The sequence below is a fragment of the Streptomyces sp. NPDC020731 genome (assembly GCF_044334705.1).
Taxonomy (GTDB): Bacteria; Actinomycetota; Actinomycetes; order Streptomycetales; family Streptomycetaceae; genus Streptomyces.
This window is the reverse complement of record NZ_JBIRTN010000005.1, coordinates 274,433-389,037: the sequence shown is the minus strand read 5'-3', so window position 1 is coordinate 389,037 and position 114,605 is coordinate 274,433. Positions and strand designations below refer to the sequence as shown.

The following is a 114,605-nucleotide window of genomic DNA, read 5'->3' as shown; positions in this document are numbered from 1 at the left end:
CCCGTCCCGACGGCGAGCCGGTGGAGTTTCTCCGTGCTCTCGCGGCGGTGGGCGAAGTAGCGCTTGGCGCCGTGCGTGGCGACCAGGGCGCGTACGGCCTCCAGGTAGGCGTCGGCGTCCACCACGCCGGTCTCCACCAGGGACGTGCCGACCATGTCGGCGCTCCGGGTGACGCGGGGCGGGCCGAAGCGGCCCCGGGTCCAGGTGAAGGTGTGGGAGCTGACGGTGACCCCGGGCGGGGTGTCCTCCATGGGCATGGAGGTGAAGACCTCCACCGTGCGCTTCTCACCGGGGGTGAGCCGGCGCCGGGCGGCGGCGGACACGGGGGCGAGGACGAGTTCACGGGGGCCAGGGCGACCGCCCTTGCGGTGCCAGCGCACCAGGCGTTCGCCCCGGGCCAGCTGGCCGACGAACTCCATCGTCGCGGTGCCGTCGTCGACGACGACGACCTCACGGGCGCGGGTGATCGTCAGCAGCAGCTGGACGTAGCGGGAGAAGGGGTCGCCGAGGACGACGCGGGTGGCCCGGCGGAGCGGCACGGCGAGGCCGCCGACCGTCTGCAGCGGGGCGCTCGCTCCCCCGCGTGCCTCCTCCCAGCGGACCTCGTGGCCCTCCTCGCGGGCCAGCTCCGCCATGCGGCGCAGCTGGCCCCGGGTCATGGGGTCGACCGGGGACAGCACCACGAGGGTGAGCCCCACGCCGGGCGCATGCGCGTGCGCCCACTCCAGCACGTTGAGCAGTTGTACCGGGCTCTCGACGAAGGCGAGAGTGTGAGGGCCGGGCAGGCCGGCGCGGGGGCTCATCGACGTACGACCGTTCCCGTCGTCGTAAGGATGGGAGGGGTGCGGGGTTCAGACGGCCACGGGCTCGCCGGCGGCCGTGGCGATCTCCGCCTCGGCGACCACGCCGGTGACGCGGCGCAGCTTCTTCATCGGGCCCAGCTCGGAGTCGTAGACCTTCTTGACGCCGTCGCCGAGGGAGGCCTCGATGGTGCGGATGTCGCGGACCAGGCGGGTCAGGCCCTGCGGCTCGACGGAGGCGGCCTGGTCGGAGCCCCACATGGCGCGGTCGAGGGTGATGTGGCGCTCGACGAAGGTGGCGCCGAGGGCGACGGCGGCGAGCGTGGTCTGCAGGCCGGTCTCGTGGCCGGAGTAGCCGATCGGGACGTTCGGGTACTCCTGCTGGAGGGTGTTGATGACCCGCAGGTTGAGCTCCTCGGCCTTCGCCGGGTAGGTGGAGGTGGCGTGGCAGAGCAGGATGTTGTCGCTGCCCAGGACCTCGACCGCGTGGCGGATCTGCTTCGGCGTCGACATGCCGGTGGAGAGGATGACCGTCTTGCCGGTGGCGCGCAGGGCACGCAGCAGCTCGTCGTCGGTGAGGGAGGCGGAGGCCACCTTGTGGGCGGGGACGTCGAACTTCTCCAGGAAGGCGACGGCCTCGGTGTCCCACGGGGAGGCGAACCAGTCGATGTTCTTGCTCCTGCAGTACGCGTCGATCTGGCGGTACTCGTCCTCGCCGAACTCCACGCGGTGGCGGTAGTCGATGTACGTCATCCGGCCCCAGGGGGTGTCGCGCTCGATGTCCCACTGGTCGCGCGGGGTGCAGATCTCGGGGGTGCGCTTCTGGAACTTGACGGCGTCGCAGCCGGCCTCGGCGGCGGCGTCGATCAGCTTGAACGCGTTCTCGATGTCGCCGTTGTGGTTGATGCCGATCTCGCCGGTGACGTAGACGGGGCGGCCGGGGCCGGCCTCGCGGGTACCGAAGGTGCGGATGCGGGAGTTGACGCTCATGACCTGGTGTTTCCTTACGTGGGGAGGGAATCGAGAGAGGGACCGAGGATCCAGCCGGCGATCTCTCGGATCGCGCCGTCACCGCCGCGGAGGGTGGTGACCGCGCGTGCGGCGCCGCGTACGACGTCGTGGGCGCTCGCGACCGCCACGGGCCAGCCGACGAGGGCGAAGCACGGGAGGTCGTTGACGTCGTTGCCGACGTAGAGCACGCGCTCCGGCGCGATGCCCTGTTCCTCGCACCACTGCTTCAGTGCGAGGTCCTTGCGGTCGATGCCGTGCAGCACGGGGAGCTCGAGCTTGCGTGCGCGGGCGGCGACGACCGGGTTCTGCTCCGTGGACAGGATGAGCAGCCTGAGGCCGCTGCGGCGCAGGGCCGCGATACCGAGTCCGTCCCCGCGGTGCACGGAGACGAACTCCCGTCCGTCGGAGTCGATCAGCACCCTGTCGTCGGTCTGGGTGCCGTCGAAGTCGAGGACGACCGCGTCGATGTCGTCGGCGGTCGGGAGGGAGCCGGGCCGGTCCGCGTCGAAGAGCGGGGCGAGGGCCCGGGAGCGCGCCAGGTCGTGCGGGTCGTCGATCTCCAGCACGCGGGCCGGGTCGGTGCGCACGAGTTCGGTGCGGCCGAAGAAGCGGTGCCTGTGCTCGCGAAACCCTGCCGCGTCCATGGCGTAGGCGGCGCCGGTCTCCAGGAGGTCCTGGGGGCGGTCCTGGCGACGGGGGCGGAAGGACTTGTCGTGGTTGACGCCGTGGCCTCCGGCGGCGGAGGCGGGGCCGGCGCCCGCGCCGGCGGTGTGGGCGGGTGCCGTGGCGGGGCCGGTGGCGGTCGGGGCGGCGCTCCGGTCGCCGGCGGCGGGGGCGGTGGTGGGGCCGGCGCCGGTGGCGGTCGGGGCGGCGCTCCGGTCGCCGGCTGTGGGGGCGACGCCCGCGCCGACGGCGGGGGCGGGTGCCGTGGCGGGGCCGGTGGCCTCGTCCGCCGCGTCGCGCCAGACGAAGCCGTGGAACGGGGCCACGGTCACCGCCGTGTCCGCGCCCTGGTCGGTGATCGCGGCGGCCACTCCGTCGATGTCCTCGCGGAGCAGGAAGGGGCTGGTGCACTGCACGAGCAGGACGACGTCCACGGGGGCGCCGTGCAGGGCCTCGTGGGTGTCCATGGCGTGCAGGACGGCGGCCTCGGAGGTGGCGGTGTCGCCGGCGATGGCGGCGGGCCGCAGCACGACCTCGGCGCCGGCCTGCCGGGCGGCGGCCGCGATGGCCTGGTCGTCGGTGGAGACGACGACGTCCGTGACGTACCGGGCGGCGCGGCACTCGCGCACGGCGCGCGCCACCAGGGGAACGCCGCCGACGGGAGCGAGGTTCTTCGCGGGTACGCCCTTGGAGCCGCCGCGCGCGGGGATCACGGCGAGCACACGGCGCACCGTCGGCGGGTTGGACATGGGATCAGCTCCTTGAACGGGGATCGGGCCGGTCACAGCTCGCCCATCCGGCGGATCACCGGGGCCACGCGCTGCACGCCGTGCCGGTAGGCGCCGCGCGCCGCCCGGCGCACGATCTGCCGGACCGGTCCGGGCTCCTTGTCGGCGGCGGGCGCGCCGGGCAGCGGGGTGCCGTCCGGGCCGAGGTGGTGGCGGGCGAGGATGCCGGGCAGATAGCCGGGCGCGGTGACGGGCGTGTAGTACGGGGTCAGCGGCGGGAGTCCGCCGGGTCGGCCGAGCAGCCCGGCGATGCGTTCGCGGGCCGCGTCGAAGGCCGTCCCGTAGGAGCCTTCCGCGGCCACGCCCTGCCGGGCCACCCACTCCGCGTCGGGCTCCGGGCGGTGTCCGTCGTCGAGCTGGTCCCAGGAGGCGAGGCAGCCGGAGCCGACGAAGTGGTGGTTGCCCAGCGCCTCCCGGATGCCGAGGTCGGTGAGGACCGCGGTGGGGATGCGGCGGTGCAGCGACTCCAGGGCGGCCGTGGAGCTGACGGTGACGAGGAGGTCGGTCCGGTCGAGGACCTCGCCCATGTGCCCGTAGACGAGGCGGAAGTTGGAGGGGAGGTCCTGTCGCTGGGCGAGCTTCTGGTAGGGCAGTTCCTCGATGTGCGTGGTGTGCTCGCCCGGCTTGGAGCGCAGTTTCAGCAGCACTTCGCGCTCGGGGTGCCGGCGGGCGTGCCGCACCAGCCGGTTCAGCAGGTACGTACGGTCCCTGCGGTTGTCCGGGACGGAGGGCTGAGCGGCGAACACCACGGTGTAGGGCCTGCGCCCTTGCTTCGCAGACGGGTCGTGTTCGCCGGCGTAGGCGGCCCCGCCGAGGAACGGCAGCGCGACCTCGGTCACCGACGAGGCGTCGGCGCCCACTCCTTCGTACACGGTGCGGAAACGGTCCGCGTCCTGGCGGGAGTTGGCGAGCACCAGGTCGGCGCCGTGGCGCAGCAGGAGGCCGTCGGCGAGCTTCTCGTAGACGACACCGACGTATCCGGTGACGACGACGGGCCGCCGCGGCCGGTCCTCCCAGACCCGCTTGAGTCCGTGCAGCATCGCCTGCGCACCGCCGCCGACCAGGGCGAGCACGAGGAGGTCGTACGACTCCTCGCGCATCGCGCGCAGGAACTCGACCGCGGTGACCTCGCGCAGCGAGTCCGCGCGGACGCCGACCTCACCGAGCTGGCGGGTGGTGGGGGTGGCGCGGCCCCGCAGCAGGAATCCGTCCAGGCGGATGTCGCGCGGCGCGACGCGGTCGGCGGTGAGGGCGCCCCATTTCCACCGGGTGTCGGAATCCGCGAGGACCGCGACCCTGAGGGGCTTCGTTGCACTTGCTGGCACGCCGAAGACGTTAGGAAGCCATTTCTAGGAACCGCCCAACCCGAATGCAACAAACGGTTAACAGCACACCGCCGAATGGCGAATCAGGTCGCCCGGAAGCCGGAAACGCATGCGCTTCACCGCTTCGCCGCGCGCCGTTCACCCGGGGTCAAGGTGCGGGTAAGTCCGCAGGCCGGGCCGTCGCCTAACGTCCGTCGCGTGCCCAAGCTCTCCGTCATCGTGCCGTTCTACAACGTCCGGCAATACGTCCCCGATGCCCTGCGGAGTCTGCGTGCGAACGCGCGCGGCGACTTCGAATTCATTCTCGTCGACGACTGCTCCACCGACGGGACCGCGGATCTCCTCGCGCGCGCCGAGCCCGAGCTGCCGGGGGCGGTGCTGGTGAGACACGAACGGAACGGCGGGCTGGCGACCGCCCGCAACACCGGCATCGACGCCGCCCGCGGGGAGTACCTGACGTTCCTGGACGGCGACGACTGGCTGGCGCCCGGCTACTACGACCGGCTGGTCGGCGTGATCGAGCGGCTGGGCTGCGACTTCGTGCGCACGGATCATGTGCAGTGCACGGCGCGGGACCGTTCCGTGCACCGGGTGCCCCACGGCCGCCGCAACGTGGTGCTGTCCCCGCGCGAGGCCATCCTGCCCGCCCACCGGACCACCTCCGTCGACTACGCGTACGCCTGGGCCGGCGTCTACCACCGCCGGCTGGCCGACCGCGGCCTGCTGCACTTCACGGACGGGCTGCGCACCGCCGAGGACCGTCCGTGGATCTGGAAGCTGCACCGGGAGGCGGAGTCCTTCGCGGTGACCGGCCTGCTCGGCGTCTTCTACCGGCGCGGGGTCGCCTCGTCGCTGACGCAGATCGGGGACGCCCGGCAGCTCGACTTCATCCGCGCCTTCGACCAGGTGGTGGAGGAGACCGCCGCCGACCCCGAGGCGGCGCGTCTGCTGCCGAAGGCGGTGCGCACCTACTGCGCGATCATCTCCCACCATCTCGGTTCCGTCGAAAGGTTCGAGGCGTCCGTGGCCCGGGAACTGAAGGTGATGAGCACGACCGCGCTGCGGCGGATGCCGCAGGACGTGCTCGACGACGCGCTGGCGTCGATGGACACCGCGCGGGCCACCCGGCTGCGCCGGCTGCGCCGCCGTCCCGTGCGGGCCGCGGAGGTGGCCGCGTGACCACGCAGATCTTCATGGTGTCGACGTTGTACGGCACCGCCACGCTGGCCGCCGCCCTGGACGCGGGGTGCTTCGCTCCGGCCGAGCGGCGCGTCCTGCTGGTGTCCAACAACGCGGCGACGCCGGAGACGACGCCCGCGGTGGACGGGATGCCGGGGTTCGAGCGGCTGCGCGCCCGGTTCGACGACGTGGTGTCGTGGAACGAGGCGATCTTCCCGTATCACCCGGGGGGCTGGGCGCCACGCGCGGACGACGTCCCGGTGTGGGAACGGTATCTGCGGCTGGCCTGGGGTCTGGGCGACGACGACGTGACGCTCGCCGTGGAGTCGATCCAGGTCAACCCGGCGCTCGGGGTGGCGCAGATCTTCACCGACGCGCCCGTCACCGTCTACGCGGACGGCTTGATGAGCTACGGCCCCACCCGCAACAAGATCGATCCGCTGGTGGGCACGCGCGTGGAGCGGCTGCTCCACCTCGATCTGGTGCCGGGGCTGAGGCCGCTGCTCCTGACGGAGTTCGGGGTGGAGCCGGAGCTGGTGCCGGTGGAGGCGTTCACGCGGGTGCTGGCCGAACTCGTCGGGACCGGCGCCGGGCTGCCCGACGTGGAGGGTCCCGCGCTGCTGCTGGGCCAGTACCTGTCGGCGCTGGGCATCCTCTCCGCGGAAGAGGAGGAGGACCTGCATGTGCGGATGCTGAGGGGCGTCGTCGGCCTCGGCCACGACCGGGTGGTCTTCAAGCCCCATCCCACGGCCCCGGCCCGGTTCGCCCGCACCCTGGAGCAGGAGGCGGAGAGGCTGGGTGTCGACCTCACCGTCCTCGACACGCCGGTCCTGGCGGAGGTGCTGTACCAGCGGATGCGCCCGGCGCTGGTCGTCGGCTGCTTCTCCACGGCCCTGCTCACCGCGTCCCGGCTGTACGGTCTGCCGGTGGCCAGGGTGGGCACGGAGACGCTGCTGGACCGGCTGGCGCCGTACGAGAACAGCAATCGCGTCCCCGTCACCATCGTCGACGCGCTCCTGCCGGAGCCGGCCGACGCCGCCGCCGTCGCCGAGGGGCGGCCGGGCATGGACACCGAGTCGCTCACCGCGCTGGTGCGGACGGTCGGCTTCGTGATGCAGCCCAGGATCCTGCCGGAGCTGCGACCGGCGGCCGAGGAGTATCTGCGCGGCCGGCTGAACGCCCGTACCCGGCGGTACTTCAAGAAGCGGCGGCTGACGTCGCTGGGGCTGCCCGGTGGCATTCCGGAGCGGCTGGCTTTCCTGCCGCAGAATTCCACGGCCCGCACAGTGGTGCGGCGGGCCCGGGCGATCCGGCGCTCGATCAAACGGTGAGCCAATTCCCGGTGCGGGGCGTATGAACGGGCGGTTGACCGCCTGCGGAACCGCCTTTCGTTCATTCTCCCTTCACCCCTTGGCCACCGCATCTCGTGCCATGATCTCTCCAGTAATTCCGTCAGAAAATCACACATCTCTGTGCGCTTTCCGCGCACCACAGACCCTGCGGACTGGGCTGGTTGTCTATGCGTATCGCCGTCTTCATCGAGAACCGCAACGGAGTCGGTCTGACCTCACGGCTGCTGAGCGCCCCGGGCGCGGAGGAGCACTCCTTCCTGCCGGTCACCGCCGACCTCGACGGGGACGTGGGGCGGTGGATCGACGAGGAGGCCTCGGCCCGGCTCGACGGCACACGGGTCCGCAATCTGTTCCGGGAGGAGGAGAGCCTCGGGCACGCGCAGTTCCTGGAGGAGATGGGCCCCCGGGTCGCCGAGTTCGTGCGGACCGAGTCCGTCGACCGGCTGATCCTCTTCAACGACCGGTCGCAGCGCGGCAGCAGGGTCGCCGACGCCCTCAACGGGACCCTGCCGGTGGTCCTGGTCCAGGACGGCCACCTCGACTTCCACTACAAGAAGCTCGGCCCCGGCCTCCGCGACCAGAACTGGTACTACGGCTCCACCGGCCCGGCCGCCGTGTGCGTGTGGGGCCCGGCGACCGCCCACCACCTGCTGTACCGCACGGCGGACGCGGACCCGGTCGTCCACATCACCGGCGCGCTGGGCCACAGCGACGATCCCGGCCTGGTGCGGGCCGCGCACAATCCCGCCCCCCGCCCGGCACGCCCGGCCCGGGAGCCGCTGCGCATCATCGTCCTCGACCAGCCGCTGGGCGACCAGCGCAAACTGCCGGCCGGCCGGCACCGCGAGTACCTGCAGTCGGCCTGCGAGGCGCTCACCGAGTTCGGCGAGGTCGCGATCAAGCCGCACCCCTCGACGCTCTCCGGGCACCTGGAGTGGCTGGGCACGCTCCCCGGGGTCACCGTCCTGGACGAGTCGGCACTCGTGGACGCGGCCGGCCTGGAGTCCTTCGACCTGGCCGTCACCTTCTTCTCCACGACCTATCTGCAGACCCTGCGGGCCGGTGTCCCGCTGGTGCTGTTCAGCCCGCCGCCGCTGAACATCGTCTTCCCGGCCGTCAACCACGCGCTGCTGCGCAACGTCGGCAGCGTCGGCGAACTGGTGGACGTGGCAGGACAGTTGCACAGCACCGGCAAGTTCGCCGGCAACAACACCGGCGAGCCGCTGACCCACTACCTCACCTTCCGCGAGGACGTCGCCGAGCGGATCCTCACGGTGGTCGAGGAGGCCGAGGTGCGCGGGCCCCGCTCCGGCCCCGCTCCGGCCGCGGCACCCCTCACGCCGGCCGGCACCCGCGCCGAGCGGGCGCTGCGCTCCGTACGGGACCGGCAGACACCGCCGCGTTCGCTGGCCGTGCTCGGCCTCGGCTTCGGCTATGTCACCGGGGTGGCGATCCCCGTACTGACGTACACCCAGGCGCTGCTCGCCCACTCCCCCGTGGACATCCGCTACATCGACCTCAGCGCCTACTGCCGTACCGAGGACGTCCTCGAAGCGCTGCGGGACGTCGATGTCGTCCTCATCAACAGCCTGGCCCCGCTGTGGCGTTCCGCCATCGGCAACGAACTGGTCGACGAACTGGTGTCCGGCGGGCGGAAAGTCTTCCTCTACGCCCACGAGACCGAGCACGTCATGGCCTACGAGGCGGAGCACCACACCCTGCGCCACAAGGAGATGCTCCGGCTCCTGCCGCGGGTCCAGGTGCTGTGCGTCTCCACCGCCCAGGCCGACATGTTCCGCGGGCTCGGGGTGATCGACCCCGTCGTCGTCTACAACACCGTTCCGCAGGACGCCCACCGGACGCGGGCCCGGACCGCACCGGACGGACAGCCCCGGATCGTGATGGTCGGCTCCATGCAGGACCGCAAGGGCCTGGACCTCTTCTCCCGGGTCGCGGAACTCGCCCACGCCGAGGGGTTGCCGTGGCGGTTCACGTGGATCGGCCACCGCACCCCGCGGATCGCCTCCTCGACCCTGATCTCCGACCGGGTGACCTGGGCGGGCGCGCTGTCACGGGCCCGGGTCCGGGAGGAACTCGCCGCCTCCGACGTCTTCCTCCTCTCCTCCGTCGACGACCCGATGCCACTGTCGGTGGTCGAGGCCGTCCAGCAGCGGCTGCGGGTGGTCACGTACCGGCGGGTGGGCTCGCACGAGGTGCTCGACTCGGTGCCGGGCTACCGGTCCTTCGCCGACTACACCCCGCAGGCGGCGTTCGAGGCCCTGCGGGCGGTGCTCGGCGAGCAGGTCTCGGAGGACGACTACCGGGAGGTCGAGGAGCTGTTCGACATCCCCGCGTTCACCGCGCGGATGACGGCCGCGCTGGGACTTCCCGGACCGGGACACCTGCCGCGCCCGCGGGCCGTGGAAGCCGTGGAGAGCACCGGCACGGCGGACGACGACGAGTACGGCGATCCGCGGGCGGTGGTCCCCCAGCAGCTCCGGCACATCATCGACGACTTCAAGCGCCATGTCACCGCCGGGAACGTCGAGGACGCGCTGCGCGTGGGCACCGAGATCCTGCGCCGCCGACAGCCGGTGGACGTGCTGATCGGCATGGCCGAACTGCGTGCCGCCCGGAACGAGACCAAGGAGGCGTGCCGGCTGCTGGCCGCGGCGGCGATCGCCGGCGGCGACCGCGGCCGGGTGTGGTCGGAGATCGCCCGGGTGTCGGCCCTGCTCGGCGCGCGCGGACGTGCCATCCGCCAGCTCGCCCGCAAGGAGTCGGTCCGGGCACAGGTGTCCCACCACTCGACGCGGCTGCGCAGGACGGACTGAACGGCGGGGCCCGCACAGGTGCCGCCGGCCGGACACCGCGCGTTCCGCGGAAGTTCTTCTGACGGCCCACCCGGCCACGCGTCCGCCGGCCGGGTCAGTGCCCAGCCTGTGCACCGGCGTTCGCCCGTCCTCCCCCGCGCACGTCACACACCTCCGACTCCGCGACGAATTGAGGTCGTTGGTCCATGAACAGCCGCTCCATGCTCCGTAGTTCGGTCTCCAGGCGTCTGCTGCGCCCGGTCGCCGACCTCATCGACCAGCGCATCGAGCGGCAGGTCCGCTCGGCGGCCCGCCGCCCGGCCGGCCAGGGGGCGCCGGCCACCGCCCCGGACATCGAGCGGCTGGTGCGGGACGTCGAGCAGCTCAGGCGCCGCCAGCTCACCTTCGAGCTGCTCCTCGGCCCTCGCGGACGCGGCATCTCCCGCATGGTGGCCGACGCCCCACTGGAACGTCTGCACGCCCAGGTCGCGGCCCTGGCCGGGGACCATGACGCGGCCGTGCGCAACGTCGCCACCGCCTTCCGGCTGCTCGTCGCGCTGGAGTCGCTGGGCGTGGGCCGCGTCGCGGGCGGCACCATGAACATCTGCGGCAAGCTCGGCACGATCCCGCTGCTCGACCCGCCGAACGACGAGATCCTGGAGATCGGCACGCTGTACGGCATGTTCTCCGCCGGGCTGGTCCGCATGATGGAACGCGACGGCCGCAGCCCGAGCCTGACCATCGTCGACCCCTTCGCCGGCGTGCAGCTCCAGCCCGGCACCGACCAGCGCCCCGACCCCACCGGTGCCCCGGTCGACGAGCAGGCCGTACGCACCAACCTCGGCCTCGCCGGTCCGGCGGGCGCGACGGCACGCATCCAGCAGGGGTTCTCCGAGGACCCCGAAACCCGGGCGGCCGTGTCGGACCGCCGCTACGGCGTGATCGTCGTGGACGGCGACCACTCGGCCCGGGGCGTCGCGCAGGACCTCCAGTGGGCCGAGGAGATCGCCGCGCCCGGCGGGGTCGTCGTCCTGGACGACTACGGCGACCCCCACTGGCCGGGCATCAAGGAGGCCCTGGACGACCACCTGAAGGGCGGGACCCGCTTCACCTACCTGGGCAGGGCCGCCCACTCGGCGTATCTGCGGGCGTCCTGAGCACCGACACCGGCCGCCCCGCGGTCCGAGGAGTGGTACGAACGTGACCGAGACGGTCGTGAGCACGTCGACAGCGCGGCCGGGCACGGCCGCCCCCGCGCCGGCCCCCACGGCACGGAGGGCCGCCCCGGGGCGGCTGCGCGCCCTGGACGGACTGCGGCTGGTGGCCGCCCTGATGGTGGCGGCGTACCACTACGGCGGACGCGGCGGCCATGTCACCGACGCCTGGGGCAGCTCCCCCCAGCACCAGTTCCCCACCCTGCACACGCTGTTCTCCTACGGCTGCCTCGGGGTCCAGGTCTTCTTCGTGATCAGCGGGTTCGTGATCTGCATGAGCGGCTGGGGGCGGACCCTGACGTCGTTCCTCGCCTCCCGCGTGTCACGGCTGATGCCCGCCTACTGGGGGGCGGTCGTCCTGGTCACGGCCGTGTTCGCGCTGCCGGTGGTCGCCTACGACGCCGTGTCGCCGAGCGACGCCCTCGTCAACCTGACGATGCTCCAGCAGCCGCTGGGCGCGGACCGGGTGCTGGGCGTGTGCTGGACGCTGTGGGTGGAGCTCCGCTTCTACGCGCTCTTCGCGCTGTTCGTCGTACTGCCCGGCGCGAACCGCCGGCGGGTCCTGCTGTTCTGCGGCGGCTGGCTGCTGGCGTCGGTGCTCACCCGGGCCGCGCACGAGCCGCTCCTCGACCTGGTGCTGATGCCGGAGTACGCCCCGTTCTTCATCGGCGGGATCGGCCTGTACCTCGTCCACCGCGACCGGCGGGACGCCCATGGCTGGGGCATCACGGCCGTGAGCTTCCTGATCGGGCAGCACTACGCGGTGGGCGAACTGTGGAACGCCTCCGACCCGGACGCCTTCGCCCACCGCACCACGTTCGGCATCGTCCTGGTCGTCGCCCTCGGCTTCGCGGCGGTGGCGGCGATCGCACTGGGGTGGCTGAGCCGGGCGGACTGGCACTGGCTCACGGTGGCCGGGGCGCTGACGTATCCCTTCTACCTGGTCCACGAGCACCTGGGCTGGGTGGTGATCCACGCCCTGCACCGCTCGCTGCACGTGCCGTCGGCACCCACCTTCGCGCTGACCCTGGCCGCGATGCTGCTGCTGGCGTGGCTGCTGCACCGGTTCGTCGAGAAGCCGCTGACGCCCCGGCTGCGGTCGGCGCTCTCCCGGACGCGTTGAGCCCCGGGTCCGCGGCCCCGCCGCCGCGGGCCCGCGGCCTGCCCGCGTGGTGACCGGTGGCGTGCGGTGCCGTCAGCGGTCCCGGAGGGTGAGGGCGATGCCCTCGACGACCGCGCCGAGTCCTGCCTCGAAGCCGGCCCGGTGGTCCTGGAACATCTCGTACCCGGCCTGCGCGGCGAGCGGCTGGGCGGCCAGGCGCTCGCCGCGGGCGTCCAGGTCGTAGCCCTCGGCCCCGGTGGCGGGGTCGGGCCCCATCGCCTGCTCCTCGATGACGTATCCGATGGTGTAGCTGTACGCCGTGAACCAGGCGCGGGCGGCGGCGGCCGGGGTGAATCCCGCGTCGGTGAGCACCCGCAGGCTCGCCTCCATCGGCTCGGCGTACGACATGTCGGTGAAGCGGGTTCCCGCGTAGACCTTGGCACCGTCGCGGTAGCGGAGCAGGTGTTCGCGCAGGCCGCCCATCATCAGGCGGAGCGTCTCCTTCCAGTCGCCGGCCGGGCGGGCGGTCAGATCGGCGGTCATCCGTCGCACCATCTCCGTCGCCATCTCGTCGAGCAGCGCCTGCTTGTCCTTGAAGTGCCAGTAGAGGGCGGGCGCCTTGACGTCCAGTTCCCTGGCGATCGCGCGCAGCGTCAGGCCGTCCAGGCCGACCTCGTTCAGCAGTTCCAGCGCCGTGTCGGCGACCCGTCGGCGGTCCAGGGGGGTGCGTCGTTCCGAACTCACACTTGACAACTTAACACCGTTAGGGACACGCTCGCAGGGCAGGCCACTTAACAACGTTAAGGAGACTTGATCATGAGCGACACCCCTGTACTGGTCGTGGGCGCCGGACCGACCGGCCTCGCCCTCGGCATCGACCTGGCCCGGCGCGGGATCCCCGCGCTGGTGGTGGAACGGGCGGACGAACTGTTCCCCGGCTCGCGCGGCAAGGGATTCCAGCCGCGCACCATGGAGGTCTTCGACGACCTGGGCGTGCTGGACGCGATCCACGCGGTCGGCGGCGGCTACCCGGTCGGGATGATCTGGCGCGACGGCGAGCGGATCGGCGAGCACCACATGTCCGACCCGGCCGAGCCGACCGAGGACTCGCCGTACAACGAACCCTGGATGGTCCCGCAGTGGCGCACCCAGCGGATCCTGCTGGAGCGCCTCGAGGAGCTCGGCGGCAAGGTCGCCTTCGGCCGTGAGGTCACCGGCGTGACCCAGGACGAAGACGGGGTGAGCGCGTACTTCGCCTCCGGTGAACCGGTGCGCGCCCGGTATCTCGTCGCGGCGGACGGCGGCCGTTCCGTGGTGCGCCGGGCGGTGGGCGTCGGTATGACCGGGGAGGAGGTGGACCCGTTCCCCACGCTGGTGGCGGACGTGCGGATCACCGGCCTGGACCGGGACAACTGGCACTTCTTCCCCCAGGGCGAGGGAGCCGAGGACCTCCTGGCCATCTGCCCGCTGGCCGGCACGGAGGACTTCCAGCTGATGGCCCGGTTCGCGGAGGGCACCGAGGTGGACCTCTCCCTGGAGGGCGTGCGGAAGGTCGTCGCCGCCCGCTCGCACCTCGCCGCCGAGGACGTCACGGAGGTCCGCTGGGCCTCGGACTTCCGCCCGCGGGCCGCGCTCGCCGACCGCTTCCGCGTGGGCCGGGTCTTCCTCGCCGGCGACGCGGCGCACGTGCACTCCCCGGCCGGCGGCCAGGGCCTCAACACCAGCGTCCAGGACGCCTACAACCTGGGCTGGAAGCTGGGCGCGGTACTGGGCGACGGGGCGGAGGCCTCCCTGCTGGACACGTACGAGGGAGAACGGCGCCCGATCGCCGAGCAGATGCTGGGCCTGTCCACCAGCGTCCACCGGGGTGAGACCCGGCGGGGCGGGGCCACCCGGCAACTGGGTCTGGGCTACCCCGGGTCCCCGCTCACCACGGAGACCCGCACGGCGCCCGGCCCGGTGCGCGCGGGCGACCGGGCCCCGAACGCCACGGTGAGCGGCGTACGCCTCTTCGACGCGTTCCGGGGACCGCACTGGACCCTGCTGGCGCTGGGCACACCCGCCCCCACGCCGCCCGCCGCCGTACGACTGGTGCACGGCCCGGCGCACAAGACCTACGGGACGGGACTGTTCCTCGTCCGCCCGGACGGTTACGTGGGCTGGGCCGGGGACACACCGGCCGGACTCCCGGAGTACCTGGCCCGGTTCGGCGGGCGCTGACCCCTACGACCCCTACACGCTCGCCAGCGACAGCTTCGCCGCGAAGCCCAGGAACAGGGCGCCGGCCGCCGAGGTCGCCCCCGCCGACAGGCGCCTGCGGCGGCGGAAGGCGGCGGCGAGCCGGGTGCCGCCGAATATCAGCGCGCTGAGGTAGAGCACGCTGGCGATCTGGGCGAAGGCACCGAGGACGACGAAGGAGAGCGCCGGGTAGGCGTAGGCCGGGTCGACGAACTGCACGAAGAACGTGTCAGAGTCAAACTGGCTGTACGCTCACGCCCATGACCGCTCCCGAGTGGACCGCCGAGGAACTGGCAGAGCTGGCCGAACTTCAGGCCAGGAACGATGCACTGCCGGAGGACGCGCCCCGCGGCCTCCTGTCGGTACGCCTGTCGATTCTCACGGAGGACACCACCTCCCCGGCACGGCAGGAACTAGACCTCCGCCGTCATGCCATCCGAGAGGGCGTGAGGGTTGTTGGTGTGGCCAGGGACCTTGGAGTGTCCGCTACCAAGAAAGCCCCTTGGGAGCGGAAAGAACTTGGGGACTGGCTCAACAACCGCATACCCGAGTTTGACTTGATTCTGTTCTGGAAGTTGGACCGGTTCATCAGGCGGATTTCTGACCTGCATGAGGTCATCAAGTGGTGCGAGAAATTCGGGAAGAACCTGATTTCTCTCAATGACACCCTGGACCTGTCATCCCCCATGGCACAAGCAATGGTGACTTTCATTGCGGCCGTGGCCGAGATTGAAGCGGCCAACACTAAGACTCGCGTTTCGTCGCACTGGGAATACACCAAGCAGCAAGACCAATGGCGGATTGGCAAGCCGTCGTTTGGCTACAAGACTGCCAGGGTCGGCGGAAAACTCCGCCTAGTACAGGAGCCTAAGCAGGCGCGAGCAGTGCGATACATGTTCCAGGCTGCAATGCGGGGGGTTCCGGCAAATCGCATTGCGAAGGTTCTAGACCGGGCCAAGGTCCCGACCTATAGCGACCGCAAATGGAACAATCAGCAGGTTCTCAGGATCCTTAGGAACCCTGCGGTTAGGGGGATTCGCACCGAGGGAGGAACGAAGGCAGCCACCTATAGATCTACGCCGGTACTAGATAAGCAGGGTCAGGAAATCAGGGTCACGGATGAGCCGATTCTGACTGACAAGGAATTCGAAAGCGTACAAGCGGCTCTTGCCACCCGCTCGAAGAACAAGCGTCATCATGAGAAGAACCGTCGCCCCACCAGGTTCCTCGGTGTCATGAAACACGAGTGCGGAAGGAACGTTAACGAAACTAACAACTATAAAACGCTCTCTACTGGCGAAGTGAAGGAGTACCGATACTTGCGGTGCCCCGAATGCCGGAAGCCCGGATTCGTGACACCGGATCCCGAGCATGTTTACTCGTCTCTGGCGCAGGCCGTCTTTGAGGCCCTGGGCGATTTCGAGGTGATCCGGCGCGAGTACGCCCGAGGCGACGAGAACAGGCGCGAGCGGAAGCGACTGGAAGATTCCATCGCCTACTACATGTCTGGGCTGGAGCCCGGCGGAAGGTTCGATAAGGCTGGATTCATTCGCGAGAAGGCAGAGGCCACGCTAGACGCTCTCATGAACGACTTGACGAAGATCGACCCGGAGTCCACGAAGGATAGGTGGATCTACGAAAGCACCGGCATGACATACCGGCAGCATTGGGAGGCTGGTGGCGTAGAGGCTATGGAAAAGGACCTACTGAGTGCCGGAATAAATTTCGAACTCGGAAAGCAGGACAACGGGGAACTGCTGGGCAAGTTGATCATTCCGCATGATGTTAAGAAGCGATTGATCAAGATAGACGATAACTGGAACTAGCTATAGACACACTCCGCGAAACCAAAATGCCCCCTCCGGAATGAGGGGGCATTTTTTATGTCAACTCTCGGAGGGATAGACGACATCAGCAACGACTCTCCGATTACCGTCCTGGTCCTGGATCACAGTTACAACACGCATACGTCCCCTGTCAGCGCCAAGACCCTGCGCCGGGCGCTAGTAACGAAGGAACCTTGCATCGCTACCCCCTGGCGAAGTCAAAGAGGGCCGCTTAAACGTCCTTCCTTGAATCCGCCAGATGTCCCGAAGTACACATGGCAGAGCGCATCACTCCACCCTTCAAGCCCCGGCCGCAGTCGGGGCTTCTCTGTTGCCTGAACCGAACGGGACTGATCAATGACTTTCCTCGACCAGTACGCGGACGCTATCGACGTACGCAAAGCGAAGCTTCGGAAGCGGGGGTTCGTCCTGGCGGCCGAGGCGACCCCTCCGACCGGACAGGCCGGCCGATGGTATGCCGACGCGATCCAGTGCGTACCGCGGAGCGGCCAGGCCGTAGCGAGACAGGTAGCCCGACTGTGCGGCGACGATTCCGAGGTGACCGTTCCGTGGCGTTCACTCGTCGATGCTGTCGGCGTATGCGACAGGGCCGGGAACCTTCGCCGCTACACGGAACGTGGCGTGAGAACCCTGGTCGACGCTGGTTGGCTCGAAGTCGAAACGGTGGGAAGCAAGCGCGGAGCGAAGACGACGTTCCGCCTACTCCCTGGCGACCGCTCCGCGGAATGCCTCGGCTGGATCGATGCTGAGGACTGGTTCACCGAAGCGGCCTGAAGACCGAGGAGAAGTTATGGCCTTAGATAAGGGCCCCTCGGGGCCCCCTAACGAGCTCGTGCACGGTAAGCGGTGAGACGTCGAGGGTTGTGGCAGGGCTCGGTGTTCACATCTGCCGTGCCGATGTCAGGTCCGCGGTCTGTTGGTGGGACAGCAGTCCGGCGACGGCCTGGACGGTGTCGCTCATGTGCTCGCGGCGGCCGAGGTGGCGGGCCAGGACCCGCCAGTTCTTCAGGTGGGCAATGCCGTGTTCGACGCGGATGCGTCGCGAGGAGTGGGCTTTGCGCTGTCGTTCGTGCATCTCCTCGTACCAGTCGGGGGCGTTCTTCTTGAACTTGCGGTGTGGTGGGGTGATCATCCGGCCGCCGGTCTGGGCGCCCAGGCCCTGGTAGCCGACGTCGGCGAGGATCTCCACCGCGGGTCCGTCGGCCAGGAGCTTGACCAGCCCCACCTGGCGGGCGTGGGCGATGTCCGCGCAGCTGCCGGGCCTGGTCGGGCTGCAGAAGAGCACGCGGCCGTCCCCGTCCGTGACGACCATGGTCTTGACCGCGTTCTGCTTGCTCTTGCCGGAGGTGAACCTGTCCCGATCCTTGCGCCCGGCGGCCGGCCGGCGGACCCGGATCTCGGTGCCGTCGATGATCCCTGTCTTCCCATCGGCACCGAGGTGGTCGATGACTTCGGCCAGGGTCCGCAACCGCACCCCCGAGCTGACGGTGCACCCTCGCTCGGCGAGCAAGGGCCGTACCTCTGTGATGGCCCGAGTGATGGTGGAGCGGTCGACACCGAACCAGCAGGCGAGCACCTCGTGCGTGGTGGCATGCCGGAGGTGCACGAGCGTGGCCAGAAGCCGGTCGACGAACACCAACCGGTGCTTCGCACCCGCGCCGACGGCCCGCTTCCGCGGCCTGGACGCAAGCTTGGCCTGGTGCCGTTCGTGCCACAACGGGCCCAGCTCTGTGACGAGTTCGGCGATCACGTTGGCCGACAGGCCCGTGATCCTCCGGTCGCTGATGATCGCTGTACGAGACGCGTTCCCCACCACACGACCATGATCGATGATCAGAAGCTCGACGTCTCACCGCTTACCGTGCACGAGCTCGTTAGTCGCCAGGCTTCCGATTGGATGCCACGGAACATGGCCCGCCACTCGTCACCATCCAAGAGCACGGACAGCCTCCCGAAGAACACTCTCGGGGATCTCGACCAGTCCTTCCCCTGCGGGGGCGTGAAGGCGTCGGACACGTCGCCCTGGACGACGAACGTTCCTCGCTCAGTGCGGTACAGGTTCGGGCAGTCGTCTTCACCGCATTCGCCGTTGCCGTTGCCGTTGAGCCGGGTCAGTTCCTCACGTGCCATAGCGAACCCCCTGAATTGTGGCCCCGGTTGGGCCGTCACCGACGACGGTACGAGGGTGATCGGACGGCGTCTATGCGCACTCGCGACTATGCGCGTTGTCGCATAAACCGGGGCCGAGACCTAGAGGGTTGGCAAAGTCCCTGAGTCTCTCAGGATGTCTCAGGGCTACCCACGGCCTTCACAGTGAGTGGCCGCCGCTTCCGCCTGTTGGGCGTGCTGACCAAAGCAGAGAACGGGGTGACCTTGGGGGGCTCCTGGGGCTCCTTTGGGGGCCTCTCAGGCAGGCCGAGGGCTCCTAGTGCCTCACGCTGCTCCTGGAGGCTCATGCGGGCGAACAGGGCCGCAGCATCGTCAAGGTGAGACATGCCAGCCCCCTACGCGCTTGCCAGAGACAGCTTGACGGCGAACCCCAGGAAGAGCGCCCCGGCCGCCGAGGTCGCCCCTGCGCTGAGCGCCCTCCGACGACGGAACGCAGCAGCTAGACGAGACCCGCCGAAGATGAGCGCAGACAGGTACAACACGCTTGTCACCTGGGCGAGTACGCCTAGAGTCACGAACCCCAAGACTGGGTTGGACTCTGACACGAACTGCACGAAGAAGGCGATGAAGAACAGGATCGCCTTGGGGTTGAGCAGACTGACCACCAGGGCCCGGCGGAACGGACGCTCACCGGGCGCGACCGCGGCGGGGGCCTCGGCCGCGTCCTTGTCCCGCCGCGTCCGCCACATCCCCCACGCGGCGCGCAGCATCCCGACGGCCAGCCAGGTCAGGTATCCGGCGCCCGCGTACTTCACGATCCCGAACAGCACGGCGTTGGCCTGGAGCAGTGAGGCGACCCCGGCGGCCGACAGCGTCATCAGCACGGCGTCCCCGCACCAGACCCCGGCGGCGGCCGTGTACCCGGCGCGCACACCGCGACGGGCGGCGACGGAGAGGACGTACAGGGAGTTGGGGCCGGGCAGCAGGACGATGAGGACCAGGCCTGCCAGGTAGGTGGGGAGGTCGATGACGCCGAACATGGAGGGAGTGTCGCACGGGGGTGTGACACTCCCTCCACGGGGTTTCGGTCAGTCGTCACCGTCGAGCAGGGTGTCGACGGAGAGGTCGAGGGTGACACCGGCGGACTCCAGGACGCGGACGGACTGGCCTCGCTTGAAGCGCTGGGGGTCGAGATACTTGCCGTCGACCGGGTCGGTGTAGAGGAGGACCTCGTCGTGTTTGCGGTCGACGATGAGGTATGCGGGCACATTGGCCCGGGCGTAGACATCGACCTTCGTGGCTGTGTCGTTCGTCCAGTTGGAGGAGGTCACCTCCAGCACCAGACGGAAGACATGGGGCGCGTAGCAGTTCTTCTCGACCAAGGCGTCCTTGTAGTCGTCGTCGACAACGGAGAAGTCCGGAACTGCGTAGTCCTCCGGCCCGGTGGGCAGCCACAGGCCGATGCCTTGCAGGTACCTGAGGCCCGCTTGCCGGGCCCGGGCCCTCAGAAACTTCTCGGTGAGCCAGGTCAGCGACTCTTGGTGCGGCCCATCCGGCGGCGGTGTCACAACAATGCTCCCGTTGAGGATCTCCACCCGGTGTCCGGGCAGCTCCTCCCAGAGCCGGTCGGCAGCATCAGAAAGCGACGACTCGTGCAGCATCACAGTCACGGCACCCTCCTTTCGGGAACACCCTCCACGAGCGTAGCCGGGACCGGACGCATTCCACCCATGATCACCCGTACGGACCAATACCCCACGTCAGAAGGCGTCCGAGGGCACGTAGGTCCCCCAGACCTCCCGCAGCGCGTTGCACACCTCGCCCACCGTCGCGCGGGCCTTCAGGGCGTCCTTCATCGGGTACAGGACGTTGTCCTCGCCCTCCGCCGCCTTCTTCAGGGCCGCCAGCGCCGAGTCGACCGCCCGCTGGTCGCGCTCCGCGCGGAGTTTCGCCAGGCGTTCGGCCTGCTGGGCCTCGATGGCCGGGTCGACGCGGAGCGGCTCGTAGGGCTCCTCGGCGTCGAGCTGGAAGCGGTTGACGCCGACGACGACGCGCTCGCCGGAGTCGGTCTCCTGGGCGATGCGGTAGGCGCTGTGCTCGATCTCGTTCTTCTGGAAGCCGTGCTCGATGGCGTTGACCGCGCCGCCGAGGTCCTCGACCTTGCGCATCAGTTCCAGCGCCGCCGCCTCGACGTCGTCGGTCATCCTCTCGATGACGTAGGAGCCGGCGAAGGGGTCGACCGTCGCCGTCACGTCCGTCTCGTAGGCGAGGACCTGCTGGGTGCGCAGGGCGAGCCGGGCCGACTTGTCGGTCGGAAGGGCGATCGCCTCGTCGAAGGAGTTGGTGTGCAGCGACTGGGTGCCGCCGAGCACCGCGCCCAGGCCCTGGACGGCGACGCGGACCAGGTTCACCTCGGGCTGCTGGGCCGTCAGCTGCACCCCGGCCGTCTGCGTGTGGAAGCGCAGCATCAGCGACTTGGGGTTCTTCGCACCGAACTCCTCCTTCATCACCCGCGCCCAGATCCTGCGGGCCGCGCGGAACTTGGCGACCTCCTCCAGGATCGTCGTACGGGCCACGAAGAAGAACGACAGGCGCGGGGCGAAGTCGTCGACGTCCATGCCGGCCGCGACCGCCGTACGGACGTACTCGATGCCGTCCGCGAGGGTGAACGCGATCTCCTGTGCGGGAGAGGCGCCCGCCTCGGCCATGTGGTAGCCGGAGATCGAGATCGTGTTCCACTTCGGGATCTCGGCCCTGCAGTACTTGAAGATGTCGGCGATCAGCCGCAGCGAGGGCTTGGGCGGGAAGATGTACGTGCCCCGCGCGATGTACTCCTTCAGCACGTCGTTCTGGATCGTGCCGGTGAGCTTGTCGGCCGGTACGCCCTGCTCCTCGGCGACCAGTTGGTAGAGGAGCAGGAGAAGGGCGGCGGGGGCGTTGATCGTCATCGACGTGGAGACCTTGTCCAGCGGGATGCCGCCGAACAGCACCCGCATGTCGTCCACCGAGTCGATGGCGACGCCCACCTTGCCGACCTCGCCGTGCGCGATCGGGGCGTCGGAGTCGTGGCCCATCTGGGTGGGCAGGTCGAAGGCGACCGACAGGCCCATCGTGCCGTTGGCGATCAGCTGCTTGTAACGGGCGTTGGACTCCGTCGCCGTACCGAAACCGGCGTACTGGCGCATCGTCCAGGGCCGGCCGGTGTACATCGACGGGTACACGCCCCGGGTGAAGGGGTACGTCCCCGGCTCGCCCAGCTTCCCGGCCGGGTCCCAGCCCTCGAGGGCCTCCGGCCCGTAGACCGGTTCGATGGGCAGTCCACTCTCGGTGGATCGGGCACTGCCCGACTCGCGCGCCATGGTGTGATGCCTCCCGCTGAGCGGCGTTGCTCGACTTGCCCGCCCGGTACGCGTCAGTTACTCGTCAGTACAGGCCGACCCTTCGACGGACTGTAGCGGTGCGCGTGCGGCCCGGTGGAGGGGCACACGCTGGGACCTTCCTCACAGCCTCGGTGGGACCCCGCTCACAGCACCACCTCGGCGGTCGTCTTCCGGTCACCCACCACCATGCCCCCTTGTTCGCCGGCGGTCACGTCCGGGGAACATCTCAGGTGACGGCCGGGCGCGGCCGGTGAGACGACGGGAGCCGGTGTGCGGAGTACGGGCATGGGGAGGACAGGGATCGCGGGTCTCGCGGCACTGGCCGTCCTGACGGCGGGTGCGGCCGGCTGTACGGTGCAGCCCGCCGGGACGGACGGGGAGGGCGGACCACCGGTGCGTATCGAGGTGCCGAGCCGGACGCCCTCCGCGTCGGCGTCGGCATCGGAGTCACGGGCTCCGGACGACGGCGAGAAGTCCGCCCGTCCCGGCGCCCCGGCACCGCGCGTGCTGTGGTCCCCCGGTGACTCCGGGCGTGACATACGCGAACTCCAGGCCCGGCTGCGGCAGGTCGCCTGGGTCTTCCACGGGCCCACGGGGACGTACGACGACCTGACCGCGAAGGCGGTCCGGGGCTTCCAGGGCAAGCGCGGACTGCCGAGGACCGGGGTGACCGACTCCGTCACCTGGCAGCGGCTGCTCGACATGACACACGAACCGGGCAGGTGGGAGCTGTACCTGATGGGTGGTCAGCCTGCCGACGCGCCCGACCCGCGCTGCCGGACCGGCCGCGTGCTGTGCATCAGCAAGTCGAGCCGCACCCTGCGCTGGATGATCGACGGGCGGACGGTGTCGACGACGCCTGTGCGCTTCGGTTCCGAGTACACGCCGACCCGCGAGGGTGTCTTCCACGTCTACTGGAAGTCCCGGCACCATGTGTCCACGCTCTATGACTCGCCCATGCCGTACGCCATGTTCTTCAGCGGCGGCCAGGCCGTGCACTTCTCGGCCGACTTCGCCGCGCGGGGGTACGCCGGTGCCTCGCACGGCTGCGTCAACGTACGGGACGAGGAGGCCGTCGCCCGGCTGTACGGGCAGGTGCGGAACGGCGACAAAGTCGTCGTGCACCGGTGAGAAGGGGCGCGGGCGGGACCGGGGGAACGTGTCCCGCCCGCGCCGAGATGCACGAGCCGTGGGTACGGGGGGAACCCCGGCTCCGTGCGCCAGCCGATGACCAGTCGGCTCACTCATTACTGCGCCACGAGGGCCGAAAGTGTCACACCTGCCGGGGAGGGAATTTCACCGGTCAACAAAAGGGCAGGTCAGGGGTGGTTTCACTGGTTCTTCTTGCCGCCGTTGCCGTTGCCGCCGTTGCCGTTGTTGCCGCCGTTGCCGTTGTTGCTTTTGTCGGCGCCGTTGCCCTGCCCCTGCCCCTGGCTCTTCCCCTCGCTCTTGCCGTTGGCCTTCCCCTTGGCCTTCCCGTTGCCGTTGCCCGTGTGGGCACCCTCCTCGGTGCCGGACGTACCGGACGTACCGGACGCATCGGACGCGTCCGACGTGGTCAGCACGTCCTCGCAGTACGGGCCGACGCGGGAGGAGCCGCCCGCCGCGTCCTCGAGGAGGTCCTTGCGTCCGCCGTTCAGTTCCTTGCCGTCGCGCCACGTGCGGCAGGCCGCGGCGATCTGTTTCCCGCCGCGTCCGGAACCGGCCGTCCCGTCACCGGGGTCCGCGTCGGGCTCCCCCGGCGCACGGGACCCGCGGGTGTCCCCGGCGGCACCCTCGGAATGCCGGCCCCCGGGCGTGACTCCGCCCGGTGCGCCGTCCTGCGGCGGAGGTGACACCAGGGGGCGTCCGGGGTGCGTGCCGGTGGCCGTGACGGAGGCGGCCGGGTCGGACCGGGAGCCGTCGGGCGGGGACAGGACCCCGGTTCCGGCCAGGACCGCGGCGCCCCCGACCATGCCGACGACCAGCGCGGCGGCCAGCCCGAGGTGCAGGGAACGTCCCCGCCGGGGTCCGTCCGCGATTCCGGAACGATCATCGTGCGGGGTGCCGATACGGATCGGTCCGATGTCGGAGGGTCGCGTTCCAGCCGGCCGGCCCTCACCGTGGGCCGCCCCGGCCCGCCCCTCCCGTTTCTCGCGCGACATGCGGAAGGCGGCCAGGGCGGCCGCCTCTCCGGGGAGTTCCTCGCCGTCCGGAGGAGGTGGCGCGGAGAGCGCGCGCAGTGTTCCGGCGAGCCGTTCGGCCTGTTCACGGGCGACGGGACCGGCAGTTTCCGGGGGCTCTCCGCTCAGTAAACGCTCCGCAGTCCCGCGGTCCAGCCACCTGTGCTGCTCGTCGGCCATCACATGTCCTTCTGCGTCCGCGTTCGCATCTGCGTCACACTCGCGGACGTCACCGTACGACGGCGTGGTGCTCTCTGGGGAGGAAGGGCGTCGAGTACGCCGGGGGGTTCCGGTTGGGCTTCCGGATCGCCGCCGAGCAGCTCGGCCAGGCGCTTCAGGCCCCGGTGCGCGGCCGTCCGTACGGCACCCGGTCGTTTGCCCAGCGTCTCGGCGGCGGACTTGGCGTCGAGGCCCACGACCACGCGCAGGACGACGGCCTCGGCCTGGTCCTGCGGCAACCGGGAGATGAGGGAGAACGCGCCGCCGGTGGCCAGCGCCTCGATGGCCTCGCCGGCGGTGTCGGACTCGGCGGCCCGCCCGGTGAGCTCGGTCTCGTCGCCGCCGATCGCGGGACGGCGTCCGCGCATGCGTATGTGGTCCAGCGCGCGGTTGCGGGCGATACGGGCGGCCCAGCCGCGGAACCGGTCCGCGTCGCCGGTGAAACGCTCCAGGTCGCGGGCGATCTGCAGCCACGCCTCGGACGCCACGTCCTCGGCGTCGGGCTCGCCGACCAGTGTCCGTACGTATCCCAGCAGCCGCGGGTGCACAGCGCGGTACACAGTCCGGAACGCGGTCTCGTCCCCGTCCTGTGCCGCATGCACCGCGGCGGTCAGCTCCGCGTCGTCCCCCAGCACACGCGCGCGCCCTTCTGCGCCTAAGCCGGCGCCGCTCTCGCGGACCGGGTTCTCGCCGTCGTGGTCACTCAATCAATGGTTGCGGCCTCAAAGCCGCGGGCGGTTCGTGGTCATGTGTCCGCTGCGGCCTGGCGCGAAAGGCACGTTACGGCCTGAATCCCACTCCCGTCCATGTTCGCCCAAGATGCAACTGACCCGTGACACGGGAGGGTGTGACAGAAAACGCACTCATGGCGCTGTAGGAAGTACGGGTCGCCGCGCGGCCCGTGCCGCGCGACGGCCGGGGCCTCTCCTGTGGGGGGTGGCGGCTCCGGCCGTCGCTCTGGCTTCTCTCCCTCCGATGAGGAGAAGGGCCCGGCCCGGGCCGGAGGCGTTCGCCGCGGCGTCGGCGGTGCCGCCCGAGCCGCCCGTGTTGCCCATCAGCTGGTTGAGGCGGAACGGGTCGGCGTTCAGGACCCCGCGCCGGCCACGGGACGGGCCGCCCGGCCGTGGTCGGCGGAGCTCTGGTCGTCCGTCCGAGTGGGGCGGAGTGCCTCCAAGTGGCTCGGGACGGCGCGTCGTCAGCTCCGCTGGAAGAACTCCACCTCCGCCAGGGCCAGATGACGCCCCGAGGTCAGGCCGACGGGTGAACGCAGTGTCAGGCGTACCGTCTTCGCGTCGCTGATGCCGGTGGGGACCGTCTGCGGGCCCGGCTTGTCGCTGAGGGTGATCTCCTTGTCGTGTTTCGTGCCGTCCTCCGCCGTCACCTCCAGGTCCACCTGGAGCGCGCGTGCCTGGCGGGCGTACCCCTCGGGAGACGTGGACGCCCCGTTGGTGATGATCAGGTCGACCAGACGGAACGGCTTGCGGAAGGTGTAGGTCACCGAGGCACCCGGTCCGGGCGCACCCCAGTAGTGGTTGTTCAGCCCGTCCGTGGTGTCCGTGGCCGGATGTCCGGGAACCGCGCCGCTCGCCTCGATGTCCGCCGGGGTCACGGGCGCGGCCTTGCCCAGTTTGTCCCGGGTGTCCTCGATCAGGGCCCGTCCGGCGGGCAACAGCAGGAAACCGGCCGCGCACAGCGCCAGCACCACGGCCAGGATCACGAAGAACCGGAACGCCGAGCCCGAGCCGGCCCGCGTCCGGCGCCGGAACGGCCACACCGTCCGCCACCACGGCAGCGGGGCGGGCTTCTCGGCGGGCCTCAGCTCGGCCGCACAGCGCCGGCAGAACCGGCGCTCGGGCCGGTTGGGCGTACCGCAGGCGGGACACGGCCGTCCCACCACGTCGTCCTCCACCGCCGCCGCGGGACGTACGACGGGACGGGGGGCCACCGGTTTCGCGGGGAGGACGGGGCGCACGGGGTCGGGGTCGGGAGGTGACGCGGCCGGGGTGGAGGCGGTCGGGGGGCGGGGGGCGGTCGGGGAGGGCGGGGTGGCGGGGGGCCGGGGCGCGACCGGGGAGACGGCGGGAGCGGCTGCCGCGGGAGGTGGCGGGGAGGCCGCGGGCGCCTCCGGCGAGGGGGCCGCGGCCCCCTCGCCGGGAACGGGAGTCGGGGAGCCGGTGCGGGAAGCGCCGGGCGCGGAGGGGGGCGGAGGGCTTGTGGTCACCGGGTGGGCGGGGGCGGTGCCGTGGGCGGGGGCGGTGCCGTGGCCCTCGACGGTGCCGGACCCGTCGTCGGCGCCGGACCCGTCGTCGGCGCCGGACCCGTCGTCGGCGCCGGGCCTGTCGACGGCGCCGGGCCTGTCGACGGCGCCGGCGCGGGAGTCCGCGGCATCCGTGGCCGGGGGCTCCGGGACAGCCGCGGCCAAGAGGTCCGCAGGCGCGGCCGGGATGTCCGGGACGTTCGCCTCGTCCTGCACACGGCCCGTGAGGCGGGAGCGCAGCGACGCTCCGAGGGCACGCGCGGCCGACAGGGGCCCGTCCTCCGGGAGGGCTGCCGCGGACACCTCCGGCGGGGTGACGTCCGGGAGGGCCGGGGCCGCCGGGACGGCCGGAGGGTCCATGGGTGCGGGAAGCGCCGGGACGGCCGCTGAAAGGCCGGTGGGAGCCGGCTCCGCCTCGGGCTCCGCGGCAGTCGGACGAGCAGCCGGACGACCCGGACCCGCCGGGGCGGCCGGCCGCCCCGGGACGGCCGAGGGCTCCGGGCCCGCCGGAGGGTCCGTCGGCTCCGTAACCGCCGGAATCGGCGTCGGCGTCGTGGCGCGGCTCGTCGCGGGTGGTGTGTCCGACCAGCCCAAGTACGCGCCGCAGTTGCCGCAGAAGTCGTCCGCGGGGTCGTTGGACGCCCCGCACGCGGGACATGCGCGCATGCGTCAGCTCCCTTCCTCGGCGGGCGGGCCGGACAGGACCTCCACCCGGAACGCCGTGTGCACCGGGCACATGGCCCGGACGATCTCGTGGGCCCTGCCCACGTCCACCGGTGCCCCGCCGGCCGGCCAGACCCGGACCAGCGCCTCGGCGGGCGGCTCCGGCGGCAGGTCGGAGCCGGCGGCGGACGACCACACCGCACCGCCGTCGCCGGTCACGTCGGCGTGCGCGCCGAGCGCGAGCCGCAGGGCCTCGACCAGCCCGCGCCGGGTGCCGCGCCACCGGTGCAGTTCCACCGCGCGGACGACGGCCTCGCGGCGCAGTTCCACCGGCCACCGCGGGTCGTCCGCGGCACCCACCCAGGACGCCAGCCAGACCAGGAAGTCGACCGGCGTCACCCGGGGATCGAGATAGGCGGGCAGGTTGTCGAGGGTCGAGAACACCGGGGCGAGGACGGTGTCGAGCCCGGCGGTGAACCGCTGTGCGAAGTCGTCGTCGGCGTACAGCGCGGGCAGTTGACCGCCGATCGGGTACCTGCTCGGCAGACCGGGTATCGCGGCACGGCTCATCCCCGGTCCTCCGCCCCGGCCGCCGTCACGACCACCTGGTGCTGGTACGAGAAGACCAGCGCGCCCGCGGACAGGTCGATGCGGTCCGTCGGTGCGCCGCGGCGGCCGGTGACGGGGTCGGCGGGGAACAACCGGATCTCCTCGACCAGGGCGTTGCCGGTGGCGCGTTGCAGGACGCCGAAGATCTCGCCGTACTGGACGGGCCGCCCGAAGGGCCAGCCGGTGCCGTCCGGGCCGCCGCCGAGTGGGTTGAGGTGGCCGAAGAGCGCGTCGAGCGCGGCGGCGCGGACCCGGTCGGTGTCGCCGGGGGCCGCCGAGAGCCGGGCCACCACGGTGACGCCCTGGTAGACCGGCGGCTCCACCACGAGCCGGGTGCCGATCAGACGCCGTTCGTCGAGGCTCGCGGTGATCGCCGCGAGCACCTGGTCCGAGGGGATCAGCTGCTCGAAGCGCAGCCGGTCGTCGCCCTCGTCGGCCACCGCGTCCGGCACCACCAGGACCCGTACCGCACCGGGCGTCTCCGCGGCCGGCAGACAGCGCACCCGGCGCACCGAGGGCGCGGCCTGGCGGCTGATGATCTCGTAGTCCTCGGCGGTCACCGCGCGGTCCTGCATGCGGAGTGCCTCCGGCGCGCGCCGCCTGGCGTTCTCGACGGTCTCGCCGGCCACGCCTCCGCGCGCCGCCTCCCGGTTGGTGACCTGGGCGATGTACGGCACGGAGCTGAGCAGCACGGAGATCGCGCCGCGGGCCACGTTGCCCGCGGGGCCGCCGCCGGTGCGGTAGCGGGCCACCCGTATCCGCGCGCCCTTGGGCGGCACCGCGCCGCACTGCCGCAGCGTGCCGTCGGGTTCGCGCAGTGCCGGCGGGAAGAGGAACTCGCCGGTGGTGGCGTCCACCCGGACGTGCCGGTCGGCGGGTCCGGAGCGGCCGAAGTGCTCCACCACCTCCCAGCGCTGCCACCCCTCGTCGGTGGACACCTCCACCACGGGCGGCCCGGCGTCCAGGAGGACCGGCGGGCGGCCGAGCCGGAAGGTCTGTCCGGCGACCCCCTCCGAGGTGCCGAGCGGCACGTCGGTCACGGTCTCGGCGTGCTCGACGGACATGGTGCCGCCGACGGTGAACACCGCCGCCTCGCGCACCGTCGGGGACTCCGAGTAGAACGGCTGGCCCGGCTCCGCCTCGGTGACCCGGCAGCGCAGCCAGCCGGCCCGGGTGCCGCCGATCACCGACGCCGTGTGCCCGGCCGGTACGTACACGATGACCTCGCCGGGCCGGTTCAGGCCGCCGGTGGTGTCGGGGCCGGTCTCGCACGGCCGCCAGCCGCCGCCGTCCCAGGCCTCCCACACCAGCGGGGGCTGGCGCGGGTCCACGCCGATGCCCTCGACGCGGCTGTCCAGGCGCACCGCGACGATGCAGCGCGGCACCGCCGTCGGCAGGCCGAACAGCAGCGCGTCGCCGGGCTCCGGTGTCGTCCGGAAGCAGGGGATGTCGAGGCCGTCGGCGAGCATGCCGGTCCGGTCGCTCTGCTCGCCGGTCCTCGGCGCGGTGACCAGGCGGGTCAGTTCGCTGGGCAGGATGCGCAGTTCGCCGGTGGTGGTGAAGACCACGGGCTCGTCGGACTCGCCGCGCGCGGTGGTCACCTCGGTGCCCGGGGGCAGCGCGACCGTGTCGGGCTGCGGCGCCGAGAGCCAGAAGTCGACGTCGGCGCCGGCCGCGGTCGGCGGGAACAGCCGGATGCCCAACAGGTCCAGGAACGCCGTGTAGTTCTTGTCCGGGACCCGGTTCAGCCGGTACAGCAACTGGTCCACGAGGTAGGCGAACGTCTCGATCAGGGTGACGCCCGGGTCGGAGACGTTGTGGTCGGTCCACTCCGGGGCACGCTGCCGCACGTACCGCTTCGCCTCGTCGACGAGTTGCTGGAACCGCCGGTCGTCCAGGTTCGGGGAGGGCAGGGCCATCAGTCCGCGCCCGCTTCCTCGGCCCCCTCCTCGGAGGGGATCGTGTAGAAGGGAAAGACCAGGTTGCGCCGGTCGTTGGTGGATCGCAGGGTGTAGTGCACGTCGATGTAGAGGGTGCCGTCCTCGACCGCGTCGAAGGCGACCACCACGTCGTCCACCGCGATCCGCGGCTCCCACCGCTCCAGGGCCTCGCGCACCTGCTGCGCGATGCGTCCGGCGGTGGCGCCGTCGCCCGGGGCGAAGACGTAGTCGTGGATGCCGCAGCCGAACTCCGGGCGCATGGGGCGCTCGCCGGGCGCGGTGCCGAGCACCAGGCGGATCGCCTCCTCGATCTCCCGTTCCCGTTCGACCAGGGCGATCCCGCCGGTGGGCCCGACCCGCAGCGGGAACCCCCAGCCGCGGCCGATGAACCGTTCGCTCACACCGCACCGCCGATCACGACGTTCAGGGCGCCGGGCAGGACCGTCGCGCCGCACGCGGTCCGGTCGCGCGCCCGCGCGGCCGGCAGCCCGCCGATGAGGACCTGTCCCGAGGCCAGCCCGGCCGGGTTGGGCAGGATCACGTTGGCGGGCCCCATGACCGCGTGCTGGGGCATCACGCAGACGTGCAGGCTGCCCACGACGGCGGCGGGGCGGCCGCCGATCAGGACGGTCGCCACCGCCCGCGCGGCGGCGGGCGGCGGGGTGGTGATCCGGCCGCCGTGGTCGGTGGGGTCACCGGTACGGGCTGCGGCTGGCATGCGGCGCTCCTCGGAGGATGTCGGGGGACGGCGGACGGGGGTCAGTTGATCCGGATGAGCTTGGCCTTGAGGACGCCGAGCAGACCGCCGTCGACGGTGACGCCCGAACTGCCGGTGACGTTCACGTTGCGGCCGCCGACCTTCACGTCGACCCGGCCCTGGATGTCCACGTTGCGGCCCGACACGCTCACGTCGCCCCGTCCCGCGTCCAGGGTGATGCCCTTCTTGTCGAGCACGACGGAGCTGAGGGGCTGCCGTGCCTTGCCCCTGCCGGAGTACACCGTCAGCTCGATCCGGTCCCGGCGGTCGTCGAGGAACACCTCCATGTGCTCGTCGGCGGTCATCAGCCGCACCCCCGAGCGATCGGGTGCCCGCGCGTCCAGCAGCTCCACCCGGTGCCCCGAACGCGACACGAAGGAACGGCGGTTGACCTTCCCGGTGGTCCTGTCGATCAGCGGCACGTCGTGCGGCGAGGGCTTGTCCACGCCGTTGTAGAGCCCACCGATGACGTACGGGCTGTCCAGCAGGCCCTGTTCGAAGCCGACCAGGACCTCGTCGTTGACCTCGGGGCTCACCACGCCTCCGCCGCCCTTGCCGCCCCACTGCACGGTGCGCACCCAGTCGGTGACGTACGTGTCGTCCAGCCAGGGGAACTTGAGCTTCACGGCGCCGCTCTCGGAACCGCCGGGCTCGCGCACGTCGGTCACCACGCCGATCGCCAGACCGGGGATGCGCGGGCCGCGGGAGGGCGCGTTGGCGCCGGTGACCAGGCCGGTCAGGGAGCGGTCCGGGCTGGCGCTCACCCACACCGTCGTACGGTATCCGCCGTGCGGTTCCAGGACGTGCTGCACCGCCGTCGCCGTGTACTTGCCGGAGAAGGCCTGCCCGACGTTGCCGAGCGCCACGGGCTTGCCCGCCCGCAGCTTCGGGTTGCCCTCGGCCAGCACCTCCAGCTCGCCGAACCCCGCGCTCACCTGGTCGGCCACCGCGTCCGCGACCGCCTTCGTCTCGGCCTGGGTGCGGTACGGGGTGTCGGTGACCGTCAGCTTCGACCTGCCGAACCGGGCGGCGAACGCCGGGCTCAGCCCCGGTACCACCGCGTCGCTGTCCACCGAGGGCCGGGCGGCCACCAGCGGCCGCTTCGTGGTGACGTCCCAGCCGCGCACCTCCACCTGCTGCGCCCCGTCCGCGGCCGACAGGGAGGCCCGCAGCGCCAGCAGGTTCCGCCCGTACTCCAGCACCATCGGGTTCCGGGTGGCCGACGTGGACGGCGCGGGCGCGCCGGACGCCTTCTCCGGCTTGGTGAACTGGAGCAGGCCCTTGTCGTCGACGCGCACCTGCGCGCCGCTCTCGGCGGCCAGGAACTGGAGGAAGTCCCAGTCGGACACGTTCGCCTGCGACAGCTGCCGGTAGGTGACCGGCGCCGCCTGTACGGTGCCGCAGACCAGGCCCGCCCCGGCGGCCACCTTGCGGACGATGGCCGCCGCCGTCATGTTCCGGTACGCCACCACCTTCCGGCCGCGCTGGAGGCGGTGCGCCTTGGAGTAGGCGCGCACCACCGTGAACGAGCCGGTGCGGTCCCGGTCCAGCTCCAGGGCCGTCACCTCGCCGGTGAACAGCCGCTCGCGCGCCTGCCCGGACACGGTCACCACCGACACCTTCAGCGGGGTGCCGATGGTGATGCCGGTCTTCTGGAGGAACTCGTGGTCGGGGTCGCGGAAGGTGAGCACCGCCGCGTCCGGCAGGCCCACGTTCTCGTCCACCACGCAGCTCACCAGCTGGGCGGCCCAGACCGGCGGGAGTTCGGCGGGCGTCTCCACGATCGGGTCCGCTGCGAAGGACCGGCCGCCCCGTTCCACGGCAGTGCTCACTGCTCCTCCTCACCGTCCGCGTCCCGCAGCCCCGGCACCACCAGTTCGGTGCCGGGCACCAGGGCCATCGGGTCGTCGATCTCGTTCGCCTCGGCGATGACCCGCCAGGCCGTCGCGTCGCCGTACTCCCGCCAGGCCAGCAGGGCCAGGCTGTCGCCCGCCACGACGGTGTGCGTGCTGCGGGCGGTGCGGGCGCCGGAGGTCGGGTTCTGGCCCGCCGGGTCGACGCTCGCCTCCTCGATCGACAACTGGCAGGTGGCCCGCAGCGGCTTCCCGTCCACGTCGAACAGCGTGTACGACACCGACAGGCTGGAGAGCACCCCGTCGAACGACGTCGTGCGCGCGGTGCCCCACTCGAACCGCACCCACGGACTGGCCGGCTTCTTGCGGCCGAGGCTCGCCGGGGTCGGCACGCACGCCTTCATCAGCTTCTCCACCGCCTGCTCCACGGAGTTGTCGTGCTTGGCGGTGGCGTCCAGGAACACCTCGAGGCTCAGCGTGCGCGGGCCGCTGCCGACGAACTCGGGCAGCGCCGACTGCCCCGCCATCCGGGACGGGGTGCGCCGCCACTCGGTGGTCTTCTGCAACTGCAGGGCGGAGGGGTTGAACTGGAGGTCCAGCCGCGCGATCGTCCCGCCCGGCTTCGCGCCGACGGAGGCCGGGGGCTCCTTCAGCGTCAGCTGGGCCCTGGCCCGACTGGAGCGGAACACTGTGGACATGCCGGGACTTCCTTTCCGGGGCGGGTGCGGGTGGTTCGGGGCGGGTCAGGAAGGGTGGGTCAGGAGGGGCGCAGCCCCTCGTGGGCGATCTCCAGGGTCTCCACCGCGGCCTGCGAGTTGTTGGGGTCGAAGGACGGGCCCTGCCAGCGCACCGGCACGATCCCGAACACCTGCCAGCTGATGATCCGGCTGAGGTTCGGCTTCAGCGCCACGATCTCGCCGTCCTTGGGCTCCACCCGCTTCAGCGTCTCGTCCAGCCAGCGGCCGATCTTCGCCGTGTCGGCGGTGACCGGCCGGGTGAGCGTGATGTTCGACCAGGTCACGCGGCCGGGCAGCTGCCAGGAGAAGCCGTTGTTGCCGCCCTCCGCGTAGCTCTCGATCTCCACCTCGGCACCCATGCCGGAGCAGGTGTTGAAGGCTCCCAGGTCGTTGCCGCCGATCGTGAGCTGGAAGAACACGCTGCTCGCGAAGATGTTGTCCGTCATCCGTCCGTCATCCGTTCCGTGCCCTCAGCGGCGTCCGTCGTAGGGGCGGCCCGTGCGTTCCCGGCCGCGCCGCAGTTCGGTGCGCAGCAGGCGGGCCAGTGGGTCGAGCAGGCGGCGCGCCAGGTCGTCCAGGTCGGCGCCGGGGTTCTGCGGGGAATCGGCCGACCGGTCCGCGCGCCTGCCGGAGCCCTCGGGCACCGCGAGGTCGCCGGCGGCGGAGACCGACGACGAACGGGCGCGCGTCGGTTCCGTCCTGGCCGGTACCGCCTTGGCCGGTACGCCCTTGGCCACGGCGAGGTCACCGGCGGGGGAGGCATCGCGCTGGACCGGGGTCGTCGCGCGGCCGGTTCCGCCGCCTGCCGCCGGTCCCTGCGTCACGGTCCTCGGGCGGACCACGGGGACGGGTCCCACCGGCGCCGGTGCCGTCGTGGCCGACGGGCCGTGGGCGAGGGGCGCCGCCTGGAGGGCGGTCACGGGGAGGGAGCGCGCCGGTGCGGGGGTGACCGCCGTACCGGGAGCCGTGCGGGGCGGCGCGGGCTTGACGACGGGGACGCGCCGGCCGGCACCGGTGCCTCGCGGGCCGGCCGGGCCTGCGGCCCGTACCGCCGGGCCGGGTCGCCGCGGACCCGGGTCCTGCGGTCGGTGCGTCGTCACGGCCCGCTGGACGTGCGGGGCCGCCGGGGCGCCCGTGGACGGCGCCGGGCGCGTGGGTGCGCCGGCGGGCGGTGCGGGGTCCGCGCCGGCCGGGGCCGCGGTCCAGCGCGCGGCCACGACGGGCCGGCCGCCGCCGGTGCGGGACCCGGCCGGCGGTGCCGCGCCTTCGGGGGTCCGGGTGCTGAGGGTGAGCGGGCGGGCGGGGAGCAGCGCGAGGGTGCGAGGGGCCGTGGGGGTGGAGGGGGTTCCGGAGCGGGGCGCGGTGCGGGGGGCGGTCGTGGCGGAGGGCCGAGTCGCCGCGGTGCTCCTGGCCAGGGGGCGGGTGACCCCCGGGCCACTGGTCGTGGGCCCGGCGCTTCCCGGCCCCTCGGCCGTGGCTCGGGCGCCCGTGGTGGTCGCGCCCACGGCAGGGTTCATGGCACGGGCGACGACGGGTCCCGGTCCACCGGACGCCGAAGGGGGTCGTACAGCGTTCCCGGCCGGGCCTTCCGATGCCGATGCCCGACTCGGAGGCGCGGCGGCCGGAGGCGGTGTCACCAACGGCGTGGCCGGCCCGCTGCCGTGAGGAACCGTGGGACCGGACGGCGGGGTGTCCGGCGTGGCGGAGTGATCCGCGAGGCTGCGCTGGACGCCGACGGTTCCCAACAGCGGGGCGGCGGCCGCCGCGCCCTCTCCCCGTACCGGAGACGTCTCGGCGGGCGTCCGGACGCCGGACGCCGTACGGGGGGTCCGGGCACCGGACGCGGTGGCGCCGGGCAGGTCCGCGCTGGGGGGCAGCGCGGGCAGGGGCGCGCCCAGGCCGCCACGGGCGCGGGCGCCGGTTCGGCGGGGAACGGCACTCGGTTTCGAGACGCGGCTGTCGGGGCCGGTGTCCGGAGCCGTTCCCCGTACACCACTGTCGGACGAGGTGCCGGCCGTGTCCTCGGCCTGGCGCTGGACGACGGGAAGCGCGGGGCCGGAAGCGGGCCCCGTGGCGGGTACGGCGGGAGCGTCCTTCGCCAACGGTGTCGCCGTGGGCGGTAGTTCGGTCAGCGGGGCACCCAACGGCGGTCGTTCGCCCACGCGGTGGACGGGAACGTTCGAGGGTGCCTGCGCCCCGGCAGGTGCGGGGGTGGCGGCCGAACCGGAGGCCGTGGCGTCACCCGGCGCCGGGGAGGTGGCTGTGGCGGTGGCGGGGCGCAGGGCGGGGACGCGGCGTACGGGCCCGGCCACGCGGCGGGCGACGGTCAACCGGGGCCCCACCGGCCGCGTCCGGGCGATCGGGCGGGACGCCTCGGCCCCGGGGGCCCGGAACGCCTCCGGTCGATCGCCGCTCCGTTCGGGCGACGCCCCCGTGGCGGTGCGCCGCACGGACGGTCCGGACGCGGGTCCGGGGTTCCCACCGTGTCCTGCGGACGGTGTCCGCGAGGAGGAGGGGGCGCCGGAAACGGGCCGGGCACCGGCTCCCCCGGCGGACGCACCAGGGACCACGGAGACACGTCGTACGAGCGGAATCGGCGAAGTGGTCGGCGGGCGGCCGGAATCGGAGGGGGCCACGACCGGGGTGCCGCCCGGTGTCACGGCCCGCTGCACGGCGGGGGACGACGGGGAGAGCACGGCGGGGGGCGTCGTGGACGTGAGGCCACGGGTCCGCGGTGTGCCGCCCGAACTTCCCGTGCCCGGACCGCTGTCGGTGCCGTCAGCGGAACGGGACACCACGGTTTCCGACCCGGGACCCGTATCCGCCGCCCGCGCACCGCCCGAGCCGCCACGGGACGTCCCCGAACCGGAGGATGCCGGACCGGTCGGTTCGGGACCGGAAGCCCCGGAGCCGGAGGACCCGGAACCCGGGGGCGTCGAACCCGAGGACGCCGAACCGGACGAGCGCGCCCGGCGCGCAACCGGCGTGGCCGGCGCCGCGCTGCCCGCCCGTGCCGTGTCCGGTCGTGCCGCGTCCGGTGCACCGCCCTGTGGGTCCTCCCCCTCCGTCCGTACCGCACGGAGCAGCAGTGGCCCCCCGCCGGTACCGGTGGCCTGCGGGGCGGCCGGACGCGTGACCCCCCGCACCAGACCGGTCGGGGCGTCGGGCAGCAGGGCGTGACCGAGACCGCTGCCGAAGGACGGGTTCTGCCAGGCGGCGAGGCCCGCGCGGAAGGAGAGACCGTCGCTCACGCCCAGCGGGGCGCGGGAGACGGTGAGCCGTGGCGCGGCGGCGCGACGCCAGCCGCCGTCCCAGTCACCGGGCACGGCGGGACCCGGGCCGTCGGGCACGGCAGCGGCCGGGACGCCGTCCGCGCCCCGGTCCACACCCTCGCCGGACTCGCCGGACCGGCCGCCCGCCGACGGTCCCGCGGCCCGGCGACGCAGCCTGTCCCGCCATGCCATGTGCTCAACCGCCTTCGTTCACGCGGGTGTTGATACGGGCGATCTCGGCCACCCACTGCTGGCGTTCGCCGTGGGTCAGATCGAGGATCTCCTCGCGCTGCCAGTGGAAGTGGTAGGCGACGTACGCGATCTCCTCCCGGAGCCGGGGAAGCGCGTACGTCACGATTCCCCCAGGCGCCCACCCGAGAGGTCGACCTCGAAGCCGCCCTCGCAGTGCGGACAGGTCACGGCCGCGCGGGTGTGGCCCTCGCTGTTGACCCGGCGGTAGAAGTCCTGGAGGAAGGCGACGTCGGTGGCGTACATCCGCTCCACGACCCCGGCGTGCACATCGGTGATCGAGCCGAGCCGGGTGATCACCTGGCTCAGCAGCACCACGCTCAGGTACGCCGGGTTCTCCTTGACCCGCAGATCGATCTGGGGCCGCAGTTCGTCGCGGGCGGTGGCCAGGCGCATCGTGCCGTACCGGTGCACCGTGCCCTCGTCGTCCACGTAGCCGCGCGGCAGCTCGAACTCGAACTCGGTCCGCAGCCCGTGGTCCTCCCGGCGCGGCGCGGCGGCGGCCGGGGTGGCCGCCGCCTGCTCCGACGCCTGGGCGGGCGCCGTCGCCTGGAGGATCTCCTCCAGGTTGCCCGCCGTCACCGTACGACGCCTCATTCGACGACGATCTCCTCGAACACGATCGTGACGGACTCGGTGGCCGGGGAGGACTCGCCCGCCTTCAGGGACGGGCCCTCCCACTTGGAGGCCCAGCCCTGCAGCAGCTGGATCCGGCGGACCGTGTTGCCCTCGGTGTCCTTGATCTCGATCGTGAGGTTCTGGCGCGCGGAGTTCACCGCCCCGTTGTTCAGGGTCTCCTTGATCCAGTTGGTGAACTCGCTGCTCTGGTCGAGTCCCCGGGTGATCGTGATCTCACCGGCCTGCCGGGCACCCGGCTGCTTGCGGATGATCTGCTTGCCCTCCGAGGTCACCTGTTTGACCTCGACGACATCCTCCTCGACGGTGAACCCGCTGATCTCCTGGATCGACTCGACCAGGTATCCGCCGAGCTGCACGCCGAAGACGTGGGTGGAAAGAGCATCGCCCGTTGCCATGACTGTCTGTCAACCTTCCCTTGCGGACCCGCGGGTCACTCGTCGATGAGGCTGGTGGTGTCGGAGAACTGGGCCAGCCGGAACACCACGAACTCCGCGGGCTTGACCGGCGCGACACCGATCTCGCAGACGACCCGGCCCTGGTCGATGGACTCCTGCGGGTTATTGTCGCGGTCGCACTTCACGTAGAACGCCTCGGCGGCGGTCCGGCCGAACAGCGCGCCCCGGCGCCACTCCTCCTGGAGGAACGCGGTGACGTTGCGCCGGATGCTCGACCACAGGCGGTCGTCGTTCGGCTCGAACACCACCCACTGGGTGCCGAGCAGGATGGACTCCTCCAGGTAGTTGAAGAGACGGCGCACGTTCAGGTAGCGCCAGGCCGGGTCGGAGGAGAGGGTGCGGGCGCCCCAGATCCGGATGCCGCGGCCGGGGAAGGCCCGGATGCAGTTCACGCCGATCGGGTTGAGCAGGTCCTGCTCGCCCTTGCTGAGCCGCAGCTCCAGGTCGACCGCGCCGCGGATCACCTCGTTGGCGGGCGCCTTGTGCACACCGCGCTCGGCGTCGCTGCGCGCCCACACACCGGCGACGTGACCGCTCGGCGGGACGGTGGTGTTGCGTCCGAGGGCCGGGTCGAAGACCCGCACCCATGGGTAGTACAGGGTGGCGTAACGGGAGTCGTAGCCCGCCTCGTCGTTGCGCCAGGTGCGCACCTGCTGGGCGGACATCCCGGGCGGGGCGTCGAGCACGGCCACCCGGTCGCCCATCTGCTCACAGTGCGAGATGACGGCGAGCTGCACGGTGCGCACACCCTCGGCGTCGACGTCACCGCGCTGGTAGGCGCCCATCAGGTCCGGCACCGCGACCATGGTGATCTCGTCGATGGTCTCCAGACCGCCGAACCCGGTGCGGGCCGCCGCGTCGCCGACGTACTCGGCGGGGTCGAGGCGGGCCGGCTCGCCGGAGCCGTTCACGGACGGCACGCCCGGGGCGTCGGGGACCGCCACGGTCTGCGCGGCGGGCTTGGTCTGGCCGGCGCCGCGCTGCTCGGTGACCTCGATCAGCTCGGAGGCGCGGGCCTGGGTGACCAGGTACCCCTTGACGTTCTTGCGGGTGGAGGCCTCGTAGGTCTCGACCACCTGGTCGCCGCGGCGGACCAGGACCTTGAAGCGGTCCTCCGGCGGGTTCTCGCCGTCCGCGTCGGCGACCTCCACCGACACCCCGGTCACACCCGGCCTGGCCGCGATCAGGAAGCCGCCGATCTCCACCGGCTGCACGGCCCTGCCGTCCCCGGGCCGCCGGCCGTTGCCGGCCGCCGGAGCGGAGGTGTCCTCGGCGGACCCGCCGATGCGCACCACGTACGCGGCGCCGCCGCCGTTGGAGAAGTACCCGTGGACCGCGTGGGCCAGATAGGTGCCCTCGGTGAAGCCGCCGAACAGCTGTGAGTACTGGTCCCAGCTGGTGACCAGCGTCGGCGCGTGGAACGGGCCCTTCTCGGCGAAGCCGACGAACGCGGCGACGGCCGTGCCGACCCCTTCGATCGGCCGGGCACCGGACTGCACCTCCTCCACGTACACGCCCGGGGTGAGGTACGTCGGCATGCTCGCTCCTTAGCGTCCTTGCGGTCACCTGTGTCCAGGCCGAGTCTGCGCGGCGCACCGGGCGGGGCGGCAGGGACGTGCGGACCTGCCCGGGGGCAAGGCCGCTGCCTTTCCGGACCGCCCGAGCTGACCGTCCGGACGGGACCCGCCTCTGCCCTCGTACTGCCCTCGCGGCCCTGGACGCCCCACCGGCCCGCGCGCTCGACTGGTGGGCCGGGGATTCGTGGAGAGGACAGCGCATGCGTGCCCGTGAAGAACCGCAAGGGGCCGACCGGAGGAGCCGTACGCAGGCCCGGACGGCGTCGCCCGCCGAACGGGCCGCCCTCACGGGCGGTCCGTCCCCCGCGGGGATGCCGGCCCTGCAACGTGCCGTGGGCAATGCGGTGGTGGCGCGCATGGTGGAGGAGGAGCGGCATGAGCACAGCGCCGACTGCGGTCATGGTGCGCCGGTCCAGCGCTCGGCGGTGCACGACGTCCTGAGCACACCCGGCCGGCCGCTCCAGCCCGCGCTCCGGACGGAGATGGAGGCCCGGCTCGGCGAGTCCTTCCACGACGTGCAGGTGCACACGGGCCCCGAGGCCGCGGCCTCGGCGGACTCGGTGGGGGCACGGGCGTACACCTCGGGCAGCCATGTCGTCCTCGGCCGGAGCGGAGCGGACAAGCACACCCTCGCCCATGAGCTCACCCATGTCGTCCAGCAGCGCCGGGGGCCGGTCGCCGGCGCCGACAACGGCACGGGGCTGCGGGTCAGCGATCCCGGCGACCGCTTCGAGCGCGAGGCCGAGGCCAATGCCCGCCGGGTGATGGCCGGGCCGGCTCCGGTGCACGCCACCGGCCCCGAGCACCCCGCCGCCGCCGTCGAGGGGACGGCGGTCCAGCGGGCGGTCCTCGTCGACGGCGCGGAAGTGGCCGATCCGGCCCGCCTCGTCGAAGAGGCCGGGCTGGACTACCTCCTCACGAACACCGGCCGGCTGGTGCTGCGTCACGCGCCGGAGCTGACCGCCGACGCGCCCCTGCGGGCGAAGGACGCCGAGGCCCTCGTCATCGAGGTGGAGCGCGTCGCGGCGATGATCGACCTGGTCCACTCCATCAACAGCAGTGGAATCCTGGGACGGAGGACCCTGTCCCGCCAGGGGAAGGCCTTCACCGGTTCGAACGACGAGGGGGACAGCACCGCGTTGGCGGTGAACGTGCTCGACGCGCGCGGGGGCGGCTCCGCCGCGGGCATCCGGAACGTGGTGAACGAGTCGCTGACGGCACGCGACCGGGGCAGCTTCAGCGTGGCCATGGAGCGTCCCGTGGACGACGACGTGATCCTCGAGGGGATGGCCAAGGACGTCGCCGGTGCCGAGCTGAGCGAGACGGAGCTCGCCGCGATCCGCGAGGCCGCCGAGGGCGACGAGAGCTTGGTCCGCATGCTGGTCTCGGCCAAGCTGAACGACAAGAAGGGCGAGCTGCTCGCGAGGTCCCACGCGGACACGGTGGCCCAGTACCGGTCACTGCTCCAGGACCGGACCCAGAACACGGCGATGGCGATCATCGGCGGACCGGGGGCCGACGTCCTCACCAAGGGCCCGCATCTGGGGTCCTACGAGTCCGACGTACCGTCCGACCGGATCCCGCCCGGTCCGGGCGGGTTCACCTCCCTGGTGCTTCCCCGGTGGTTCGAACCGTACGGGCCCCTCCTGATGACCCGGAACTGGCCGGAGGGCGTCGCGCTGAGGTTCGCGGGGAACCAGCAGATCACCGCGCACTACCGTGCCAAGGGCAACGACTATCCCGTCACCGTCGACGCACCGGACTACGCCACCGAGATCGAGACCCAGCTGCGGAAGTTCCAGGTGATCGCCACCCACATCCTCAAGACCGCCAGCCTCTGACGGCCCCGGCACCTCACGCGCTCACGGCGTCCGCCAGGTACGGCCCGAACTCGCTCTCCAGGACCAGACGTCCGAGTTTGCGGTACTCCTGGGCGATCGCGGTCACCGTCTGCCGCATGGTGAGCGGGCTGCCGGACTCCGCGGCGAGATAGGCCGCGGTGACCGCGCAGGCCCGGATCGAGCCGCCGGCCAGTTCGAAACGGTCCGCGCAGAAGGCGAGGTCGAGGTCGTCGGCCCGGGGCAGCCGGCCGCCCAGGCACCGGTCCCACAGCGCGAGACGCTGGCCGGTGTCCGGCATCGGGAAGTCCGCGACCACGTCCAGGCGGCGGGTGAACGCCTCGTCCAGGTTGGCCCGCAGGTTGGTGGTCAGCACGGCGATCCCGTCGAACGACTCCATGCGCTGGAGCAGATACGCCGACTCGATGTTGGCGTGCCGGTCGTGCGCGTCCTTCACCTCCGAACGCTTGCCGAAGATCGCGTCGGCCTCGTCGAAGAGCAGCACCGCGTTGACCGCCGACGCCTCGGTGAAGATGCGCTCCAGGTTCTTCTCGGTCTCCCCGACGTACTTGTCCACCACGGTGGACAGGTCCACCACGTACAGGTCCATGCCGAGATCCGCGGCGACGACCTCGGCGGACATGGTCTTGCCGGTGCCCGACTCGCCGGCGAACAGCGCGATGACGCCGCGTCCCCGGCCGCCGCCGGGCCGCATCCCCCACTGCCCGAGCACCTGCTCGCGGTGGCGGGCGCGCAACGCGAGTTCCCGCAGCCGCCGGTGGGTGGTGGGCGGAAGCACCAGGTCGTCCCAGCCGACGCCCGGCTCCACCCGCCGGGCGAGCCGGTCCAGCCCCGCGCCGTTCTGGGCCCGTACGGCGACGCGCAGGTCGTCCGGCCCGACGGGGCGGCCCTCGAGAGCGGCCGTACGCACCGCCGCGTCGGCGGCCCGGCGCAACTGCCCGGCGTCCAGCCGGTGCGCGGCGACGGCCTGCGCGAGGGCCTCGACCTCACCGACGGGATCGGCGTCGGCGGGGTCGGGGCCCTCGGCGGCGCCGGTCACGGCAGGGGCGGCCGTCGCCGGGACGAGCGGCCCGAGGTCACCGGCCGGCCGGTGAAGGCCCTCGGCGTCGGCGGGGGCGCCGGCGTCGCGGGAGAGGCGCCCGGTCGTCCCGGTCGCCCCGGCGGCCCGGGCCAGCGCGTGGCGCCACCGGGCGGCCTGGCGTCCGGGTGAGGGGGCCGGCACGGTGAGCACGACGGGGGTGTCGGCCGCCCAGACCGGGTCCCAGCCCGTCGTGCCGTGCGTGAACAGGGGGATGCCGCGCAGTTCGGCGCAGAGCGCCCCGAGCGTACGGGCCCGTTCGGCGGGTTCCCCGGGCAGTGCCGTCAGCGGCCCGAGCACCACACCGGCGCCGGTCAGGCGAGCTTCGAGGGCGATCACCCGGGCCAGCGCCGGCACGTCGGCCGGGCGCCGGGCGAGCGCCACCGTGTCCAGGACGAGCGGGCGCAGGCCGGCCAGGCGCAGGGCCGCGGTGGCCAGTCCCTCGGCGTCGCCGCCGAGGTTGCGCAGATGGACGAGGCCGACACCGGTCCCGGCCGCGGCCGCCGCCCGGCGGACCTCCGCGGCCTCGGCGGTGGGGTCCTCCCGGACCTCGCCGAGCACACCGGTGAGCCGGGCGTCGGGCTGTGTGCCGCCCAGGAGGTGGCCGGTCACCCGGTCGGGGACCACCAGGACGCGGGACAGCGGGGGCCGTTCCGGTTCGGCGACCTCCACCAGGCCGCGCGCGGTCAACGGGGCCCCGGGGGCGAGGCGGAACCGGGCGGGTGACGCGCCGCCGAGCCCGCACAGCTCCAGCGCGAGCCCGACCGTGGGCCGACGGCGTGTCAGGTCGTCGTTGAGGTAGCCGTAGAGCCGCTCGAACCGTGCGTCCAGGTCGGGCGCCAGGGCGACCAGCAGCAGGTCCAGGTCCAGCGACGACAGCCCGAACCGCCGGGCGAGCGTGCCGAGAGCGGAACGGGCCGGCGGCTGCCAGGGCCCCTGCGCGGGCATGTCGAGCCCCCCGGGCTCGTCCAGGATCCGCGCCACCGCCTCCGGCGTGAGGTACTGGCCGCGGTAGGGGTCGTCGGGATCCGGATCGGCGGCCCGCCGCACCGCCACGGCCTCCCGCACCCGCCTCTCGACCGCCCCGAGCCGCACCCAGAGGGCGTCGGGGCCGGGGAAGGGGACACCGGCGTCGCCGACCCCTCCCCCGGCACGGTCGTCGACGAGCGCGGGTTCCACGGTGTGTGTCACGGCTGGCGGTCTCCCTTGCGGCGGCGTCGGGCCGGAGCCGGCGGGCGTTCGCGCGGGCCGGTGAAACCGTCCGGGCCGGGGTCGCCGACCTCCGTGTAGCGCAGCCGGCGTCCCGGGCTCGCCTCCCCGCCCTCGCGGGCGGCGGCGGAGCGCACGACGAGGCCTTCGGTGACCGGCGGCGCGACGACCCTGGTCACCCCGGCGAGCGGCGCCCGCACCCGGACCCCGAGGGACGCCTTCAGCTCCCCGCCGAGCGCCGACCACACATCGGCGGCGGCCGGCGCGTCCATCCCGGTCCCGGCGGTGTCCAGGCCCACGGTCAGGCCGAGTTCGGCGAGCGAGCCGGTGAGCAGCCCCGAGGGCAGCACGTCGTGGGCCACCAGGGTGCCGAGCACCTGGGACAGCAGCCGGTGCTCGTCCTGCGGGCGGCTCGCCCACGCCGTGACGAGGTACGTCAGCTGGAACCAGCGCGGCGGGGAGCGCCGTGCGACGAGGTGCCCGTCCTCGTCGTACACCTCCCCGGCGCCGGTGCCGCGCCGCAGGGCGTCCTCCCGGATGTCGTACAGGAAGACGCAGACGGTCGGGGCGCTGCGCCGGGCCGACCAGTCCCGGGTGGGGGCGTCGAAGACCACGTCGACGCCCGACGCCTCCAGACCGCTCCCGGCGAGCAGCCGGCGCAGCCCCTCGTCGACCTCGTGGATCACCGGCGGGTCACCTCGTCCGGCGGCTGCACGCTGCCGTTGACGACCAGGAAGTCGGTCTTCACCGGGGAGAATCCGGGGCCTCTGGCCGTGATGACGCGCGGTCCGGTCTGGTCCTTGGCGAGGATGAGCAACTGGCCGGTGAACGTGCCGTTCGCCAGCGGGACGGTCGGTGCCGCCGCCGCGGTGATCCCCGGCTTCCACTTGAACCGCACCGGCACTCCCGGCGGGAAGTCCTTGCCGCGCACGGAGGTGACGAAGCCGGGCTTGCCGATCTCCGGCACCGCGACGATGCGCGGCTGGAGGACGCGCAGCCGCTGCCGGGCGGTGTTGTCGCTCTTGTCGGCGTCCGTGCCGGTGGTGGTGAGCACGCCGGTGACCTGGCCGGTCGTCGCCTTGTCCGGGCTGAGCACGACCCGTACGACGGTGCTCGCGCCCGGCGTGAGGTCGGGCAGCGCGCACACCCAGTTCCGGTCGCAGCCGGCCGGCGGCCCGCTGCCGGGAATGCCGGCGGGCAGGCCGACGCGCAGCCGCAGTCCGGTGGCGAGCGCGTTGCGGCCGTTGCGGACGGTGTACGTCACCACGACGCGTCCGCCGACATAGCCGGGGTTCGGCTGGGCGGTGACCCGCACCCCGGGGCCGGCCTCGGGCTCCTCCGGCTCCGAAGGCGCCGTGGGCGTCGGGGCCGGGGGCGGGGGCGGCATGGGGGTCGGGGGCGCGGGCGGCACAGGCGTGGGCGTCGGCGTCGGCGTGGGAGGCGGGGTGGCCTCGGCCACCGGCACCACGGTCCGGCCCGCGTTGTCGCTGGGCAGCGGGTCGATGACCGTACCGGTGACCGACCAGTCGACCGGCGCGTCGCCGGGGACGAGTCCGGTGAGCGTGACCTCCACCGGGACGGTGGTGCCGGGTTCCACCACGCCGAGGTCGCACTGGAGGGAGGCGGCGACGCAGGTGCCGCCGGGCCGGCTGATCCGGGTGACCTGCACGCCGGCCGACGGGGCGATGGTCAGAAGGGTGCCGGGGGAGGCGGCGGGGCCCTTGTCGACCACGTCGACGGTGACCGTGGTGGTGTCGCCGACGGTGACCTGCGGGACGGTGCCGGGCGCCCGGACGGCGAGGTCCACGGACTGCTGGACGGAGGGTTCCTTCTGCCGGCCCGCGAGCTCGCCGGTGAGCGCGGTGATGCCACCGGAGGCGACGTCGAGGATGCTCAGCTTCTCGGGGCTGTTGACCGCGGCCCCGGCGCGGGAGCTGAACACCAGCCCCTTGCCGTCGGCGGTCCAGGCGGCGTCGCGGGGCTGGTGCGGGCCGGTGACCGAGGTGTCCGGCAGCTCCCGGCCGCAGGCGCCGGGCACACCGCGGGCGGCGGCCGGCAGCAGTACCCGGCAGGTGCCGCCGGACGGGGAGGTCAGCAGGATGCCGTTCTCCTCGTCGACCCGGCCGGCGCCGTTCTTGCGGTTGAAGGCGATGCCGCGGCCGTCCGGGGAGAACGCGGGGCTGTCGTCGATGACCTCGCAGTCGCCCGGGCAGTTCTCGGCGCTCAGGTCGGTCTGCTGGGACAGGTCGATCTGCTGGGGCGGGTCGGTCTGCTGGGGCGGGTCGTCCACCAGCACGGTCCACACGTGCTTGTTGCCGCCGGCCCCGTTGATCTCCATGCTGCGGGTGAAGGCCAGGGTGGTGCCGTCGGGGGACCAGGTGGGCTGGGCGTCCCGGCCGGTGAGCTCTCCGTCCGGCGGGACGACCTCGCCGGTGATGGCGCCGGTGGCGACGTCCGCGACGAGGATGCGGCCGGCTCCGCCGACGCCGCCGGGCGAGGTCCGGGTGAAGGCGAGGTACTTGCCGTCCGGGGAGAACGCCGGGTCGGTGTCCCAGTCCGTGTCGGCGCGTCCCGCGAGTTTCATGGGCGCCTCGTTGGAGCCGTCGGCGTCCACCAGCCAGATCCGCTGCTTCCGGCGGCCCTCGGCGTTGGTCTCGAAGCGGGTGACGACGATCCGGCGGCCGTCGGGCGTGTAGCTCTGCCGTTCGGTCCACGGGTCGTAGCCGGGCCTGGGCTCGAACAGCGGGTCCTTGGCGGGATCGGTGTTGGTGTCGGCCTCCGGATCCTCCTCGAGGATCGTCAGCCCCAGGTCCCGGGGGTCGGAGCCGTCCGACCGGACGTCCTGGAGCGTCACCGTGTGCGGGCCGGCCGCGGAGGTGCGCTCGACCACCGCCCCGCCGCCGTCGAGGGAGCCGAGCCAGGTGGGCGAGAGGACGTCCCGGTTCTCGTTGAGCACCAGCGAGGGGACCCGGTCGGAGTGGGCGGTGGACCGGAACACGTGGTCCCAGTCGCCCTCGCACTCGCAGGTGGTCTCGGGACTGAGGAACACCAGACCGTCCCCGTCGGGCAGCCACGCCGCCCCGTGGGCACGCCAGGTGGCCCTCGCACCCCCGAACAGCGGCTCGTCGACCGTCCCGTTCGTGATCCGCAGCCGGCGCACGGACCGCCCGTTCTCGGTCGTGGTGACGGTGTACGCGATCCAGTCGCGGTTGGCGCCGTCGTCGACCGGGTTCCACGCCGGTTCGGAGGCGGTGCCGTTCGCGGGGTCGGTGATCCGGGTGGCGGTGTCGCCGTCCAGGTCCCGTACGTAGATCTGCCGGCCGGCCGACGGGCCGCTGTCGGCGGCGTACGCGATGCGCTGCCCGTCGGGGGAGACCGTCGGGTCCTCCTCGTCGGCCGGGGTGTCGGTCAGCCGGGTCAGACCGGTGCCGTCGGTGCGCACCCGCCACAGGTCGCGCTGCGTTCCGCCGCCCGCGGCGGGCTCGGCCGCGTCGAACACCACGAACCGGCCGTCGTACGTCAGTTGGGGGTGCGCCGCGTCCATGCCGATGGTGAGTCGCTCCACCGAACCGTCGGCGGCCCGCAGGTAGATCTGCGGGTTCTTCTCGTCGCGGCGGCTGGCGAAGACCAGTTGGTCACCGAGGGCGGACGGCTGCATGTCGTAGTGGACCGGACTCGCGTCGAACAGCGCGGTGCTGGAGGTGGTGGTGGCGACCTCACCGAGACTGCGGTGCCCGGTGCCGGCGTACACGATCCGGGTCTGAGCGGTGTCCGCCGCGGCCGTCGTCCGCGGCTCGGCGCTGCCCGGACCGGCCGCGGCCGTCACCCCGAGCAAGGGAGCGAGCAGCAGCAACGACATGCCGAGTCTCCCCAGGCGGTACCGCCCGCCGGAGCCAGCGGTTTCCATCACGGTCCCCTTCGCAGTCTGGTGCGGCATCTGGATGTGCCCCCGCCACCGTGCACCGGCCGCGCGCACGGCGGCAGGGCGGTGGGGCCGCACCCGGGGGAAGCGCGGGGTGTGCTTTCGGGCAGCGCGGGGTTCCCCGGCGTCGTCGGCGGGGTCGCCCGGCCGGGCCTCAGATCAGCCCGTTGCGCAGCGCGTGGCCCACGGCGTGTGCCCGGTTGCGCAGTTGCAGCCGGGTGATGACCTCGTGCAGGACGTTCTTGACGGTGCGTTCGGAGTACGAGGTCTTGCGGGCTATCTCCGCCGTGTCCAGTCCCTCCGACACCAGGCGCAGCATGTCCGCCTCGCGCGTGGTGAGGGTGGACAGGGACAGGGCCCCGGGGTCGAGCGCGGAGCGCTGGAGACTGCCGACGTGGTTGAGCAGGTCGCCGAGCAGGTCGCCGGGCAGCATTCCCTCGCCGTTGGCCGTCGCCAGGACCAGCCGCAGCAGCTGGTCCTGATCGGCCTCGGCGCGGCGCAGCACCGCCGCCACACCGCACTCGATGACGCGTTGCAGCCCGCCGGCCCCGAGGGTGCCTATCACCAGGCCGGCGCGGGTGGCGTTGTTGTGCCGCAGCCGGTTCAGCAAGGCGGCCACGTCGTCGTCGACGTGGTCGACGACCACCAGTGACACCTGGGCCGAGTCCACGTCGTCGGCGTCGACCAGGTCGACCTCGGGGCGGTGCCTCAACTGCTGGACGACGCCCGCGCGCAGCACGGGGTCGGCGGCGTAGACGGCCAGGGTCACCCGGGTCGGGCGCCCGGAGCGAGAGGTGCGGTGGATCGAGCCGGCCGGGACGGGGTCACGGGGCACGGCGTCGGACAGGGCATGTCTGTTCTCTTCTACGCGGAACACGGCTACCTGTTTCATGAGTCGGTGGGGGGTAAGAGATGAAACGCGAGGCGATCACGGGAGGGGGGTGCACGGGAGACGGCTCGCCACATCAAGAACCCACCGTTACAACTGAGTTGACATTGACCTGCCGGGCAGCGCCACTGCCCGCGCGTTGCCCTCGCGTTCCTGGCCGCGCTCCCGGGCACGCTCCTACGGTGAGGGCGTGACGCCTTCCGCAGCCTCTTCCAGTCCCGGTGCGCCCGGCCTCGACATCCCGGCCGTGACGGTGACTCCGGGTGACATCGCCACCACCACCCTGACGGTGCGCAACGACAGCGACATCGTCGAGGCGTACGACCTGAGTGCCGTCGGGGACTGCGCCGCCTGGACCACGGTGGAACCGGCGCGCGTCTCCCTGTATCCCGGCACCTCCGAAACGGTGACGCTCCGTCTGGAGCCGCCGCGCTCCCCGGAGATCCGGGCCGGTGAGAAGCCCCTCGGCGTGCGGGTGCTGCCGAACGAGCACCCCGATTCGGTGCGGGTCCTCGAGACCACCGTGCACATAGGGGAGTTCCACGAGCTCCGGACCGAGCTGTCCCCGCGCCGCCGGCGCGGCTGGCTGCGCGGTCGCTACCGGCTGGCCGTACGCAACCAGGGCAACACCCCGGTGCAGGTGCGCTTCACCCCCGGACAGGCGGGCGAGGAGCTGGGGTTCGCCTTCGACCCGGTGGGGCCGAAACTGGAACCCGGTGAGTCGGCGGAGGTCGGACTGCGGGTCCGTACCGCCAAGCCGGTGTGGTTCGGCGACCCCGCGGTGTGGCCGTTCACCGTGGACACCACGGAGGCCGGCGACCAGGAGGAACCGGCAAAGGCCCGCCGGGACGATCCCGTCGTACGTCCGCCGCTGGACGCGGAGTTCGTCCAGATCCCGATCTTCCCCAAGTGGCTGCTGATACTGCTCGCCGCGCTGCTCGCGCTGCTGCTCGCCTGGTTCACGCTGGTCCGTCCCGCGGTGCGCAGCGCCGCCGAGGAGGCGGCCACCGAGGCGGTCCAGCCGCGGCCGACACCGGCCGGGGAGCAGGAGGCCGCCGGAGAGTCTCCCGGCACCGGCGCGGACAGCCGGCCCGGCGGCGGCCAGGAGTCGGGGGCGGCGACCGGGGCGGGCGGCGACGGAAGCGGCTCCTCGGCCGGGGGCGGCACCACGGTCGGCGGCCAGCAGAGCTCGGCGACCATCGACCTGAAGACGGGCACCGGGACGACGAGGACCGGTACCTACAAGGTGCCCGAGAACAGCGTCTTCGGGGTCACCGACATCGTCGTCGCCAACTTCCAGGGCGACGAGGGCGTGTTGACGATCAACTTCGGCGACCGCAAGATCACCACGATCGCGCTGGAGACGTTCCGCAACCAGGACTACCACTGGGTCACTCCCATCAAGATCCCCGAGAACGACACCGTGACCATCAGCGTGACCTGCGCGAAGCCCGGTACGCCGGCCACGGGCCGTCAGGCGTCGGAGTGCCACGAGGTCCTGAACGTGAGCGGAGTACTCAGTACCACCACGCAGTGAATCGGACGTTCTGCTTCCGAGTTCATCCTCGATCAGTGGTGGCTGCACCCGTAAAGCGCCGAAAGCCTTTCGGCCTGAAATCGATAACCTTGGTCTCAAAACCGGCATCCGGCCACAGGGGTCCCGCAGGGCACGGACCTCTGACGGGGTGCTGACGTGTGGCGGGTCACACGATCCGCCGCCCGCGCGCATCCGGCGTGGCCGTGTGCGCGTACCGGTCACCGGCGGTGTACGGTTCGACGTGGCCGCCGGCTCCGCGCCGAGGGCGACCGGTTCGACGGGGGCCGCGAAGGCGCCGTCGCCGAACGAGTGGGCGGCGAGGGCGAGTGGGTGACCACGGGTCACATGGGTGCGCTACGGGCGATTGGCGCCCGGGTTCTCGGGTTTCCCCGTGCCGTTGCCCTCACCACTGCCCGAGCCGTTGCCCGCGGTGCCCGCGTCATCGCCGGAGCCGTTGCCCGCGCTGCGCGTGGCGTTGCCGCCCGCGTCGCCCGGGGAGCCGTTTGCGGACCGGTCGGCCGAATGGTCGTCCTTCTCCTCCGGTGCCCCGGTGCTGACGGGCGGCCCTCCGGCCCCTGTCACCCGCTCGGCGCAGTAGGCGTCGACGTTCGCCGCGCCGCCCGCCGCCTCCGTCAGCTGCTTCCAGGCCGTCGAGTCCAGCGCCTTGCCACGCCCCCGCACCCGCTCGTAGGCGCGGCAGTGGGCCTCGGTGTCCCGGGCGTCCCCCGGACGGTCCGGGTCCGGCCGGTCGCCACCGGCGCCCGGGTCGGCCGAGCCGCCGGTGAACGGGCCGGTGGTGAACGGGCCCGTGGTACCGGTCGACGGGGCGTGGGTGCCCTTGCCGTCCTCCGCCGGACCGTCCGTGGACGAGCCCGCCGCGCCGATGCCGGCGACCGCGACCCCGCTCAGGGTGAGACCGGCGACCACCACGGAGAGCGTGGCCTTCAGCGAGTGGCGGCCGAGCCGGTTCCGACGGGTCCGCCAGTCGTCCCGGTGCCGGGTGCGCGCGCCGTGCGCCCCCCGACTCCCGGGCGGCCAGGAACGCGGCGACGGCCCGCTGTTCGGCCCCGGCGTCCACGCCGTGGCGGATCAGCGCGGCGGCGAGCAGCGCCTCCAGGTCGGCGTCGTCGACGACCCGGCGCCCGCCCGTGACGGAACCCGGGCCGCCTGGTCCGGGCGGCGCGCCCCTCTCCGGGTGCACACGCCGACGGCCGACCGGCCCGCCGTCGTTCTGCCGTTCACCCATGTCCGTTCCGTTCCTGCTCGTTCCACTCGATACCCGCGGCCCGTCCGGTCCACCGTGTCCGTGCGGGCCGGCCGCGTGGGTGGTGCCGCCCGGACCGACGGATACGTTCCGCATGTCCGGCCTGTTCAGCCGGCGGCCCTCGGGGGCCGCCGTGGGCCGCCGGGTGCGGGCGGCCCGGGTCGGACGTCGCCGCGCCGCCCGTCGTGTCCACCGCCCCGGCCGGCGTTCATGTCGACTCACCCAGCGTCCGCGACACCTCATCCGTCACACTCTCGACGGCGAGCTGCTTCGCCAGACGCCGCAGACCCCGGTACGCGGCCGTCCGTACCGCGCCCGGCCGCTTGCCGAGGACGCGGGCGGCGGCGGGACCGTCGAGGCCGACGACCACCCGCAGCAGCACGGCCTCGGCCTGGTCGCGCGGCAGCCCGCCGACCAGTTCGAGGGCGTACTCGGTGGACATGGCCTCCATGGCCTGGTCGTAGGTGCTCCCCGGACCGGGCAGGTCCAGGACGTCCTGTTCCAGTGTCGACGGCCGGGGCCGTACCCGCTGCCGGCGCAGATGGTCCAGCGCCCGGTGCCGGGCGATGGTCGCCGTCCAGCCCCGGAACCCGGCCCCGTCGCCCTTGAACCTCCCCAGGTCACGGGCTATCTCCAGCCAGGCGTCCGACATCACGTCCTCGGCGTCGTCCCCGACGAGCCCGCGCACATAGGCGAGCAGGCCCGGCTGCACGAGCCGGTAGGCCACGGCGAAGGCGGCCTCGTCCCCTTCCTGGGCCCGCGCGACGGCCGCACCCAGTTCCCCGTCGTACGCCTGTGCGCGGCGGGATTCCCCTCCGTGGCCCAAGAACTGTCCTCGTCCGTACCGAGCGCGTAGCGCACCGCCATCGCTTGGCGTGAGCACGCCCGACGGCGCCCACACCCTCACGGTCATCAGCGTCCGGCGCCACGAAAGTGTCACAGCTCGTCACACGCCTCACGCGGCACACGCGAGCGGAGACCGGTCCGCCCGTGGTGCACCTTGCCGACCGTGATCACCACGGGTCACGGACGTGGCGATCGCCACACGGCCAACTCATCGGACGCATACAACCTTTCGGTCTTTCGTACGTCCGTGAGGGTCCTCGGGGGATGCACGGGTCCGGTGACACCACGTGTGACGTTTGGCCCGCGCTTGGCGCTGGAGGAGTGCCACCTGTGGGACAGGTGGTGTCCATGTGCCTTTTCTAGGGGTGGGGTAGTTGAGTCCTCGCAGGACCCATGCGTACAAGCCGCTCAGCCTGAAACGACGGGCCTGGCTGACCGTCGGAGCCGTCGTACTCGGTGGCGCGGGTGTCGTCACGTACGCGGTGGCCGACCAGCCGTCCGCGCCGGCCGACCCACGGGCGAAGGCCCGCAAGCCGAGCATTCACACGCTGGAGCTGGAGAACCGGGGCGCGGGCCGCCGGGGCCTCGACCGGCAGGCCACGGAGCGCTTCAGCGCGGTGCTGGTGACCTGGGACAACCCGGAGGCGGACGCCAAGGGCACGCCCGAGGTGCGCACCCGGGACCTGGAGACCGGCAAGTGGTCCGGCTGGCAGACGCTGGAGGACGAGCCGAACCAGGCCGACGGCGCGGAGGGCGAGCGGGCGGCGACCCGCGGCGGTACGGCGTCGGTGTGGACCGACGACTCCGACGGCGTCGAGGTGCGCGTGGTGAACACCGACGGCACCCAGGTGGGCGGCCAGCCGGCCGGTATGGACGTCAAGCTCCTCGACCCGGGCACGGACCCCAAGGGCGCGCCGACGGTCGCGGCCATGGAGCCGGCCGCGTTCAGGGCGGAGACCACGGCGCCGGTGACCGCGGAGCCGACAAAGACCCCGGCCACCGAAACGCCGTCGGAGCCGCCCGCCACGGAGACGGCCACGCCCACGGACACGGCGTCCGCGGAGCCGACCGGCACCCCGTCCACCCCGTCGGAGACGGCCACGGACACCGTCTCCCCCGAGCCGACGCCCACCGTCCCCGAGCCCCGCCCGTCGACGGTCGTGAAGCCGCCGGTCATCACGCAGGCCGAGTGGGGCGCGTCCACGGACTACGACGGCACGCCGAGCTACGGCACCGAGATCAAGGCCGCCGTCGTCCACCACACCGGCGTCGACAGCGACAACAGCGTGTCCTGCGCCGACTCGCGGGCCCGGATGCGCTCCATCCAGCAGGAGCACTTCGCGCGCGGCTACTACGACATCGGCTACAACTTCGTCGTCGACCGCTGCGGGCAGATCTTCGAGGGCCGCAGCGGCGGCATGGACCTGCCGGTGGTCGGCGCGCACGACGTCGGCTTCAACACCGACACGCTCGGCATCTCGTACATAGGCAACTTCGAGAGCGCCCACCCGAGCCGGGCCGCGCTGGACTCGATCGCGCGGGTCGTCGCCTGGAAGTTCGGCATGTACGGCATCGACCCGGCCGGCAAGGTCACGCTGACCTCCGGCACGGAGGCCGGCGTCACCGGCAACAGGATCGACAAGGGCGAGTCGGTCACCCTCCCGCGGGTCTTCGGCCACCGGGACACCAACTACACGGCCTGCCCCGGCGCGAACCTGTACCCGAAGCTGTCGCGCATCGCCGCGCTCGCCAAGGCCCCGGGCGTCTCGCACGCCCTGGCCACCTCGGACCACAACCGGGACGGCCTCGCCGACCTGGTCGCCGGCACCCCGAAGGCCTCGGGCGGCGGCAGCGTGACCGTGATCCCCGGCGGGCTGAACGGCCCGGTCACCGGCGCCAGGAAGACGATCACCCAGAGCAGCGCCGGCGTCCCCGGCTCCAACGAGTCCGGTGACGCCTTCGGCACCTCCACCGCCTGGGGCGACGTCAACGGCGACGGGTACGCCGACCTCGCGATCGGCATCCCCGGGGAGAACGACACCAGCGGCCACACCGACCGCGGCGGGGTCGCGGTGATGTACGGCCCGGAGCTGAACACCGGCTTCTCGTACGGCACGACGGGTGTCACGGAGACCGGCGCCAGGTTCGGCACCACGGTCGCCGTCGGCGACTTCAACGGTGACGGCAAGGCGGACGTGTTCGCGGCCGGCACCGGCCGGGGCGGCAACTGGAACGCCCGTCACACCGGCGGCGCCACCAAGTACGGCACGCTCACCGGCGCCACGGGCGCCGTCTCCTACCTGGACGCCGCGAGCGGCGACTTCAACCGGGACGGCTACGCGGACATCGCCCTCAACTACCGCGACACCGGCGGCATCGGCCGGGTCGTCCGTTTCGCGGGCTCCGCGTCCGGCCTCACCAAGGCGGGTGTCCTCTCCGTCAAGGGCGGGCGCTCCATCGCCGCGGGCGACTTCAACGGCAACGGCTACGACGACATCGTCATCGGCCAGCCGGTGGCCGCCGAGTCCGGCGGTTCGACGCCGGGCGGGCGGATCACCATGGTCCCGGGCACCTCGTCCGGGTTCACCACCACCGGCATGAGGACCCTCCACCAGGACACCTCCGGCGTCCCCGGCGGCAACGAGTCCGGTGACGCGCTGGGCACCTCGGTGTCGGCCGGCGACTTCAACAGCGACGGTTACGCGGACGTCCTGGCCGGCGCCCCCGGCGAGGACCTCACCCGCAGCGGCGGCAACCGCAAGGACGCGGGCCAGGCGCTCCTGTTCCGCGGCGGCTCCTCCGGCCTCACCGGCTCCGGCGCGGTGGGCGTCTCCCAGGACACCTCCGGCATCCCCGGCTCCACGGAGTCCGGTGACCGGTTCGGTTCCGCGGTGTCCCTGACGGACCTGTCCGGTTACGGCCGCGCGGACCTGACGGTCGGGGCCGAGGGCGAGGACACGGCGGACGGCGTGCTCCTGTACCTGCCGAGCAACAGCTCGAGCCTCGGCTACGGCGACTCGTACGTCTTCGGGAAGGGCACCCTCGGCCTGGCGGCGGACGTGCGGATCGGGCAGACGCTGACGCCGTAACACCGCATCACTGGTACGACGACGGCCGGGGTCCCGCGCGCCATGCGGGGCCCCGGCCGTTCCGTGTCCGTCGCGGGCCACCGCCCGGCCATGATCAGCCGGGCGTCCGGCCCGGCGGAACCGGCCGCCGGGAGCACGACGAGCAGCCTCGCCGTCCCGTCGTCCTTCCCGACCGCCGGGCGGATCGTCCGCCGGGGCTCCTTCGCCAGGTGGTCCCCGGCCGTCCGTGGTCATCGACGGCGGAGGACCGGTCGGCTCACCGCGCCACGGCGCCCGGAACCGTCACACCGCGGGGTGCCGGGCTACGGGCGCGGTCCCCCGTCGGAGGCGTCCCGGCACAGCAGGCGGAGGGAGCCGTCGCCCGTGTAGCAGCGGCGGGCCTCGTCGATGGGGTCCCAGAGACTGCCGTCGGGGGTGCGGACCCAGTGGTCGCCGCCGGAGGACCACCACTCGCCGCCGGCCTGACGGGCGATCACCTCCCCGGCGTAGGCACCGAATCCGCGCAGCACCAGTTCCACGGCGGCGAACGGGGCCGCCTCCTGGCGTATGTCCTCGATCATCCGGTCGACGCTCCACAGACTGCGCGCCGAGTAGTCGAGGCGCAGCCGTGCTCCTTCGCGCATCGCCGCCACCGCGTCCGCCGCCCAGCGGACCGGCTTGGTGGCGGCCGAGGGCCTGGTCTCCTGCTGTGTGGTCACAGTCGTCGCAGTCGTCACATCCTGGTAAGCGTCCCGGAGAAGCGTTTCATCACCCTGCCGCGCGGGGCGAGGGCCTCAGCCGTCCCTGCGGCTGCGGCGGGACACCACGGCGCGCAGTACCCGGCGTCCCTCCGTCGAGACCTCGAGGGCTCCGCGCAGACCCCCCGGGCCGTGGGCGGCGAGGAGTTCCAGGACCGCGAGCTGGCGGCGCAGCTCGGCGGCGAGCAGCGGTGACAGGCCGTCGGGGCGGCCGTCACGGCAGGCGTCGGCGAGGCCGCGGCCGTCGTCGGCGCCGTCCAGCAGCCGGTGGATCCGCAGCGCGGCGACGGAGCAGTCGTCGGCCCACTCCCGCAGTCCGGCGGCGGACCGCCCGGCGGGGGCGCCTGCGAGCATCCGGCGCACGAGCGTCACGGCCTCGTCCGCGCCGTCGGCCGCCGCGTCCAGCGCGCCGCGGGCCTGCTCCAGCCGCTGTGCCCAGTCACCGGCGGGCGCGGCCTCCGCGAGGCTCGCCCACAGCGGCCGCAGCACCTCGTCGTCGCCGCCCAGCAGCGGCACGCACCGATCCAAACAAGCCAACCCGCTCACGGCCAGTCCGCGCTCGTCGGCCTGTGCGATCAGTTCCACCAGGCTCATGCACGCCTCCTCAAGGAATGTTCACGGACCCCCGGACGGGGACCCTCACGTGCCCCATCCCTCACGGAGCCCGCATTTCCCCTTACTGCGCGCGACGGGCCAGGAGTGTCACAGGGGCACCACGCCGAGCCGGTCGAGCAGGCGGAAGAAGAGGTTTTCGGCCATCGGGCCGGGGTCCGCGGTCAACACCCCGACCAGCTCCTCGGCGGAGGCGGTGCGCCCCGCCTCCTCGGCCCAGAAGACGGCCCGTTCGGCGGCGTCGGAGGGCTCCAGGAAGTAGTCCTCCAGCGTGAGCCCCTCCTGCTGCCCCTCGAGGTGAGCGGCCATGTGGGCCCGCGCCAGACAGGTCGTCCACGCCCCGCTCTCCGGTGACGCGGCCTCCACCACCACGCAGTCGCTGTCCATGACGTAGCCGAACAGCGCGGGCGCGCCGGTCTCCCGGGCCAGGTCGTTCATGTTCCCGATGTCGCCCTGCCCGCCCGGGTACTCCCACACCTGCCAGCCGTCGGGCGCCGAGGCGTGCAGGGTCATGCCCCCGGCCGCACCGGCCAGCGTGTCCAGTTCGGCGAGCGGCCGCTCCCCACGGCCCACCACGAAATACCCCCAGTAGCCCATGTGCTGGTGTTCCCCCCGGTCTCACGGTTCGGCTCCGCCAGAACACCACCACAGCCGTACGGGAGTCCGCAGCCGTATGCGGCAATCCGCGCCGCGCCGAGGCCCGGCCCCAGGGCCCGGTCAGTCCAGCTCGCCCGCCAGGTTCCGGAACTGCGCCCAGGACAGTTCCGGTTCGTCCGGGTCCCAGAGCTTCTGGACGGTCGCCCGCAGCGGCAGCCGGATCCCGTCCGCGACCTGGTCCTGGGTCTGGGCCCGGGGGATGTCGCCCCAGACGGCGAGGGACCCGCCGAGGATCTGGTCGTCGTACCGGTCCGGGACGGCGGTGGTGCCGCGCAGCACCAGCGGCGTCCACTGCTCGTAGATCCGCTCGCCCGTCGGATAGACGAAGGTCAGGGGCTCCCCGAGCACGTAGTAGAGGAACTCGTCGTTGTAGTTGATGACCTCGCGGCCCTCGCTCAGGTACTCCGCCGGCTGCCGGGCGCCGATCTCCTTGCCGGTCCAGTAGGCGACCTGGATGTCCTTGGCGGCCCGCACCGACCCGCCCCGGAAGAAGCCGTCGTTCCAGGCGCGGGGCGTGCGGTCGTGGGCGCGGACCGTGGCGGCCCGGTCGCCCAGCCAGCCCGTGGTCAGGTCCTCCACGGTCGCGCCGGAGCCGTACTTCTCCCGCGCGGCGGCGGCCAGGCCCGGGAACGACGCCTCGGGGTCGGGCACCACCAGCGCCTGGTACTCGTCGGCGCCGAGGTGCCACTGTCCGCCGGGGAAGAGTCCGGCGTACTCGTCCAGCAGGTCGTCGACGATCTCGGCGGACCCGGGCTTCGAGATGTCGATGGCGCCGCGCACCGCGCCGCCGTTCACGTCGCGCAGCTGGAGGTCCGGATGGGCGGCGATGACCGCGCCCAGGTGTCCAGGCGAGTCGATCTCGGGGACGACGGTGATGTGCCGGCTCTCCGCGAGGTCGACGATCTTCTTGACCTGTGCCTTGGTGAGGTGGTCCGCGGACACGATCTCCGGGTGCGATTCCGACTCGACGCGGAAGCCCTGGTCGTCGGAGAAGTGCAGGCCGATCTCGTTGAACTTCAGATCACCGAGTTCGCGGATCCGGTCCTCGATCCAGCCGGCGGTGTAGTGCTTGCGCGCCATGTCCAGCATCAGCCCGCGCCGCTGCTTGGCGGGCTCGTCGCGCACCACGCCCTCGGGGGCGGTGCCGGCCCCCTTGATCTCCTGCTTGAGCGTGCGGGTCCCGTAGAACACGCCCGTCTCGCCGGGGGCGCCGACGGTCACCCGCCCGTCCCGCACGGTCATCGTGTACGACTCGGGGTTCGCGCCCGCGTCCCGGTTCAGCTCCAGCCGCAGGTCCCCGGCCCGCTCGTCGCCCTTCTCCCCCGCGTACGCCAGTCCCAGCTCGCCGGCTATCAGGCGTCCCTCGTCGGCCAGCGCGGGATCGTCCACGACCACCCGGTGGTCCCGCGCGGGGCGCCAGCCGGGGCCGCGCTCCGCGGTGTGGTCGCGTACGGCGGGTATGGTGCGCGGCGCCTCGGACAGCGGGTAGGTACGACCGGGGCTCGGACCCGGGCTCTCCCCCCTCGTCCCGGCCGCCTCGTCCGAACCGCCGGGGCTCTCCGCGGAGGACGCCGCCGTCGAGCCCGCGGACCCTCCGTCGTCGCCCGAGGCCGCCCAGAGGCCGAGGCCCACGCCGGACGCGGCCACCAGCGCGCCCGCGGCGACGGCGCCGGTCAGCGCCCGTCGCCGCCGCACCGTCCCCGCCGCCGCGCGGCGTCCGTGCTGCCTGTGCTGCCTGTGCCGACTCACCCAGCCAACGTACGACCCGAACGGGTGAAGGGTGTCGGTGAGCCGTCCTTAAACTCTGCCGTCCGGGTGAATTCGGGGGACCGATCGGACACGTCTCGGACTCACTCGATAACGTGACGTCACAACTCTCACAGCATCTTCCACCGACACACACGCGACGCCCACGAGGACCCACGCTGCCTGCGCACCGTCTCCCAGACCTCCCCGGTCGAGTCGCCATACCCGGACAGTCCCGCGGCACGTCCGGCGCCCCGTCCGCGCTGGAGCGGTTCAACACCGCTCCCGCCGAGGACGCCGAGCGCGCCCTTCTGGCCTGTCTGCGCAGCCCGCGCTGGGCCCTGCGCCTCTCCGGCCACCGCCCCTACCCCGATCCGCCGTCCCTCCTGGCGGCCTCCGACGAGGCGGCGTACGACCTCTCCCCCGAGGAGCTGACGGAGGCCCTGGCGGCGGAGTCCCTCCCCGCCCTCCCCGACGACACCTACTCCGCCGCCCACACGGCCCTGACCGCGGCCCACACGGCGTACGAGGCCAAGTTCGGCCACGTCTTCGTCATCTGCCTGGACGGCGTCCCCGAGGAGGAGACCCTGGGCCGGGTACTGGAGAGCATCCGGTCACGATTGGCGAACGATCCGGACGAGGAACGGACGGTGGCGGCGGAAGAACTCCGGCGCCTGGCACGGGCCAGACTGGTGAACACGCTCAGGTGAGCACCCTCGGGGTGCGGAGCCGCGCCGGTCTGCGACTCCGCCGCGTGGACGCGACCGACCACGACGGCGCCACGCCCGGCACACAACCGGACACTTCCTCCCGGATGCCGCCCCGATAGCCCGTAAGCGTGCCAGTTCGATCACACCGGCAGGCCCGCTGTAAGCACCGCGGGCAACCGTCGCTAACATGCTGGGGGCCGGTGGACCGTACCCGGCCGGGCCCGACCGACAAGGAAAGCCGGCGCGGCCCCGAACCCCGCTCCCGGAGGAAACTTCCGTGCCGGCTGGAACGCTGTACCGCGGCCGGGAAGGAATGTGGTCCTGGGTGGCTCACCGAGTCACCGGCGTCCTCATCTTCTTCTTCCTGTTCGTCCACGTGCTGGACACCGCTCTCGTGCGGGTGTCCCCCGAGGCCTACGACACCGTCGTGGCCACGTACAAGACGCCGATCGTCGCGCTGCTGGAGTACGGCCTCGTCGCCGCCGTCCTGTTCCACGCGCTCAACGGCCTGCGTGTCATCGCCGTCGACTTCTGGGTCAAGGGCGCCCGCTACCAGAAGCAGATGCTCTGGACCGTCGTCGCCCTGTGGCTCGTGCTGATGCTGGGGGCGATCTACCCCGTGCTCGGCCACGCCGCTCGTGAACTGTTCGGGAGCTGACACCCATGTCCACGACTGACACCACCGCCTCGGGCATCGGCCCCGTCGAGGGCGGATCGCTCTACTCCGTCGACAACCCGGCGCCGGTCATCGAGCCCCCGCGCAAGCGGACCAAGAAGAGCCCGAAGAGCACGCGCGGCAACTTCGAGATGGCCGCCTGGCTGTTCATGCGCCTGTCCGGCGTCGTCCTGGTCGTCCTCGTCATCGGCCACCTGCTGATCCAGCTGGTGCTGGACGGCGGCGTCTCCAAGATCGGCTTCGCCTTCGTGGCCGGCCGCTGGGCCTCACCGTTCTGGCAGGTCTGGGACCTGCTGATGCTGTGGCTGGCGATGCTGCACGGCGCCAACGGCCTGCGTACGGTCATCAACGACTACGCGGAGCGGCCGAACACCCGGCTGTGGCTCAAGGGCCTGCTCTACACCGCCACGGTGTTCACCATCCTGCTGGGCACGCTGGTGATCTTCACCTTCGACCCGAACATCCGCTAGGCACGGGGCTGCGAAACTCATGAAGGTACACAAGTACGACACCGTCATCGTCGGCGCCGGTGGCGCGGGCATGCGCGCGGCCATCGAGTCGACGAAGCGCAGCCGCACGGCCGTCCTGACGAAGCTCTACCCCACCCGCTCCCACACGGGCGCGGCGCAGGGCGGCATGGCCGCCGCGCTGGCCAACGTGGAGGAGGACAACTGGGAGTGGCACACCTTCGACACGGTCAAGGGCGGTGACTACCTGGTCGACCAGGACGCCGCCGAGATCCTGGCGAAGGAGGCCATCGACTCGGTCCTCGACCTGGAGAAGATGGGCCTGCCGTTCAACCGGACCCCGGACGGCACCATCGACCAGCGCCGCTTCGGCGGGCACAGCCGCAACCACGGCGAGGCCCCGGTCCGCCGGTCCTGCTACGCGGCCGACCGCACCGGTCACATGATCCTCCAGACGCTGTACCAGAACTGCGTCAAGGAGGGCGTGGAGTTCTTCAACGAGTTCTACGTCCTGGACCAGCTGATCACCGAGGTCGACGGCGTCAAGAAGTCGGCCGGTGTGGTCGCGTACGAGCTGGCGACCGGCGAGATCCACGTCTTCCAGGCGAAGTCCGTGATCTACGCGTCCGGCGGCACCGGCAAGTTCTTCAAGGTGACGTCGAACGCGCACACGCTGACCGGTGACGGCCAGGCCGCCGTGTACCGGCGCGGGCTGCCGCTGGAGGACATGGAGTTCTTCCAGTTCCACCCGACCGGCATCTGGCGCATGGGCATCCTGCTGACGGAGGGCGCCCGCGGTGAGGGCGGCATCCTCCGCAACAAGGACGGCGAGCGCTTCATGGAGAAGTACGCGCCGGTCATGAAGGACCTCGCCTCGCGTGACGTCGTCTCGCGCTCCATCTACACGGAGATCCGCGAGGGCCGCGGCTGCGGTCCCGAGGGCGACCACGTCTACCTGGACCTCACGCACCTCCCGCCGGAGCAGCTGGACGCCAAGCTGCCCGACATCACGGAGTTCGCGCGGACCTACCTCGGCATCGAGCCGTACACGGACCCGATCCCGATCCAGCCCACGGCGCACTACGCGATGGGCGGCATCCCGACCAACGTCGAGGGTCAGGTCCTCATCGACAACACCACCGTCGTACCGGGCCTGTACGCGGCCGGCGAGGTCGCCTGTGTGTCCGTGCACGGCGCCAACCGTCTGGGCACCAACTCGCTGCTGGATATCAACGTGTTCGGCAAGCGGGCCGGCATCTCGGCCGCGGACTACTCCCAGCGGGCCGACTTCGTCGAGCTGCCGGAGAACCCGGAGTCCCTGGTCGTCGAGCAGATCGAGCGGCTGCGGTCCTCCACCGGCACCGAGCGGGTGGCCACCATCCGCCGTGAGCTGCAGGAGACCATGGACGCCAACGTCATGGTGTTCCGCACCGAGCAGACGATCAAGACGGCGGTCGAGAAGATCGCCGAGCTGCGCGAGCGCTACAAGAACGTCGCCATCCAGGACAAGGGCAAGCGGTTCAACACCGACCTCCTCGAGGCCATCGAACTGGGCAACCTGCTCGACCTGGCCGAGGTCATGGCCGTCTCCGCGCTGGCCCGCAAGGAGTCCCGCGGCGGTCACTACCGCGAGGACTACCCGAACCGCGACGACGTCAACTTCATGCGTCACACGATGGCGTACCGCGAGGTCGGCGCCGACGGCACCGAGACCGTCCGTCTGGACTACAAGCCGGTCGTCCAGACCCGCTACCAGCCGATGGAGCGTAAGTACTGATGGCTACCCCTGTTCTGGACAAGGCGGACGCGGCCGGTTCCCCCGGGCCCGGTTTCGCCGACTCCCCGTACATCACCGTCACGATGCGGATCCGCCGGTTCAACCCGGAGGTCTCGGCCGAGGCGGTCTGGGAAGACTTCCAGCTGGAGATCGACCCCAAGGAGCGTGTCCTCGACGCGCTGCACAAGATCAAGTGGGATCTGGACGGCACGCTGACCTTCCGCCGTTCCTGCGCCCACGGCATCTGCGGCTCCGACGCCATGCGGATCAACGGCAAGAACCGCCTGGCGTGCAAGACGCTGATCAAGGACATCAACCCCGAGAAGCCGATCACGGTCGAGGCCATCAAGGGCCTGACGGTCCTGAAGGACCTGGTCGTGGACATGGAGCCGTTCTTCCAGGCGTACCGGGACGTGATGCCCTTCCTGATCACGAAGGACACCAACGAGCCGACGCGCGAGCGGCTGCAGTCCGCGGAGGACCGCGAGCGCTTCGACGACACGACCAAGTGCATCCTGTGCGCCGCCTGCACGTCCTCGTGCCCGGTGTTCTGGAACGACGGGCAGTACTTCGGCCCGGCGGCCATCGTCAACGCGCACCGCTTCATCTTCGACTCGCGTGACGAGGCCGGCGAGCAGCGCCTGGAGATCCTCAACGACCGCGACGGCGTCTGGCGCTGCCGCACGACCTTCAACTGCACGGACGCCTGCCCGCGCGGCATCGAGGTCACCAAGGCGATCGCGGAAGTGAAGCGTGCGCTGATCACGCGCCGCTACTGAGGTACGTCGCCGTACGTCCGTGAGGGCCCCGTCTCCGCCGGAGACGGGGCCCTCAGGCATATGCCACACGTTCGGGTGAACGCGGTCGAGACGGACGTGGGGGCGCTTCCCGCCCTACGATGATGGTCTCGACACCAGCCCCTGGGAGGCACGCGATGTCCGCAGCATCCGTCGAGCGGCCCCACGACGAACGTCCCCTGATCGCGGAGGCGAACCGTCTCATGGACCGCCTTCCGGGCTACCGCGTCGAGATCATCGGAGGCCAGCTCCTCGTGACCCCGCCACCGGACGGCCCGCACGCCCGAGCACTGACCAAACTCATGCGCCCGTTCATCACGGCGGGCCTTGACGACGGCGAGACCGAAGTGCTCCAAGGCATCGGCCTCTGGCTGCCCACCGACACCGAGGACTACTCCCTCCCGGACCTCGCCGTGGTGGACGCCGACTTCGACGACCACCTCGTCGAGAACAACTCCTACGACCCGGTCTGCTTCCGCCTCGTCCTGGAAGTCACCTCCAGCAACTGGAAGAACGACCTGAAGACCAAGGTCGCCGCCTACGCCGAGGCAAAGATCCCGGTCTACGTCATCGTCGACCGCAAGCACCAGCGGCTTCATGTCCTGACCGACCCGGTCGAGAACGAGTACGCCGGCCACCGCTTCCACTCCCCCGGCCAGCAGGTCACCCTCCCCGACTCCATCGGCGCCAAGGTCACCCTGGACGTGGCCGAGATCCTCCGGGCCGGGCAGCCCCGCAAGGCCGACTGAGCCGCACACCGGGCTCGGCCGATCCGTGACGCACCCCACTCCGCCATTGAGTTGAACACGTTCAAAAAAAGGGTCTAGAGTCTCCCCTGTCAGCATTTTGAACGTGTTCAAGAAGGGCTGGGGGACATGGACCGTACGGTCATCGCCTATGTCATCTACCTGGCGGTCAGCATCGGGCTGACCGTCTGGGTGGCTCGCACGCTCAGCAGCAACGGGCGGGTCTTCCTCGCCGACGTGCTGCACGGCAACGAGAAGCTCGCCGACGCCGTCAACCACCTCCTGGTGGTCGGCTTCTACCTCGTCAACCTCGGGTTCGTCGCGCTGTACCTGAGCGACGACGACACGATCACCGACACGCGCGGCGTCTTCGAGGCACTGTCGACCAAGATCGGCGTGGTGCTGCTCGTGCTCGGCGTGATGCACCTGGGCAACGTGTACGTGCTCAACCGGATCCGGCGGCGCGGGGTGATGGAGCGGGAGCAGCTGCCGCCGGTCGCGCCCCAGGACTGGGTGGCCCCCGCGGCCGGGGCGGGAGCGGCGTGAGGGCCACACACGAGGACCGGGGCGCCGCGCGCGTCCCGGTACGCCGGCTCACCGTGCTGTACGACGCCGAGTGCTCCCTGTGCGCCTTCGTACGGGACTGGCTGGTGCGCCAGCCGCAGCTGGTGCCCCTGGAGCCGGTCCCGGCGGCGTCGGAGGCGGCGCGGGCCCGGTTCCCCGGCCTCGATCACGGCTCCACCCTGGAGGAGATCACCGTCGTGGGGGACGGCGGTCAGGTGTACCGGGGGGCCGCCGCCTGGATCGTCACCCTGTGGGCGTTGCGCAGGTACCGGCGGCTGGCCCACCGGCTGAGCACCCCCTCCGGCGCCCTGCTCGCCAGGGGCGCGGTGCTGGCCGCCGCCAAGTGGCGCGGGGCGGTGTCCGGGCGGGGCGGAGGCGTGTACCGCCGGGGTGACGGGTGGACGTACGATCCGCGCGGCGGCTGGAGCTACACCGCGCCGGGCTGCGAGGCGGGCTCCTGTACCGCCCCGTAGGGCGCCCTTCCGTAGCGTTAGGCTGTCTTTCCGTGCCCGCGAAGAACGACGGCCCCGACGACGGCGCCACCCTCAGCAAGTCCGAGCAGACCCGCGCCCTGATCCTCGAGACGGCCATGCGGCTGTTCCAGGAGCGCGGGTACGACAAGACGACCATGCGGGCCATCGCCAAGGAGGCCGGGGTCTCCGTCGGCAACGCGTACTACTACTTCGAGGGCAAGGAACACCTGATCCAGGGCTTCTACGACCGGATCGCCGCCGAGCACCAGGTGGCGGCCCGGGAGGTCCTGCGCCGGGAGAGCGACCTGGAGGCCCGGCTCGCGGGCGTGCTGAAGGCGTGGCTGGACATCGCCACGCCGTACCACGAGTTCGCGGTGCAGTTCTTCAAGAACGCCGCCGACCCGGACAGTCCGCTCAGCCCCTTCTCCCCCGAGTCGGAGCACGCGCGCGTGGAGGCGATCAGCGTCCACCGCTCGGTGCTCGCCGGGACGAGGACCAAGGTGCCCGAGGAACTGCGGGACATCCTGCCCGAGTTGATGTGGCTGTCCCAGATGGGGCTCGTCCTGTACTGGATCTTCGACCGGACCGAGGGCCGGGAGCGCAGCTACCGGCTCGCCGAACGCGGCGCCCGGATCACCGCGCGGGGCATCGCCCTGGCCCGCTTCCGGGTGCTGCGGCCGCTGGTGCGCGAGGTGCACGAACTGTTCACGGAGTTCCTGCCCGGGATGACGAAGGCGCTTCCGGACCCGGCGAAGAACCCGGCGAAGAAGGAGAAGGGGGCGCCCGCCGACGACGGGCGCCCCGACGATCTCAGCTGACGGCGTCCACCTCACCGGGCACGAGTTCCACGTCGTGCACCAGCGGGCCGTCCGTCACGGTCACGTGCGCCGCGCGGGAGCCGTGCGGGGTCGCCGTGGCCGCGAGCAGATAGGTGCCCGGGGCCGGTACGGAGAGGATGTACGCGCCGTCGGCGAGGGAGACGACCCGGTCCAGCCGGCGCCCCCCGGAGGTCAGCAGCGTGACGGCCGCGCCTTCCACCGGCTCTCCGTCGGCGGTGCGGACGAAGCCGTGGACGACCGAGGAGGGGCCGTGCGGGTCCGGGACCTCGGTGGGCCCGGGCAGGGCGTCCTCCTTCGGCTCGACCGCCAGATGCGGCAGCCGCTTCTCCAGACCGGCCGGCAGCCACCAGTTGGACTTCCCGAGCAGGTGCATCACGGCCGGCACCAGTGCCGTACGCAGGATGAACGCGTCCAGGGCGACCGCGGCGGCCAGCCCCACGCCCGCCATGGCGGCGCCGTAGTCGCCGCTGAGCACGAAGGCGAGGAAGACGCAGACCATGATCAGGGCCGCGGAGTTGATGACGCGGCTGGTCTCCGCGAGGCCGACGCGCACCGCGCGGGCGTTGTCCCTGGTGTGCACCCACTCCTCGTGCATCCGGCTCACCAGGAACACCTGGTAGTCCATGGAGAGCCCGAACAGCAGCGACAGCATGATGATCGGCAGGAAGGACGCGATGGGGCCCTCCTGGCCGAGGCCGAGCAGATCCAGGCCGAAGCCCCACTGGAAGATCGCCACCAGGACGCCGAAGGAGGCCGCCGCCGCGAGCAGGTTCATCACGGCGGCCGTCAGCGGCACCACCAGGGAACGGAACGCGAGCAGCAGGAGCAGGAAGCCGAGGCCGATGATCGTGCCGATGAACAGCGGCAGCCGCTCGCCGGTCACCGTCGCGAAGTCCTTGGACACCGCGGTCACCCCGCCGACATGGGCCTCGACGCCCGCGTCCGGGATGACGTCGTCGCGCAGGGTGTCGATGAGCCGGTCCGTCTCCTCGGCCTGCGGGGAGGTGGTGGGGACGACCTGGATGACGGTGACGCCGTTCGCGGGCGGTACGGCGGCGACCCGGGCGACGCCCTCGGTCTTCTCCAGGGCCGTCACCAGGCCGTCGGACGCCTCACCGTCCACGACCACCTGGAGCGGGCCGTTGAAGCCGGGCCCGAAGCCCTCGGCGAGCAGGTCGTAGGCCTTCCTGGTGGTCATGGCGGCGTCGTCGTTGCCCTGGTCCACGGTGCCCAGACGCAGCGACAGCAGCGGGATCGCGAGCGCCGCCATCAGGACCACGGCCAGGGCGGCAACGGACCGCGGGCGGCGCTGGACGCCGGCGGACCAGCGTGCGGCGAGACCGCTCACCGCCGCGGTCTCCGGGCCCTCGGCCGCGAACCTGCGGCGCTGGCGGCGGCTGAGCACCCGGTGGCCGAGCAGGCCGAGCAGCGCGGGCAGCAGGGTGACGGCGGCGAGCACGCTCAGGACGACGGTGAGCGTGGTGCCGATGACCACGCCGTCCAGGAACCGCAGGTTCGTCACCAGCATCCCGGCGAGCGCGATGCACACCGTGCCGCCCGCGAACAGCACGGCCCGGCCGGAGGTGTTGAGGGCGGTGACCGCCGCCTCCTCCGGGTCGGCGCCGCGCAGGATGCCGCGCCGGTGCCGGGTGACGATGAACAGGGCGTAGTCGATGCCGACGCCGAGACCGATCAGCGTGGACAGCAGCGAGGCCAGTTCGGGGACGTCGGTGACATGGCTGAGCAGCTGGGTGCCGAACATGCCGGTGCCGACGCCGAAGACGGCGACCACGATCGGCAGCAGCATCGCGAAGAGCGACCCGAAGGCCACGAACAGCACGACCGCGGCGGCCAGGATGCCGACCAGCTCGGCCGTGCCCGTCGGCGGTTCCTGGACGCGCGTGATGGCCTGACCGCCCAGCTCCACCCGGAGTCCGTCGCGCGCGGCGTCCTGCGCGGTGTCGACGACGTCCTGGACCAGCTCCTTCGGCACGGCGTCCGCCTGCTCGGCGAACGTGACCTGCGCGTAGGCGATCCGCCCGTCCTCGCTGATCTGCGCCGCGCCCTGTTCTCCGTAGGGATTCGTGACGGCGCCGACGCCCTCCATGCGCCCGATCTCCGTCAGCGCCGGCTCGATCCGGGACCGTACGGAGTCGTCGCGCACGGACCCCGCGTCGACCTTCCACACCACGGTGTCGGTGTCGCCGGCGCGTTCCGGGAACGCCTTCTCCATCAGGTCGTACGCCTGCTTGGAGTCCGTGTCCGGCAGCGAGAAGACCTCCGCGTAGTTCGTGCCCGCACTGCTCGCCGAAACCCCCAGTCCGAGCAGCACCCCCACCCACAGCAACAGGACCACCAGCCGATGCCGATAGCACCAGCGTGCCAATACCGCCACGTTTCCGCTCCTTTGTCACTCGGTCGGTCCCCCAGGTCCTGGCAGCAGAATGGACGGCGGCACCCGCGCGGGGACACGGCTCGCGCGGGACTCTCAAGGAACTCCAAAGCGAAGACCCGTACGACGGTGGGGAGTCGCGCCGATACTGGGAGCATGACGACAGCTCCCGGCACCGTGTTGGTCGTGGAGGACGAGGAGAGCATCGCGGACGTCCTCGCCATCGCCCTGCGCTACCACCGCTTCGAGGTCATGACCGCGGGCACGGTCCGCGAGGCGCTCGCGCTGACCGAGCACACCCTCCCCCACTCTCGAACACGCTCGCGCGGGGGGACCCCCATCGACGCCGCCCTCCTCGACGTGATGCTGCCGGACGGCGACGGCCGCGCCCTCGGCCGCGAACTGCGCTCCCGGCGGCCGGAGCTGGCGCTGGTGTTCCTCACCGCGCGGGACGCGCCCGCCGAGGTCGTCGGCGCGCTCGGCTTCGGCGACGACTACATCACCAAGCCGTTCAACATCGACGAGGTCGTCGCCCGGATCACCGCCGTACTGCGCCGCACCCGCCCGGCCGACGTCCTCCCGCAGCCGGCGCCGCTGCGCCACGGCGACCTGGAGCTGGACGAGACGACGTACTCGGTGCGCCGCGCGGGCCGCTCGGTCGAGCTCACCCCCACCGAGTACGCGCTGCTGCGCTTCCTGGTGCGCAACGGCGGCCGGATCGTGCCGAAGGAGCAACTGCTGCGCCATGTCTGGCAGTACGAACACACACCGGCCGAGTCGACGGTCGTCGAGACCTACATCAGCTATCTGCGGCGCAAACTCGACTCCCTGGGACCGCCGGTGATCACCACCCGGCGCGGGGTCGGGTACGGCCTGACGTGAGGTTCCCGATCCGGAAACCGGGCCCCGGGCGGGGCATCCACTCGCTGCGCGGGCAGCTGACGCTGGCGAACGTGGTGCTGCTGGCCCTCGGCATCGTGGCGGCCACCGTGGTGAGCGTGATGGGCATGCGCTACTACCTGCTGGACCAGATCGACACGGAGCTGACCCGCAACCGTGAGTCGCTGGGCGGCTCGGAGCTGACACTGCGCCAGATCGACTCGCTGAGCGTGCTGAGCTCCTTCCGCGACCGGGTGGATCCGGACTGGAACAGGGAGAACGACCCGGACTCGATCTTCGCCGCCGTGGACACCCGGGGCGAGCCCATCGGCATCCTCGGCTTCGAACCGACCGAGACGCAGCGCGACCTCGCCGACGCGGTGGGCGACGCGCGCGCCCTGACCCAGGACCCGGAACCGCACGACGTCACCGTGCGCGGCACCACCTACCGGGTCACCGCCACCCGGCTCGCGGACGGCACGTACATCCTGATCGCCGGCTCCACCAAGGCGGTGCACGACGGCATCGCCAAGGCCGTCAAGTTCGATCTGGCCATCGGGACGCTGCTGTTGCTGCTGCTGGCCTGCCTGACCATGTTCAGTGTGCGGCGCCGGATGCGGCCGCTGGAGGACATGGTGGAGACGTCGTCGGCGATCGCGGAGGGCGACCTGACCCGGCGGGTGCCCTCCAGCCGGGACCCGATCCTCGAGGTGGAGCAGCTGCGGCTCGCCCTCAACTCGATGCTCCAGCAGGTCGAGTCGGCGTACCGCACGCGCGAGCGCAGCGCGGCCCAGCTGCGGCGGTTCGTCGCGGACGCCTCGCACGAGCTGCGTACGCCGCTGGCCGCGATACGCGGCTATCTCCAGTTGTACGACCGGGGGATGCTGCGCGAGCCGACGGAGCGCAGGCGGGCCTGGGACCGGATGCTGGCGGAGTCCGACCGCATGGGGCGGCTCGTCGACGAACTGCTGGTGCTGGCCCGGCTGGACCAGCGTCCCGAACTGCGGCTGCGGAACGTGGACGTGTGCCGGCTGGTGCGGGACGCGGCGGAGGACCTGCGCGTGCAGCAGCCGGAGCGGGCGGTGACCGTGGACGCGGGCGGCTCGGTGCTGGTGCGCGCGGACGAGGCGGGGCTGCGGCAGATCCTGGGGAACCTGCTGGGCAACGTACGGACGCACACGCCGGCGGACGTCGCGGTACGGCTCGGGGTGGTCCGCGCGGACGGGGTGGTGCGGCTGTCCGTGGCGGACGACGGGCCGGGGCTCGCGGCGGAGGACGCGGCGCGCGTCTTCGACCGCTTCTTCCGCGTCGGCGGGGGTGCGGGGAGCGGTCTTGGCATGGCGATCGTGCAGGGTGTGGTGCGGGCCCACGGGGGCGAGGTGTCGGTACGGACGGCGCCGGGCGAGGGGCTGGCGGTGACCGTGACACTGCCGGCCCGGCCGGGAGCGTGCCCGGCGGACGACGGGACGACGGCCGGCCCGGAGCCGTCGCCGTCGCCGGCCCCCGTCTCGTCGAGCCGCACGGCATGAGGCCGGGTCACTCCCCGGCGGCCGTGAGGTCGGCGACCCGGGCGGTGCGTGCGCCGAGCGCGGTCAGCCGGTCGAGGGCCGCACGGTGCTGCGCCTCGTCGGGGCTCGCGGTGGCGTCCTCGACGACGACCACGCCGTAGCCCGGGCGCAGCGCCGTCCCGGCCGTCGCCGCGACGCCGTGCGCGGTGGAAAGACCGGCGACCACCACCTCGGTGACCCGCTCACGGTGCAGCACGTCGTCCAGTCCGGTGTCCTCGAAGGCGTCGAGGCCGTGCTTGGTCACCAGATGGTCGCCGGGGCGAGGCGTGCAGCCGGGCACGAGCTGATCAGGGGCGGCGTCCGGCCCGCCGGCGCGTACGTACCGGACCAGGACGACCGTCGAGAAGTGGTCGCGCAGTCGTCCGCACGCCTCGACGACGACCTCACCACCGACCGGCCCCCACGCCATGTCGACGATCCACCGCTGGAGATCTACCAGCACGAGTGCTGTACGAGCGTCACTCATCGACTCCCCTCCCCGACTGCGGGCAATCGTGCCTCCCGCAGTGCCCGAAACGGCCTGGGAGGTACCCCCAGGGCGGCACGGGTGGGCCGGGGGTACCCCCTCCGGGGGAGGCACCCCGCAAGCGCGGGTGAGCGAAACCCCACCCCCGGCCCACACCAGCACACCGTCAGGCCTGCTTGGAGGCCAACTCGATCACCGTGATGTCCGACGGCGCACCCACCCGCGTGGGCGGCCCCCACGCCCCGGCTCCCCGGCTGACGTACAGCTGGGTGTCGCCGTACCGGTCGAGCCCCGCCAGGGTGGGATTGGCCAGGCCGGCGACGAGGTTGCCGGGGAAGAGCTGGCCACCGTGGGTGTGGCCGGAGAGCTGGAGGTCGACACCGTGGTCGACGGCGTCGTGGATCTGCACCGGCTGGTGCGCGAGCAGCACACACGCCCGCGCCCGGTCCCGGTCGCCGAGCGCCTTCGCGTAGTCCGGCCCCTGCCCCTCGTCCTCACCGGCCACGTCGTTGACCCCCGCCAGATCGAAGTGCGGCAGTTCCGTGCGGGCGTTCTCCAGCGGGTTCAGCCCGAGCCGCCGCACCTCCTCGACCCACTGCTCGGCACCGGAGAAGTACTCGTGGTTTCCGGTGACGAAGAACGAGCCGTGACGTGCCCGTAGCTGCGCCAGCGGGGCCGCGGCCGGGCCGAGGTCCTTCACGCTCCCGTCCACCAGGTCACCGACGACCGCGATCAGGTCCGGCTGGGTCGAGTTGATCGTGTCGACGACCTTCTGCGCGAAGCCCCGCCCGAGCACCGGCCCGAGGTGGATGTCGCTGACCACCGCGATGCGGTAACCGTGCGCCGCGCGGGGAAGCCTGGCGAGCGGCACGGTGACCCGCTTCACCTGCGGCCCGCGCAGCACGCCGTACGTCCCGTAACCGACGGTCCCCACGGCCGCCGCGGCGGCGGCCCCGCCGACCACGCGGGAGACGAACAGCCGCCGGGAGGGGGCGGCGGGCGCTTCCTGCGGGCCGGTCGCACCGTCGTCGGCCGCCGCGTCGTCCCCGTCCGTCTCGCCGCCCGTCGCACCGCTCGGGCCACGTCCCGCGCCCCGCCCGGCCGGTATCGGCTCCGGCCGCGCCGGTGCGGGCGCCGCCTCCGCCGTCCCCGCCCGCCGTTCCAGGATCCGCCGCAGCACCGGGCGCACCAGCTCGCCCGCGAGCACCGCCAGCAGCAGATACAGGGCCAGGGCCAGCCACAGGAAGCCGGGCCAGGCCAGGACCTGCTGGAGCCGGAACGGGGCCCCGCCGCGCTCGGCGACGAGGGCGCCGACGGCCAGCGCCCAGCCGCCGGCGATCACCACGGCGCCCGCGCGGCGCACCGCGCCCGGACCCTTCGTGGTGTCCCGGAACAGACGCCGCCACACATACCAGTTGCCCGTCACCAGGACGGCCACCACCAGCAGCGCGATGAGTACGAAAACGATGGCCACGAGGCGCAGTTCCCCTGTTCCCGGTCAGGACGTCCGTGACGTCCGGCTCAGTGCGCGCAGTCCGCGCAACCCGATGCCCCCGATGACCGTCCCCAGTACGAAGGAGACGACGGCGAGCGTCAGATGAACGAAGAAGTACGCCGTCGGGTGCCCGTCCTCGAACGCGAGTCCGCTGCTGTCCTTGACCAGGTTCTTGACGAAAGTGACCCAAATGACCCAGCTCCACACCCCGAAGGCGAGCAGGAACCAGGAGACGGGGCGGCTGAGTTTCACCAGAAGAGACCTTTCCTCACAGCGCCGGGCCCCCTCGGTCGGCCGGGGGTCCGGGGGTTGTCCCCCGGAAGGGCACGGCATGCGTCCAGTATCGCCGGGAGGTGTCCGGTTCCTTGCCCGGGGTGGGGACCTGCCCGGGACTTCGTCAGGTATGGCATGTACGTTTCCGGTCGTGCCCGCACCCAAGAACACCGTCCGGCGACCGCTGCTGGTCGCCTCCGCCGTCCTGTTGTCCACCGCGCTGACCGCGCCCGTCGCCCTCGCGGCCCCGAAGCCGTCGACGAGTCCGTCGGCCACGCCCCCGGCGGGGATGTCGACGGTGGGCGGTGCCCGGCTCGGGCAGGCGGGGACGCAGGTCAACCTCGCGAGCGGGGTGCCGGTGCTGCCGAAGGACCTGTCGGCCCGCTCCTGGATCGTCGCCGACGCCGAGTCCGGCGACGTGCTCGCCGCGCACAACGCGCACTGGCGGCTGGCCCCGGCGAGCACGCTGAAGATGCTGTTCGCGGACACGCTGCTGCCGAAGTGGCCGAAGACGACGGAGCACAAGGTGGAGGTCTCCGACCTGGCCGGTGTCGGTCCGGGCTCCAGCATGGTCGGGATCAAGGAGGACGAGACGTACACCGTCCAGGACCTGTGGCTGGGTGTCTTCCTCCGCTCCGGCAACGACGCGGTGCACGTGCTGTCGGCGATGAACGGCGGTGTCAAGAACACCGTCGAGGAGATGAACGCGCACGCCGAGGAGCTCCAGGCCGTCGACACGCACGTGGTCAGCCCCGACGGCTACGACGCCGCGGAGCAGGTGTCCTCCGCGTACGACCTGACGCTGATCGCCCGTTCCGGGCTGCAGAAGAAGGACTTCCGGGAGTACAGCTCGACGGTCAGGGCGAAGTTCCCCGGTGAGACGAAGAAGAACAAGAAGGGCAAGAAGGTCCGCGGGTCCTTCGAGATCCAGAACACCAACCGGCTGCTGGCCGGCGACACCGACGTGCCGGTCTACCAGGGCATAGCCGGTGTGAAGAACGGCAACACCACCAACGCGGGCGCCACCTTCACCGGTGTCGCCGAGCGGAACGGCAAGGTGCTGCTGGTCACCGTGATGAACCCGCAGAAGAACGTGAGCAACGAGGTCTACAAGGAGACCGCGAAGCTCCTCGACTGGGGTTTCAAGGCGGCCGGCAAGGTCCGGCCGGTGGGTGAGCTGGTGCGGCCCAAGAGCGCGACGCAGACCGGTGGCCGGCCGGGCCCGTCCGCTTCTCCCGGTGCGGCCGGGGGCACCGGGGACGGTGCCGTCGCGGCCGGTTCGAAGCCGGTGGCGAGTGCCGCGCCGGGCGGTGGCGCCGACGGCATCGGGGTCGCGCTGGGCATCGCCGGCGGGGTGCTGGTGCTGCTCGCGGGCGGTGCCTTCCTGGTCAACCGGCGCTGGCCGCTGCCGGACCTGGTGCGCCGTCGCTCGCGTCCGTGAGCCCGGGAGCCTCGTCCCGCCTGCTCTGCGTCGCCGTCCACGCGGCGCAGAACAGGACCAGTTTCGAGGTGAAGTTGATCCACAGCAGCAGGGCCACCGGGACGCCGAACGCGCCGTACATGCTCTTCGTGGCCACGCCCTGCATATAGCCGCTGAGCAGCAGCTTCAGCAGTTCGAAGCCGACCGCGCCGGTGAGGGCGGCGACGGTCAGGCGGTGCCGGGTGGGTTCGACGCCGGGCAGCAGGGTGAGGACGTACAGCAGGAGCAGGAAGTCGGCGCCGACGGCGACGGCGAACGCCGCGACGTGCAGGACGATCCCGCCCCAGCCGCCCTTCTCCAGCCCGATGGCGTCGCTGATCCGGCCGACCATCGCGGAGGCGACGGCGGAGGCGACCAGGGTGATCAGGACCGCGCCGCCGAGTCCGACGAGGATGCCCAGGTCCTTGCCCTTGCGCAGGAGGGGGTTCTCCTCCTCGTCCGGCAGCTCCCACACCGCGCGCAGGCACTCGCGCATGGAACCGGCCCAGCTGATGCCGGTGAACAGCAGCACGGCACCGGCGATGAGTCCGACGGTGCCGGCGTTCTCCACCAGCTCCCCGATGTCCAGCTGGTCGGAGATGCCGGGCACCTGATCGGTGATCCTGTCCTGGAGGGTGTCCTGCTGGTCCTGGCTCAGCGTGGCGGCGCCGGCCGAGGCGGCCACGGTGAGCAGCGGGAACAGCGCGACGAAGCTCCTGAACGTCATCGCGGCGGCCAGCCGCGCCCAGTGCACCCGGTCCAGACGCTCGTACGACCGCCACGCGTGCGTGAGCATCAGCCGGGCCGTCCACGGCCCGACGACCGGAAGCCTTTTCAGCCAGTCCATGATCCGACTCTGCCCCCCTCGCGGAATCCCCATGTCCTGGTACCCCGGAACCGGGCCTCCGTGACCGGTGGCGGAGCGGAGAGCCCCTCACCGGTCGGTCCCTCACCAGTCGGCCACCGCCAGGGCGTACATCGCCGCCCAGACCAGGCCGATGACGGCGAGCGCGCGGTCGCCCAGCACCACGTCCTCGGGTTCGCCGGCGGTCCCGCGGTCGGCGAAGACGGCGTAGCGGAGGACGGCGAGGACGAAGGCGACCACGGACAGCTGCCGCCAGGGCAGCACGCTGGCGTGCGGCACGCCGCCCTCCTCCAGGGCCCACAGGCAGTAGCCGAGGACGGCGACGCCGGCGGCGAGCTGCCAGACGAAGCGGAGGTAGCCGGTGGTGTACTCGGTGAGCAACGCGCGCGTGGCGCCCGCCTTTCCGGTCATCTGCACGGCTTCGGAGTAGCGCTTGGCGGCGACCATGAACAGGGCGCCGAACCCGGTGGTGATGAGGAACCAGCGCGACAGCGGGATGCCGAGGGCGAGGCCGCCGATCACCGCGCGCATCACGAAGCCGGTGGTGACGACGACGAGGTCGACGACGAGGACGTGCTTGAGGCTGACGCAGTACGCCAGTTGCATGGCGAGGTAGGCGGTCAGCAGCGCGGCGGCCTCCGGGGGACACAGTCGGGCCGCGACGGCGGGCGCGAGGACGCCGAGGGCGATTCCGGCGGCGTAGGCGGCCGGTACCGGGACCCGGCCGGCGGCGACCGGGCGGCGGCACTTGACGGGGTGGGCGCGGTCGGCGTCGGCGTCGCGCGCGTCGTTGACGAGGTAGACGGCGGCGGCGCAGGCGGTGAACAGGACGAAGACCAGGGCGAGCCGGGTCAGGGCGCGGACGGAGAACAGTTCGCCGGCGGCGGCCGGGGCGGCGATCACCAGGACGTTCTTGACCCACTGCTTGGGCCGCGCGGTCAGCAGCAGGCCCTTGAGGAGGCCGCTCCGGCCGGACGGCGTGGTCTGCCGCCGCTCGGAGCGCTCGCGCAGGAGGGTCACGCGGGGCCTCCCGTCATCCAGCGGGCGCCGAGGCGGGCGGTGAGCGCGCCGAGGACGGCGCCGGCCGCCACGTCCGACGGGTAGTGAACGCCGGCCACCAGGCGGGACACGCAGACGGCGGCGGCGAGCGGGGGCACCGCGCGGGCGCCCAGCGCGCCGAAGGCGACGGCGGCGGCCGCCGCGGACGTGGCGTGCGAACTGGGGAAGGAGTACCGGCCGACCGTGCCGACCAGAGGCTCGACATGCGCGGGGCGCGGACGGCGCACGACCCGTTTCACGACCGAGCCGGCGGCGTGGGCGCCCGCGGTGAGCGCGGTGCCGCGCAGCCAGGCGCCGCGCCGGGGGCGGTCCACGACTGCTCCGGCGAGCCCCACCGCGAGCCACACCGCCCCGTGCTCCCCCGCCCGGGACAGGGCCCGTGCGGCATCGGCGACGCGCGGATCCGCGCCGCACGCCCTGAGGGCCGAGACGATCCGGTGGTCCGTGCCGCGGAGACCGCGGGTGCGGGGGAGGTCGTGGAGGTCGTCCATGTGGACCCACTGTTCACGCCCGACGGGCCGGAATTCCCCTCCCTGTGGAGCGACATCCCATTAATCACCCGTTTCAGGGATGGGAGTGACGTTTCAAAACCAACCAGTCACACAGGGGCGATACGGTCATCGTCATGTCTGCCGACACCGTTTCCGTCACCGGGTGGGGCCGCACCGCCCCCACCGCCGCCCGGCTGATCCGTCCACGGACGTACGAGGAGGCCGCCCTGGCCGTCCGGGAGTGCGGGGCCCGCGGGGGCATCGCGCGGGGGCTGGGGAGGGCGTACGGGGACGCGGCGCAGAACGCGGGCGGTGCCGTGCTCGACATGACGGGTCTGGACCGCGTGCACGCGATCGACGCCGACGGCGGCACCGTGCTGTGCGACGCGGGCGTCTCCCTGCACCGGCTGATGGAGGTGCTGCTGCCGCTCGGCTGGTTCGTGCCGGTGACGCCGGGCACGCGCTACGTGACGGTCGGCGGGGCGATCGGCGCCGACATCCACGGCAAGAACCACCATGTCTCCGGCTCCTTCTCCCGCCACGTGCTGTCCCTGGAACTGCTCACCGCCGACGGACGGGTCCGTACGGTCGTGCCGGGCACGCCGCTGTTCGAGGCGACGGCGGGCGGCATGGGCCTGACCGGGGTGATCCTCACCGCGACGGTCCGGCTCCAGCCGGTCGAGACCTCGCTGATGTGCGTCGACACCGAGCGCGCGGGCGACCTCGACGACCTGATGGCCCGCCTCGCCGACACCGACCACCGCTACCGCTACTCGGTCGCCTGGATCGATCTGCTGGCCCGCGGCGCCGCCACCGGCCGCGCGGTGCTCACGCGCGGCGACCACGCCCCCCTGGACGCGCTGCCCCGGGGCGCCCGCACGCGCGGGGAGCCCCTTTCCTTCCGTACGTCCCGGCTCCCGGCCGCACCGTCCTTCGTCCCCGAGGGCCTGCTCGGCCGCACCACCGTGGGGCTGTTCAACGAGCTCTGGTACCGCAAGGCCCCCCGCGCGCGGATGGGGCACCTCCAGCGCATCCCCGCGTTCTTCCACCCGCTGGACGGCGTTCCGCACTGGAACCGGATCTACGGCCGGGGCGGCCTCGTGCAGTACCAGTTCGTCGTCGGGCACGGCCGGGAGGACACCCTGCGCCGGATCGTGCGCCGGATCTCCGAGCGGCGCTGCCCGTCCTTCCTCGCCGTCCTCAAGCGCTTCGGGGAGGCCGACCCTGGCTGGCTGTCCTTCCCGGTGCCGGGCTGGACCCTGGCCCTGGACATCCCGGCGTCGCTGCCCGGCCTCGGCGGCTTCCTCGACGAACTCGACGAGGAGGTCGCCGGCGCCGGCGGGCGCGTCTACCTCGCCAAGGACTCCCGGCTGCGCCCCGAGCTGCTCGCGGCCATGTACCCCCGCCTGGACGACTTCCGCGCGCTGCGCGCCGGACTGGACCCGCGCGGGGTGTTCGTCTCCGACCTGGCCCGCCGCCTCCATCTCTAGGAGCTGTCATGAAGGACGCCTTCGGCCTCCCCCAGTCCCTGCTCGTCCTCGGCGGCACGTCCGAGATCGCGCTGGCCACCGCGCGGCGGCTGATCGCCCGCCGCACCCGCACGGTGTGGCTGGCCGGCCGCCCCTCCCCCGGCCTGGACGAGGCCGCCGGGCAGCTGCGCGGTCTCGGCACCGAGGTGCGCACGGTCGCCTTCGACGCGCTCGACCCCGCCGCCCACGAGGACACGCTCGGCAAGGTCTTCGCCGAGGGCGACGTCGACATGGTGCTGCTCGCCTTCGGCACCCTGGGCGACCAGGCGCACGACGAGCGGGACCCGGAAGCCGCGGTGCGGGTCGCGCAGACCAACTACACCGGCGCGGTCTCGGCGGGCCTGGTGTGCGCGGGCGCGCTCCAGGCACAGGGCCACGGCTCGCTGGTGGTGCTGTCCTCCGTCGCGGGCGAGCGGGCCCGCCGCGCGAACTTCATCTACGGCTCCAGCAAGGCCGGCCTGGACACCTTCGCCCAGGGCCTCGGCGACGCGCTGTACGGAACGGGGGTGCACGTCATGGTCGTACGCCCCGGCTTCGTCCGTACGCGGATGACGGCCGGGCTGCCCGAGGCACCGCTGGCCACCACGCCGGAGGCGGTCGCGGCGGCCGTCGAGCTGGGGCTGCGGCGCCGCGCGGAGACGGTGTGGGTGCCGGGCGCGCTGCGGGTGGTGATGTCGGCGCTACGGCATCTGCCGCGCGGGGTGTTCCGCCGGCTGCCGGTCTGAGGGCCGGCCGGGGGCGCTCAGTGGGCGGAGACGGATCCCCGGTCCACGCTCCCGGACTGCGGGGGCACCACCGTGGAGCCGAAGGGGAACTCGCGCAGCTTGCGCCACACCCCGTCGGCGCCCTGTTCGTAGAGCGCGAAGCCGGTGCAGGGCCACTCGGCCTCGTAGTCGGCGAGGTCCTCGTAGGCGCGGTCCATGGCCGCCTCGTCGATGCCGTGCGCCACGGTGACGTGCGGGTGGTACGGGAACTGCAGCTCGCGGGCGACCGGACCCGAGGCGTCGCGGACCCGCTTCTGCAGCCAGGTGCACGCCGCACCGCCCTCGACGACCTGGACGAACACCACCGGCGTCAGCGGCCGGAAGGTGCCGGTGCCGGACAGCCGCATGGGGAACGGGCGGCCGGCCGCGGCGATCTCGCTCAGATGCGCCTCGACGGCCGGCACGTCGGCGTCGTCGATCTCGGTCGGCGGCAACAGGGTGACGTGTGTGGGGATACCGTGAGCCGCGGCGTCGCCGAAACCCGCGCGCAGCTGCTGAAGCCGGCTGCCGTGAGGCTCCGGGACCGCGATCGACACGCCGATCGTTACGGTCCCCACGTCGTCTCCTGTCGTTGTGGTGGTGAAGCACGGTGGTGGAACTGCGGTGAGCGCCGGGTGACCGCGGAAACGGTCACCCGGTTATCGACTGTACGACCACGACCCGGATGCGGGCAGGCGCAACCGGAGTGATGTGCAGCGCTGTGTGGTGGTACGGATCGCTGCCGTGGGCCGGTTCAGCGCCGGTTCGGTGCTCGGCGGTTCAGTGCTTGGCGGGCAGGAAGCCGACCCGGTCGTACGCCCGGGAGAGGGTCTCCGCGGCGACGGCACGTGCCTTCTCCGCGCCCTTGGCCAGGACCGAGTCGAGGGTCTCGGGGTCGTCCAGGTACTGCTGGGTGCGCTCCTTGAACGGGGTCACGAACTCGACCATGACCTCGGCGAGGTCCGTCTTGAGCGCACCGTAGCCCTTGCCGGCGTACTTCTCCTCCAGTTCGGGGATGTCCGCTCCGGTGAGGGTCGAATAGATCGTGAGGAGATTGCTCACGCCGGGCTTCTCCACGACGTCGTAGCGGATCACCGTGTCGGTGTCGGTGACCGCGCTCTTCACCTTCTTGGCGGTGGTCTTCGGCTCGTCCAGGAGGTTGATGAGGCCCTTCGGCGTGGACGCCGACTTGCTCATCTTGATCGACGGGTCCTGGAGGTCGTAGATCTTCGCCGTCTCCCTGAGGATGTACGGCTTCGGCATCGTGAAGGTCGCGCCGAACCGGCCGTTGAAACGCTCGGCGAGGTCGCGCGTGAGCTCGATGTGCTGGCGCTGGTCCTCGCCCACCGGCACCTCGTCGGCCTGGTAGAGCAGGATGTCCGCGACCTGCAGGACCGGGTAGGTGAACAGTCCGACCGAGGCGCGGTCGGCGCCCTGCTTGGCGGACTTGTCCTTGAACTGGGTCATGCGGGAGGCCTCGCCGAAGCCGGTGAGGCAGTTCATGATCCAGGCGAGCTGGGCGTGCTCGGGGACGTGGCTCTGCACGAAGAGCGTGCAACGGTCCGGGTCGAGGCCGGCGGCCAGCAGCTGGGCGGCTGCCAGCCGGGTGTTGGCGCGCAGCTCGGCCGGGTCCTGCGGGACCGTGATCGCGTGCAGGTCGACGACCATGTAGAACGCGTCGTGGGTCTCTTGCAGGGCCACCCACTGGCGGACGGCGCCGAGGTAGTTGCCGAGGTGGAACGAGCCTGCGGTGGGCTGGATTCCGGAGAGCACGCGGGGTCGGTCAGTCGCCATGCCCACCATTCTCTCAGTTCCCGCGGAGCGCTCCGGAACGGACCGGAAACAGATGGGAACCGATCCGTCCCCGGCGGTGTAACAAGAGAGTGAGGACGCGGGAGGGGGGCCGCATCGTCGATGAGGACGCGGTGATCGCACGCGTACGCGCCGGGGAGCCGGAGGCGTACGCGGAGCTGGTGCGGGCCCATACGGGCATCGCGCTCAGGGCGGCCGCCGCGCTCGGGGCGGGGGCGGACGCGGAGGACGTGGTGCAGCAGGCCTTCGTGAAGGCGTACTGCGCTCTGGGCCGGTTCCGGGAGGGCATGGCGTTCCGGCCGTGGCTGCTGTCGATCGTGGCCAATGAGACGAGGAACACAGTGCGCGCCGCCATGCGTCGCAACACGCTCGCCGGCCGGGAGGCGGCGCTGGTGGAGGCGGAGCCGGTGATACCCGAGTCGGCCGATCCGGCGGTGGCAACGCTGGAGTCGGAGCGCCGCGGGGTGCTGGCGGCCGCGCTGGAGAAGCTGAGCGAGGAGCACCGGCTGGTCGTCACCTACCGCTATCTGCTGGAGATGGACGAGCGGGAGACCGCCCAGGCCCTGGGCTGGCCCCGGGGCACGGTGAAGTCGCGGCTGAACCGCGCCCTGCGCAAGCTGGAGCGCCTGCTGCCGGACTTCCGGCCCCGGGAAGGGGGTGAGAGGCGTGAGTGAGCGGTCCGACGACGAGGCCGCCCGGCTGCGGGAGGAGCTGCGGGCCTTCGGCCGGTCCCTGGACGGGCCGGACGGGGCCGCGGGGTCCGAGTCGATGGTCGAGAGGGTGCTGGGGCGGATACTCGCCGAGGAACTGCCGGTACCGGTCACCGAGCCGCCGGGGGCCGGGGCGCGGCTGCGGGGCTGGGCCCGGGCGCGGTGGCGGTCGCTGGTCGCGGCCCTGTGCGGACTGCTGACGGTGCTGACGCTGACGCCTCCGGTGCGGGCGGCGGTGACCGACTGGTTCGGCTTCGGCGGGGTCGAGGTGCGGTACGACCCCTCGGCGGTGCCCTCGCCGGGGGCGAAGGTGCCGGGCTGCGGGCGGTCGCTGTCCTTGGGCGAGGCGGAGCGGCGGGCCGGGTTCGCGCCGGTGGTGCCGGAGGCGCTGGGCGTCCCGGACGCGGTGACGGTGGGTGCGCTGCCTCGGGGGCGGTTCCTGATGAGCCTGTGCTGGCGGGAGGACGGGCGGACGATCCGGCTCGACGAGTTCCCGGGCCGCCTGGACCTCGCCTTCGTCAAGAGCGTGCGCGAGCAGCCTCAGCAGCTGTCGCTGAGTGAACGGGACGAGGAGGGTGCCGTTTTCGATCCGGCCCTGTGGTTCCCGCGGCCGCATGTACTGAGCTTCTGGCTGGTGGGCCCGGACGGTCACCGGTTCACCCGGAAGGAGCGCACCGCCGGGCCGACCCTGCTGTGGCCGCATGGCGGTGCGGTGACCGGTGAAGGTCCCGCCGCGGACGGGGTGACGCTGCGGCTGGAGGGTGTGGCGTCGAAGGCGCGGGCGCTGGAGATCGCGAAAGGGGTCGAGGAGGCGGGCGAGGAAGCGGGCGGCCGGTAGCGGCCGGACTCCCGGAGAAATCCGCGGAATCGGGACGGACCGAGTGGGAACCCCGGCGGGTCGGGCGGTGTACCAGAAGTGACAGGCGGCCCGTGGGCGGGCCGTACGGAGATCGACCGGCCGAGTGGGGGTCCGGATGCGTGGGTGGACGGACAGGGTTCGACAACTGACGGCAGGGCTGGGCGCGTTGGCGGCGGGGTTGGCCCTGATGGTGTGGGGGGCGGCGCCCGCCTCCGCCGGCGGGCCGACGAGCGCGCTGGTGGTGTCGCCGGAGAGCGAGGAGACGGCGTCCGTGTACTACTCCGACAGCGAGTACGGCGAGTTGGAGCGACTGCTCGGCCCGGTCGGCAAGGGGACGCGGGCGAGGCCGCCGGAGGACATACGGGCGAGGGAGCGGCTGATCAATGTGACGTGGATGGTGCACGACGTGACGCCGTGGCGGGTGGACCGGGTCCTCGTGGCGGAGGCGGGCCAGGACGCGTGGATACATACGGCGGAGCGGTTCAACGAGACGCCGAACGGCCTCTGGCACCGGGCCACCGACCCGTCGGACCTGTACAAACTGCTGTACTCGCTGGGGGTGATGGGAGAGGGGACGGGCACCGGATCGGGTTCGGGGATCTACCCGGCGCCGTGGGAGACGGAGCAGGCGAAGCCGGCCGTGGCGGCTTCCTCCGAGACCCGCGCCGCGCCGGTGAAGGACGACGGGACCGACTGGTGGTGGGCGATACCGGGCGTGGTGGCCGGAGCAGGCCTGGCTCTGGTGCTGGGGCCCCGGGTGAGGCGGTTGCCGCTGCTCCGTGGGCGGGAACGCGACTCGGGGCCGAGGCAGGAGCTGCTGGACACCTGAGCATGCGTACGGCGGCCCGGTGCGGGACCGGACCGCCGTACGAGGCAGGGTTGGGCTGGGCTCGGCTGGGTCAGCCGAGGTCGATCTCCGGGTAGAGCGGGAAGCCGGCGACCAGGTCGGTGGCGCGGCGGGAGATCTCGTCGGCGATCTTCGCGTCGAGGACGTGGGCGGCCTTGGAGGGGACGCCGGACTTGGTGGTGCCGGGCTCGGTCGCCGTCAGGACCCGGTCGATCAGGCCCGCGACCTCGTCCATCTCCGCCGTGCCGAGACCGCGCGTGGTCAGCGCGGGGGTGCCGATGCGGATGCCGGAGGTGTACCAGGCGCCGTTGGGGTCGGCCGGGATGGAGTTGCGGTTGGTGACGATGCCCGAGTCGAGCAGGGCGGCCTCGGCCTGGCGGCCGGTGAGGCCGTAGGAGGTGGCGACATCGATCAGGTTGAGGTGGTTGTCGGTGCCGCCGGTGACCAGGGTGGCGCCGCGCCGCATCAGGCCCTCGGCGAGGGCGCGGGCGTTGTCGACGATGCGCTGGGCGTAGTCCTGGAAGGCGGGCTGCCGGGCCTCGGCGAGGGCGACGGCCTTGGCGGCCATGACGTGCGGGAGCGGGCCGCCGAGAACCATCGGGCAGCCGCGGTCGACCTGGTCCTTGAGGGAGTCGTCGCACAGCACCATGCCGCCGCGCGGGCCGCGCAGCGACTTGTGGGTGGTGGTGGTGACGATCTGGGCGTGCGGGACCGGGTCGAAGTCGCCGGTGAGGACCTTGCCGGCGACCAGACCGGCGAAGTGCGCCATGTCCACCATGAGCGTGGCGCCGACCTCGTCGGCGATCTCGCGCATGATCCGGAAGTTCACCAGACGGGGGTAGGCGGAGTAGCCGGCGACGATGATCAGCGGCTTGAACTCGCGGGCGGAGGCGCGCAGGGCCTCGTAGTCGATGAGGCCGGTGGCCGGGTCGGTGCCGTAGGAGCGCTGGTCGAACATCTTGCCGGAGATGTTCGGGCGGAAACCGTGGGTGAGGTGGCCGCCGGCGTCCAGGGACATGCCGAGCATGCGCTGGTTGCCGAAGGCCTGGCGGAGCTCGGCCCAGTCGGCCTCGGAGAGGTCGTTGACCTGGCGGGCGCCGGTCTTCTCCAGGAAGGGGACCTCGACGCGGGCGCCGAGGACGGCCCAGAAGGCGACGAGGTTGGCGTCGATGCCGGAGTGCGGCTGGACGTAGGCGTGGCGGGCGCCGAAGAGCTCCTTGGCGTGCTCGGCGGCGAGCGACTCGACGGTGTCGACGTTGCGGCAGCCGGCGTAGAAGCGGCGGCCGATGGTGCCCTCGGCGTACTTGTCGCTGAACCAGTTGCCCATCGCGAGGAGGGTGGCCGGGGAGGCGTAGTTCTCCGAGGCGATCAGCTTGAGCATCTCGCGCTGGTCGGCGACCTCCTGGCCGATGGCGTCGGCGACGCGCGGCTCGACGGCGCGGATCACGTCGAGGGCGGAGCGGAAGGCGGTGGAAGCGGGGGTGAGCGGCTGCTCGGCGGCTGACATGGGGACCTCCGGACGTGGCGTTCGGCGTTCACGGTACGGCCCAGGCGCACGGCACATGTTTCCGGACCCGAAGGGCCCGGGGCCGCTTCCCGATGGTTGCTCCATCCCAGCGCGCCAGTCACGGCCCACGGTCAGGTTACCGGGCGGCACGAAGTGCCACGGGGAGGCGTCCACCATGCGGGCGACCGCGTCTGCCGGGTGGCCGTACGAGTGCGTCGCGGGTGCGTGGGGGCTGATCGCGCCCACGCGGCGGAGCCGCACGGGTCACGGACCCGCGCCTTTGGGGGCGCTCCCCCGAGCCCCTGTTCACAGGATGACGTGGGGCAGGAAGCGGGCGTACTCGTCCGTCACCGGACCCGAGGACTCCCGGATGCCCAGGCCCGCGGACTCGTTCTCCACCACCCAGGCGCCCAGGACCACGTGGTTGCCGTCGAAGGTGGGGAGCGGGGCGAGTTGCTGGTAGCAGCAGGGTTCGTCGCGGAGGTCGGGGGCGGTGCCGGGGTCGTGGAGGGTCACGCCGGCGCCCTCGCGGCCGAGGAGGGGCTTGGCGACCCAGCCGGTGGTGTCCGCCAGCTCGCGTGGGCCGTCGAGGTGGGCGGGGAGGAGGTTGGGGTGATCGGGGTAGAGCTCCCAGAGGACGGCCAGGAGGGCCTTGTTGCTGAGGAGCATCTTCCAGGCGGGCTCGATCCACAGGGTGGTGCCGGTGCCGCCACCGTTGTCGAGGGTGTCGAGGACGTGGCCGGCGAAGCGGTCGGTGGTGAGCCACTCCCAGGGGTAAAGCTTGAAGATGCTGCGGATGAACCGGAGCCCGTTGTCGACGAAGCGGCCGGAGAGGCGGTCCCAGCCGATCTCCTCCATGGAGAGCCAGTCGGTGTCGAGGCCGGCCTGTTCGGCGGTCTCCTTGAGGTAGGCGACGGTCATGAGGTCCTCGCCGAGTTCGTCGGCGGAGGAGTGGGCGAAGTACAGGGGGCTGCCCGGCGGGAGGAGGGCTGCCTGCTTCCTCCAGGCGTCGACGAGGCGTTCGTGGAGGGAGTTCCACTGGTCGGCGCCGGGGAAGCGCTCCTCCATCCAGAACCACTGGGGGGAGGCGGCCTCCACGAGGGAGGTCGGGGTGTCGGCGTTGTACTCCAGCAGCTTCGCGGGACCCGTTCCGTCGTATCGGAGGTCGAAACGGCCGTAGACGGAGGGGAGTTCCGCGCGTCGGTGCCAGGCCTCCGCGACCACGCGGGCGATGCGCGGGTCGGTGATGCCGAGGTCGGCGAAGCGGTCGGCGGTGACGATGTGCTCGGCGGCGGCGAGGCACATGCCGTGCAGTTCCTCGACGACCTCCTCCAGCGCCTCGATCTCCTCCAGGGTGAAGACGTAGTAGGCGCTCTCGTCCCAGTAGGGGCGCAGGGACCCGTCCGGGTAACGGGTGAGCGGATAGATGAGTCCCTGCTCCTCGACGGTCTCCTGCCAGCCGGGGCGGGGCTCGGTCGTACGCCGTTCCATGATCCGCTCAGCCGCCGCCGCTGCCGGAGCCCGAGCAGCCGAAGCCGCCCCGGTCGACGGCCTCGCTGCGGCTGAAGGTGCCGTAGTCGGCGTAGCCGTTGCTGACGTCGGCGTCGTAGTACCAGTCGGCGTCGGTGCGGGACTTGCCGACACCGACCGAACCGGACGTGGTTCCGGAGGACTTGCAGTTCTTGTCCGCGACGACCTTGTAGCCGTTGATGTAGTCGTAGCTGTCCCGGTCCACGCACCGCCGGTCCGGATCCGACCCGCACGAGGTCAGCGCCGCCGCGAGGACACCCATCCCTCCGAGCACCACCGTGCTGGACCGCAACCGCCGCCGTGACTCCGCCATGCCCTTCACTCCCCCTCGTACTGCCCCGGGTCACCTCTCCCGGCTCGCGGCGGACAGCCTAGAGACCGGCCGGCCGCCACACACAGGAGCCCCCTGCCACCGGCACTCCCCCACCGTCCATTTGTGGCCCTTGGCGCGTTATGCCGACTTGGTGCGTCAGGGCAGCGCCCTGCACAGGGCCTCCAGGGTGCCGGTCCAGGCGTGGTCCGGTGGGGTGGCGTAGCCGACCACCAGGGCGTCGCCCGCCGCGGTGCCGGCGGCGGGGTGGCGGAAGCGGGAGAGGCCGTGGACGGCGAGGTTCTGCCAGGTGGCGGCCTGGACCACGGACCGTTCGGTGCCGGGCGGGAGCTGGAGGACGGCGTGCAGACCGGCCGCGATACCGGTGATCCGGACGTCGGGGGCCCGGGTGGCGAGGGACTCGACCAGGGAGTCGCGGCGGCGGCGGTAGCGCAGGCGGGCGGCGCGGACGTGACGGTCGTAGGCGCCGGAGGTGAGGAACTCGGCGAGGGTGAGCTGTTCGAGGACGCTGACGGAGCGGCCGCCGCCGTGGGTGACGACGTCCGGGAGCAGGGACGGGGGCAGGACCATCCAGCCCATGCGGAGGCCGGGGGCGAGGGACTTGCTGGCCGTGCCGAGGTGGACGACGTGGTCGGGGTCGAGGTTCTGGAGCGCACCGACGGCCTGGCGGTCGTAGCGGAACTCGCCGTCGTAGTCGTCCTCCAGGATCAGTCCGCCGGTGCGGCGGGCCCAGTCGACGACGGCGGCGCGGCGCTCGGGCCGCAGGGCGCCGCCCAGTGGGAACTGGTGCGCGGGGCTGAGCAGTACGGCGTCGGCGTCGCCCGGGTCCTGCGCGCGGGTGCCGAGGGCGTCGAAGGGCAGCGGGGTGGTGGTCAGGCCGGCGCGGGCGGCCAGGTCCCAGTGGATGTCCAGGCCGTAGGACTCCACGGCGAGCGTGCGGGCGCCGCGGGCGCGCAGGACCTCGCAGAGGAGGTGGAGACCGTGGGCGAAACCGGAGCAGACGACGATCCGTTCGGGGTCGGTTCGTACGCCCCGTACCCGGGCGAGGTAGTCCGCGAGGGCCGTGCGCAGTTCGGGGCGGCCGCGCGGGTCGCCGTAGCCGAGGGCCTCGTGCGGGGCGGCGGCGAGGGCGCGGCGGGTGGCCTTGAGCCATTCGGCGCGGGGGAAGGAGGAGAGGTCGGGGGTGCCCGGGACGAGGTCGTACGGAAGCCGGCCGGGAGTTCGGCGCGGGGCGGGCGGACGGGTCGGCGGCCCGGGTACCGCGCGGTCGGCGACCCGGGTGCCGGAGCCCTGCCGTGCGGTGAGCCAGCCCTCGGCGGCCAGATCGGCGTAGGCGTCGGCGACGGTGTTGCGGGCGATGCCCAGGTCGGCGGCGAGGGAGCGCGAGGAGGGCAGCCGGGTGCCGGGGGCGAGCCGGCCGGTGCGGGCGGCCTCGCGGAGGGCGTCGGTCAGGCCGCGGCGCAGGCCGGGACCGGTCGGTTCCAGGTGGAGGTCGATGCCGAAAGTGGCCCAGCGTTCTGCCATGGAAGTGGACCATACTCCTGGGCTGCCTGGCTCCTAGGGTCGAGGCATGACCACTACTGAGACAAACACCGAATACGCCCCCGAGCTGCCCGTCCGGCTGGAGTGGGCCCGGCACGCCCCCGAGGTGTACAAGGCGATGGTCCGGCTGGACTCCGCCGCCAGGAAGGGCCTCGACGCCAAGCTGTACGAGCTGGTCAAGATCCGTGCCTCGCAGCTCAACCACTGCGCCTTCTGCCTGGACATGCACACCAAGGACGCGCTCGCGGCGGGCGAGAGTGTCGAGCGGATCATCCAGCTCGGTGTGTGGGAGGAGTCGCGGCACTTCTACACGGAGCAGGAGCTCGCGGCGATCGAGCTGACGGAGGCCGTCACCGTCCTGACGGACGGCTTCGTGCCCGACGAGGTGTACGAGCGGGCCGCGAAGCAGTTCGAGGAGGGGGAGCTGTCCCAGCTGATCGCCGCGATCACGGTGATCAACGCGTGGAACCGGTTCGGTGTGACGTGTCGTATGACGCCGGGCCACTACCAGCCGGGACAGCACTCGTGACGGCTCCTACGACCGCCCCGCCCCCGAAGTGAAGGTCAGGACAGCCACGCCCTCCATGTGGACTCGTGGCTGTCCACCCACTTCTTCGCGGCCTCCTGCGGTGACAGCTTCTGGTCGGCGATCAGCAGGGAGACCTCGTTCTGGTCCTCGGTCGTCCACGTGAACCTCTTCAGGAGGTCCGCCGCCTCGCCGCCGTTCCGCGCGAAGTCCGCGTTGAGGTACTTCTGCAGCGGCGTGACCGGGTAGGCGCAGGCGACCTTGTCCGGGTCCGCGTCGCAGCCCTCCTCGTACGCGGGCAGCTCCACCTCGGTCATCGGCACCTTCGCGGACAGCCACTGGGGTGTGTACCAGTAGGTGAGGAAGGGCTTCTTCTCCTTGGCGAACTGCTTGATCTGGGTGATCTGCGCGGCCTCGGAGCCGGCGAACACCACCCGGTAGTCCAGCTTCAGGTTCTTCACCAGCGCCTTGTCGTTGGTGACGTAGGACGGGGAACCGTCCATCAGCTGGCCCTTGCCGCCGCTCTCCGGGGTGCGGAACCGGTCGGCGTACTTGTCGAGGTTCTTCCAGTCCGTGACGTCGGGGTGCTGCTTCGCGAAGTACGTCGGCACGAACCAGCCGATGTGCCCGGTGACGCCGAGGTCGCCGGCGTTCACGATCGTCTTCTTGTCCTCGACGTACCGCTGCTCCTGCTCGGGGTGGCCCCAGTCCTCCAGGATCGCGTCGACCCGGCCCTGGCTGAGCGCGTCCCACGCGGGCACCTCGTCGACCTGGACGGTGTCGACGCGGTAGCCGAGCTCGTGCTCCAGCAGGTACTGGGCGACGGCCACGTTGGCCTGCGCGCCGACCCAGGACTGCACGGACAGGGTGACCGTCCTGGCGCCCCGCGCGTTCGCGAAGGGCGACGCCTGCTCGGTCATGTCGGCGGCACCGCAGCCGGTGACCAGCACCAGCACGGCGACGGCCGCCGTCATGCGTGTACGGGACATCTCAGGCTCCCTTCGCCGTACGGCGCTCGGTCGGTTGCGTCACCCGGTCGAGCATCAGGCCCAGGCAGACGATCGCGGCCCCGGCGACCAGGCCGGTCGCCAGGTCGCCCTGGGCGAGGCCGAAGACGACGTCGTAACCGAGCGCGCCACCGCCGACCAGGCCGCCGATGATGACGACGGCGAGGACCAGGACGACGCCCTGGTTGACGGCGAGCAGCAGCGCGGGGCGGGCCAGCGGGAGCTGGACCTGGCGCAGTTGCTGGGTGCTGGTGGCACCCATCGAGCGGGCGGATTCGAGAGCGGCCGGGTCGACCTGGCGCAGGCCCTGGGTGGTGATGCGGACGACGGCGGGGAGCGCGTAGACGATCGCGGCGGCGACGGCCGGGGCGCGGCCGACGCCGAACAGGGCGACGACCGGGATCAGGTACACGAACTGCGGCATCGTCTGGAACACGTCGAGCACCGGCCGCAGGAGACGTTCGACGCGGTCGCTGCGGGCGGCGGCGATGCCGGTCGCGAAGCCGATGACGAGGGTCACGGCGACGGCCGCGAGGACCTGGGAGAGAGTGTCCAGGGACGGCTTCCACACCCCGAGCACCCCGATCGCGGTCATGGCGAGGACGGCGGTGAGCGCGGTGCGCCAGGTGCCGATCAGCCAGGCGAGTGCGGCGACGATCAGGAGCACCGACCACCAGGGCAGCCACTGCAGTCCGTCGCGGAGCGGGTCGAGGACCCAGGTGGTGAAGTGGCCCGCCCAGTCGGCGGTGCCGCCGATGACGGGGACGCCGGAGTAGAGGTGGTCGGTCATCCACTCGACGGCCCGGTTGACCGGCTCGGCGATGCCGACGACCCATCCGTCGGGCCACTCCGGACGGTCCGCGAGACGTCCGGCGACCGCGACGGCCACGGCGGCGACCAGGGCGTACGCCCACAGCGCGCGGGTGTTCCGCGCGGGCGCCTGTCCGAGTCGCGCGCCGGCCGCGCCGGTCACCCGGTCGAGGACGACGGCGAGCAGCACGATCGGAATGCCGGCCGCGAGCGCGGCGCCGACGTCGACGGAGGCCAGCGCCTGGTAGACGCGGTCGCCGAGACCGCCGGCGCCGATCACGGAGGCGATGACGGCCATGGACAGCGCCATCATGATCGTCTGGTTGAGGCCGAGGAGGAGTTCCTTGCGGGCCAGCGGGATACGGGCGGTCAGCAGGCGTTGGAGGGCGGTGGTCCCGAGCGACTCGACCGCCTCCAGCACCTCCTTGTCGGCGCCGCGCAGCCCGAGCGCGGTGAGGCGGGCCATGGGCGGGGCGGCGTAGACGACGGTGGCCAGGACGGCCGCGGGGACGCCGATGCCGAAGACCAGGACGACGGGGAGGAGGTAGGCGAAGGCCGGGAGGACCTGCATGGTGTCGAGGACCGGGCGCAGGACGCGGTCCATGCGGTCGGAGAGGCCGGCGGCGAGCCCGAGGAGGGCGCCGACTGCGACGGATGCGCCCACCGCGACCACCATCAGGGCGAGGGTCTGCATGGTCGGGACCCACATGCCGAGCAGGCCGCAGGCCAGGAACGCGGTCGCGGTCCCGAGGGCGAGGCGGATGCCGGCGACGCGCCAGGCGACCAGGGCGGACACGGCGGTCACTCCCGCCCAGCCGACGGCGAGGAGGGCGAGGTAGACGGCGCGTACGGCGATGACGACGGTGTTGCTGACGTGGCCGAGGAAGTAGAGGAACAGGGGGTGGGTGTCCCTGTTGTCGATGATCCAGTCGCTGGTTTCGGCGAGGGGGTCGGAGAGGTCGACCGTGAGGGCGTCGGGCCAGGTGCCGTTTGCCCAGCGGGCGGCGGCGAGGGGGACGAGGAACGCCGCGATCAGGGCGAGGGCGGCGAGTTTGCGGACGGCTCTGTTCGTCACGATGCCCGGCTGGGACGCCTTCCGGGGTGTTGCGGTGAGCGTTGTCATCACACCGGCTCCTCGCTGGTGGTGGCCGGTGGGGGTGTCGGCTCGCGGCGCCGGGCCGGTGCCGCTGCGCCCGCCTGTGCCGCCCCAGCGGCACGACTGCCCGCGGCTGCGACGCCGGCCACCACGTCCAGCAGTGCGGCCGAGTCGACCACGCCCAGGCAGCGGCCCTCGTCCATGACCCGGGCCGGAGTGCCTGCCCGGGCCACCGCCTCGATGGCCTCCGAGACCGTGGCGTCGGGGCGGACCGCCGGGCCCGTGGCGGCCTCCTCGGAGGAGGTGGCGGGGCGCATCGCCGTGCGGACTGTCAGGATCTGTTCGCGGGGGACGTCACGGACGAAGTCGCGGACGTAGTCGTCGGCGGGGGAGCCCACGATCTCCTCGGGTGTGCCGAGCTGGACCACGCGGCCGTCGCGCATCAGGGCGATGCGGTCGCCGAGCTTCAGGGCTTCCTGGAGGTCGTGGGTGATGAAGACCATCGTGCGGCCCTCCTCGCGGTGCAGCCGCACCACCTCCTCCTGCATGTCCCGCCGGATCAGCGGGTCGAGCGCGCTGAACGGTTCGTCGAAGAGGAGGACTTCGGGGTCCACCGCCAATGCCCGTGCCAGGCCCACGCGCTGGCGCTGGCCGCCGGAGAGCTGGGCGGGTCTGCGCTGCTCCATGCCCTCCAGGCCGACCTTGGCGACCACCTCGGCGGCCCGCTCCCGGCGCTCCGCCTTCCCCATGCCCTGGATCTCCAGGCCGTAGGCCACGTTGTCGAGGACGGTGCGGTGCGGCAGCAGGCCGAAGTGCTGGAAGACCATGGCGGCGCGGTGCCGGCGCAGTGCGCGCAACCGGGCCCGGTCCATGGCGCGGACGTCCTCGCCGTCGATGACGATGGTGCCGGCGGTCGGCTCGATCAGCCGGGTCAGACAGCGCACCAGCGTGGACTTGCCCGAGCCGGACAGGCCCATGACGACGAAGACCTCGCCCTTGCGGACGTCGAAGCCCACATCGCGCACGGCGGCCGTGCAGCCGGTGCGGGAGCGCAGCTCGGCCGGGTCGAGGGCGGCGAGGTCCGGGTCGGCGGGGACGCGGTCGGCCTTCGGGCCGAAGACCTTCCACAGTCCGTCGACGGAGAAGACGGGAGCGGTACTCATCACGCACCACCGCCGATCAGGTCGACGGCGCGCTCGCCGACCATCAGGACCCCGATCATCGGGTTCACGGCGGTCATGGTCGGGAAGACGGAAGCATCCGCGATCCGGATCCCCTCCAGACCCCGGACCTTCAACTCGGGGTCGACGACGGCCTGTTCGTCGTTCACGGCGCCCATGCGGCAGGTGCCCGCCGGATGGTAGACGGTGTGCGCGACCTTACGGGCGTACTCGCCGAGCTCCTCGTCGCCGGTGACGTCCGGTCCCGGGGCCACCTCGCGCTTGAGCCAGTGGGCGAGCGGCTCGGTCCTCGCGATCTCGCGGGCGATGCGGATGCCGTCGACGAGGGTGCGGCCGTCGTAGTCGTCCTCGTCGGTGAAGTACCGGAAGTCCAGGGCCGGTTTCACGGACGGGTCGGCGCTGGTGAGGTACAGCCGGCCACGGCTCTTCGGCTTGGGGATGTTGGGGGTCATCGACACGCCGTACGGCGGACGCTCGTACCCCAGTCGCTCCGGGTTGTCGGTGAACGGGATCTGGTAGAAGTGGAACATCAGGTCGGGGCCCGCGTGTTCGGGGTCGCGGCGCACGAACAGGCCGGCGTCGGAGTCCATCGCGGAGTTCTCCGGGATGGGTCCCTCCGTCTCCCAGACGATCACCGACTCGGGGTGGTCGAGCAGGTTCTCGCCGACGCCGGGCAGGTCGTGCGCCACGGGTATGCCGAGTGCCTCGAGGTCCTCGCGCGGACCGATGCCGGAGTGCAGCAGCAGGCGCGGCGAGTCGACGGCGCCGGCGCACAGCACGACCTCCTTCCGTGCCCTGACGAGGATCTCCTCGCCGTCCTTGGTGCGCACGTGGACGCCCTCCGCGCGGGTGCCGTCCAGCTCCAGCCGGTACGCCCAGGTCTCCAGCAGGAGCGTGAGGCCCGGGCGTTCGTCCATCACCGGGTGGAGGTACGCCACCGACGCCGACGAACGCTTGTTGTCCTCCGGGTGGTAGGCGAGGTCGAAGAAGCCGACGCCCTCGTCGAACGGCTTCCTGTTGAAGCCCTCCACGCGCGGCACGCCCAGCGTGGCCTGCGCCGCGTCGACGAAGTCGCGGGCGATGGCGTTCCGGTCCTTCTCGTCGACCGGGACGATGTTGTTCTTGAGCCGGGCGAAGTACGCCTCCATCGGAACCGCGCCCCAGCCCTTGGCGCCCGCCCGCTCCCACTCGTCCCAGTCGGACGGCAGCGGCTTGAACGCGATGAGCGTGTTGTGCGAGGAACAGCCGCCCAGGACGCGGGCGCGGCTGTGCCGGATGTGCGAGTTGCCGCGCGGCTGTTCGGTGGTGGGGTAGTCGTAGTCCAGCTCGCCGCCGAGCAGGCCCATCCAGCGGCGCAGGGTCAGCACGTCGTCGCGGCCGACGTCGCTGGGACCGCCCTCGATGACGGCGACGGTGACGTCCGGGTTCTCGGTCAGCCGGGAGGCGATGACGGAGCCTGCGGTGCCGCCGCCTATGACGACGTAGTCGTATGCGTGTTCGCGGTCGTGTTCCTGAGTGTGAGCGGGCATCTGGGTGGTACTCCTCCGGGGACTCGGGACAGGTGGGCGGATGACGACTTCGGACAGGGGCGGCGCAGGGGCGCCACCCGGCGGTCCGTGGTTCAGCCCGCGAACCAGCGCACCGGCTTCGGCGCCAGGTTCTGGTAGACGTGCTTGGTCTCGCGGTACTCGGCGAGACCGGCCGGGCCGAGTTCGCGGCCCACTCCGCTCCTGCCGAAGCCGCCCCACTCGGCCTGCGGGAGGTAGGGGTGGAAGTCGTTGATCCACACGGTGCCGTGACGCAGCCGTCCGGCCACCCGGCGGGCACGGCCCGCGTCGGCGGTCCACACGGCGCCGGCCAGCCCGTACTCGGTGTCGTTGGCGAGGGCGACGGCCTCGTCCTCGGTGCGGAAGGTCTCGACGGTGAGGACCGGCCCGAAGACCTCCTCGCGTACGACCCTCATCCCTCGGTGGCAGCGGTCGAGGACGGTCGGCTCGTAGAAGTAGCCGTTCCCGGGACGTTCGGCGGACGGTTCGGGGCGCTTGCCGCCGGAGCGCAGCACCGCGCCCTCCTCGAGCGCGGACTCGACGTACGCCTCGACCTTCGCACGCTGCTGCTCGGAGACCAGCGGCCCGCACTCGACGCCGTCCTCGGTGCCCCGGCCGAGCCTGATCCTCTCGGCGCGGCGGGCGAGTTCGGCGACGAAGCGGTCCCGGACCGGCTCCTCGACGATGAGCCGCGCGCCCGCCGAGCAGACCTGGCCGCTGTGGATGAAGGCTGCGTTGAGGGCCTGGTCGACGGCGGTGTCGAAGCCCTCGTCGGTGGCGCAGGCGTCGGCGAAGACGACGTTGGGGTTCTTGCCGCCGAGTTCGAGGGCCACCTTCTTCACGCCCGGGGCGGCGGCTTGGGCGACCTTCGTGCCGCTGGCCAGGCCGCCGGTGAAGGAGACCAGGTCGACGTCGGGGTGCTCGGCGAGCCGGGCGCCGACGGTGTGACCGGGGCCGGTGACGATGTTGGCGGCCCCGGCGGGCAGTCCGGCCTCGGTCAGCAGGTCGATGAGGGCGACCGTGGTGAGCGGGGTGATCTCGCTGGGCTTGACCACGAAGGTGTTGCCGGCCGCGAGCGCGGGGGCGATCTTCCAACTGGCCTGGAGCAGCGGGTAGTTCCAGGGCGTGATCAGCGCGCAGACGCCGACCGGCTCGTGCACGACGACGCTGTGGATGTCGGGCGAGCCCGCGTCGACGACGCGTCCGGGTGCCTCTCCGGCGACCAGGTCGGCGAAGTAGCGGAAGGCGTCGGCGACGCAGTCGATGTCGACGCGCCCTTCCTCGACGGTCTTGCCCGCGTCCCGGCTCTCCAGCAGACCGAGCTCCTCCCGGTCCCGCAGAAGCAGTCCGGCGACGCGGCGCAGCAGCGCGGCCCGTTCGGCGACGGAGGTGTGCGGCCACGGTCCCTCGTCGAAGGCGCGGCGGGCGGCGGCCACCGCGAGGTCGGTGTCCTGCTCGTCGCCCTCCGCGACCACGGCGAACGGCAGGGCGTCCGCGGGGTCGAGGATCTCGCGCGTGGCCCCCGAGACGGCCGCCCGCCACTTGCCCCCCGCGTGGATGGTGTCACGCGCCCGAAGTTCTGTACTGTCCGCCATGATCGGTCTGCTGCCTTCCGTTCCTGTTCGACACCCGTGGGTCACACGGATGTCATCCACGGGACCGGGTGCTCCTGCCCATGGGCCCCGTATGCATGCGGAACCCATGGCCGGAAGTGCGCCGCGTCACCGAAAGCAAGGACGGAACGGAAGAAATCGCCCACTCCGTAGGCGGACGGTTACGGCGTGTCGGTGCCGCAGACCGTGTCCGGCGGGCAGAAGCGGCCGAGGGCCGTCCGCAGCAGTTCGCGCTCGTCGTCACGGCCGTCCGCGTCGGCTCCGTACGCGGCGATCGCGTAGATCCGGCCGTCGGCGGCGACGAAGCGCTCGTCCACGACGTGCCAGGTCCCGACGTCGGGCTCCCCTTCGAGGGAGTCGACGAGGTACTCCAGCCGGGACCCGGTGAAGTCGCCGTCGTCCAGGTTCTCCAGGGAGAGCTCGGTGAACCCCGGGGCCTTCGCCACGTCGTCGGAGAGGAACAGCGCGTGCGACTCGCCGGGGGACGGCTCGGACACCTCGAAGATCTGCAGCCGGCGCCCGCCGTCCGGGGCACGGTAGTTCACCACGTCGATGCCGTGCCGGGAGGACACGGTGGTGCGGGACCATCCCGCGGGGAGGTCGAGGGTGAAGCCCTGCGGGTCGGCGTACGGCTGGTAGGGGGCGGGCAGGCCGGACGGCGAGGCCGTCTCCTCGGTGGAGGGCGTCTCCTCCGGCCCGGTGGAGGTCGAGGGTTCGGGTGCCCGCGACGCGCTCGCCGGGGTGGCGGCCTTGTCGTCCGTGCCCTTCCCGCCGTCCCGCAGCACCGGCGTGAACACGAGCCCCGCCACCACCCCGACCACGGCGGCCCCGCCCACCACGGCCCAGACCCGCCGACGACCGCCCCCGCGCGGACCGTCCGGCACGGCCACCGGAGCGCCCGGCGGACGGGCGGGCCCGTAGGGCTCCGGGGCGGGCCAGGGCGGGGGCGGCTGGGCGCCGGCCCACTGGACACCGGTGAGGGTCGGCGCGGAGGGCGACGCGCCGGGACGCGGAACGCCGACGGGTGCGCCCGCGCCACCGGTTCCCGCAGGGGCACCGGGAGCGGTTCCGGCAGCAGTCGCCGCACCGGCCCCTGCGACTCCGTCGGCCGGCGGACGGACGCCCGGACCGGCTCCGGCCGCGGGCGCCGCGCCGGCCGACCGGGCGGGGGGAGTGATGTCCGGAGCGGGCGGGCCCGCCGGGGCGGTCCCGGCCGGGTCCGTGCCGGGCGGCGCCGGGACGGCACCGGGCGGGCCCGCCACCGTCTCCTCCCAGCGCTGGGAATCCTCGTTCCAGTACCGCGGTCCCCCGGTCATCGCATCCCCCTGGTTCCGTTGTCGTCGGCGTCAGATGCCGAGCAGGCCCGCCACGGCGCCGGCCGAGGCGAGGACCGCCGTGAGGGCCTGGGCGTCCGCGAGCAGGTCCCGCAGTCGCCCGAGCCGGCCCTCGCCCGCCGCTCCGGTCCGGTTGATCTCGTCCTCGGTGTCCGCCAGGGCCTCGTCCAGCCGGGCCGTCTCCTCGCCCTGCCGTACCCGGGACAGATCGGCACGCAACGCGCGTACCGCCTCCAGCAGTTCCTCGGCCGCCTCGTCCCGCTGCGCCGGTACGCCGTAGTGGCCGCCCACCGCGCGCGCGCCGGTGCCGATCGCGAAGGTGCTCTGCGAGACGTCCCCGATCCGGACGTTCGGCTCTTCACCTGTCATCGTCGAAGCTCCCCTTCCGCGGTGCCGTGCCACCGGCGGCGCTCGCGTTCTCGCCGATGGCGAAGGTCGAGCCCTCGACCCGGTCGATGTGCACGGCGCCGTTGCTGATGTTCACGATCTTCTGTACGAACTCGCCGGTCTCGTAACCGGCGTCGGCCAGCGCCTGCCGGACCCCACGCCCGATCCGGTCCTGGATGCTCCGCAGATAACGGGCCACGTCCATGTCCTGGAACGTGGACGCGCTGTCCGCCGCGGCCAGTTCCCGCACCGAGAGGGCGGGTCCGTCGGGCAGCGCCCCCGAGTGACCGCCGGCCAGCAGCCGCCATCCGTGGAGCGCGCCCCGGCCCAGGGCGACCAGGGAACGGCCCGCCGAGCCGGGCACCAGGGCGAGGGCCCCGGCGGCCTTGCCGAGGACGTTGTCGTGGAGCAGCCGGTGGGAGGTGCGGTCGGCCTCCTTGAACTCGGCGCGCACCGGGTTCAGAACGTGCGGGGCGACCTCCAGCATGAGCATGCGGCCCTGGGTGTGGACGCGCACGAAGACCGTGACGACCAGTTCCTCCTCCCAGCCGCCGACCCGGATGCGCAGGAAGTGCCGCCGCTTCTCGCCGCCCTCCTCGACGGCCCGCCGGCGGTGCTCGTCGAACACCTGCGGCGAATAGGGGGCCTGGTCGCGGTCGGCCAGCCCCTCGACGGGCAGGAACACGCACTCGTCGATCTCCAGACGGCGCAGCCGGTCGCGTACGGCGGCCTCCGCGTGCGGGGCGGGCATCCGGAGCTGTTCGAGCAGGGGCCGGACGCTTTCGAGGATCGTCCGGTTGTCGAGCGGCTGCTGCCCGGCGTCCTCGTCCGGCCGGAGTTCCACGGCGAGCACCCAGGTGTCGTACGGGGTGCCGGCACCGCAGAACGGGCGGGCCTCGTCGTACATGATCAGCGGGGCGTGCTGTTCGCGCCGGATGCGGTGCGTCAGGCGGGCGAGGCGCTCTCCCTCGACCCGCTCGGCGGGGTCGGCCGTGACGTCCGGGAAGCGCTGCGGGGAGAGTTCGGCGGCGAACGCCCGGGCGAATCGGTCGCGCCGGGCGGCGGCACACAGGGCGATGAGGACGAGCACGCCGATCCCGAGCCAGGCCTGCCAGACCTCGATCGACGCGCTGCCGTCACCGAAGCCCGGGAACAGCACGCCGAGGGCGTCGGAGCTCACCGAAGACGCCGGACCCGATGAACTGCCGGAACCGTAGGGGTCGTACGGGTCGTACGACGAACCGGAGCCGGACCCGTCCTCGGAGCCGGCACCGAACGCGGCCCCGACCATGAGGAGCAGGACGGCGGCGAAGGAGAGGCGTCCGTACCAGCGCGCCACGAACGCGGCGAACAGCCGGTACACCGGTGGCTGTTCGGCGCCGCCCCGGAGCCAGGGGGCGATCGCGAGCAGCAGACTGGCGGCCATCAGACCGCCGAGCAGCCAGCCGCTCAGCGGCGCGCCCACCACCCAGAGCCCGATGACGGCGGCGGACCACAGCAGTTCCTGCCGCCGGGCCCGCAGCGCGTGCATGAGGACGCGGGCCGCGTCGAAGCCGAGCGACGGGGCGACGATCCGCTGTTCGTTGAGGTACAGCTCCTCGATGACGCGGTCCCGGTACTCCGTGTCCTGGTAGGTCCCCGCGCACAGCAGCCGGGTCGCCTCGCTGGCGTGCGGCGGGAAGGGCGGCGGCTCCGGATGCGGAGGCGCCGGGGCGTCGGTGCGGTGCGGCTGTGGCGGCACGTAGGCGGTACTCATGCCGATCCCCCGAGTGCGTAAGGGTCTGTGGTGACCGCTGAGCTGAAGGGGCATCAGCATAGGGGGAGCACTACAGGGAGGGAAACCGAAATGTCAATATCGCGATCATGTGATATGCGTCAATCTTTGGCCATAGGCTGGCCCGGTGGGCGCACGCAACGGGCCCCGCACCGGCGGAACCGGTACGGGGCCCTGCAAGGCCTGGGCCCTGGAGCGGGTCGGGTCAGAGGAGGCCGAGACCGCGGACCGCCTCGCGCTCCTCCGCGAGCTCCTTGACGGAGGCGTCGATGCGGGCGCGGGAGAACTCGTTGACCTCCAGGCCCTGGACGATCTCGTACTTTCCGTCCTTCACGGTGACCGGGAAGGAGGAGATCAGGCCCTCCGGGACACCGTAGGAGCCGTCCGACGGGATGCCCATGGAGGCCCAGTCGCCGTCGGCGGTGCCGTTGACCCAGGTGTACACGTGGTCGATGGCGGCGTTGGCGGCGGAGGCGGCCGACGAGGCACCACGGGCCTCGATGATCGCGGCACCGCGCTTGGCGACGGTCGGAATGAAGTCCTCGGCCAGCCACTTCTCGTCGTTCACGACCTCGGCGGCGTTCTTGCCGGCGACCGTGGCGTGGAAGATGTCGGGGTACTGGGTGGCGGAGTGGTTGCCCCAGATCGTCAGCTTCTTGATCTCGGAGACCGGGACGCCGGTCTTCTTCGACAGCTGGGTCAGCGCGCGGTTGTGGTCCAGGCGCGTCATGGCGGTGAACCGCTCGGCGGGCACGTCCGGCGCGGCGGCCTGGGCGATCAGGGCGTTGGTGTTGGCCGGGTTGCCGACGACCAGGACCTTGATGTCGTCCGCGGCGTGGGCGTTGATGGCCTGGCCCTGCGGCTTGAAGATGCCGCCGTTGGCCTCGAGGAGGTCACCGCGCTCCATGCCCTTGGTGCGCGGGCGGGCGCCCACGAGGAGGCCGACGTTGGCGCCGTCGAAGGCCACGTTCGGGTCGTCCGTGATGTCGATGCCCTGCAGGAGCGGGAACGCGCAGTCGTCCAGCTCCATCGCGGTGCCCTCGGCGGCCTTGAGCGCCGGGGTGATCTCCAGCAGGCGCAGCTTGACCGGCACGTCCGCGCCGAGCAGCTGGCCGGAGGCGATGCGGAAGAGCAGGGCGTAACCGATCTGGCCGGCCGCGCCGGTGACGGTGACGTTCACGGGAGTGCGGGTCATGGCGTTCTCCGTATGACAGCTGGCGGTGGGGCGGTCCCTGCCCCGGGGTGCGGGATCCCGCTCCGGCTCGTGACCGGTGTCCACCACGGTGATCGATCATCGGTTCGGATGATCGATCTCTTGGCGTCAAGAGAGATCCAGCGGTCAGGCTATCGCGCATCCGCGGGCACGGACGGCCGGGCTCCCTGTGGCCCGCCCCACAGAGTGACGGTCCGGGTACACGGGTAGCCGAGCGGGTGCGTGAAGGGCGGCCGCTCCGTCCGGGAGAGGTGGGGACGGGGCGGCCGCCGCCGGGGGCCGACCGTGCCGGATTCCCGTGGGGGTATTTTCCGCGTGCCCACCTTTCGCCGCCCCATGCGCGCCCCCACGCTTCCCCCACACATATGAGCCCGTATGGACTCATACATGTGGCGCGCCGAGCCGGGTGCGGGGACGCTACTCGGTGCAGCCCCTCTCACCGGTGGCGGCCAGCACCGCACAGGCCTTCGCGTCCGTCGCGCTCTTCACCGGCACCATCGGGGTGTACGTGACCGTGTCGCCGGCGGCGGTGATGCTGTCGCTCTGCTTCTTCGCCGTACCCGCGCTGATCTCGACCTCGTCCCCCTGCGCGCCCTGCGTGATGCGTCCCCAGGCCGCGGCGCAGGTCTCGCTGTAGCGGACCTCCACCGTGGTGGCGCCGACGGTCGCGGTCCGGGTCGTGGTCACCAGGTCGCCGCTGCACCCCATGGCCTCGGCGTCCTTGCCCGCGCAGGCGTCGCCGCTGCACTTCACGCCGGGGGGCAGGTCGACACTGACGGTGGCGGTGGGCGAGGGGGACTTCTGGGCCTCGTCCTTCTTCTTGTCGTCCTCGGTGCCGACGACGTAGAACGCGGCGGCGACCACCACCAGCGCTCCCACCGCTCCGGCGATGAACGTCGACGTCCGCCGCTTGCCGCCGGAACGGCCGGAGCCGCCCTGGCGGCCGTGGCCGGACGTGCCCGGGGGCGGTGCGCCGTACGTTCCGGAGGGCCCCGGCGTGCGCCCGGCCGCCGCGGCCCCGGAGCCGCGGCGGCCGGCCGGCGGCGAGTCCGCCGGCGCGGCGACCCCCCAGGAGTTCGTCCCGGACGAACCGTCCCGCGTGCCGTCCTCCCGTACGCCACCCGTGGCGTCGCGCACGTCCGAGGCGGTCGGCTGCGGCGGCACGCTCGGCGCGACCCCGGCCGGCCCCGCGACGCCCGGGCGGACCGCGGCTCCCCCCTTGCCGGCGGATCTGCCGCCCGAGCCGGAGGACGGGCCGGCGAGCTCGCTGAGCGCGGCGCGCGCCTGCGAGATCCGGATCGCCTCCATCGTCATGTCGTGACGCATCTCCGAGCGGCTCCAGGCGCGCTCGGCGAGCTCCCACATGGTGGTCAGGTGCATCGGGTTGGTCCCGGTGACCTCGGCCAGGGCCACGATCGCGCCCTTGGGCGCGAGCAGCCGGCCGTTCAGATAACGCTCCCAGGACGTCTTGCTGTAGCCCGTGCGGTCGGAGACCGACGCGACGCTCAGGCCACTGCGGTCCACGAGCCGCCTGAGCTGGCTCGTGAACTCCCTGATCTGCGGATCCAGTTCATCCGGCAAGGCCTTCCAACGAGGCATTGCTTCCCCCCTCTTCCCCCCGGTTGGTGCTGGTTGTTCCCTCGCGCATGGTGCCCCTTGCCGAGTCCCCGTTGTGGCTACCCACGAGGATGCCGCCAGGCAGGGTCTCAGTTTCCCAGGGTGGGGGCGCACGGGAGCATCAGGGCCGCGGGCAGTCACCGTCGCACGCCTACTCACTCGCGGTCCAGTGTCCCATCGGTCGCCCCCTCGGCCGAACGGAGCCAGGCACCTGCGCACGGGACGTCCGGACCGTCCCGTTTGTTCACGCCGGTCCACTGTCCCACCACTTCGTCGCGCCACGGCGGGTTTGTCAACACATCGACACAGGCCGGTCACATACGGACTCATCGCAAGGATGTACGGGGATTCCGGGGGACGTAGCGGAACGGTCACTTCCGTGCCACAGCGGCCGGACAGCCGTTGAACAGGTCCTTCACGGTGCAGGAGTGTGGTGACCGGCGGCGGCCCGTCCCCTCACGGGGGTGTGGACGGGCCGCCGTTCGACGGGACCTGGGAGATGCCGTTTGGATCTTGCCGGGGTCGCGGGGTCCGGCACGGCTGTGAGGCGCCGTCGCCTGAAGCCGGCCTGACCCGAACGACACCCCCTAGCTGTCGACCGTGAAGTGCAGCGTGTCCTTCAGGAACGGGATCTCCAGCAGCGGATGCGGCTGCACCATCAGCGCCAGCAGCGCGATCACCAGGCCCAGCCCGCCGTACGTGACGATGTCCGTGAAGCGGGAGCGCACCGCGAGCATGCCGACGTCCGGTACCAGCCAGCGCAGCACGGACCCGGCCAGCAGGGCCACGCCGACCAGCAGCGTGCCCAGCCGGAACTGGTCCAGCGCGGTCAGCAGCAGCCCCAGTCCGACCGTGAGCAGCACGGAGAGGATCGGCCACTGACGGGCGGGCGCGGGGGCGTCACGGGGGGCCGCCCTGCCCCCGCCCTCGGGACGCGCGGTGTCCCTGGTGAACAGGGGGAACCGCCGGGTGGCGCGGCGCGGCCTGCCCTCGGCGTCGGGCGCGCTGACGGGGTCGCGGACCGTGATGTCCTCGGCCCGCTCCCGCTCCTCGGTGGTGCCCGGGGCGTCCGGGGCGTTCCGCTCAGCCGACACTGCGCTCCGCCGCCTCGACCACGTTGACCAGCAGCTGGGCCCGGGTCATCGGGCCGACGCCGCCGGGGTTCGGGGCGACCCAGCCGGCCACCTCGGCCACGCCCGGGTGGACGTCGCCCATGATCTTGCCCTCGGCGCTGCGGGAGACACCGACGTCGAGGACGGCCGCACCCGGCTTGACGTCCTCGGGGCGGATCAGGTGGGCGCTGCCCGCGGCGGCCACGATGATGTCCGCACGCCGGAGGTGGGCCGACAGGTCGCGGGTGCCGGTGTGGCACTGGGTCACCGTGGCGTTCTCGCTGCGCCGGGTCAGCAGCAGGGGCATCGGGCGGCCGATGGTCACACCGCGGCCGACGACCACGACCTCGGCGCCCTTGATCTCCACGCCGTGGCGGCGCAGCAGGGTGATGATGCCGTTGGGGGTGCAGGGCAGGGGGGCCGGCTCGTTGAGGACGAGACGGCCGAGGTTCATCGGGTGGAGGCCGTCGGCGTCCTTCTCCGGGTCCATCAGTTCGAGGATGCGGTTCTCGTCGATGCCCTTGGGCAGCGGCAGCTGGACGATGTAACCGGTGCAGGCGGGGTCCTCGTTCAGTTCGCGGACGACCGCCTCGATCTCCTCCTGCGTGGCCGTACCCGGCAGTTCGCGCTGGATGGAGGCGATGCCCACCTGGGCACAGTCGCGGTGCTTTCCGGCGACGTACTTCTGGCTGCCGGGGTCCTCCCCGACGAGGATCGTGCCGAGGCCGGGCGTGACGCCCTTCTCCTTCAGTGCCGCCACGCGGGCGGTCAGATCGGACTTGATCTCGGCTGCGGTGGCCTTGCCATCGAGAATCTGGGCGGTCATGACCCCATCCTCGCGGATGACCGGCCCCCTGTTCCAATCCGCCCGCATTCCGGGCGACCGCGGCACCTCCCGATCACGTATCGCCAGTTTCCGGCCAAGATCGCGATGTTGCACTTGCACAACACATACGACGTACGCCTGGACAAGGAAAGGAACGGTCAAGAACGATGAGGACACAGTGCCGCGGGCAGAACCGGGGGGACGGACCGCATCTGTAGAACTTCCTCCGCGCCGAGCCCTGCGTCGTCCCCGCACCTGGAGCGCAACGGAGGAAGAACCGCCATGAGTTTCGGCGACCCGAACAACCCCTACGGGCAGCCACCCCAGCAGCCGCCGGCCGGCAACCCGGGTTATGGCTACCCGCAGCAGCCCGGTGTCCCGCAACAGGGCTACGGCTACCCCGCCGCTCCACCGGTGTCCCAGCCGTACGGCGGCGGTCACATCCCCACCCGGATGCCCGGCATCACGCGCGCCGCGCAGATCATGCTCGGCGTTGTCGTCCTGGCCCACTTGATCATCACGGCGATGTACGGATACGCGCTGTCCGAGTGGGACGAGACGATGGCCGAAGCCGGCATCACGGGTGACGCCGAAGCCGAGCGGTTCGCCGACCTGGGCAAGGGCGTCGTCGTCTTCTTCCTGGGCCTGGCCGCCGTCTTCGCGGTCCTCGGCCTGGTGCTGCTGCTGCAGTACGCCAAGGGCGGCAACGGCGTCCGCGTCTGCTCGATCGTCTACGGCTCGTTCGCGATCATCAGCGGCATCTTCATGATCGCCGCGTACGGCCTCGGTCTGCTCATCATGGTGGTCGCGATCCTGCTGATCGTCTTCGCCGCGAAGCGCCCCAGCGCGGAATGGTTCAGGCGACCGCGCTACTGAACCGGCGGGCGGGTTCACGCCGTTCACCGCCACAGGGCCGTGTCTCATCCGACCGGGGGAGACACGGCCCTCGCGCGTGGCCCTGGTCCGACCGGGACGGCGGAGATGGGGGACCCGCCTCAGGCCGGCGTGTCCGCGGCGTCCTCGTCCGCCTTCCGCAGGGCGGCACGCAGCACGGAGGCGCCCGTGGGGGTGAGGGTGTGCAGCACGGCCGGGCCGTTGCGGACCGTGGTGACGAGTCCCGCGTCGCGCAGCGCGGTGGCGTGCCGGCTGGCGGCAGAAGCCGAGACTCCGGCGGCGCGGGCGATCTCACCGGTCGTGGCGCCGCCGGACGCGACGCGCAGGGCGACCGCTCGGGCGCGCCCGAGCAGGTTCGTCAGGGACCGCTCGGGATCGTCGGCGCTCGGGCGGCGGGCCTCGGGCTCGTGGAGCAACGAGTACCAGAGCACGGGCGGAAGTCCCGGGTCGGCGTAGGCGACCGGTTCGCCCCAGTTGAAGTACGAGGGGACCAGCGTGAGCCCACGGCCGTTCAGATGCAGGTCCCGGTCCTCTGTCTGCCGGGGGTAGGTGACCTCCAGGACGGGAGGACGCCAGCGCAGCATCGGCCCGAGCCCGGCGAGCATGCCCTCCACCCCACCGTCGAGCAGCCCGCGGCAGCGTGCCGCGCGCTCCGCCTCGATACGCGCCTGCACATGCTCTCCATGGGGGCCGATGACGGTCCCGTGGTAGGCGCGCAGCACCCTCACCAACCGCTCGCGCGCCGTGTGCTCGGCCAGTTGCCTGCTCCAGGCGGGTGCTCCGACGGTCCGGTCGAGGATGTCGATCTCCTCCATGACCCGTTCCGGGGGCGTGGCCAGAATCGACTCCAGTCCCGCGTCCAGACCGTCCACGGCGTCGACCGGGGTGAGGAAATCCGGGAAGTACGCGGCCCTCGGGTACAGCGGCAGCAGGACACTCCGCAGGACCCGCTCCAGCCCCTTCTCCCGCATCTGTTCCCGTGCGGTGCGATACCACCCGGCGTAGGCCCACCGCCCCCTCCGGGACTGGAGCCGGTGCAGGCTCGCGGTGATCTCGAAGAGCGGATCGGGAGCGGGGGCGAGCCGGGTCCTGGCCAGATCCACGTCGGTGAAGTGAATGCGGAGCATGTCGTTTCCCCCGTTGCGTTCGGATCCTGCTCTGCGGCGCACCAGCGGTCACCCGGCGCGGGTCGGCCGGACGATCGTAGGAAGCCGGGATCAGGATCCGATAAACGGGGGTTCAACGGGCAGGTGGCCAGGACTGCCGGGGCGTCAGCGCGACCGGTGGACGGCCATGGCGGCGGAGCGAGGACGTCCGGGCGGCTCCCGGTCGGGCCGGTTGCCGACCGGTGTGCCCCGGCGCGTGGTGCGCTCGCCGGGATGCCGGATGTTGACGAACAGCGTCTGCCCGTCCGGTGTCGCCGTGACCCCGGTGGCCTCGGCCCCGCGTGGCGCGGTGAGGATGCGGCGCACGGTGCCGGTGCCGACGGCGGGCAGGGCGTTGTTCCCGGCCGCCCGGTGGACGGCCCGGGCGCCGGGCACGGTGACGGTGTCCGCCTCACCGGCCGGCACCGGGGCGAAAGTCCCCGAGTGAGGGCCCGCCGGGCCCCGTGCCGGTGGCAGGCGGCGCCGAGGCGGACCCGTCCGCGCCGGGCAGCCCCGCGGCTGCCCGGCGCGCCGTCGACGAGGACCGTCCGGCGCTACGGGCCTGCGGTTCCGCGGTGCGCGGCGTTCGCCGACTCCTCACGCATCGGAACCTCCCCCGGCGGGAAGCGTTCTGTGGACCCTCGGTGGTGTCCGCGCGTTCAGGTGTTGCCGCACGGCCTTCACCGCGGCCGTTCCGACGTCGCCGTCCACCACCGACGCCGGTGCGTACCCCGGACCGTTGACCGCCTCCCGCCGAGAGGCGACGGACCGGGTCGGCCCGGGCACACCGGCCTGCGCCCAGGAGCGCAGATCGTTCCCCGGACAGGCCGCCGAAGTCGTACTCGACATCGCCCACGTCCTGGCAAAGGGCGTGGCCCTCCCGGATTTCGGCGATCCCCGTCCGGCGGTCCTCTCCGCTGTCCGGAGAGAACGAAAAGAAGCTGCCCGCGCAGTGGATGAACATTCCCTTCCGGGGTCTCCAAGGCCCCGAGGACGGTCCGGGTGGCCCCGTGGTGATCGATGAACCACTGATTCGCTTTCCGGTGCGCGGCAGAATTCCGTTCTGCGTCTATCCGTGCAGCGAGCTGCAGCGCGTACTGCCGGACTTCGTGGCGTAGTGCGAAAGGTACTCCGCGGTGATCGGCCCGTAGACGCCGTCCCCTTCGATGTTCGCCGGGTACATGGGGTCGGTCATGTTCTGGGCGTACCTGAGGGCCGTCTCGGTGGCGGGACCGAACTGACCGTCGACGGTTATCCGCTGGTTGTAGCAGTCCTTGAGAGTCCGCTGGAGCACCTCGACATGCTCCCCGCTGGCGCCCCTGGACATGGTGCAGTTCCACTTGCCGTTGTAGGTGGGGACATAGCCCTTGGCGCCGCTGGGGAACGTGTCGTAGGTCTTGCCGTTGCACCATCCGGCCGAGGAGGCGGCGGTGGCGGCGGTGGCGGCGGACGCGCCGGCCAGGCCGGAGCCGAGTGCCGACAGCACGACGGCGGCGACGGTCAGGACGGCACTGCTGCGAGGCGTGCTCTTCTTCTTCATGAATTCTCCCGGGATTGCGGGCTCCTGTGACAACGGCAGACTCGCAGCCCGCCATCAGCCCGGCAACACACGTGAGTCCCACCGCAAAAGCCCAGTTCATCTTCTGTGCGCGGGAGGACGACGGGAGGACGACGGGCACCGGTTTCCTCACCGGTGGGCGTTCAGCGGTCCCAGCTGTCAGGGGCGTCACATCCCACCGTCACTGAATGCCCACGACCTGGGCTTTTGAGCTGTGCGGAAAGCGCCTGTCCGCGCCGACTCCTGCCCTGCGAGGATGTCCGGCAACGCATTCGGCGAACAATTCCCGAAAGCCCCGGAACCTGCACCCGCTCAGGAGGATCGACCATTATGTTCAGGCGTACCGCAACAGTTCTCGGTACAGCGGCCGCGGCTTTCCTGCTCACCACGACCACCGCCGCCGCCGACAGCATCATCTCCGCGGGAGAAGACAACATCAAGTGGAGGAGAAGCTGCGACACCGTGTATTTCGGAGCGGTCGGCACGACGTACGCGCTTACCAGAAAGAACGACTCCGGGACGTGCAAGGGCGACGCCTGGGTCCGCGCTCACACCTCCAGCGGGTGGACGTCATGGGTGCACAGCTCGACCGAGGCGGAGATTTCGAGCTCGGGCGGCCATATCACCAGAGCGCAGCACAAGGGCTGCGCCGACTGCACCGTGCATTCCACGGAGTTGCGGTGGCTGGACTGAGCATGTTCTTTCGCGGGCTCCTCCCCCGCGCAGCCATACGCGTCGGCGGTATCGCCCGGAGAGAGGGGCGATTCCCACAGGCAGCCAGAAACGCGACAACGGATCGGAAAAGGACGATGTTCATGCGCATCAAGTCTGCGGTTCTCTCACTCGGCATCGCCGCCGTGTGTACCGGGCTCGCCGCTTCCCCGGCCACCGCCTACACCAACAGTGACCTCTCGAAGCAGGTGTGGACCCGGGACACCGGCCAGTGCTTGAACACCTGTGCCCTCGAGGACTGGGCGAACGACCTCGACGGCACCTTCTTCAAGCGTGACGTCGGCGGCAAGGCCCTCAAAATGCACATCTACAAGGGCGGCACGACCGTCGCCCAAGTCGAGTTCCACCCGTACGACGAAGTGCTGTGGGTCTACGACGGCGCCAACGACGGCGACACGATCTACGTCCGCCTGAAGTGGGACGAAGGCCCGTTCACGGACGCCGTCGACGCGAAGTACTGGGCACCGGGCGCCTCGACGGTGATCGACTCCAACTCGGTCCAGCTCGCCCCTGACGACGACATCGACGAGGGCACCGAGGTCCAGCTCCGCATCTACGACGACAAGGAGCTGACCGATCCGATAACCGGTTGGTACACCGTCGTTGCCTGACTCTCGGGCCGGTCGTGCCGGAAAGCGGCCGGCGCCGGTGCGGGGGCGGCTGTTGCGCCGGGTGAGCGCCGGGTTCCACGGCCCCACGGGCGACCGGGCCGGTAAGGGTGGGTACCGCTGCTGTCAGCCGGGATCCGGGAGGGCTTCGAGCCACTGGCTCGCGCCGGTGATCACGTCGGCTCGGGATCGGTGGCGGGCAGGTCCGAGAGGGCGTTCCGTGCCCGGGTTCGGGCCGGGTGAGGGTGCCGCGGCCGACGGGGCGCCCGGACTCTGCCCGGGCCCTCTCGACATGACGGGCTCCTGGTGACCCTCGATACACCCGGAACGGTGCGCGGTGCGGGCGTGGACGGGCAATGACGGAGCGTCAGGGACTGCCTGCTTCCGGCAGTGATCCTCGGCACGGAGCGGTGAAAGGATGTGCGGGTCGGCAACCGCCGTCCTCCATGAAAACCCTTACCCGGTAGGCAGGTTCACGTATGAGACTGACCCGAGGTGTTCTGCTGGTGGCCACCACGGCGCTCGCGCCGGCCCTCCTTCTCACCGGTCCGGCCTTCGCCGCCGACGCGGCGCCCTCGTCCGTCGCCGTCACGGCGGCGGCGGCGGCGGCGGCGGCGGACGAGCCCGGCACGCCGGTGGACGAGATGTCGGAGGAGGAACTCCGCTCCGCCATCGCCCGCATCCTGGCCGACCCGGACTCCGGCAAGGGCGTCAAGCGCGAAGCCACTGAAGCCCTCGGCGGCACCGTGGAGGACATGCGCGACTTCCTGAAGACCGGCTACCGCCTCGCGCAGTTCGAGGACGACCAGGTCGCCATCTTCCGCATCCTGGGAGACCCCGACTCCGGCAAGGGCGTCAAGCGCGCAGCCGTCGAAGCCCTTGAGGCGGGCACCCCGGAGGCCGCACGTGCTTTCCTCGAGACCGGTTACCGCCTCGCGCAGTACGAGGACGACCTCGTCGCCATCTTCACGATCCTCGGCAAGCCCTACGCCGGCAAGCGCGTCACCCGCGAGATCAACGAACTCCTCGACGCGCCCACCCCGGAAAAGGCACGCGCCTTCCTGGAGACCGGCTACCGCCTCGCCCAGGCGGAGGACGACCGCGTCGCCGTCGCGCGCATGCTGGCCGACCCCGACATCAGCGACGCGCTCCGCGCGGCGGCCGAGGAGGTCATCGACGGTACGCCCGAGGAACTGCGGTACTTCCTGGAGACCGGCCGGTACGAGGTGGACGAGTAGGGGGTCGCGTCCGCCCGGCCGCCCGTGTCGGCGGCCGGGCGGAGGGAACCGTCAGTGGAAGAAGTGGCGCGTGCCCGTGAAGTACATCGTCACGCCCGCCTTCTTCGCGGCCTCGACGACCAGCTCGTCGCGGACCGAGCCGCCGGGCTGGACCACGGCCTTCACCCCGGCCTCGGTGAGGATCTCCAGGCCGTCGGGGAACGGGAAGAACGCGTCCGAGGCGGCGTAGGAACCGGCCGCGCGCTCGGCGCCCGCCCGCTCAACCGCCAGCTTCGCGGAGTCGACGCGGTTGACCTGGCCCATGCCGACGCCGACGGAGGCACCGTCCTTGGCGAGCAGGATCGCGTTGGACTTCACCGCGCGGCACGCCTTCCAGGCGAAGGCGAGACCGGCCAGCTCCGCCTCGGTCAGGGCCTCGCCGGTGGCCAGCGTCCAGGTGGCCGGGTCGTCGCCCTCGGCCTGGAGGCGGTCGGTGACCTGGAGCAGGGCACCGCCGTCGATCGGCTTGACCTCGACCGGGGCGGCCGGGGCTCCGGGGGCGCGCAGCACCCGGATGTTCTTCTTCCTGGTGAGGGCGTCCAGGGCACCCTCCTCGTAGTCCGGCGCGACGATGACCTCGGTGAAGATCTCCGCGACCTGCTCGGCCATCTCCTTGCTGACCGGACGGTTCACGGCGATCACACCGCCGAACGCCGACAGCGGGTCGCAGGCGTGCGCCTTGCGGTGCGCCTCGGCGACGTCCGCGCCGGTCGCGATGCCGCACGGGTTGGCGTGCTTGATGATCGCGACGGCCGGGCCGTCGTGGTCGTACGCGGCACGGAGGGCGGCGTCCGTGTCCGTGTAGTTGTTGTACGACATCTCCTTGCCGTGCAGCTGCTCGGCCTCGGCGAGGCCGCCCGTCCCCGATACGTACAGGGCCGCCGGCTGGTGCGGGTTCTCGCCGTAGCGGAGGGTGTTCTTGCGCTCCCAGGTGGCGCCGAGGAAGTCGGGGAACCGGGAGTCGTCCACGGGGGCGTACTCGGAGGCGAACCAGGAGGCGACGGCGACGTCGTACGCGGCAGTGTGCTGGAAGGCCTCCGCGGCCAGCCGCTTGCGGGTGGTGAGGTCGAAGCCGCCGCCCCGGACCGCGGCGAGGACGTCGCCGTAGCGGGCGGGGCTGGTGACGACGGCGACCGACGGGTGGTTCTTGGCGGCGGCGCGCACCATGGACGGGCCGCCGATGTCGATCTGCTCCACGCACTCGTCGGGCGTCGCGCCCGAGGCGACGGTCTCGCGGAACGGGTAGAGGTTGACGACGACGAGGTCGAACGGCTCCACGCCCAGCTCGGCGAGCTGCCTCCGGTGGTCCTCCAGGCGCAGGTCGGCGAGGATGCCGGCGTGGACCTTCGGGTGCAGGGTCTTGACGCGGCCGTCCAGGCACTCGGGAAACCCGGTGAGCTCCTCGACCTTGGTGACGGGGACGCCCGCGGCGGCGATCTTCGCGGCGGTGGACCCGGTGGAGACGAGCTCCACGCCGGCCTCGTGCAGGCCGCGCGCGAGGTCCTCGAGGCCGGTCTTGTCGTAGACGCTGACGAGCGCCCGTCGGATGGCCCGCTTGTTGCTCTCGGCGGTCACTGGATAACTACCTTTCGTCCCTCAATGCGATAGCCGTTGCGGGCGAGCCGCCCCACGACCTCGACGAGCAGCCTTCGCTCGACTTCCTTGATGCGCTCGTGCAGAGCGCTCTCGTCGTCCTCGTCCCGGACCTCCACCACGCCCTGCGCGATGATCGGCCCGGTGTCGACGCCGTCGTCGACGAAGTGGACGGTGCAGCCGGTGACCCTGGCGCCGTACGCGAGCGCGTCCCGTACGCCGTGGGCTCCGGGGAAACTGGGCAGCAGGGCGGGGTGGGTGTTGACGAACCGCCCGCCGAAGCGCGCGAGGAACTCCTTGCCCACGATCTTCATGAACCCGGCGGACACCACGAGGTCGGGTTCGTGGGCGGCGACGGCCTCGGCGAGCGCCGCGTCCCACTCCTCGCGGGTCGGGTGGTCCTTGACCTTGCACACGAAGGTCGGCAGCCCGGCGCGCTCGGCGCGGGCCAGCCCCTCGATGCCCTCGCGGTCGGCGCCGACGGCCACGATCTCGGCCCCGTACGTCTCGACGCCGGTGGCGGCGATCTCGTCGAGGAGCGCCTGGAGGTTGGTGCCGGATCCGGAGACCAGCACGACGAGACGCCTGGCGCGCTCGGCCACGGGCTTGGCGGCCACGGTGGGGCCCTTTCTCGGGGAGCGTCTGCACGGCCGGCGGCACAGCGCTTTGTACATTCACACGAATGCTTCGCGCTCCCGGATACGGGGAAGCCTACGAAGCGGCCGACCGTCAGCAACGATACCGGCACACCGGGCGGCCCTCACGGGACGGGGGCGTGGCCGGAAGGTAGCGTCTGGGAAGAGCCGGCCCTGGGACGTCGGGGCGCGTGGGAACGCGAACCGTGCACCGGGCGTTCACAGGATGACGGACCCGGGCCGCGAAGAGCCGACGGGAACGCGCCGGCTCACCAGCCCAGTCGTAGTCGATACGTCGTGCGAGGCGGTCACGCCGGACCACGCCGTGCTTCATTAAGGGGAAGACGCTCACTTGATGCCGGACCGCAGCCCGCGACTTCTCACGTTCCCCCAGCAGTCCGCCCGGGGAGGGGAGCGGGGCACCGTGCTGCTGCGGGAGCGCCCCGCCTCGCCGCCCGACGCGCCCCAGGGCGGGGGCAGCGGCGACGACGGACGCCGTGGGGCCCAGGGCTCCGAGGGCGCGCAGGGCTCCCAGGACGACAACCCGTTCGCGCCGCCGCCGGAGGGGACTCCCGACCGGCCCTGGCAGCCGAGGCACCCGTCCGGCGGGGAGGGCGGCGGCCGCTCTTCCTGGGGCCGGAACTGGAGCGACCGGCAGCCCGGCCGCTCCCCCGACGGTTTCGGCGAGCGCCCGCGCGGCCCCGAGGGGCAGGGCGGCGGCCCTCAGGGGCCCGGCACCCGCTGGGACCCCACGGACCCGGCCCAGCGCCGCGCGCGGTACGCGCTGCTGTCCGGCATGTGGGCCTTCTTCTTCGGCCTCTTCAGCTGGCCCTACGTCGCGCTGCTGCTGGGAGCGCTCGCCCTGTACTGGGGCATCAGCGCCCTGCGCGCCAAGCCCCGCGCCCAGGACCCGGACGTCCCGGCGCCCGAGCCGAAGGGCCGCCCGCAGACCACGGCCGCGGTGAGCGGACTGGTCACGGGGTCGCTGGCGCTCGCCCTGGTCGTGGCGTCCTTCACGGCCCAGCTGGTCTACAGCGACTACTACACCTGCACGCAGGACGCCCTCACCCAGGAGGCCCGCCAGTCCTGCGACGATCTCCTCCCGGAGCAGCTGCGCGGCCTCCTGGGGGAGGGCGACTGACACCCGCTCTCACTCCTGGGCGCCGGGCGTGGGGTCCTCCTCCCCGGAGGCGGTGCCGGCGTCCCGCACGCCGAACGGCATGTCCCAGTCCCACAGGTCGGACGCGGGGTCCTGGGCCGCGGGGCCCTGGGCCGCGCGGGCGGAATCCCGGGTGCGGCGGGGCAGGTACGGCTTGTCGGGGGCGTCGCGCGGGAGTGGCGGGGCGGGCTTCGCCTCCGCCGGGACACGGCGGTCCCGTGGCGTGCCGGGTTCCAGGAGCCGGTGGCCCGGCCCCCGGTGGTTTCGTGGTGATGCGGGCCCCGGGAGCCGGTCCCCCGGCTCGCCTCCGGGCGGGCGGCGGCGCCAGGCCCGTACCGCCAGTGACGTGGGGACCGCCACCAGCGTGAGCCACGCCAGTGCCGCGGCTCCCACCTGCCACCACACCGGGCCGAACCGGGAGAGCGCGGCCACCCCCAGCGGCCCGCCCGCGAGCGCGGCGAGCGCGGACAGCAGGGCCGCGCACAGCACGGCCGCCAGTCCCGCCGCCCCGGCGGTCCGGCCACGGGTCCAGGCCGGGGCGGGCGCCGGTCCGCTCCTCGCGGCACCCCGTCCCACGAACCACCCCGCCACCAGTCCGGCCGCCACCGGCAGCGCCGCCGCCACCCAGTTCGACGGGGTCCCCGCTCCCGCGTCCGGCACCGCCGCGAGCAGCGGGAACGGCGGCAGTGGCGGGGCGGGCGGGGAGAACAGCGGGGTCACCCGGGTGCCGGTCCCGAGGAGGAAACCGGGGCCGAGGGCGTACGCCGCCGCCCACACCGCGGCGTTCGGCGCCAGCGTGACGCAGAGCAGCAGCACCGCCAGCCATCCCGACCAGCCCTCCGTCAGCCGCAGGAACGCCTGGCGGGTCTCCCCGCCGTGCCACCCCAGCGACACCGCGAG

General features: G+C 72.2%; 100 protein-coding genes, 2 pseudogenes and 1 riboswitch (2 of these 103 running past the window's edge). Of the genes and pseudogenes, 35 read left to right on the top strand and 67 right to left on the bottom strand.

Annotation, left to right across the window (positions count from 1 at the left end; genetic code table 11):
• The 4 genes in view from ACH4VX_RS10705 to ACH4VX_RS10690 are tightly spaced (at most 48 nt apart) and all read right to left on the bottom strand, a layout consistent with a single transcriptional unit that may run on beyond the window.
• Positions 1-803, bottom strand: the 5' portion of a protein-coding gene (locus ACH4VX_RS10705) for a hypothetical protein (protein ID WP_398366983.1). It extends 262 nt beyond the left edge of the window; 803 of the gene's 1,065 nt are visible here — the first part of the coding sequence; its start codon is at positions 801-803; its stop codon lies beyond the left edge, outside the window.
• A 48-nt stretch (positions 804-851) separates the two neighbouring features.
• Entirely contained in the window at positions 852-1,790 is a 939-nt protein-coding gene (locus ACH4VX_RS10700) for an N-acetylneuraminate synthase family protein (protein WP_398366982.1), read from the bottom strand.
• A gap of 14 nt (positions 1,791-1,804) precedes the next feature.
• Complete coding sequence (locus ACH4VX_RS10695) at positions 1,805-3,223, bottom strand: cytidylyltransferase domain-containing protein (RefSeq protein ID WP_398366981.1); 1,419 nt, start codon at positions 3,221-3,223, stop codon at positions 1,805-1,807.
• Positions 3,224-3,255: 32 nt separating this feature from the next.
• A complete protein-coding gene (locus ACH4VX_RS10690) occupies positions 3,256-4,587 on the bottom strand; it encodes a DUF6716 putative glycosyltransferase (protein ID WP_398366980.1) in 1,332 nt (443 codons plus the stop codon).
• 198 nt (positions 4,588-4,785) lie between these two features.
• On the opposite strand from ACH4VX_RS10690, the gene ACH4VX_RS10685 reads away from it, so the two are divergent.
• The 5 genes from ACH4VX_RS10685 (at position 4,786) to ACH4VX_RS10665 (ending at position 12,268) form a co-directional block, all read left to right on the top strand.
• Positions 4,786-5,766: a glycosyltransferase family 2 protein gene (locus ACH4VX_RS10685; protein ID WP_398366979.1), complete on the top strand. Its 981-nt coding sequence runs from the start codon at positions 4,786-4,788 to the stop codon at positions 5,764-5,766.
• Positions 5,763-7,097: a polysialyltransferase family glycosyltransferase gene (locus ACH4VX_RS10680; protein ID WP_398366978.1), complete on the top strand. Its 1,335-nt coding sequence runs from the start codon at positions 5,763-5,765 to the stop codon at positions 7,095-7,097. The genes ACH4VX_RS10685 and ACH4VX_RS10680 overlap by 4 nt, the downstream gene beginning before the upstream one ends.
• A gap of 188 nt (positions 7,098-7,285) precedes the next feature.
• Positions 7,286-9,952, top strand: a complete 2,667-nt coding sequence (locus ACH4VX_RS10675) for a glycosyltransferase family 4 protein (protein WP_398366977.1) — start codon at positions 7,286-7,288, stop codon at positions 9,950-9,952.
• A 185-nt stretch (positions 9,953-10,137) separates the two neighbouring features.
• Complete coding sequence (locus ACH4VX_RS10670; protein WP_398366976.1) at positions 10,138-11,088, top strand: class I SAM-dependent methyltransferase; 951 nt, start codon at positions 10,138-10,140, stop codon at positions 11,086-11,088.
• A gap of 43 nt (positions 11,089-11,131) precedes the next feature.
• Positions 11,132-12,268, top strand: a complete 1,137-nt coding sequence (locus tag ACH4VX_RS10665) for an acyltransferase family protein (protein WP_398366975.1) — start codon at positions 11,132-11,134, stop codon at positions 12,266-12,268.
• A gap of 72 nt (positions 12,269-12,340) precedes the next feature.
• Here ACH4VX_RS10665 and ACH4VX_RS10660 read toward each other — a convergent pair whose 3' ends face one another.
• On the bottom strand, positions 12,341-12,991 hold the full coding sequence (locus ACH4VX_RS10660) for a TetR/AcrR family transcriptional regulator C-terminal domain-containing protein (RefSeq protein ID WP_398366974.1): 651 nt from the start codon (positions 12,989-12,991) through the stop codon (positions 12,341-12,343).
• Positions 12,992-13,063: 72 nt separating this feature from the next.
• Here ACH4VX_RS10660 and ACH4VX_RS10655 point away from each other — a divergent pair, with 72 nt between their 5' ends.
• A complete protein-coding gene (locus ACH4VX_RS10655) occupies positions 13,064-14,467 on the top strand; it encodes an FAD-dependent oxidoreductase (RefSeq protein WP_398366973.1) in 1,404 nt (467 codons plus the stop codon).
• 12 nt (positions 14,468-14,479) lie between these two features.
• Here the strand turns inward: ACH4VX_RS10655 and ACH4VX_RS10650 are convergent.
• A pseudogene (locus tag ACH4VX_RS10650) lies at positions 14,480-14,710 on the bottom strand (LysE family transporter); the annotation flags it as partial.
• 35 nt (positions 14,711-14,745) lie between these two features.
• Here ACH4VX_RS10650 and ACH4VX_RS10645 point away from each other — a divergent pair.
• Positions 14,746-16,311 (top strand): recombinase family protein, encoded by a 1,566-nt coding sequence (locus ACH4VX_RS10645; RefSeq protein ID WP_398366972.1) that lies wholly within the window; start codon positions 14,746-14,748, stop codon positions 16,309-16,311.
• A 357-nt stretch (positions 16,312-16,668) separates the two neighbouring features.
• On the top strand, positions 16,669-17,106 hold the full coding sequence (locus tag ACH4VX_RS10640; RefSeq protein WP_398366971.1) for a hypothetical protein: 438 nt from the start codon (positions 16,669-16,671) through the stop codon (positions 17,104-17,106).
• 106 nt (positions 17,107-17,212) lie between these two features.
• Here the strand turns inward: ACH4VX_RS10640 and ACH4VX_RS10635 are convergent, their stop codons facing one another.
• The 5 genes and pseudogenes from ACH4VX_RS10635 to ACH4VX_RS10615 form a co-directional block, all read right to left on the bottom strand.
• Positions 17,213-18,145, bottom strand: coding sequence for a transposase family protein (locus tag ACH4VX_RS10635; RefSeq protein WP_398366970.1), 933 nt, complete (start codon positions 18,143-18,145; stop codon positions 17,213-17,215).
• Between the two features lie 111 nt (positions 18,146-18,256).
• Positions 18,257-18,462, bottom strand: a pseudogene (locus ACH4VX_RS10630) (hypothetical protein).
• 374 nt (positions 18,463-18,836) lie between these two features.
• Entirely contained in the window at positions 18,837-19,481 is a 645-nt protein-coding gene (gene leuE / locus ACH4VX_RS10625; protein WP_398366969.1) for a leucine efflux protein LeuE, read from the bottom strand.
• Positions 19,482-19,529: 48 nt separating this feature from the next.
• The gene (locus ACH4VX_RS10620) at positions 19,530-20,102 is read right to left on the bottom strand and encodes a Uma2 family endonuclease (RefSeq protein WP_398366999.1); all 573 of its coding nucleotides are present in this window, start codon (positions 20,100-20,102) and stop codon (positions 19,530-19,532) included.
• Positions 20,103-20,201: 99 nt separating this feature from the next.
• Complete coding sequence (locus tag ACH4VX_RS10615; RefSeq protein WP_398366968.1) at positions 20,202-21,800, bottom strand: methylmalonyl-CoA mutase; 1,599 nt, start codon at positions 21,798-21,800, stop codon at positions 20,202-20,204.
• Between the two features lie 306 nt (positions 21,801-22,106).
• Between ACH4VX_RS10615 and ACH4VX_RS10610 the strand changes: the two genes are divergently transcribed.
• Positions 22,107-22,952 carry a L,D-transpeptidase family protein gene (locus ACH4VX_RS10610; protein WP_398366967.1) on the top strand — a complete coding sequence of 282 codons (846 nt, stop codon included), beginning with the start codon at positions 22,107-22,109 and terminating at the stop codon, positions 22,950-22,952.
• Between the two features lie 200 nt (positions 22,953-23,152).
• Here ACH4VX_RS10610 and ACH4VX_RS10605 read toward each other — a convergent pair whose 3' ends face one another.
• The 15 genes from ACH4VX_RS10605 to ACH4VX_RS10535 all read right to left on the bottom strand — a co-directional run bounded on the left by ACH4VX_RS10605 (position 23,153) and on the right by ACH4VX_RS10535 (position 39,171).
• On the bottom strand, positions 23,153-24,163 hold the full coding sequence (locus tag ACH4VX_RS10605) for a hypothetical protein (protein ID WP_398366966.1): 1,011 nt from the start codon (positions 24,161-24,163) through the stop codon (positions 23,153-23,155).
• Complete coding sequence (locus tag ACH4VX_RS10600; RefSeq protein WP_398366965.1) at positions 24,163-24,837, bottom strand: RNA polymerase sigma factor; 675 nt, start codon at positions 24,835-24,837, stop codon at positions 24,163-24,165. The genes ACH4VX_RS10605 and ACH4VX_RS10600 overlap by 1 nt, the downstream gene beginning before the upstream one ends.
• Positions 24,838-25,397: 560 nt before the next feature.
• Positions 25,398-26,819: an NADase-type glycan-binding domain-containing protein gene (locus tag ACH4VX_RS10595; protein ID WP_398366964.1), complete on the bottom strand. Its 1,422-nt coding sequence runs from the start codon at positions 26,817-26,819 to the stop codon at positions 25,398-25,400.
• Between the two features lie 309 nt (positions 26,820-27,128).
• Positions 27,129-27,692 (bottom strand): phage tail protein, encoded by a 564-nt coding sequence (locus tag ACH4VX_RS10590; protein WP_398366963.1) that lies wholly within the window; start codon positions 27,690-27,692, stop codon positions 27,129-27,131.
• Entirely contained in the window at positions 27,689-29,650 is a 1,962-nt protein-coding gene (locus ACH4VX_RS10585; protein ID WP_398366962.1) for a putative baseplate assembly protein, read from the bottom strand. The genes ACH4VX_RS10590 and ACH4VX_RS10585 overlap by 4 nt, the downstream gene beginning before the upstream one ends.
• Positions 29,650-30,072 (bottom strand): GPW/gp25 family protein, encoded by a 423-nt coding sequence (locus ACH4VX_RS10580; protein WP_030229539.1) that lies wholly within the window; start codon positions 30,070-30,072, stop codon positions 29,650-29,652. Before ACH4VX_RS10580 ends, ACH4VX_RS10585 begins: the two co-directional genes overlap by 1 nt.
• Positions 30,069-30,389: a PAAR domain-containing protein gene (locus tag ACH4VX_RS10575; RefSeq protein ID WP_398366961.1), complete on the bottom strand. Its 321-nt coding sequence runs from the start codon at positions 30,387-30,389 to the stop codon at positions 30,069-30,071. The genes ACH4VX_RS10580 and ACH4VX_RS10575 overlap by 4 nt, the downstream gene beginning before the upstream one ends.
• A gap of 41 nt (positions 30,390-30,430) precedes the next feature.
• Positions 30,431-32,260 (bottom strand): VgrG-related protein, encoded by a 1,830-nt coding sequence (locus ACH4VX_RS10570; RefSeq protein ID WP_398366960.1) that lies wholly within the window; start codon positions 32,258-32,260, stop codon positions 30,431-30,433.
• A complete protein-coding gene (locus ACH4VX_RS10565; RefSeq protein WP_398366959.1) occupies positions 32,257-32,979 on the bottom strand; it encodes a LysM peptidoglycan-binding domain-containing protein in 723 nt (240 codons plus the stop codon). Before ACH4VX_RS10565 ends, ACH4VX_RS10570 begins: the two co-directional genes overlap by 4 nt.
• A gap of 59 nt (positions 32,980-33,038) precedes the next feature.
• Positions 33,039-33,464 (bottom strand): phage tail protein, encoded by a 426-nt coding sequence (locus tag ACH4VX_RS10560; RefSeq protein WP_398366958.1) that lies wholly within the window; start codon positions 33,462-33,464, stop codon positions 33,039-33,041.
• 24 nt (positions 33,465-33,488) lie between these two features.
• Positions 33,489-34,523 carry a hypothetical protein gene (locus ACH4VX_RS10555; RefSeq protein WP_398366957.1) on the bottom strand — a complete coding sequence of 345 codons (1,035 nt, stop codon included), beginning with the start codon at positions 34,521-34,523 and terminating at the stop codon, positions 33,489-33,491.
• A 1,963-nt stretch (positions 34,524-36,486) separates the two neighbouring features.
• Positions 36,487-36,645, bottom strand: coding sequence for a DUF6760 family protein (locus ACH4VX_RS10550; protein ID WP_398366956.1), 159 nt, complete (start codon positions 36,643-36,645; stop codon positions 36,487-36,489).
• The gene (locus ACH4VX_RS10545) at positions 36,642-37,136 is read right to left on the bottom strand and encodes a hypothetical protein (RefSeq protein ID WP_398366955.1); all 495 of its coding nucleotides are present in this window, start codon (positions 37,134-37,136) and stop codon (positions 36,642-36,644) included. The genes ACH4VX_RS10550 and ACH4VX_RS10545 overlap by 4 nt, the downstream gene beginning before the upstream one ends.
• Positions 37,133-37,573, bottom strand: a complete 441-nt coding sequence (locus ACH4VX_RS10540) for a phage tail protein (protein WP_030829861.1) — start codon at positions 37,571-37,573, stop codon at positions 37,133-37,135. Before ACH4VX_RS10540 ends, ACH4VX_RS10545 begins: the two co-directional genes overlap by 4 nt.
• A gap of 35 nt (positions 37,574-37,608) precedes the next feature.
• Entirely contained in the window at positions 37,609-39,171 is a 1,563-nt protein-coding gene (locus ACH4VX_RS10535; RefSeq protein ID WP_398366954.1) for a phage tail sheath family protein, read from the bottom strand.
• Positions 39,172-39,410: 239 nt separating this feature from the next.
• On the opposite strand from ACH4VX_RS10535, the gene ACH4VX_RS10530 reads away from it, so the two are divergent.
• Positions 39,411-41,051, top strand: a complete 1,641-nt coding sequence (locus ACH4VX_RS10530) for a DUF4157 domain-containing protein (RefSeq protein WP_398366953.1) — start codon at positions 39,411-39,413, stop codon at positions 41,049-41,051.
• 13 nt (positions 41,052-41,064) lie between these two features.
• On the opposite strand, the gene ACH4VX_RS10525 is transcribed toward ACH4VX_RS10530, so the two are convergent.
• From ACH4VX_RS10525 to ACH4VX_RS10510, 4 genes are all read right to left on the bottom strand, one after another.
• A complete protein-coding gene (locus ACH4VX_RS10525) occupies positions 41,065-43,242 on the bottom strand; it encodes an ATP-binding protein (RefSeq protein ID WP_398366998.1) in 2,178 nt (725 codons plus the stop codon).
• A gap of 92 nt (positions 43,243-43,334) precedes the next feature.
• Positions 43,335-44,042 carry a DUF4255 domain-containing protein gene (locus tag ACH4VX_RS10520; protein ID WP_398366952.1) on the bottom strand — a complete coding sequence of 236 codons (708 nt, stop codon included), beginning with the start codon at positions 44,040-44,042 and terminating at the stop codon, positions 43,335-43,337.
• Positions 44,039-47,263: a TolB family protein gene (locus ACH4VX_RS10515; RefSeq protein WP_398366951.1), complete on the bottom strand. Its 3,225-nt coding sequence runs from the start codon at positions 47,261-47,263 to the stop codon at positions 44,039-44,041. The genes ACH4VX_RS10520 and ACH4VX_RS10515 overlap by 4 nt, the downstream gene beginning before the upstream one ends.
• A 169-nt stretch (positions 47,264-47,432) precedes the next feature.
• Positions 47,433-48,170, bottom strand: coding sequence for a LuxR C-terminal-related transcriptional regulator (locus ACH4VX_RS10510; RefSeq protein ID WP_398366950.1), 738 nt, complete (start codon positions 48,168-48,170; stop codon positions 47,433-47,435).
• 187 nt (positions 48,171-48,357) lie between these two features.
• Here ACH4VX_RS10510 and ACH4VX_RS10505 point away from each other — a divergent pair, with 187 nt between their 5' ends.
• Positions 48,358-49,704, top strand: a complete 1,347-nt coding sequence (locus ACH4VX_RS10505) for a hydrolytic protein (RefSeq protein WP_398366949.1) — start codon at positions 48,358-48,360, stop codon at positions 49,702-49,704.
• 354 nt (positions 49,705-50,058) lie between these two features.
• Here ACH4VX_RS10505 and ACH4VX_RS10500 read toward each other — a convergent pair whose 3' ends face one another.
• Positions 50,059-50,631, bottom strand: coding sequence for a hypothetical protein (locus ACH4VX_RS10500; RefSeq protein ID WP_398366948.1), 573 nt, complete (start codon positions 50,629-50,631; stop codon positions 50,059-50,061).
• A gap of 545 nt (positions 50,632-51,176) precedes the next feature.
• Complete coding sequence (locus ACH4VX_RS10495; protein WP_398366947.1) at positions 51,177-51,794, bottom strand: RNA polymerase sigma factor; 618 nt, start codon at positions 51,792-51,794, stop codon at positions 51,177-51,179.
• A 394-nt stretch (positions 51,795-52,188) separates the two neighbouring features.
• On the opposite strand from ACH4VX_RS10495, the gene ACH4VX_RS10490 reads away from it, so the two are divergent.
• Positions 52,189-54,903 (top strand): FG-GAP-like repeat-containing protein, encoded by a 2,715-nt coding sequence (locus ACH4VX_RS10490; protein WP_398366946.1) that lies wholly within the window; start codon positions 52,189-52,191, stop codon positions 54,901-54,903.
• Between the two features lie 302 nt (positions 54,904-55,205).
• Here the strand turns inward: ACH4VX_RS10490 and ACH4VX_RS10485 are convergent, their stop codons facing one another.
• From ACH4VX_RS10485 to ACH4VX_RS10470, 4 genes are all read right to left on the bottom strand, one after another.
• Complete coding sequence (locus tag ACH4VX_RS10485; protein WP_398366945.1) at positions 55,206-55,601, bottom strand: hypothetical protein; 396 nt, start codon at positions 55,599-55,601, stop codon at positions 55,206-55,208.
• 75 nt (positions 55,602-55,676) lie between these two features.
• Positions 55,677-56,234: a hypothetical protein gene (locus ACH4VX_RS10480; protein ID WP_398366944.1), complete on the bottom strand. Its 558-nt coding sequence runs from the start codon at positions 56,232-56,234 to the stop codon at positions 55,677-55,679.
• 108 nt (positions 56,235-56,342) lie between these two features.
• Positions 56,343-56,849 carry a hypothetical protein gene (locus ACH4VX_RS10475; protein WP_398366943.1) on the bottom strand — a complete coding sequence of 169 codons (507 nt, stop codon included), beginning with the start codon at positions 56,847-56,849 and terminating at the stop codon, positions 56,343-56,345.
• A gap of 120 nt (positions 56,850-56,969) precedes the next feature.
• Positions 56,970-58,586, bottom strand: coding sequence for a glycoside hydrolase family 20 protein (locus tag ACH4VX_RS10470; protein WP_398366997.1), 1,617 nt, complete (start codon positions 58,584-58,586; stop codon positions 56,970-56,972).
• 185 nt (positions 58,587-58,771) lie between these two features.
• On the opposite strand from ACH4VX_RS10470, the gene ACH4VX_RS10465 reads away from it, so the two are divergent.
• The 9 genes from ACH4VX_RS10465 to ACH4VX_RS10425 all read left to right on the top strand — a co-directional run bounded on the left by ACH4VX_RS10465 (position 58,772) and on the right by ACH4VX_RS10425 (position 65,683).
• Positions 58,772-59,365 carry a 2-oxo-4-hydroxy-4-carboxy-5-ureidoimidazoline decarboxylase gene (locus ACH4VX_RS10465; protein WP_398366942.1) on the top strand — a complete coding sequence of 198 codons (594 nt, stop codon included), beginning with the start codon at positions 58,772-58,774 and terminating at the stop codon, positions 59,363-59,365.
• A gap of 277 nt (positions 59,366-59,642) precedes the next feature.
• Entirely contained in the window at positions 59,643-60,023 is a 381-nt protein-coding gene (sdhC, locus tag ACH4VX_RS10460; RefSeq protein ID WP_390814822.1) for a succinate dehydrogenase, cytochrome b556 subunit, read from the top strand.
• 5 nt (positions 60,024-60,028) lie between these two features.
• Positions 60,029-60,511: a succinate dehydrogenase hydrophobic membrane anchor subunit gene (locus ACH4VX_RS10455; RefSeq protein ID WP_398366941.1), complete on the top strand. Its 483-nt coding sequence runs from the start codon at positions 60,029-60,031 to the stop codon at positions 60,509-60,511.
• 19 nt (positions 60,512-60,530) lie between these two features.
• Positions 60,531-62,285, top strand: a complete 1,755-nt coding sequence (gene sdhA, locus ACH4VX_RS10450; RefSeq protein WP_398366940.1) for a succinate dehydrogenase flavoprotein subunit — start codon at positions 60,531-60,533, stop codon at positions 62,283-62,285.
• The gene (locus ACH4VX_RS10445; RefSeq protein WP_384706574.1) at positions 62,285-63,064 is read left to right on the top strand and encodes a succinate dehydrogenase iron-sulfur subunit; all 780 of its coding nucleotides are present in this window, start codon (positions 62,285-62,287) and stop codon (positions 63,062-63,064) included. The genes sdhA and ACH4VX_RS10445 overlap by 1 nt, the downstream gene beginning before the upstream one ends.
• A 155-nt stretch (positions 63,065-63,219) precedes the next feature.
• Positions 63,220-63,831 (top strand): Uma2 family endonuclease, encoded by a 612-nt coding sequence (locus tag ACH4VX_RS10440; RefSeq protein WP_398366939.1) that lies wholly within the window; start codon positions 63,220-63,222, stop codon positions 63,829-63,831.
• Between the two features lie 126 nt (positions 63,832-63,957).
• On the top strand, positions 63,958-64,374 hold the full coding sequence (locus ACH4VX_RS10435) for a hypothetical protein (protein ID WP_398366938.1): 417 nt from the start codon (positions 63,958-63,960) through the stop codon (positions 64,372-64,374).
• Entirely contained in the window at positions 64,371-64,865 is a 495-nt protein-coding gene (locus ACH4VX_RS10430) for a thiol-disulfide oxidoreductase DCC family protein (RefSeq protein WP_398366937.1), read from the top strand. The genes ACH4VX_RS10435 and ACH4VX_RS10430 overlap by 4 nt, the downstream gene beginning before the upstream one ends.
• Before the next feature lie 32 nt (positions 64,866-64,897).
• On the top strand, positions 64,898-65,683 hold the full coding sequence (locus tag ACH4VX_RS10425) for a TetR/AcrR family transcriptional regulator (protein WP_398366936.1): 786 nt from the start codon (positions 64,898-64,900) through the stop codon (positions 65,681-65,683).
• Here the strand turns inward: ACH4VX_RS10425 and ACH4VX_RS10420 are convergent.
• A complete protein-coding gene (locus tag ACH4VX_RS10420) occupies positions 65,676-68,090 on the bottom strand; it encodes an MMPL family transporter (RefSeq protein ID WP_398366996.1) in 2,415 nt (804 codons plus the stop codon). The two genes, ACH4VX_RS10425 and ACH4VX_RS10420, sit on opposite strands and share 8 nt — an antisense overlap.
• A 162-nt stretch (positions 68,091-68,252) precedes the next feature.
• Here ACH4VX_RS10420 and ACH4VX_RS10415 point away from each other — a divergent pair, with 162 nt between their 5' ends.
• Together ACH4VX_RS10415 and ACH4VX_RS10410 are read left to right on the top strand one after the other, a co-directional pair.
• Complete coding sequence (locus tag ACH4VX_RS10415) at positions 68,253-68,978, top strand: response regulator transcription factor (RefSeq protein WP_398366935.1); 726 nt, start codon at positions 68,253-68,255, stop codon at positions 68,976-68,978.
• On the top strand, positions 68,975-70,504 hold the full coding sequence (locus ACH4VX_RS10410; protein WP_398366934.1) for an ATP-binding protein: 1,530 nt from the start codon (positions 68,975-68,977) through the stop codon (positions 70,502-70,504). Before ACH4VX_RS10415 ends, ACH4VX_RS10410 begins: the two co-directional genes overlap by 4 nt.
• Before the next feature lie 7 nt (positions 70,505-70,511).
• On the opposite strand, the gene ACH4VX_RS10405 is transcribed toward ACH4VX_RS10410, so the two are convergent.
• The 3 genes from ACH4VX_RS10405 to ACH4VX_RS10395 all read right to left on the bottom strand — a co-directional run bounded on the left by ACH4VX_RS10405 (position 70,512) and on the right by ACH4VX_RS10395 (position 72,756).
• A complete protein-coding gene (locus tag ACH4VX_RS10405) occupies positions 70,512-71,009 on the bottom strand; it encodes a cysteine hydrolase family protein (protein ID WP_398366933.1) in 498 nt (165 codons plus the stop codon).
• A gap of 166 nt (positions 71,010-71,175) precedes the next feature.
• Positions 71,176-72,483, bottom strand: coding sequence for a metallophosphoesterase (locus ACH4VX_RS10400; RefSeq protein WP_398366932.1), 1,308 nt, complete (start codon positions 72,481-72,483; stop codon positions 71,176-71,178).
• 24 nt (positions 72,484-72,507) lie between these two features.
• Positions 72,508-72,756 (bottom strand): SCO4848 family membrane protein, encoded by a 249-nt coding sequence (locus tag ACH4VX_RS10395; RefSeq protein ID WP_030829790.1) that lies wholly within the window; start codon positions 72,754-72,756, stop codon positions 72,508-72,510.
• Between the two features lie 172 nt (positions 72,757-72,928).
• Here ACH4VX_RS10395 and ACH4VX_RS10390 point away from each other — a divergent pair, with 172 nt between their 5' ends.
• Positions 72,929-74,218, top strand: a complete 1,290-nt coding sequence (locus tag ACH4VX_RS10390) for a D-alanyl-D-alanine carboxypeptidase family protein (protein WP_398366931.1) — start codon at positions 72,929-72,931, stop codon at positions 74,216-74,218.
• On the opposite strand, the gene ACH4VX_RS10385 is transcribed toward ACH4VX_RS10390, so the two are convergent.
• The 3 genes from ACH4VX_RS10385 to ACH4VX_RS10375 form a co-directional block, all read right to left on the bottom strand.
• A complete protein-coding gene (locus ACH4VX_RS10385) occupies positions 74,166-75,083 on the bottom strand; it encodes a YihY/virulence factor BrkB family protein (protein WP_398366930.1) in 918 nt (305 codons plus the stop codon). The genes ACH4VX_RS10390 and ACH4VX_RS10385 overlap by 53 nt on opposite strands.
• 102 nt (positions 75,084-75,185) lie before the next feature.
• Positions 75,186-76,112 carry a decaprenyl-phosphate phosphoribosyltransferase gene (locus tag ACH4VX_RS10380; RefSeq protein WP_398366995.1) on the bottom strand — a complete coding sequence of 309 codons (927 nt, stop codon included), beginning with the start codon at positions 76,110-76,112 and terminating at the stop codon, positions 75,186-75,188.
• Positions 76,113-76,117: 5 nt separating this feature from the next.
• Entirely contained in the window at positions 76,118-76,651 is a 534-nt protein-coding gene (locus ACH4VX_RS10375) for a phosphatase PAP2 family protein (protein ID WP_398366929.1), read from the bottom strand.
• A 134-nt stretch (positions 76,652-76,785) separates the two neighbouring features.
• Between ACH4VX_RS10375 and ACH4VX_RS10370 the strand changes: the two genes are divergently transcribed.
• Positions 76,786-78,141 (top strand): FAD-binding protein, encoded by a 1,356-nt coding sequence (locus ACH4VX_RS10370; protein ID WP_398366928.1) that lies wholly within the window; start codon positions 76,786-76,788, stop codon positions 78,139-78,141.
• A gap of 8 nt (positions 78,142-78,149) precedes the next feature.
• Complete coding sequence (locus ACH4VX_RS10365) at positions 78,150-78,905, top strand: decaprenylphospho-beta-D-erythro-pentofuranosid-2-ulose 2-reductase (RefSeq protein WP_398366927.1); 756 nt, start codon at positions 78,150-78,152, stop codon at positions 78,903-78,905.
• A 17-nt stretch (positions 78,906-78,922) separates the two neighbouring features.
• Here ACH4VX_RS10365 and ACH4VX_RS10360 read toward each other — a convergent pair whose 3' ends face one another.
• The gene (locus ACH4VX_RS10360; RefSeq protein ID WP_398366926.1) at positions 78,923-79,501 is read right to left on the bottom strand and encodes a 2'-5' RNA ligase family protein; all 579 of its coding nucleotides are present in this window, start codon (positions 79,499-79,501) and stop codon (positions 78,923-78,925) included.
• 202 nt (positions 79,502-79,703) lie between these two features.
• Positions 79,704-80,717: a tryptophan--tRNA ligase gene (gene trpS / locus ACH4VX_RS10355; protein WP_398366925.1), complete on the bottom strand. Its 1,014-nt coding sequence runs from the start codon at positions 80,715-80,717 to the stop codon at positions 79,704-79,706.
• A 131-nt stretch (positions 80,718-80,848) separates the two neighbouring features.
• Between trpS and ACH4VX_RS10350 the strand changes: the two genes are divergently transcribed.
• From ACH4VX_RS10350 to ACH4VX_RS10340, 3 genes are all read left to right on the top strand, one after another.
• On the top strand, positions 80,849-81,409 hold the full coding sequence (locus ACH4VX_RS10350) for an RNA polymerase sigma factor (RefSeq protein WP_398366924.1): 561 nt from the start codon (positions 80,849-80,851) through the stop codon (positions 81,407-81,409).
• A complete protein-coding gene (locus ACH4VX_RS10345; RefSeq protein ID WP_398366923.1) occupies positions 81,402-82,283 on the top strand; it encodes a hypothetical protein in 882 nt (293 codons plus the stop codon). The genes ACH4VX_RS10350 and ACH4VX_RS10345 overlap by 8 nt, the downstream gene beginning before the upstream one ends.
• 136 nt (positions 82,284-82,419) lie before the next feature.
• A complete protein-coding gene (locus ACH4VX_RS10340) occupies positions 82,420-83,133 on the top strand; it encodes a hypothetical protein (protein ID WP_398366922.1) in 714 nt (237 codons plus the stop codon).
• A gap of 70 nt (positions 83,134-83,203) precedes the next feature.
• Here ACH4VX_RS10340 and ACH4VX_RS10335 read toward each other — a convergent pair whose 3' ends face one another.
• The 4 genes from ACH4VX_RS10335 to ACH4VX_RS10320 form a co-directional block, all read right to left on the bottom strand.
• The gene (locus ACH4VX_RS10335) at positions 83,204-84,658 is read right to left on the bottom strand and encodes a glycine hydroxymethyltransferase (RefSeq protein ID WP_398366921.1); all 1,455 of its coding nucleotides are present in this window, start codon (positions 84,656-84,658) and stop codon (positions 83,204-83,206) included.
• A 31-nt stretch (positions 84,659-84,689) separates the two neighbouring features.
• Positions 84,690-84,790: riboswitch (ZMP/ZTP riboswitch) on the bottom strand.
• A gap of 174 nt (positions 84,791-84,964) precedes the next feature.
• Complete coding sequence (locus ACH4VX_RS10330) at positions 84,965-86,149, bottom strand: glutathionylspermidine synthase family protein (RefSeq protein WP_398366920.1); 1,185 nt, start codon at positions 86,147-86,149, stop codon at positions 84,965-84,967.
• A 7-nt stretch (positions 86,150-86,156) separates the two neighbouring features.
• Positions 86,157-86,501, bottom strand: a complete 345-nt coding sequence (locus ACH4VX_RS10325) for a hypothetical protein (RefSeq protein WP_398366919.1) — start codon at positions 86,499-86,501, stop codon at positions 86,157-86,159.
• 156 nt (positions 86,502-86,657) lie between these two features.
• On the bottom strand, positions 86,658-88,043 hold the full coding sequence (locus tag ACH4VX_RS10320; RefSeq protein WP_398366918.1) for a PLP-dependent aminotransferase family protein: 1,386 nt from the start codon (positions 88,041-88,043) through the stop codon (positions 86,658-86,660).
• 46 nt (positions 88,044-88,089) lie between these two features.
• On the opposite strand from ACH4VX_RS10320, the gene ACH4VX_RS10315 reads away from it, so the two are divergent.
• The gene (locus ACH4VX_RS10315; RefSeq protein WP_398366917.1) at positions 88,090-88,590 is read left to right on the top strand and encodes a carboxymuconolactone decarboxylase family protein; all 501 of its coding nucleotides are present in this window, start codon (positions 88,090-88,092) and stop codon (positions 88,588-88,590) included.
• 35 nt (positions 88,591-88,625) lie between these two features.
• Here the strand turns inward: ACH4VX_RS10315 and ACH4VX_RS10310 are convergent, their stop codons facing one another.
• The 12 genes from ACH4VX_RS10310 to ACH4VX_RS10255 form a co-directional block, all read right to left on the bottom strand.
• Positions 88,626-89,576, bottom strand: coding sequence for an ABC transporter substrate-binding protein (locus ACH4VX_RS10310; RefSeq protein WP_398366916.1), 951 nt, complete (start codon positions 89,574-89,576; stop codon positions 88,626-88,628).
• Between the two features lies 1 nt (position 89,577).
• Positions 89,578-91,527, bottom strand: coding sequence for an ABC transporter permease (locus ACH4VX_RS10305; RefSeq protein ID WP_398366915.1), 1,950 nt, complete (start codon positions 91,525-91,527; stop codon positions 89,578-89,580).
• Positions 91,527-92,663 (bottom strand): glycine betaine/L-proline ABC transporter ATP-binding protein, encoded by a 1,137-nt coding sequence (locus tag ACH4VX_RS10300; protein WP_398366914.1) that lies wholly within the window; start codon positions 92,661-92,663, stop codon positions 91,527-91,529. Before ACH4VX_RS10300 ends, ACH4VX_RS10305 begins: the two co-directional genes overlap by 1 nt.
• Positions 92,663-94,210: a GMC family oxidoreductase gene (locus ACH4VX_RS10295; protein ID WP_398366913.1), complete on the bottom strand. Its 1,548-nt coding sequence runs from the start codon at positions 94,208-94,210 to the stop codon at positions 92,663-92,665. The genes ACH4VX_RS10300 and ACH4VX_RS10295 overlap by 1 nt, the downstream gene beginning before the upstream one ends.
• 92 nt (positions 94,211-94,302) lie before the next feature.
• Positions 94,303-95,823, bottom strand: a complete 1,521-nt coding sequence (locus ACH4VX_RS10290; protein ID WP_398366912.1) for an aldehyde dehydrogenase family protein — start codon at positions 95,821-95,823, stop codon at positions 94,303-94,305.
• Positions 95,824-96,002: 179 nt separating this feature from the next.
• On the bottom strand, positions 96,003-97,157 hold the full coding sequence (locus ACH4VX_RS10285) for a hypothetical protein (protein ID WP_398366911.1): 1,155 nt from the start codon (positions 97,155-97,157) through the stop codon (positions 96,003-96,005).
• Between the two features lie 30 nt (positions 97,158-97,187).
• Complete coding sequence (locus ACH4VX_RS10280) at positions 97,188-97,544, bottom strand: hypothetical protein (RefSeq protein WP_398366910.1); 357 nt, start codon at positions 97,542-97,544, stop codon at positions 97,188-97,190.
• Entirely contained in the window at positions 97,534-99,318 is a 1,785-nt protein-coding gene (locus tag ACH4VX_RS10275) for a hypothetical protein (RefSeq protein ID WP_398366909.1), read from the bottom strand. Before ACH4VX_RS10275 ends, ACH4VX_RS10280 begins: the two co-directional genes overlap by 11 nt.
• A gap of 223 nt (positions 99,319-99,541) precedes the next feature.
• Positions 99,542-100,531 carry a malate dehydrogenase gene (locus ACH4VX_RS10270; protein WP_398366908.1) on the bottom strand — a complete coding sequence of 330 codons (990 nt, stop codon included), beginning with the start codon at positions 100,529-100,531 and terminating at the stop codon, positions 99,542-99,544.
• Positions 100,532-100,966: 435 nt separating this feature from the next.
• Positions 100,967-102,148, bottom strand: a complete 1,182-nt coding sequence (locus tag ACH4VX_RS10265) for a DUF2690 domain-containing protein (protein WP_398366907.1) — start codon at positions 102,146-102,148, stop codon at positions 100,967-100,969.
• A gap of 605 nt (positions 102,149-102,753) precedes the next feature.
• Positions 102,754-103,260, bottom strand: a complete 507-nt coding sequence (locus ACH4VX_RS10260) for a DUF3017 domain-containing protein (RefSeq protein ID WP_398366906.1) — start codon at positions 103,258-103,260, stop codon at positions 102,754-102,756.
• The gene (locus ACH4VX_RS10255) at positions 103,250-104,104 is read right to left on the bottom strand and encodes a bifunctional methylenetetrahydrofolate dehydrogenase/methenyltetrahydrofolate cyclohydrolase (protein ID WP_398366905.1); all 855 of its coding nucleotides are present in this window, start codon (positions 104,102-104,104) and stop codon (positions 103,250-103,252) included. Before ACH4VX_RS10255 ends, ACH4VX_RS10260 begins: the two co-directional genes overlap by 11 nt.
• Positions 104,105-104,386: 282 nt before the next feature.
• Between ACH4VX_RS10255 and ACH4VX_RS10250 the strand changes: the two genes are divergently transcribed.
• The gene (locus ACH4VX_RS10250) at positions 104,387-104,980 is read left to right on the top strand and encodes a hypothetical protein (protein ID WP_398366904.1); all 594 of its coding nucleotides are present in this window, start codon (positions 104,387-104,389) and stop codon (positions 104,978-104,980) included.
• A gap of 119 nt (positions 104,981-105,099) precedes the next feature.
• Here the strand turns inward: ACH4VX_RS10250 and ACH4VX_RS10245 are convergent, their stop codons facing one another.
• The 3 genes from ACH4VX_RS10245 to ACH4VX_RS10235 all read right to left on the bottom strand — a co-directional run bounded on the left by ACH4VX_RS10245 (position 105,100) and on the right by ACH4VX_RS10235 (position 107,683).
• The gene (locus ACH4VX_RS10245) at positions 105,100-106,125 is read right to left on the bottom strand and encodes an ArsR family transcriptional regulator (protein WP_398366903.1); all 1,026 of its coding nucleotides are present in this window, start codon (positions 106,123-106,125) and stop codon (positions 105,100-105,102) included.
• 144 nt (positions 106,126-106,269) lie between these two features.
• A complete protein-coding gene (locus ACH4VX_RS10240) occupies positions 106,270-106,569 on the bottom strand; it encodes an alkaline phosphatase PhoX (RefSeq protein ID WP_398366901.1) in 300 nt (99 codons plus the stop codon).
• 643 nt (positions 106,570-107,212) lie between these two features.
• Positions 107,213-107,683 (bottom strand): peptidoglycan-binding protein, encoded by a 471-nt coding sequence (locus tag ACH4VX_RS10235; protein ID WP_398366900.1) that lies wholly within the window; start codon positions 107,681-107,683, stop codon positions 107,213-107,215.
• Between the two features lie 348 nt (positions 107,684-108,031).
• Here ACH4VX_RS10235 and ACH4VX_RS10230 point away from each other — a divergent pair, with 348 nt between their 5' ends.
• The 3 genes from ACH4VX_RS10230 (at position 108,032) to ACH4VX_RS10220 (ending at position 110,279) form a co-directional block, all read left to right on the top strand.
• Positions 108,032-108,394 carry a hypothetical protein gene (locus ACH4VX_RS10230; protein WP_398366899.1) on the top strand — a complete coding sequence of 121 codons (363 nt, stop codon included), beginning with the start codon at positions 108,032-108,034 and terminating at the stop codon, positions 108,392-108,394.
• Between the two features lie 122 nt (positions 108,395-108,516).
• Positions 108,517-109,044 carry a hypothetical protein gene (locus tag ACH4VX_RS10225; RefSeq protein ID WP_398366898.1) on the top strand — a complete coding sequence of 176 codons (528 nt, stop codon included), beginning with the start codon at positions 108,517-108,519 and terminating at the stop codon, positions 109,042-109,044.
• Between the two features lie 476 nt (positions 109,045-109,520).
• The gene (locus ACH4VX_RS10220) at positions 109,521-110,279 is read left to right on the top strand and encodes an ALF repeat-containing protein (RefSeq protein WP_398366897.1); all 759 of its coding nucleotides are present in this window, start codon (positions 109,521-109,523) and stop codon (positions 110,277-110,279) included.
• Positions 110,280-110,330: 51 nt separating this feature from the next.
• On the opposite strand, the gene purH is transcribed toward ACH4VX_RS10220, so the two are convergent.
• Both purH and purN read right to left on the bottom strand, forming a co-directional pair.
• A complete protein-coding gene (purH, locus tag ACH4VX_RS10215; protein ID WP_398366896.1) occupies positions 110,331-111,893 on the bottom strand; it encodes a bifunctional phosphoribosylaminoimidazolecarboxamide formyltransferase/IMP cyclohydrolase in 1,563 nt (520 codons plus the stop codon).
• Positions 111,890-112,528, bottom strand: a complete 639-nt coding sequence (gene purN, locus ACH4VX_RS10210; RefSeq protein ID WP_398366895.1) for a phosphoribosylglycinamide formyltransferase — start codon at positions 112,526-112,528, stop codon at positions 111,890-111,892. The genes purH and purN overlap by 4 nt, the downstream gene beginning before the upstream one ends.
• A 373-nt stretch (positions 112,529-112,901) precedes the next feature.
• On the opposite strand from purN, the gene ACH4VX_RS10205 reads away from it, so the two are divergent.
• Positions 112,902-113,687 carry a hypothetical protein gene (locus ACH4VX_RS10205; protein WP_398366894.1) on the top strand — a complete coding sequence of 262 codons (786 nt, stop codon included), beginning with the start codon at positions 112,902-112,904 and terminating at the stop codon, positions 113,685-113,687.
• Between the two features lie 9 nt (positions 113,688-113,696).
• Here ACH4VX_RS10205 and ACH4VX_RS10200 read toward each other — a convergent pair whose 3' ends face one another.
• Positions 113,697-114,605 carry the 3' portion of a DUF6350 family protein gene (locus ACH4VX_RS10200; protein WP_398366893.1) on the bottom strand. 720 nt of this gene lie beyond the right edge of the window, so 909 of the gene's 1,629 nt are visible here — the last part of the coding sequence; its start codon lies beyond the right edge, outside the window; the stop codon is at positions 113,697-113,699.

Coding starts and splice junctions, on each gene's coding strand:
- ACH4VX_RS10700 (WP_398366982.1), bottom strand. CDS start 1,790: ATGAGCGTCAACTCCCGCATCCGCACCTTCGGTACCCGCGAGGCCGGC.
- ACH4VX_RS10695 (WP_398366981.1), bottom strand. CDS start 3,223: ATGTCCAACCCGCCGACGGTGCGCCGTGTGCTCGCCGTGATCCCCGCG.
- ACH4VX_RS10675 (WP_398366977.1), top strand. CDS start 7,286: ATGCGTATCGCCGTCTTCATCGAGAACCGCAACGGAGTCGGTCTGACC.
- ACH4VX_RS10670 (WP_398366976.1), top strand. CDS start 10,138: ATGAACAGCCGCTCCATGCTCCGTAGTTCGGTCTCCAGGCGTCTGCTG.
- ACH4VX_RS10655 (WP_398366973.1), top strand. CDS start 13,064: ATGAGCGACACCCCTGTACTGGTCGTGGGCGCCGGACCGACCGGCCTC.
- ACH4VX_RS10645 (WP_398366972.1), top strand. CDS start 14,746: ATGACCGCTCCCGAGTGGACCGCCGAGGAACTGGCAGAGCTGGCCGAA.
- ACH4VX_RS10640 (WP_398366971.1), top strand. CDS start 16,669: ATGACTTTCCTCGACCAGTACGCGGACGCTATCGACGTACGCAAAGCG.
- leuE (WP_398366969.1), bottom strand. CDS start 19,481: ATGTTCGGCGTCATCGACCTCCCCACCTACCTGGCAGGCCTGGTCCTC.
- ACH4VX_RS10620 (WP_398366999.1), bottom strand. CDS start 20,102: ATGCTGCACGAGTCGTCGCTTTCTGATGCTGCCGACCGGCTCTGGGAG.
- ACH4VX_RS10615 (WP_398366968.1), bottom strand. CDS start 21,800: ATGGCGCGCGAGTCGGGCAGTGCCCGATCCACCGAGAGTGGACTGCCC.
- ACH4VX_RS10610 (WP_398366967.1), top strand. CDS start 22,107: ATGGGGAGGACAGGGATCGCGGGTCTCGCGGCACTGGCCGTCCTGACG.
- ACH4VX_RS10605 (WP_398366966.1), bottom strand. CDS start 24,163: ATGGCCGACGAGCAGCACAGGTGGCTGGACCGCGGGACTGCGGAGCGT.
- ACH4VX_RS10595 (WP_398366964.1), bottom strand. CDS start 26,819: ATGGACCCTCCGGCCGTCCCGGCGGCCCCGGCCCTCCCGGACGTCACC.
- ACH4VX_RS10590 (WP_398366963.1), bottom strand. CDS start 27,692: ATGAGCCGTGCCGCGATACCCGGTCTGCCGAGCAGGTACCCGATCGGC.
- ACH4VX_RS10585 (WP_398366962.1), bottom strand. CDS start 29,650: ATGGCCCTGCCCTCCCCGAACCTGGACGACCGGCGGTTCCAGCAACTC.
- ACH4VX_RS10575 (WP_398366961.1), bottom strand. CDS start 30,389: ATGCCAGCCGCAGCCCGTACCGGTGACCCCACCGACCACGGCGGCCGG.
- ACH4VX_RS10565 (WP_398366959.1), bottom strand. CDS start 32,979: ATGTCCACAGTGTTCCGCTCCAGTCGGGCCAGGGCCCAGCTGACGCTG.
- ACH4VX_RS10560 (WP_398366958.1), bottom strand. CDS start 33,464: ATGACGGACAACATCTTCGCGAGCAGCGTGTTCTTCCAGCTCACGATC.
- ACH4VX_RS10545 (WP_398366955.1), bottom strand. CDS start 37,136: ATGAGGCGTCGTACGGTGACGGCGGGCAACCTGGAGGAGATCCTCCAG.
- ACH4VX_RS10540 (WP_030829861.1), bottom strand. CDS start 37,573: ATGGCAACGGGCGATGCTCTTTCCACCCACGTCTTCGGCGTGCAGCTC.
- ACH4VX_RS10535 (WP_398366954.1), bottom strand. CDS start 39,171: ATGCCGACGTACCTCACCCCGGGCGTGTACGTGGAGGAGGTGCAGTCC.
- ACH4VX_RS10530 (WP_398366953.1), top strand. CDS start 39,411: ATGCGTGCCCGTGAAGAACCGCAAGGGGCCGACCGGAGGAGCCGTACG.
- ACH4VX_RS10515 (WP_398366951.1), bottom strand. CDS start 47,263: ATGGAAACCGCTGGCTCCGGCGGGCGGTACCGCCTGGGGAGACTCGGC.
- ACH4VX_RS10510 (WP_398366950.1), bottom strand. CDS start 48,170: ATGAAACAGGTAGCCGTGTTCCGCGTAGAAGAGAACAGACATGCCCTG.
- ACH4VX_RS10480 (WP_398366944.1), bottom strand. CDS start 56,234: ATGAGCCTGGTGGAACTGATCGCACAGGCCGACGAGCGCGGACTGGCC.
- ACH4VX_RS10475 (WP_398366943.1), bottom strand. CDS start 56,849: ATGGGCTACTGGGGGTATTTCGTGGTGGGCCGTGGGGAGCGGCCGCTC.
- ACH4VX_RS10455 (WP_398366941.1), top strand. CDS start 60,029: ATGTCCACGACTGACACCACCGCCTCGGGCATCGGCCCCGTCGAGGGC.
- sdhA (WP_398366940.1), top strand. CDS start 60,531: ATGAAGGTACACAAGTACGACACCGTCATCGTCGGCGCCGGTGGCGCG.
- ACH4VX_RS10445 (WP_384706574.1), top strand. CDS start 62,285: ATGGCTACCCCTGTTCTGGACAAGGCGGACGCGGCCGGTTCCCCCGGG.
- ACH4VX_RS10440 (WP_398366939.1), top strand. CDS start 63,220: ATGTCCGCAGCATCCGTCGAGCGGCCCCACGACGAACGTCCCCTGATC.
- ACH4VX_RS10435 (WP_398366938.1), top strand. CDS start 63,958: ATGGACCGTACGGTCATCGCCTATGTCATCTACCTGGCGGTCAGCATC.
- ACH4VX_RS10415 (WP_398366935.1), top strand. CDS start 68,253: ATGACGACAGCTCCCGGCACCGTGTTGGTCGTGGAGGACGAGGAGAGC.
- ACH4VX_RS10405 (WP_398366933.1), bottom strand. CDS start 71,009: ATGAGTGACGCTCGTACAGCACTCGTGCTGGTAGATCTCCAGCGGTGG.
- ACH4VX_RS10385 (WP_398366930.1), bottom strand. CDS start 75,083: ATGGACTGGCTGAAAAGGCTTCCGGTCGTCGGGCCGTGGACGGCCCGG.
- ACH4VX_RS10375 (WP_398366929.1), bottom strand. CDS start 76,651: ATGGACGACCTCCACGACCTCCCCCGCACCCGCGGTCTCCGCGGCACG.
- ACH4VX_RS10370 (WP_398366928.1), top strand. CDS start 76,786: ATGTCTGCCGACACCGTTTCCGTCACCGGGTGGGGCCGCACCGCCCCC.
- ACH4VX_RS10365 (WP_398366927.1), top strand. CDS start 78,150: ATGAAGGACGCCTTCGGCCTCCCCCAGTCCCTGCTCGTCCTCGGCGGC.
- trpS (WP_398366925.1), bottom strand. CDS start 80,717: ATGGCGACTGACCGACCCCGCGTGCTCTCCGGAATCCAGCCCACCGCA.
- ACH4VX_RS10340 (WP_398366922.1), top strand. CDS start 82,420: ATGCGTGGGTGGACGGACAGGGTTCGACAACTGACGGCAGGGCTGGGC.
- ACH4VX_RS10335 (WP_398366921.1), bottom strand. CDS start 84,658: ATGTCAGCCGCCGAGCAGCCGCTCACCCCCGCTTCCACCGCCTTCCGC.
- ACH4VX_RS10330 (WP_398366920.1), bottom strand. CDS start 86,149: ATGGAACGGCGTACGACCGAGCCCCGCCCCGGCTGGCAGGAGACCGTC.
- ACH4VX_RS10325 (WP_398366919.1), bottom strand. CDS start 86,501: ATGGCGGAGTCACGGCGGCGGTTGCGGTCCAGCACGGTGGTGCTCGGA.
- ACH4VX_RS10320 (WP_398366918.1), bottom strand. CDS start 88,043: ATGGCAGAACGCTGGGCCACTTTCGGCATCGACCTCCACCTGGAACCG.
- ACH4VX_RS10315 (WP_398366917.1), top strand. CDS start 88,090: ATGACCACTACTGAGACAAACACCGAATACGCCCCCGAGCTGCCCGTC.
- ACH4VX_RS10310 (WP_398366916.1), bottom strand. CDS start 89,576: ATGTCCCGTACACGCATGACGGCGGCCGTCGCCGTGCTGGTGCTGGTC.
- ACH4VX_RS10305 (WP_398366915.1), bottom strand. CDS start 91,527: ATGACAACGCTCACCGCAACACCCCGGAAGGCGTCCCAGCCGGGCATC.
- ACH4VX_RS10300 (WP_398366914.1), bottom strand. CDS start 92,663: ATGAGTACCGCTCCCGTCTTCTCCGTCGACGGACTGTGGAAGGTCTTC.
- ACH4VX_RS10295 (WP_398366913.1), bottom strand. CDS start 94,210: ATGCCCGCTCACACTCAGGAACACGACCGCGAACACGCATACGACTAC.
- ACH4VX_RS10290 (WP_398366912.1), bottom strand. CDS start 95,823: ATGGCGGACAGTACAGAACTTCGGGCGCGTGACACCATCCACGCGGGG.
- ACH4VX_RS10285 (WP_398366911.1), bottom strand. CDS start 97,157: ATGACCGGGGGACCGCGGTACTGGAACGAGGATTCCCAGCGCTGGGAG.
- ACH4VX_RS10280 (WP_398366910.1), bottom strand. CDS start 97,544: ATGACAGGTGAAGAGCCGAACGTCCGGATCGGGGACGTCTCGCAGAGC.
- ACH4VX_RS10275 (WP_398366909.1), bottom strand. CDS start 99,318: ATGAGTACCGCCTACGTGCCGCCACAGCCGCACCGCACCGACGCCCCG.
- ACH4VX_RS10270 (WP_398366908.1), bottom strand. CDS start 100,531: ATGACCCGCACTCCCGTGAACGTCACCGTCACCGGCGCGGCCGGCCAG.
- ACH4VX_RS10265 (WP_398366907.1), bottom strand. CDS start 102,148: ATGCCTCGTTGGAAGGCCTTGCCGGATGAACTGGATCCGCAGATCAGG.
- ACH4VX_RS10255 (WP_398366905.1), bottom strand. CDS start 104,104: ATGACCGCCCAGATTCTCGATGGCAAGGCCACCGCAGCCGAGATCAAG.
- ACH4VX_RS10250 (WP_398366904.1), top strand. CDS start 104,387: ATGAGTTTCGGCGACCCGAACAACCCCTACGGGCAGCCACCCCAGCAG.
- ACH4VX_RS10245 (WP_398366903.1), bottom strand. CDS start 106,125: ATGCTCCGCATTCACTTCACCGACGTGGATCTGGCCAGGACCCGGCTC.
- ACH4VX_RS10235 (WP_398366900.1), bottom strand. CDS start 107,683: ATGAAGAAGAAGAGCACGCCTCGCAGCAGTGCCGTCCTGACCGTCGCC.
- ACH4VX_RS10230 (WP_398366899.1), top strand. CDS start 108,032: ATGTTCAGGCGTACCGCAACAGTTCTCGGTACAGCGGCCGCGGCTTTC.
- ACH4VX_RS10225 (WP_398366898.1), top strand. CDS start 108,517: ATGCGCATCAAGTCTGCGGTTCTCTCACTCGGCATCGCCGCCGTGTGT.
- ACH4VX_RS10220 (WP_398366897.1), top strand. CDS start 109,521: ATGAGACTGACCCGAGGTGTTCTGCTGGTGGCCACCACGGCGCTCGCG.
- ACH4VX_RS10205 (WP_398366894.1), top strand. CDS start 112,902: ATGCCGGACCGCAGCCCGCGACTTCTCACGTTCCCCCAGCAGTCCGCC.